The sequence below is a fragment of the uncultured Altererythrobacter sp. genome (genome assembly GCF_913057185.1).
GTDB classification, from domain to species: domain Bacteria; phylum Pseudomonadota; class Alphaproteobacteria; order Sphingomonadales; family Sphingomonadaceae; genus Erythrobacter; species Erythrobacter rubellus.
This window is the reverse complement of sequence record NZ_CAJXNK010000001.1, coordinates 455,432-567,282: the sequence shown is the minus strand read 5'-3', so window position 1 is coordinate 567,282 and position 111,851 is coordinate 455,432. Positions and strand designations below refer to the sequence as shown.

The window sequence follows — 111,851 nt, the reverse complement described above, 5'->3', positions numbered from 1 at the left end:
AGTTCGGGACTGGGCGGCGGATTCGGCAGCCAGCAGCGACCGCCTCCGCAAAAGGGCCCGGACGCGCATTATCGCCTGACTGTGCCGTTCGTCAGCGCCGCGTCGCTTGAAGATCAACGGATCACTCTGGCAGACGGCAAGACAATTAGTGTGAAATTGCCAGCGGGTGTCGATGATGGCACGCAGATGCGCCTGAAAGGCAAAGGCAAGCCCGGTCCGGGCGGCAATGGAGACGGGCTGGTTATTGTCGAAATCGGCTCGCATCCATTCTATCACCGCGATGGCGACCACATCCGGATGGATTTACCGATCACGCTTGATGAGGCGCTGAACGGCGCAAAGATCAAATGCCCTACGGCAGACGGCCCTGTGATGCTGACGATCAAACCGCGCACCAATGGCGGCACGGTAATGCGCCTGAAAGGCAAGGGCTGGTCAACCAAGAGCGGCGGGCGCGGAGATCAGCTGGTCACACTGGAGATTCAAATGCCAGACGATGCAGACGAACTTTCCAAGCGGCTCGAAGGCTGGAAAGACGATAGCAATCCACGCACCAAACTAGGTCTTTAACAGGTGAGCCTGGGTCATCTACCCGATCCCAAAGAGCGCGAAATCCACTCGTTTCGCCGGAGACCCGACGACGCGAAGCACAGACCCTGAGAGGACCAGTGATGGAGCGGCTGGGACACAAGCTACGCGCACCTTCTGGAAATACCGCCTGATCTCTGCCGGATTTACGCTTGGTGCGGTCGTGTTGCTGGTCCTATCGTTGTTTGCGCAAGTGGACATCGGTACAGCAGAGCACATCATTGAAGTTCGCTTTCCCGAACTGGCCTGATCAATGGCCGAATTGCGTCTGTCACGCACGGTCAACACGCTAGGCCTGTTCGGTTCGCTCTATCTGCTGTTCTAAACTCTTATACCGATGGTCCATCGCAGCCGCCGCTATCCCAAATGGCCGAACGTTGCCTTTGTTACGGGGTGATGGCTAATTATAACGAGAGGTTTGCTGCACGTCCTGAGCAGCGTTTTCACTTATAACCTGACTTATGGCAGTCTTGCCGGGATTATGATTGCCTTGTTCTTTTTCTGGCTCATCGGGCTGGGAATGGTTATCGGCGCAGAGTTCAATGCTGCGCTTGTCGCGACGCCCGAAGAGGAAGAGGCGGCAGACGAAGCGCAGGAAGACTGACAGAAGGGACCAATCATGGACGGATTGATGCAGGGTAAACGCGGTCTCATCATGGGGCTTGCGAACAATAAATCGCTTGCATGGGGCATCGCCAAGAAGCTGCACGAACATGGCGCGGAACTGGCGTTCTCCTACCAAGGCGACGCGCTGAAGAAGCGCGTGGCGCCACTGGCTGATGAGCTTGGCAGCGATTTTCTGATCGATTGCGATGTGTCCGATATGGCGGCGCTGGATGCGGCGTTTGATACGCTGAAAAGCCGCTGGGATACGATCGACTTTGTCGTTCATGCCATCGGATATTCCGACAAGAACGAGCTGCGCGGGAAATATCTCGACACTTCGCTCGACAACTTCCTTTTGACCATGAATATCTCGGCCTATTCGCTGGTTGCAGTTGCCCAGCGTGCATCCGAAATGATGCCGCCGGTCGATGAAGAGGGCAATGGAGGCGGATCGATTGTAACGCTGACTTATTACGGGGCCGAAAAGGTCATGCCGCATTACAATGTGATGGGCGTCGCCAAAGCGGCGCTTGAAACAAGCGTCAAATATCTTGCCAATGATCTTGGCCCCAGAAACATTCGCGTAAATGCGATCAGCGCGGGGCCGATCAAGACTCTGGCCGCGAGCGGGATCGGTGATTTCCGCTATATACTCAAATGGAACGAACTTAATTCACCGCTCCGGCGGAATGTCACGATCGATGATGTGGGCGGCGCAGGGCTTTACTTCCTGTCTAACCTGTCCTCCGGTGTGACCGGCGAGACGCATCATGTCGATGCCGGCTACCATGTCGTCGGCATGAAGCAGGAAGATGCGCCTGATATTGCGTTAGACTAGATTTTTCTCTAGCTGAGCAGTGGAATGTTGGGCCTGATGTATTGAGTGCTCCAATCTCAGACTGTAGAAAGATACTGTAGGATTCCTGACCATGAGCAAGTGCAAAAACTTACTGCTGGGTGCCTGTTTATCCCTTACACTTGCTGCCTGCGCGAGCGGATCAGCCCTTCAGCCAGACCGCTCAATATTCAGTCTCGATAACAACTATCAGCGCCAGTTTTACGATCTGCCCATTGAAACCACATTCGAGCAAGCGGTTTCTGTCTTCAGAGACGCGGGCTATAAACTTGACGTAATTGACAGAGCAACAGGGCAAATTAGTGGTAGGCGAGGATCCAGCGGTGACAAAGGATCGACCACCGATAAAGACCTAAAATTTTATGCTTTAGTGGTGCCCAGAAGAGATGGTAGCGAGCTAGGGATTAAAATTGTTCAGGTTATTCGCAGAGGTGCTTTTGGCTCTTCAACAGCCGAACTGATCGTCAATGACAGGCAAATGTATGAATTTGCTTTTAGGCGGATCCAGAATGCGGCGGTTGCAAACGAAGCGCCAAGCCCGCAGTCCTCTATGTCTGGGGCGCAAGGCGATGAACTTCCTCCGGCAGGGCGCTATCCCGCAAATCGTTGAACGGCTGATTTAGAGGATCTCATTGAGCCAATTTTTGGCATTATAGTGTCTGTCATCTGCAAGCTGCCGAGAATTACCAGCTAAAAATTTTCATATGTGAAAGGATTGCCTCGGCTAGAATTCCAAGGTCGATCATGCACGTTATCGAGCATTTGAAGGACGGGGAGGTTACGGGGAGGGTACGGCAAGGTTACGGCAAGGGTATGCCTCACTGAGTTTAGCGCCCGCGCGTCAAATACTCTTGGCATGTCGCCCCTTCAGGAAGCCCAAAAGCTGTCATACTACGCGGCCAGGTTCAGGGCCGAGCGCGACAACGCGATACGCAGGCTGCGTCAGCGATCTCGCGCCCGTTCTGGCGCGGGCTGATGGATGCGGATGCCTGGCGCGTCGTCTGGCGTGCCGATAAACTCGATGCCCGCCAATTCAAAGTGCGTACGCAATCTTACCAGATGGCCCTTGCGCGATTTAGGTACGCCTGAAGTCGCCTCGTAACGCTTAAGGGTAGCGGATCCAATTCCCGTTGCCGCGGCAATCTCAATGAGTGTCCAACCAAGTGCGGCACGCGCTGCCTTAATTTGCTCAGAAGTGATATCCGACACTTGATTTATGATCCTTTTGGTATCATATTATCCATATGCAACTCGCAGACCGCGAAATAGATTGGCGCTCCGAATTCAAGCGCCTTGAGGGCGCCTATGCTCCTGCAACAATGCTCAGTTACCGTGCAGATGTCGAGGCTTTTGAGAATTGGTGTGTTGCGCGAGGGATCGATCGGCCCTTCCCCGCCAGCGTTGAAACCGTATGCCAGTTTCTCGAAAATGAGGGCGCATGCAAGGCCCCCTCAACTGTCCAGCGTCGCCTTTACGCCATTCGCAAGGTGCACAGGCTGTTGCGCCTGCCAGACCCGACTTATGACGAAGAGATCAATCTGACCTTCCGCCGCGTACGGCGCGCAAACGCAGTGAGGCCGCGCCAGGCCAAGGGCCTCACGCGTCCATATCTTGACCGATTTTTGGAGAGTGAGCCCAACAGCCCTTGGGGCCTGCGCAATCGCGCCATGCTATCGCTTGGCTACGAATTACTGACGCGGCGCTCGGAACTCATCGCGCTGCGCAACTCAGATATCACTCTGCGCGATGATGGCACATTGCGCGTGCTTATCCGCAGGGGCAAGGCTGACCCCTTTGGTGTCGGCCGGGTCGCGTTCACGTCAGTGCGGACGGCTGAGCTTGTCCGGCAGTGGCTTGACTACCGCGGGCAGGACATCGAGTGGCTGTTCTGCCCAATCTATCAGGGCAAGGTCATCGACCGCTGCCTCGAGACGACCACTGTGAAGCGGGTTATTAAGGAGGCAGCGCAACGCTGTGGTCTACGCGCAGACCAAGTTGCGTCCTTCAGCGGGCACTCAATGCGCGTCGGCGCTGCACAGGATTTGTTGAAGCGGGGGTTTGATACAGCGGCGATTATGCGCGCTGGCGGCTGGAAGTCTGTGAATGTGCTTGCGCGCTATCTCGAAAAGGCAGAGCAGAACGTTTGGGCGTGATGGTGCCGCTTAACGCTGCTCAAGCAATTGCTCCAGATAACGCCCGTAGGCGTTCTTGCCGAACACCCGCGCGCGCTCGGCCAATTGCTCGCTGGAAATCCAGCCCTGCGCATAGGCGATCTCATCGGGGCTGCCGGTCTGCAAGCCTTGACGCTCTTCAAGCGTACGGACGAAATTGCCGGCGTCGAGCAGGCTTGCATGCGTGCCGGTGTCAAGCCAGGCAAAACCGCGCCCCATCAGGCTGACCTGCAGGGTTCCATCCGTCAGATAGCTTTCGAGCAGCGTGGTGATCTCCAATTCGCCGCGCGGCGATGGCTTGACCTGCGCCGCGCGCTGCGGAGCCGAACCGTCAAGGAAATAGAGCCCAGTCACAGCAAAATTCGATGCTGGCTTTTCGGGCTTTTCGACGATCGAACGCACCGAACCGTCTTCGGCAAAATCGACGACACCGTAGCGTTCCGGATCGGCCACGCGATAGCCGAAAACGGTACCACCATCGTTTTGCGCCGCCGCTTCGACCAGAAGGTCGGGTAGGCCGTGGCCGAAAAACAGATTGTCGCCCAGCACCATCGCTGAAGGGGCGCCAGCCAGGAACTCCTCCGCCAACAGGTATGCTTGCGCCAGCCCATCCGGACTGGGCTGCTCGATGTAGGTAAGGCTGATGCCCCACTGGCTGCCATCACCCAACGTACGGATAAACTGCGCCTGATCCTCTGGTGTGGTGATCACTGCGATCTCGCGAATTCCCGCCAACATCAACACGCTGAGGGGATAATAAATCATCGGTTTATCATAGATCGGCAGGAGTTGCTTGGAGAGCCCGATCGTCACTGGGTAGAGACGCGTGCCAGAACCGCCGGCCAAGATGATGCCCTTGCGCTGCATTATTGCACTGTATCCTTCTGCTTTAGGTCTTGCAGGACCGCGGCCAGCCCATCCTGCCAATTTGGCCTTTTAATCCCAAACACGGCCTCGGTTGCGCTGCAATCGAGCCGCGAATTAGCCGGACGCCGTGCTGGCGTTGGATAATCCGATGTGCCGATGTCTTGCACTTCGCATGCCAGCCCCGCCTGCACAAAGATCGCGCGCGCGAAATCGGCCCACGATGTATCGGGTGCTCCGGCGAAATGATAAGTTCCGCGCTTGGCTGGATCATCGGCGAGTTGCTCCGCGATTGACAGACAGGCCCGCGTGATCGCTGCAGCCGGGGTTGGGCCGCCGATCTGGTCTGCCACAACGCGCAACTGATCGCGCTCTGGCCCAAGGCGCAGCATAGTCTTCACGAAATTCTGTCCATGGGCCGAGAACACCCATGACGTGCGCAGGATGGCATAGCACCCGCCTGCCTCTACCACACCCCGCTCGCCCACTAGCTTGCTGCGGCCATAAGAAGAGATAGGCGCAACTGGACTGTCAGGGCGCCATGGCGCGTCCCCGCTGCCGTCCAAGACGTAGTCGGTCGAGAGATGGACGAAGGGAATATCGCGCGCAGCGCAGGCTCTCGCCATTTCAGCAGGCGCCGCGCCATTGACGCGCGCCGCCAGTTCTTCTTCCTCTTCGGCGCGATCAACCGCCGTGTAAGCGGCGGCATTGATAACGGCTGTGGGCGCATAATCCTCGATTGCTGCGGTGCAAGCTCCTGGCACAGCAAGATCGGCCTCATCGCGGCCCAATGCGATCAAGGGCGCCATTGCCGGCGCAAGCACCTGCAATTCCTGCGCCACCTGCCCCGTTTTCCCGAAGACCAGAATTGTCACGCGTTGCTTACCGTCCTGTACCGAGCCGCTGGCCGACGCCCTGTCGGCTCAACAGTGGACGCCACCAATCCTCATTGTCGAGATACCATCGCACTGTCCGCTCCAGCCCCTCTTCGACCGTAACAGAGGGGCGCCATCCGAGCTCCTCGCGGATCCGGCTGGGATCGATAGCATAGCGCGCATCATGGCCGGGCCGATCGGCGACGAAGGTGATGAGCTCGCTATAGGATGATCCGTCACCGCGCGGCCGCAGCCGATCAAGGATGCCGCAGATCGTCTCCACCAACTGCAGGTTACTGCGCTCGTTTTCGCCGCCGATATTGTAAGTGCGCCCAACCTCGCCGCGCTCGATCACCAGCAGCAACGCTTCGGCATGATCCTCGACATAGAGCCAATCGCGCACATTTGAGCCATCTCCATAGATCGGCAGCGGCTTTCCGTGCAGCGCGTTGAGCGTGACCACAGGGATAAGCTTTTCCGGGAAGTGGTAGGGGCCGTAGTTGTTCGAGCAATTGGTGACCAGCACTGGTAGACCGTAGGTTTCGGCCCAGGCCCGAACGAGATGGTCAGAACTGGCCTTTGATGCAGAATAGGGGCTGCGCGGATCATAAGGTGTGTCTTCAGTGAATTGCACCTCCGGATCAGGCGGCAGCGATCCGTAGACTTCGTCTGTGCTGATATGGTGAAAACGGAAGCCGTCAGGCTTTCCGCCCTCAGCCCAATATTTACGCGCGGCCTCCAGCATGTTGAACGTGCCCAGAATATTGGTTTCCATAAAGGTGCCCGGGCCGTCGATCGAACGGTCAACATGGCTTTCCGCGGCAAGGTGCATCACCATATCCGGTTGGTGCTTGCCAAATATGCGGTCGATCTCGGGACGGTTGCGAATATCAGCGTGTTCAAATGCATAAGTCGGATTATCCGCAACCGCGGCGAGGTTTTCAAGGCAGGCGGCATAGGTCAGCGCATCGAGGTTGATCACGCTATGGCCACGCGAAATCGCGAGGCGGATTACCGCAGAACCGATAAAGCCGGCGCCGCCGGTCACGAGAATTTTCATGAAGGTCTCTCGTAGGTAAAAGGTGAGACCCAGTCAGCGAAAAGCGGAGCGCTCATATCCTTGTCGGACAGGATCGGTGAACCGCTGAGGCCCCAGTCAACACCAAGACTGTCCCAGCGGACCGAGCCATCGCATTCAGCATCGTAGAAATTGGTAACCTTGTATTGGACCTCGCTTTCAGGCGCCAACGTCAAGAATCCGTGAAGGAACCCCTTAGGCACCAACAATTGCCTGCCATTCTGTGCCGTTAGCTCCTCCGCAAGCCATTCACCATAAGTTGGCGAGCCTTTGCGCGCGTCGAACACGACATCAAGGATCGCGCCTTTAGTGCAGCGAATCAGCTTATCCTGAGCTCGCGGCGGCGCCTGATAGTGCATCCCGCGCACCGTGCCGGCGTAGACTGAGGCTGAGTGGTTGTCTTGTACGAATTCGAGGTCAATCCCAGCAGCCTGAAAGAGCGCGGCATTCCAGGTTTCAGAGAACCAACCACGTGGGTCTCCAAAACGTTGCGGTGTGATGACCAGAACATCGGGAATGGCCGTGGGAGCAATGTCCATGCAGTCAGCCCTCCAGCAACGCGAAATAGGCTTTGCCAATAACGTCCCAAGTGTAGCGACGCTGCGCGATCTCAACCATCTCACGAGCACCGCTTGCAGAGCTCTCGAGTGCAAGCAAGCTGACTAAAGTGCGCAGTTCGTCCGCGGTTTTAAAATATAGCGCCTTATTTTCAGTCGTATGACGGTTGAAGCTACAGTCGTAAGCGGCAATCGGGATTCCAAAATGCATCATCTCGACCAGCGCCGGGTTGGTCCCCCCCGCTGAATGACCATGGAGGTAAAGCTGAGCTCTGTCGCGAACGGCGCGCAGACCCCGCGGATCATAAATCGGGCCGTGGATGGTAATGGTCGGGTGGTTGGCATATTTCGCCTTAAGAGACTGGCCATATGCGCTCTTGTCCCAATTGCCAATGAAGACAAGCGGCATACTAATTCTATCAAAGGCTTCTAGGATCATACCTATATTGTTCTCCGGCTCAATGCGACATAACCCAAGTGCATAGCCCTCTGGCAGATGTGCCGCTGCTTCGGGATCCGGCACCGCCTCGATTGCATGATCACCTCCGTATGGGATGACCTTGGCGTCACAGCCGAAACTTTCGCTGAGGTAATCGGCGATGGCTCGATTGTCAGCGATTACCACGTGTGAGAACTTTACTGCGAACCATTCGGCAATGCGGAGATAAAGTTTGGCTAGGAAAGACCATTTCTGTCTTTTCCACTCTACGCCATCTAAGTTAACGATAATTTGAGTCTTGCAAAATAATCTAACGAGCGGAAGGACCGGAGCTCCGGAAACCCCCAGAATTAGCAATCGTCTATGCTGGCACATAATGGCATCGACAATGCTCAAGGTGTCGTAAATAATAGATGCTAGACCGTTAGCATGAAAATTGATGTATTTTAACCTTACTCCTTTGTAACACTTACGCTTAACGTGATAAGCTTTGGAGGAGCAATAGACAGTTATTGGCAAACCCTCGGCAGTTTTTGATTGGACCAAATTTTCTACAAGAGTTTCAAATCCACCGTATCTCGCTGGGATTCCAACAGAGCCAATTATTGCAATTTTTGACATAATTCGCCTATCTATGACCGCGGTGTAAGAACTTAGACCTGCTGAAGAGGGTCCAAGTTGCGTTAACTATTAATAACGCCAAGACAACAGGGCCAAGGGTGAAGATCATCGATAAGAAAAACCCAGAAATAGTACATTTTGCCAAAATGAAGCTCACTAGAAAAGCCCATGCCCGACCGTCTACTTTCGTGATCTCTGGAAGGTAAGAGAGAGCCGCCGCAACAATAATGAGACAAATAGGATAGATGATGAAGCCCGGCGCACGAAAGTTAGCAAATCCTTCTGCTGCAATCGGGACGCTAATGCTCTCTACAGCCCCCAAGCCAGGCATTTGACTGTGGATCCAAGCCCCGGAAAAAGGGCCGTCGCCAACGAAGGCTGATACATCGCGAGCAATTAAGCTGCCTATGCCGCTTTGATATGCTGCGACAAATTCCAAAACATAAGACGAATTATATAGCGGTATCGCGAGCTTCCACATCCAAGTATCGATTAAATTGAGAGTAGTAGAATCCAGCCGCCAAGAATCGTAAAACGCCACTAAAACGAATATCCCGGATGTCAGAAATAAGTATCGCCAAGCAAAAATATTGCGCATTTCGCGAGGGGCAAACAAAATGATTAATCCAATAAGAAAGGGTGTCTTGAAACCAGAGAAGGCCAACAAGGTTAAAAGGGTGAGGGAAACCGCCTTTTTAATGATAGTATAGCTTTCTTCAACGTACCCAATGGTGACATATGCAAACGCTGTGCCCAATATAAGATATTCACCATTACCTGCCTTTAGCGCCACCCTTTCAAACTCGGCCCCCGCATTAAGCATCGCAACGCCAGAAATAGCATAAAACAAGAACAGTGAAGTTAAAGACAAAAATGCAGATATAGCGAATTTTGCATTTATTTCGTAAGCATTGATTGTGGAATTTGTTTGGATGACCGTAGCCCTTACGCGCTGCTGGCTTTTGTTTAACGCAGAAAGCACGTAAGCAGACCAGAGAACTGCCAACAGCACCGAGTTTCCCACTAAAATAGTCGTAAAATCGAAACGATAATTTATGCCATGTAAATCAAAAGTAGCGGGTAAAAAAATAAATACGACTGCGAACGCAGACACGAACAAAGCCAAATACTTAAGGCATTGATGAAAATGGTCTCTGGTGAGCATCGACTTAATATATAACCTGTACAGTATGATTAAACATGAACTCGAATATCAACGCTGCAATAAACAATCTTTAACCAAATCCACGAACTTATCGGCTCTAAAAGTTTCTACAGTTGTCAGCTCGCTTATTTCAAAAGCCTGATCTTTCATAAGAAGTTGGTTTATTAAGCCTGCAGCCTCTCTGCAAGCGGTGGTCTCTTTTACGTTTGGATTATATGGCAAATCATAAAGTTCACCGTAGGTTTCAAGGTACTCTCGGGCATCGGGCCGATACAATATCACGGGAATTTTAAGCGCTATCGCTTCGAAGATTACGCTCGAATAATCAGTTACTAAAATACTTGCCTTATTCAGGAGGCTACTAACTGTTTCGTTTGAAATTATTTTTGATAAGCCGCTTGGCAGGCCTTCTGAAGGGCTCGAGGGGTGTTTCTTAAGAATTTGAGTACAATCCGCCGCCTTCCCCGATGTGATTTCGAGTGATAGTTCGGCATAATTTTTTAGAAGAAGAAAATCGTTGACGGGTTTATTCCGAAACGTCGGCAAGTATACGACATACTTTTTTTTGTTGGCTTTTACCCGCGGCGCAGCGACCATAGGATTACCTAGAATAGAGTAATTTTTACACATGCCCCTCGTGGCCGACACCATCAAAGCTTTGTGGTGCTCAGAATAACAGATCAAATGATCCCATTGTTCATAAGGATAATAACCAGTCCTACGCTTAACCCTGGCAAGCATAGCCCTCTCGATTTGGGAGTCGAAACCTATCGGTTTAATGGGGATGCCATGCCAAAGGTTTATCAAAGTAGTGTGCGGGGGCTTCATAACGAAAATATCGCGAATATTGTGCGTAACCACATAAACTGATGCTTCTAAACGCATTCTCAACGAAGCAAAACGCCCGTAAATCTGCTCTTGAGCTCCTAAGCGCCGGAGCCTCCTCAGCTTCTTGTCGTAAAAAAAGACATCGGCATCACAGCTCTCAATAAATTTGGGAAGCACGCCTTTAATGTGGCTACTTTCTTCTCCGAATTCTGATCCAAATATAACCCATGGTTTTTTTCTGGATACATTTTTGAGGAGAATAGATAAGATTAAGTGCAGTGTGGTGTAGGCTAGGCGAAACCCATATTCCAAAATGGGAGCAAAGAGACGGGAATTTTGAATCATTTTGTTTTCACGCAAGCCTTAGAGTGCTCTATATCCTGCGGTATAAGCTAGATTTTCATCAATGTGTCGCGCATCACTTATTCAGTCCGCCATCGAGTTCAAAGATAAGTTTTTGTAGCCTTACTGCACTCCTACTCCAATCATAACGCTCGAGAAGTTTTTGTTTGGCATTTTCTAAACTGCGACTAAAATATTTAGGTTCGCGCAAAAATTGTTCAATTTTTCGGTTCAAATCATCCGGGTTGTCAAAAGCAAATTCGGGGGCGATATCACGAAAATCAGTCATGGCAGTATTATTTGCAAAGAAACAGGGTGTTCCATTTGCAAACGACTCAATGACGGGCAGGCCAAACCCCTCGGCTAAACTGGGGTAAATTGTCAAAACTGCGTCTTCGTATAGGCTGGTTAATTCAGCAGTAGACACGTGCTCAAACCGAAAAATAGCTTTCCTATCCCTAGAAGGCATAGCAGGCAGTCGAGTATCAAACTCTGTGCGCTCGTGTGTGGCGGCGCCGACAAAGATCATGTCAAATTTAGAAGTATCGATAATGCCCTGTGCTATTAGCTCTAACAGTAAATGTTGTCGCTTTCTATTCTCGAAACGGCTTACGCATAATATATAGGGCTTTTTAGACCCGCCGGATAGCCTACCTAATCTGTCAGATCCAAGCGCGTTTTGATCAATGCCATTTTCTATGATCTCCAGATGTTTCACCGCTCCGAAACGGGCCCGAATTCTTTCAGCTGTATAGTTGGAAACTGTCAAACAAATATCTGACCGTTTCGCTGCCACCCAGTAGAAAAAAGTGCGCGTGACTTGAAAGGATAACGGAAATTGATTCCTAAAATCTAATGGAAGAATATCATGAATCGTAGTAATCCAACTGCAATTCTTCCATAAAGGGGTAATGTATTGGAAATGAGCAACGGAAATACTGTGCCGTTTGATCAGTAAGGGTATCTCATAGGTGTAGCGCCAAAATTTATTTTGGGTAGAGTAGTAAATTGGATGAATGTTATCGCCGTTCAATTCATACTCGGATAAATCACTTCCCGGTTCCAATCCTACGAAGATATTAAATTGCCGTGCCTCAAAATTCTTGTACAGATTAGCAATATATGTGGTGACGCCTTGACTGCTCCCATCTAAGGCGTGCCCTTCGACAAAAATGTGTACCGTATTATCACTCATCGATCTTTTGTTTTTCTTCTGCCGATCTAGAAGCGGTCCTACTACCGAAGAACCTGCGCTTTAGGCTAATGGCCATTGGTAAAAATTGCGCTATCAATCTTCTTATGGAAGATTTTTCGGGGTACCAGGTCGTAAACGACCTTCCTCCGGACGAAAGCTCGGATGAATACGCATAAGCAGCCACAGATGTCCGGAATCGCCCCTCAGGGATGTTTATTTTAGTGTATCCATGCAGTGTTACCTCAGATGATTCCATGATGACCAAGCGATTAAATATCGGTGGAATAGAAAAAGTTTCCCCTTCCTCAATGTGGCGTAAGCGGAGGTCGCCACCCCATCCCTTTTCCCAGTTCTTATTCAGGTAAAGCAAAATATTGAGCCTTCTATGGAGATTAGGCTTATTTGGGTGCTCCAAGAAGTCTGTGTGCATATCGAGATAGGAGCCCCGCCCGCCCCTATGAACACCGCCCCCTAAAAAGGTAGGGTCGATAATAAGATCCTGTCCAGTAATTTTTGACAGCGCATCGGAAAATGCAGTTCCTATTAAGAGAGAGTGTAAAGCTGAGCAACCCGGCCCAAAAAGAGCAAAATCGGGATTCTCAAACTTTGCCTTAGCGAAAACAAAATCGTTAGATTGAAGGTTGGTCGGGGCCTGAAGAATCTCATTATGGACCTCATCCGCCCAATTTGAGTCCAACCAATCATCCACAATTATGAATGGATATGGCTCCGCATTCGCCCAAAGACTTTGCGCTCCTACTTGTAGTAATTTCGAAACCGCTCTCGAAGCCTGGTAATCATCGGTCATTGTCATCTCCATCCCCTAAGTAGTCAATCAGCACGACATTTGGAGTTTCAAAAATTTGCGCACCACTTTGCAGCACAGCGCTGGGTGCATTTTTCGTTCAATAATTTACAAGAAGGGTTAGTGCGCCAATCCGAAGCCCAAGTTCTATGTAGGTGTATTGTCGATCTCCAGCGAAGAGAACCTCTTCTCCTTCACAAATCAGACTCTTCAGGTAGTTTGGGTTTACCAAAAGACAAATACGATCCAGCGCCTACGTGGGAGGCGCAGCGCTAGATCAGTCAGTGCCGGATGTTGAACAAACGTTATTGGGCTACACTGCATCAAAATATTCCAGGCCAAAAGCCAAGCCTTACTCTCACGGCTATGAAATCAACTCCTCGATTTACGATGATCCCAGATGCAGCACCCGTTGCGGCACCAACTGCTCCAAAACGACTGATTAGCATGAGCGTCACAATGAAGATTATGAGCAAGCCGGCCGCTTGGCTGAGAAGCGCCAAATTCTCGTTTTCACTCATGGTGAGGAGAAGATTGGATGCACCCAACGCAGCTGCCACTGTCTGAGCAGCAACAAGGATCAACATGGGTGCCAGAGCGGCGTCGGAATAGGTGGCACCAAAAGTTAAGGCAATGATCTCAGTGCCAAACCCGGCAAGCAATACAGTGATAGAGAGCGAAAGGGAGAACGCGAGTCTTGATGAAAACCGGTTGATTCTCTGTAGTTCTGCACGGTCTTCCGCTTTTATTGCTGCAACCAAATAGGGGGCAAGTACAGCACCAGCGAAATAGAGCGGAAATACTACAAGATGGGCGCCCCTTTCTGCAACCCTCATGAAGGCAACCTGTTCGTTCAAGCCGGCGGAACCCAGCAATAATATGGCGATCTGCGCATTAAGAGCAACAACAGCACCGATCATGGCAAAGGCCGGTAGCGACCGGAACCATCGTGGCATTTCTGTGTACGATACAGATGCTGTCGCCACGGCAGCGGGCCGAGCGCGCAGCAGCAGCGTTAATGCAATCAAAAAGACGATGACGGCTGTTGAAACATACCAAACAAGCACACTCTCAACTGAGGACAGGCCGAAATATGCCAGCGCTAGGTAACCAGCTATGAGCAAAACTGGCTGGATGATTTGAGAAGGTGCCTCAGCGAGAATGGGGCGCTGTAAGCCTTTGAGGATCCCTGTCCGAACCGCGGTGAAACCAAGAAATGGCATGATAGCAGCACACGCCATGAGCGCGAGCTTGTTGGGCTCGCGCGCCAGCAGAAGCCATACCAAAATTCCCAAAGCAACAACGGCTGAAAATGTCACAACCCAAACGTGGGCCCACACAAATAACCCGCGATATGATCCCCAATTTTTACGCAAAGAGTAGCCCGCAACCTCGCGTGTCAACAAAGTTGGAAGTCCTGCAGTAACTGGGATGGCTAAAACTGTGGCAAGCGAAATGATGAAGCCAAACATACCGAATTCTTCCACACTCAATGTGCGGGCTAGAACAATCGAGACCATAATGGTCAACGGAATTCCGACAAAATAGAGAGCAGAAACGCCCGCGAATAGTCGTGTGAATGCGCGCTGTTCTAGTTTTGGTTTATTCACTGTAGGACGCAAAAATCCCGACCAATAAGGAGGTCGGACCCGCTCTATCTATCAAGCAGGATGTTTTCAAAGGAATCACTTACGAAGTTGTTCCAAAGTCTGATTTATTAAACTTGATGAGGTTGTTACCGTATAGGGAAAATACTGAATTTTGACACCTCGAGCGGAGAAATCGCGGTCGAGATCTTCCCACCGGTCGCTCTTGTACCAGTCATCTCCGACGAACATGATGTCGAACTTGTAACGCCTAAGCGCGTCCAGCTTGTCCATCGATTCCTGTGGCACAGCTAGATCTACATATCTGCAGGCCCGGACGATCTCAATGCGTTCCTCGAAGGGGATGACAGCTTTTTTATTCTTATAGGAGACTAGCTCATCAACCGTAACGCCCACAATGAGCCTGTCGCACATGCCCTTCGCATTGCGGATCATGTTTACATGGCCGATATGAAATAGGTCGAAAACGCCAGTAGTGTAACCAATCATCATAATATCTCTAGGTTTTTTTCGAACCACAAATCGTAACTACTTAGGTTCTTAGGGTTTCGGAATATCTGTGTCAGGTCAACAGGAAAACCAACCTTCTTGGCGAAAGCGAACTCTTTACCCATTGCCTGTTCAGCCAAAAGGCGAAGCGGCAATTTACCTAGCGAATCCCTCATCAGATCGGCTGCAGTAAGCTTTATCGCTACGTCGAACAGATGGCTGTTTGCGATAGGTTCACGCCCCTCAATTCCAGCGGCCATGAGTGAGAAGTCGAGCCTGCGAAAAAGAACAGGCAGGTGGTATTTTATAAAGAACCATCGGACTTTCTGGAAAACATTGTCGCTTTCAAATTCATTAAATGCATTTTCGAGGCGGGAGTAAAGGGCCGAGGTGCGATCGACCGCAGAATAACAATAGAGTGACGTGAATGTGTCAATATCGAATTTCGAAGCCTGTGCTGCCCAGCTGAAAATTCTATCATACCCTGCGAAAAATTCGTCGGCCCCCTCGCCCGAAAGCAGCACTTTAACACCATCTGCAGCGGCCTCCCTTCCAACGAGGTAGAGAAGCACCTCGTTTGGAACTGACATCGGCTCATTCTTCAGTTTGAGCAAATGATAGAATGCCTCTCTAAATTCGTCCGGACATGTGATCTTAGTCGTAAGGTTCTTAATGCCGCACCCTTGGAGGAACTGTAGGTCCTCGTCTCCCGGGAACCCAACGGTATAGAATCGATCAAACTTATGTTGATGTTTGATTAGGTTGCTATCGATTCCTTTACTCAGAAGAAGGCCAACAGGAGCATCTGACACACAACGGCTTGCCACTCCCCTCTGTAAGGCAAGGGCTAATTCCGATTGGTCGACAGACTGTGATGAATTAGCTAGGGAGGTTTCTAAATCGAAATAGCGGCCAGCCACCAGGCAAGTACCTGGCTTTACCTCTAATATACCACTGTAGAATGATTTAGAGAACAAAGGATATCGAAAGGCGCGATACTCTGAAATCGCATCTTGGTTGACGCTGAGATCGTACAATTCAATAAGAGCGCTAGGCTCTGAGCTGAAAGAATAGTGTCCTCTCGGTGTTTCATAGTAAAATAAAGGCTTTACTCCGAACCTGTCCCGGCACGCATGGCGTAAAATTCCATTTCCATCTATAAATATAAAAGCGAAGAAGCCATCAAGTTCAGATATTTTTAGCTTATCTCCGACGATTAAGTCATTAAGGAGCGCAACGTCACTTGTGTATTTTTTTCCAAAATAACGAAATCCTAAATGCTCAAAATTTACTATTTCTCCATTATAAATAAGTTGGCTTCCATCGTCATTTACGAAGGGCTGATTTGCGCCTGAGTGTAATTCAATGATGGCTAACCGAGAATGGTAGGTTGACCATTCACTTCTTACGACAAGACCGCTGGTGCCGTCGGGCCCGCGAAACCTAAGCCGATTCTCAAGGATGGACTTAGCGTTTTTCGGCAAAAATGGATCGTTACTGACAAATATTCCACACATATGGATTGGACTCAATTATGTTAATGTTCTTATCTCTAATGAAAATGCCTAAAATAAAGCTTTCTGAAAAACCTCTGATTGCACGCGCCTGCTCAAACTGCCTTTAACACAAGAACTCAGCGGCACCCCTCTTTTAGATACCAAAACCCCGATAACTTAAACTCTGGGGACTTTGACGCGCGCCATCATTTGCGCGCCTGCGCAAAAAGCAAACGAGCGCCGGGCGCAACTTCCAAAGGTACGCGCGGCGCACAGACCAGGCATTCGCCAGCCTTAGCGCTCACGCCCTCGGCACTAACGCTGCCCACCAGAGGAATAATATGTGCAAGCTCGCTTGATAGACCCTCAGCAGGCCAAGAGGAGCCCAGCCACAGGTCAAACTTTGGCCCCGCCACAAGCTGCTGGTCGACTGCGAAATTTACCTTGCCTCCAAGATCATCTGGATATGGCCCGGCCGCCGCCGCCTCAAGCCCTTCGTCAAGGTGCAGTTCGCGAGGACGGCCATAATCAAACAGGCGGTAGGTAATATCAGCGTTCTGCTGGATCTCCACCAGTGTCACGCCTGCGCCGATCGCGTGCACCGTGCCGGCCGGAATGTAATAGAAATCGCCGCGAGATACGGGCTTCCAGTCCATCAGCTGCTCAAGCGAGCCATCGAGGGCGGCGGCGCGCAATTGGTCAGAGGTTAATGGCTCGCGTGTGCCAATCCCAAGGGCGGCGCCGGGCTCTGCATGGAGCACCAGCCAGCACTCCTCCTTGCCCGAAGGCAGCCCCTTTTCTGCGCCGAGCTCATCGCTGGGGTGCACCTGGATCGAGAGCTTTTCGCTAGTAAAAAGATATTTGACGAGCAAGTCCAATGGCGCGCGCTCGTGCTCAAACCAAATCTCGCCAATGCTTGACCCGCCGCTCAATTCAAAAGGCGCAGGCAGGTCGCGGCGCCCCCACGGCTTAATAACCTGCTTGGCGCTTAAAAGCTGCGCGGATTGTCTCACCAAAGCGCCCTCGCCAATAGCGCCAGAAACACGAGACTGATCATGACCAAATGCCAACTGCTCTCAGTTATCTGAGCCGGGATGAAGGCGCGCATCACGAGGCAAAATCCTTCACGCGCTGCGAGGAGCCGCGAGGCATAATCAAAACTTCCGCATCTGATACAACTACAATCGTATCGCGCATGCCAATGGTGCTCACGCGCGGACCGGTTGTCTTAATGAGATTGCCAAAGCCATCCTTCACGCGCACTTCGCCAATAATAACATTGCCGGCCTCGTCCTTCTCGCCAATCTCAGCCAAGGCATCCCAGCTGCCAAGATCAGACCAACCGCAAGACATCGGCACGACAGCAACCTGTTCTGATAATTCCATGACGGCGTAGTCGACGGAGATGGAGGGTGAGGTTTCGAATTTTTCAGCCTGAGGCGAGGTAATGTTGCGCCAAGACGAGGCGCGCTCAATGGCGGCCTTTGCGGCGGCAAAAACTTGCGGCTGATGCCGCTCAAGCTCCTCCAAAAAGACGCCAGACTTAAAAAGGAAGATGCCGGCATTCCAGCAATGCCCGCCCTCGTTAAGCATAGCGCGGGCGCGCGCCTCGTCGGGCTTTTCAATAAAGGCCTCTACATCAAATGCGCCAGGTGCGCTGCCTAATGCTTCGCCTGCGCGAATGTAGCCAAAGCCTGTGTCAGGGCCTGTTGGCTCAATGCCGAAGGTGACCAAGTGCCCGCTCATCGCCGCTGGCAGCGCGCGCTTTAAGGCTGCAAGAAAGGCGTCATTGTCTCGGATGACATGGTCGCTTGGCATTACGAGAAGAAGCGCATCTTCTCCTGCATAAAAAGCGCCTAAGGCAATGGCAGGCGCGGTATTGCGCGCGCAGGGCTCTAAAATAATCGAGGCAGTTTTTTCGCCAGCCTTAGAGAAGGCTGTCCTCAAGTGGCCCTCGTGCGAGGCAGAGCCAAGCACAATCGGCGAAGTGAACATGTTCTCATCGTTAACGCGCTGGATCGTCTGAGCGATCATTGTGCCTTCGCCGTAAAGATTGAGGAATTGCTTGGGTCGCTCTGGCGTTGAGAGGGGCCACAGGCGCGTGCCCGAACCGCCAGAGAGTATGAGAGGCGTTATAAGTTCAGTCACTTGGATAGGCCCTTAGCCTTGCGCCCTGCACTGCTATCCGCGAGCTCGTCTTCGAGGGCTGCTATTTCTTGGGACAAGACTTCGTATTCTTCAAGTTTGCGCGCTAAGAAGCGGCGCGTAAGCTCGGCCTTTTGAGCCATGCCTTGAGGCGTTAAAATATAGGCGTAGCGCCGCTTGTCTTTGCTGGCGCTAAAATTACCGAATTTTATGAGACCCATCTCCAATAGGGCATTAAGGAGGTAGTGCACACTGCCTGTACTAATCCCCACAGCTTGCGACAGCTCGCGCTGCGTGACCTCAGGATTTTCTGCAAGCAAGCGCAGGACACGCGTTTTGGCGTCCTCGTGCATCAGTTGCCGCGAGTTTGTCACGGCATCATACCCTTCAATTTATCGGTTTGGCGCGCAATTAAGGCAGGCTGCCGCACGGCATAAGAAGCGCATTGCCCCTGACGCAGGTTTTGGTAGGACTTTTGCAATCGCATTTGCATTGCTCAATTTTGAGCAATAAGCTCGGCCTGAGCAATTGCAACAATTTTTTCAAAAATGAAATGATAGTGCTTGCAGGCGAGAGTTCTTTGAGGTTTAGGCCGGCTCTTAATGGCGAGAAATTAAAGGACACGGTTAGGCAATGGAAGGCCCAAGGCACCCAAATTGGTTTGCTGCAAAGGCAAAGCCCAATGCGGCGCGCATTGCGGCGCGCAATCTTCAGGCGCAGGGCTTTCATATCTTCATGCCGATGGAGCGATATACGCAGAGAAGAGGCGGGCGCTTCGTCGAGGCACTCAGACCCTATTTTGCGGGATACTTCTTTGTTGGCGCAGATGCATCCTCAAGCCCTTGGCGCGCGATTAGGTCGACGCATGGCGTGGCGCAGTTGGTGAGCTTTGGGGGTACGCCTCAGCAGGTCGATGCGCGTTTAATTCAAGAGATACAGTCAAGTTGTGTGGAGGGCGTCGTCACATCGCCGAGCGTCTCATATAAGGTAGGCGAGGCTGTAAGAGTAGCACAAGGCGCCTTTGCGGGCTTTATCGGAAGATTTGAGGGACTGGCCCCCAATGAAAGGGCATGGCTTCTGCTTGACATCATGGGGCAAGCAACGCGCGTCAAAATGCCGCTTGATGGCGTGAGGCGGGCGAGCAGCCTATGAGCAGACTTGCTCCACTGCGCCCAGGGGCATTGCTGTGGCGCCTTGCCCTTGTTGGCGCGGTAAGCGTCTGCGTGACGCTGGCGCTTATGCCCAAGCCCCCTCTCCTGCCGGGAAATCCAAGTGACGTCTTACTCCATGCTGCGGCGTTTATTAGTCTTGCCTTAGCCTCGCGCCTGGCATTTCCCTACGCGCGCGCCGCAACAATTATCCTCGCCCTCGTAGCACTTGGCGCAGGCATCGAGTGCGCGCAGGCCTGGCCCTTGCTTGGGCGCGATGCGAGCCTACAGGACTTGGCTGTCGATGTTATTGCGGCCACGATAGGCGTCATTTTAATTGACGCGATATTGTCGCTCAAGTCTGGAAGGGCCAAGGGCTCATGAGGAGAACCCCGCTCAATTTAGCAACAGCCCAAACTGGGCCTGCCTTATCCAATATAGAACAGGTGGCATTTTACGTCTCTGCAGGAGTTGCGATACCTGCAGTGTCGTGGTCTGCTACTCGCGGCATACCACTTGATACTTCGGCAAACCTGCTGTGGCTTTCCCAGATCCTACTTGCCAATCTGGCGGCCTGGTTCGTGATCGCAAAATTGCGCAGCTATTCTCGCGCACGAGTTCTATCCTATGTCTTGCCCGTCAACTCAATCGCCTTTGGCGCAGTGATAAGCGCGAATGCCTTCTTGAGGACAAGTATTCCTTGGAGCCTGCTCCTTATTTGCGCGGCAAGCTCACTGGCCATCAGCTATCTCGTGACAGCAAGAATACGCCACGCCAATCCAAAAATGAGGCACTTTGTCGTGCCAGGAGGCAATGTTGGCCGCCTCCTAAAGCAAGCCGGCTTTTTGAGTTTGGGGTCGCCCAGGGAACTCGACGATCTGATCGAGCGCAAACTCATCAGCGGGTCCATCGTCGCAGACCTGCACCACGAGCAAGGCGATGAGTGGGCGCGCCTCCTCGCCAAGGCAGCCCTTAGAGGCGTCCCCGTCTACCACTACCGCCTGATTGAAGAGGCAATTACAGGAGAGGTGCGGATCAGTCATTTGCGTGAAAATGAATTAGGCTCGCTCATACCCAACATACCCTACCGGATGGCAAAGAGGGTCATCGATGTCGCGTCTGTGATTGCGCTCGCGCCATTCTTATTGCCAGCCCTTAGCCTGATCGCCTTGCTGGTTAAATTGGACGGGCGGGGGCCAATTTTATTTTATCAGAAGCGGCTTGGTCATCGCGGCGAATATTTTAAGATGGTTAAGTTCAGAACCATGCACGAGAGGTCTGTAGAAGACAGTGATGACGCTCGCCGATTAGATGCAGTGACGCGCGATGGTGATGACAGGATCACGCGCGTGGGGCGTTTTTTAAGAAAGACCCGCCTCGATGAATTGCCGCAGGCGTGGAATATCCTCAAGGGCGAGATGAGCTGGATTGGCCCGCGCCCTGAGGCCTCTGAGCTTGCGAATTGGTACGAAGATCAAATACCCTTTTATGCCTATCGGCATATCGTGCGCCCAGGAATTACGGGCTGGGCACAGGTCAATCAGGGGCATGTAGCTGATGTCGATGAAGTGCGCGCCAAGCTCCGGTTTGACTTCTATTATATCAAAAACCTGTCCCTTTGGCTGGACCTGCTCATCGCGCTTAAGACAATCAGAGTGGTTTTAGGCGGGATCGGGGCGAAGTGAGGCGCCATTAAATCTGGCCCTGCGCAGCCTTTAATTTTACGAAAGCCAAATTTTTGCCAAGGCGCAGTCACTGCAATCGCCTGGCTCTCAAGGCGCTCGCGACTTAGGCCTCGTCGATCAGTTTCCAGCGGCGTTTAGCGACACGGATCATGGGCCTGCCGCAGGAGCGGCAAGCAGACGTGTAGGTGTCTTTATGCTTCCTAATTTTTGAGCCGCTGCGCTTGTGTATACCCCTCGGGCAGAGCGCTATCAGGCCCCAAATTTTGACAAGAAAGTTTATCATCGCGTCAGTTAGCTATGTCTTCAAATAGGGCGTTGGTGATCATTTTTGCTTGGCTGCAGTTAGAAGTGGAAGAGGCACAGGTCCAGACCCCATGCGCACATTTTTTGCACGAGTGCCTGCTAGCGGCTCGCGCAAAAACAACCTCGCCCTCAAGCCGCAGCTAATATGAGGGGGAGCTTGGGTGGTCCTTGACTGATTGCGCTTACGCACTTAGCTAGCGCATTCTTTTTTCGAGATTTTTGGAGTTTACCTAATGATATCACGCCTTTTTGCGACAGCGGCAGTCCTCTCTTTAGCGGTGGGCCCGGTTCTAGCGCAGGTGGCTAATGAGCCAGCTGCACCCGAGGCAGCTGTGCAAGAGGAGGGCGAAAGCGGATTTCGTGACCTGCTGCTTCCCATTGCAGGCGCTGTGGGTCTAGCAGCCACCATCTTTATCGCCCTTGATGGCGACGATGACGATGATGACGACGATTATGATGACGATGACGACCCCGTAAGCTCTTAAGGCTCTTGGTCTTGATCGCAAAACAAGGGGGCTGGCCGGCTTAAAGGCTGCCCCCCTTTTTTAGCCTGCCCCCTTTTTAGCCTGATTGAGCGGTTTATTAATTAAATCGTCATAACCTAAGTCTATGACAACTGACGATGTAAAACTTTTTGCGGCCAGCAAGCCATTAACGGGGGTGCCGCCCCCGAATGTGCTTGCATTGCAGCAAAAGGGCTGTACTGTTTCATTTGTGAAACGAGTCGCTTTTTGAGGGATTTGAAAATGGTAAAGAAATTTTTTGCAGCAGCGGCGGTTCTTTCGCTCGCTATTACGCCAGCGATGGCAGAAATCTCTACTGCTCGGACGATAGCACCTGCAGAAGATGAAAACGAACTGGCTGGCATCTCCACGGTCCTTATTCTCGTGGGAGCAGCCGCTGTTGCAGGCATCATCATTGCCGTAACAGATGATGATGAGCCAGTAAGTCCGTAAGCCTTACAGACTTTGCAGAAAGAGGGGCGGGCCTTGCGAGGCGTCGCCCCTTTTCTTTGAACCCGCGCCTCGAAGCCAGTCTTCGAACCGACGCCTTAAAGGTGAGGAGCTCTGATAGAAATTCGCGTCAGAGCAGGTTGACCTTCGCCGGCGCGGCTGCCAAAAAATCTCGAGCATGCAGAGGGGATACATGCCCTTAGAAATGCGTTTTTCAGATGATTTATGGGCTGATATATTGGGCGACTAAATTTTAAGTGTCGAACTCAGGATCTCGTAGTGTCAGGCGCACCTATTCGCTTCTCAATCTGAGAGATTGGAGCATCCCCCTTGGCGTGCTCACGGTACTCTTAGTGCTCATTTTCGCTACGGGCGGAACGTCTCGCTATGACACGCCGCACATTATGCTTTTGCGCCCCGCCGCAATTCTGGCGGCGGGCTTTGCGCTAATAAACTTTACCTCAGAGCATTGGCGCGCCTATCGCCCCCTTCTGCTTTTAGCGCTCGCCTCGCTGGCACTTACAGCGCTTCACCTTATGCCCCTGCCTCCTGGGGTTTGGCAGTCGCTTCCTGGCCGCGAGATTATCGCCGAGATAGATCAGGTTGCGGGGCTTGAAGGCCAGTGGCGTCCCTTAAGCATGTTTCCTGAGGGGACATGGAATGCGCTTTACGCGATGAGCGTCCCATTAGCTGCACTGCTTCTTGCCGCGCAGCTTAATGAGAAGGATCGGGTGCGACTTCTCGCGCTCGTTATTTTGCTTTGCCTTGTCAGCGGTATGGTTGGGGTATTGCAGGCGGCAGGCACAGATGTGCGCTTTTATAGAGTGTCATCAGTCTCGGCGGGGCTATTTGCCAATCGCAATCATCAGGCAGCGATGCTAGGGGCAATGTTCCCTATGATCGCAGCTCTCGCGCTGTGCGCCAGCGCTTATACCAAGCATACAAGGCCTGTCCGCCTAGTCGCGGCCACAGGAATGATAGCGCTCGTTCCGCTCATTATGGTGACAGGCTCAAGGATGGGCCTTGTCGTTGGCCTTATAGGGTTCTCTTGCCTTATCTTTATGCGTTTCTCGAGGGATGCAGGCGGCAAGGGTTTTGCGCTTAGCGGCGCAATGCAGGCGGGCGCAGGCGCGCTTATTGCAGCTGGCATGGCGGCAGGATCGGTCTTTTTGGCACGCGACAAGGCTTTAGACAGGATGGCTGCGGGCACCGAAAATGAGCTGCGCATGCCGGTGTGGGAGAGTATGCTTGAATTTATCCCTCAATATATGCCCTGGGGTTCGGGGATAGGCTCTTTTGTGCCAATCTATCAAATACACGAGCCGCCCACACTTCTTATCCCAGGCTATTTCAATCAGGCGCATAATGACTGGATAGATATTGCGCTGACGTCAGGCATACCGGGCGCTGTGCTGGCGTTGGCTGCGCTCATTATGTTCGCGCTTGGCGCCAAGTCTGCCCTTGCGGCACGCGGCGTCGCAGGCCATTTGCGCAAGTGCGGCATCATCGTCATTCTTGTGCTGGCCTTTGCCAGTCTCAGCGACTATCCCTTGCGCACCCCAATCCTTTCAGCCCTATTCGCCATTGCTGCGGTATGGGCTTGGAGCTCGGAAACGGACAACACTCACAAAAGAAAGCCAGAAGCTTCATGAAGCTGACTATTTTCCTCAAATTTGCGCTGGCGCCGCTTGCTATTGCCCTTAGCGGCTGCGCGTCGACGTCTACGGATATTGGTGGCGCGCCGGGACTGGAAGTGGTTGAAGGCAATGCCTTGCCTGAGCCCACAGTGGCGGATCTTTCTGCCAATGAGAGGGCCTATAGAGTGGGACCCTTTGACATTCTTAATATCGACGTCTTTGGCAGCGAGGAACTTTCCAAAAAGGAAATACAGGTTGACGCAAGCGGGCGGCTTACCTTCCCCCTTATTGGCACACTCGAGGTGGCAGGCAAAACGCCAGGCGAAGTGGGCGAGATGATGGCTGACCGCTTCCGCGGACGGTTCATCAAAGACCCGCAAATAACCGTCAATCTGAAAGAGATTTTCAGTCAGACCGTCACCATCAGCGGGGAAGTTAAGAAGGCGGGCGTCTATCCAATCGTTGGCCGGATGACGCTTATGACAGCGATTGCGTCCGCGGAAGGCTGGACAGAATTTTCCAAGAAGGGTGAGGTCGTGGTCTTACGCACAGTGGGCGACCAGGACTATGCCGCACTTTACGACGTGCGCGCGATTGAGAAGGGCCAGTATGGCGACCCGGAAATTTTCGCGAGTGACATCGTTATTGTAGGCGATTCAAACAGCAGGCGGATTTTCCGTGACTTCCTGGCAGCGACGCCGCTCCTGGCGCCGGCCGTTCTGCTCCTCGACAGCAACCGTTAGGCGGCAAAAGACATGGCTTCTCAGGTAATGAATGAATTTGAAAGCGACGGCTACCGCGACCCGCGCGGGAGTGATTTGCAGGGGCATGACGAAGACGAGGGCTTCCAGCTTCCGCCGATACTAATACAGTATTGGCACACGGTTGTGCGGTGGCGCTGGCTGATGGCTGGTATCGTTGCGGCTTGCGTCATTCTCGGCGTGACTGTCACCTTGCTGATGGCCCCACTTTATACTGCTTCAACGCAGCTTCAGATAGACAGGCAGCAAAAACAGATCACCAATGTCGATGGGCTCGAGGCAGAATTGCCGGGCCAGGACATGGAGTTTTATGCGACGCAATATGAGCTCCTAGAAGCAAGGCCGCTCGCCGAGCGCGTCGCATCAGAGCTAAATTTATATGACAATGCAGCCTTTCTTGAGGCGCACGGCATTAATCCCGACATTCTCGAAGAGGAAGACGAAGGCAAAAGCGCAGCGCAAATGGACGAGGAGCGCCGGCGCTTAGTCGTCGAAGTCCTGCGCGACAATATCGAGATCGCGCCCATTAGAATGTCGAAGCTCGTTGATATCAATTACACAAGCCGCGATCCTGAGCTATCCTCGCGGATAGCCAATAAATGGGCCTCGGCCTTTGTTGATCTCAGCATGGAAAGAGAGTTTGCCTCAACAGCTGACGCGCGCGATTTTCTTGAAGAACGGCTAGCAACGCTTAAGGAGCGCCTGGAAGATTCAGAGAAGCAAGTGGTTGTCTACGGGTCTCAGACAGGCATTGTCACGCTTGACCAAATCCGCGACCCTAATGGCAGAGCAATAGCCAATCGCACTTTGACAGGCGCGAGCCTTGAGCAGTTGGCTCGCGAGCTTAACGAGGCGACAACGGCAAGAATTGCGGCGCAGTCTCGCCTTAACTCTACAGGCGAAAATACTGCGGAGGCGGTGGGCAGCCAGACGCTCTCCAATCTCAAGCAGCAGCGCACGCAGGCTGCGGCAGAATATGCGCGTCTCTCCGTCCAGTTCGCACCTGAATTTCCGGCAGTCATCGAACTCAAAGAGCAAGTCGATGCAATCGATAGCGCGATTGCCGAAGAGACGGCGCGCATTTCTTCAACGCGTACGCAGCAGTATCGAGAGGCCTTGGAGCGCGAGCAAAAACTCAAGGCTGAAGTCGCGGGTCTAAAACAAGAGCTAGATACGCAAAACAGAGCGAATATTCAGTACGCCAACTTCCAGCGTGAGGCGGATACGAACCGCGAGCTCTATGACGCGCTGCTGCAGCGCTATAAGGAAATCGGTGTTGCGGGGACGGTTGGTATTAATAATATCGCGGTCGTCGAGCCCGCAATTGCACCTGACAAGCCATCGTCGCCTGTCCTCATTATCAATCTCGCCATATCTTTACTGCTTGGCTTTGGCCTTGCAGGCGCGACAGCCTTCGCGCTGGAGCAGATTGACGAAGGCGTGCGAGAGCCGGGGCAAGTTGAGGCCCTGCTTAAATTGCCGCTACTTGGTATCACGCCCCAGGTGGAACAAGATGACGTCTTTGAGGAGCTGCAGGACATCAAGTCCAATTACTACGATGCCTATTTCTCAATTAGGTCGAGCCTAGCTTTCTCAACCAATCACGGCTTCCCCAAATCGCTGGCGGTGACAAGTACGAGGCCGGGTGAGGGCAAGTCATCAAGCGCGATGGCCCTGGCGACTGTCCTGGGGCGCACCGGCAAGCGGGTTTTGCTGGTAGATGCAGATTTGAGGTCCCCGTCCATTCACGCCTTTTTTGAGAAGACAAATGAGAAGGGCTTCAGCAATTATCTGGCAGGAGATGGGGACTGGTCGACGCTGGTGCAGGAAACTAGCAGCCCTAACCTATCTATCATCGCAGCGGGACCCGTGCCGCCAAGCGCAGCTGAATTACTAAGCGGCGACAGGCTAGCGCAATTTGTTACAGAAGGCCTCGCGCAGTTTGATCATATCGTAATCGATAGTCCGCCCGTTCTTGGCATGACGGATGCTCCCCTCATCGCAAGCGCGGTAGAGGGCGTTGTATATGTCGTCCAGTCTGCGGGCGCTGCTGTCCGTGGCATCAGGGCTTCGGTCAAGCGGATTAAAATGGTCAACGCACATATCTTTGGCGTTGTCCTCAGCAAGGTAGGCAGTGGATCGAGTGGCTACGGCTACGGCTACGGCTACGGCTATGGCTATGGCTATGGCAAGCGCTACGGTGAAGAGCACGCAGAGGCGCGCGGATAGTGCTGATGGGGCTGTCTCGCCTAGCAAAAATTCAGCTACTTGGGCTGATTTCGCTTTTTGCTGCGTGGCAATCCTACCAGTTTGCACTCTCAGCCAACCTGAGGGTGTCTGATCCAGAGTTAGCTCTTCAGCGCGATCCAGATGACGCCATCGCTCTTGCAAAAGTTGTAAAAAATAAAAGTCGGGAAGCTGAAGAGTATGTCTCTGACGCAGCGGATACGAGCCGCGCAATACAAAGCCTGATCGGCAACCCTTTAAGCCGCTCCTCCTTGAGGATCATCGGCATGAATGAGAGTTCGGCGGGTGATGCGCAGAAGGCATTTGCAGCGATGTCGCTCGCTAGCAAGGTGTCGCGGCGCGACACAACGGCTCAAGTTTGGCTGCTAGAGCGCGCGGCGGCTGACAATGATTTCGAAGCCATTCTTCGTCACTATGATGCAGCCATGTCGGTCACGCCTGAGCTTGGCCCCGTACTACAGCCGGTAATGGTTGATGCTTTACAATATCAAGATGTCCGAGACGCCATGGTGGGTTACGTCAATCGCCAGGCGCGCTGGATGCCAGGCTTTCTCAATCTAGCCTCGCGCGAAGCGGCCCTGGAGGATGTCATTGACCTCACGGCTCCAATCGCAGTTGCGCTGTCTGGCGAAGAATATGAAAAAAGCATTGCCCGCATCATATACCGTGCTGCTCAGGATGGAGACTGGGAGGGGGCTATGGATTATGCCGAGGCAGTGTGGGCTGACTTTGACGCAGGCGCCTTTTCTGAAAGCGCGCCGAATAAGACCACCTTAGACAAGCGGCTTGGTCTTCTTGCCTGGGAGTTGTTTGAGGATAATGGCATACAAGCCTCACTCGACATGAACGGCGGCGTACAGGTCACAATTCGTCCACTGGCGCGCGGGACAGTCGTACGGCGGCACATTCCAGTGAAGGGCGGTCAAACCTATACATTGACGCAGCGGGTGAATTTTGATGGCGCAAGCGGCGCACGCCTTGCTTGGCGCGGGGATTGTGTAACCACCACCGCATCAAGCAGGGTGTGGGAGCAAACACTGCCGTCCGCTGCGCGGATGACGACTTACCGGTCATCCTTAAACATACCGGAAGATTGTAGCATTCTAGCTATAAGCCTGGAGGGAAATGGCGCAGATGGGCAGCAGAATGTTTACGCCAAATTTGACGAGATCAGCTTCGCAAGCTAGCCTTCCACAAAGATTTGTCCCGCGAGCGTTTTTATGAATTTGGTTAATTTACTTGTGGCGTTACGCCGCCTGCCGCCTTTAGGAACTTTGACCGGAGATGAGGAGCGTCTGCTTTTTGAACTAAAAGCGCTGGAGGATAGCGAAGAGACTTTGACTGTCTCGCATGTTTACGACTTGCTCGAAGACAAGTCTGGGTCCACTTCGTATCGCATCCTAGCGAGCCTTAAGGAAAAAGGGCTAGTCTCCATTTCGAGTGATCCAAACGACGGTCGCAAGCGATTCTTTTCCTTTACTCCGAGTGCAGAATCTGTCTTCAGGGCCTTGGGTAGTCCATGACCGTTCATTGAACTTGGCTCTATAGGCAAAGTAGATTACTCAGATCATTAGTGATTGAAGAGGATCTAATTTGCATTTTGTTAAGCGCTTTTTTTGGGTTCCCAATGACCATCACCCCCTGAGCTACAAGCAAATAGTCTCATTCGGTTTCGCGTTTTTTCTGATGCACCTAGCCATGGTCGTTTCGCTAAAGACGATCGATAGTTACGAGTTCGCGATTAGTGGGAATACCTGGTTCTTTTACCCTCCTGCGTTCGTAAGACTGGCTGCCTTCTTGGTATTGGGCTTTTGGTCTGTGCCCTTCATTTTTTTAGCGCAAATAGTGATTAATCCATTCGATTTAGGCTGGATCGATCACTTTCTGCTCGCTTCATTCACAGCTATTGCCGCGCCGGTGGGGGTCTCTATTATGGCTCGCGCGGTTTCGCTAAGCGGTGATTTAGCAAATTTGAACGGATCGCGCCTTTTGATGCTTTCTCTAGCCGCCGCCTTCTTTAACGCGCTTGCCATAAGAAGTGCGCTTTTAATCTCTGGCGCCAATCAAGATCTTGCTCCCAGCCTATTTGCCACCATTGTTGGCGACACTTTAGGGGCTTGGGTTGTGATTTATATCATTAAGATTGGGCTTACCTGGGCCTCATACAAGCGCCAAAGGTAACGCACTCAAATTGTAAGAATGCAGGCCTCATCTTTTTTAATGTAGAATGATTTTCATTGCATATTTGAAAAGGTTTTTTTACGTTGCGGGGATGCTGCTTAGAAAGCTTTTGTATTGCCCGGCTGGGAGGCACAGGCCGGATAGAAATAGGGCCAAGCATGATGGTTTGTCCTGGGTTGCTCCGTGCAAGGACTGCGGTGCCAAGCTCGTTAAATCAGCGCGAACAGGCAAGTGGGACCAAGCTCCTAGCTAAGAAACTGAAGCCCTTTGGGCGGGCTCAACTTCAAGCCGTGACACGAAATTAGCCGGCCTTTCATCCCGCTCAGATTACCTATACGATACGGTTATGAGGATCTTAGTCACCGGCTCCGCTGGGTTCATCGGCTTCCATCTGAGCGAGGCCCTGCTGCAGGCGGGCCACCGTGTCGTTGGATATGACGGCATGACGTCGTATTACGACGTGGCGCTCAAAAAGCGCCGCCACCAATTGCTATCGCAGCACGAGCATTTTCGCCGTGAAGAGAATATGCTCGAAGACTATGACCGTTTACGTGCCATCGCGCTTGAGGAAAAGCCAGATGTCATCGTACACCTCGCTGCTCAAGCTGGGGTCAGATATAGTCTAGAGAACCCGCGAGCCTATGTGGACGCTAATTTGCTCGGCGCATTCAACGTGATGGAGGTGGCGCGAGAGCTGGAAGTTAAACACCTGCTCATGGCCTCAACCAGCTCGGTCTACGGCGCCAACGAGAAAATCCCTTTCGCGGAAACCGACAAAGCAGATGCCCCGATGACGCTTTATGCGGCGACCAAGAAAGCAAACGAAGCGATGGCACATAGCTACGCGCATTTGCATGGCATCCCGACCACAATGTTTCGCTTCTTTACAGTCTACGGGCCGTGGGGCAGGCCAGATATGGCTTTATTCAAATTCACCAAAGGGGTTCTCGAGGGCGCACCTATAGAAGTCTACAACAAAGGCGATATGTATCGTGACTTCACTTACGTAACCGATCTGGTTCGCGGCATAGAATTGCTGATCGATCAGCCGCCCGAGGCCCCTGACGCACGCAGCCGAGCAATTGAAGGCGACAGCCTATCCCCTAATGCGCCCCACCGTGTGGTAAATATCGGCAATGGCAACAAAGTCAGGCTGGTCGATTTCATTGAAGCGATCGAGACGGCTTGTGGGCGCACGGCCATCAAGAATTTCATGCCCATGCAAAAGGGTGACGTACCAGCGACCTGGGCGGATAATTCGCTTCTTCGCACCTTAACCGGCTATGCCCCTCAAACCGATGTGCGAGAAGGCGTACAGAAGTTTGTCGATTGGTATCGCGAGTATTATTCAGTCTAGGCTCGGGTCGGTACGACTAGGTAGTCACCCGGTAAAGACCACTGCCAGCCAGTATCACGCGGCACACTATTTGGGCGATCGTAGGATAAGCGCATAGGACGAAAATATTATTTGGAGTGCACGGATATGGCCGCAATAGAGCTCAGAGGCAAAAGAGCCTAACAGCGAGCAGATTTATAGATCACCAATTGGAATATCGCTGCAAGACGCCAATCCGCCTCTCATTCTCATTAGCCAAGCAACGCACCTTGATCATCTCCCTCTGATTTGGATCGGTCTCGGCCTCCTTCGAGCTCAAGTCACACCGGGCATCGCGCTGCCTAACCCACAAGGTTTGTTGGGCCGATAACTTATCGCGAGCAGCCTCATCCAATTCCGCCCAAAGGTCGTTCAAGGCATTCTTGGAAACGGCCAAGCGATACCTTTCCTCGGCCAAGGTTGCACTCAATACAGCGCCGCGCGCGTCGAGCACCTCTTTCTCATAGGCCTCGCGCCGCGCCTTCTGAGCTTCAACGGGTGCGAGCACAATTGGCGCACCCTCAACCAATCTAATCAAACCCCCAATACGCCCCGCATCCCGGGCAGAAAGATCGGCATCAATAACCCGCACTGGTTCGCTGTTAGAGATAGTATAGAAAACCGGCAGTGAAGTAATTTGGGACACAGCCGGAGGTGAAAGATCATATTCTAGCGACAAAGCATCCGCTAAACTTTCAAGGGCCTCCGTTCCAGGCCCCGCGGGCCGCACGTCAATTGAGGCCCAGCATAAGATTTCACCATTTTCCGATACGCCCCGCTCCGTGACCTCTTTGATAATTATCTCTACGTTGTTGTCAGAGAAGTTTGCACGGCCTGACAAGTTCGTGAGCGCGGAAAGCGCATCACTAAACTGAGGTCTAAGGTCTTCATCTGCAATCGAGGAGGCATAGCGGGTAATATCGATCAGGCGCGCAACGCCATCAGGGGTGGTATCCCGCGCAAGCGCAGTTTGAGTTACAAAGCCGCGAAAAGCATCGCGGCCCGCTTCGGAGCCACATGTCTTCGTGGCGGGTTCCTGGGCCGATTGTTCAGTACACGAGGCGAGAAAAATTGAGGCGCCAAGAAGAATACCAGCGCCTAAAGGTCTCCACGCGAACAGTAGCTTTTTGATCGGGCTCGCCCAGGTGTTGGATTGCGGCATCAGCGTTCCGCCTCAATAATTGTAGCCATACTCTGGATCTGCGTCATTCCACTTAACGTCGACGGTATCTATTTTCTCAAAGACGCTTGGAACGACCTCGCCGACGACACCAGTATATTCGAATATGACCAAATCCTTGCCTAGGTTATCCTTACCCCGCAGAATTCGAGAGTAAGATGAGGGCTCTACATAAACATTGCGCAGCGGCAGGAATTGCTCTGCGCCACCCAGCTCGCCAGAGTAACCAAACTCAAAGAAGATGCTGGAAGTCTTGTCTACCGCGGATTTTAGAACGTCGAAATCTGCGGGCTTCAATTTGCCTTCCTCATCGCGGGCCAGAGCGCCCAGAGCCTTATAAAAAAGATTATTACCCCGGTAGTAGATGATAATGTCGAATGCGATTTTATCAGTCGAGCCTTGATAAATCTTTTCTGTCTCGCCCCAGCTTGAGGAGTCTGCCACGGGGACGCGAACATATTCTTCACCCCCAACCAGTTTGTAGACATCCAGGTCGCGAACCAAAACTGAAGGCAAATCGTCGCGATTCTCGTATCGACCGTCGATGGCAGGCTCTCCGCCAGAGCAGGCAGCAAGACCGCCAAGACCGATTAAACTAATGAAAAGGCGTCCCTTGTTACCCTTTGTCACCCTTACCTCCATCCTTTTAATTTCTTTTGGGCTCGGCCGTCTTGGCGGTAGAATTCAAGGTTACCAAGGCCGTCAAAGAAAAGTCTATATCCAAAATGACAAGATCGTCGGATGGTTCCCGAGCCCCCCTTGTCCATCTCGCAGAAAAACATGGCGTGTATAATCAGCCGCCGCCTAGGCCATTCACCCTATCGGCCGGGCTATAATTTTTCGTGCTGAAGCACGGCCAGAATTTTATGCGGCAGCGAAACCTTGCTTTGTTTAGAGGAGATCAGCCGTTATTTGGCTCCTCAGGCGCGCCCTCTAAATTCTCAGGAACTAACCCTGGCAAAGGCGCCTCGTTTTCTTCGCCTGGTAGGGCCTGCTGCCTTTCATGCTCAAGCCGCTCAAGATATTCGCGCTCGATTTGCTCGACGCGATCCTGCTCGGCGGCGGCGTCAACATCGATGTTCGAGAGCCGGTCCTGGCGCGCCTGTTCAATCAGCTGGCTGAATCGCACCCGCGTGCTCGCCTCTTTATCGGCGTAGGCTGCATCGATCATTTGCTGCGTGCACCCGGTGAACCCTCCCGCGCCGGCGGGGCTGCAAGACATGGCGCCAAAGGCGCCGATCATCTTGAACCGTTCGACACGTTCAGCCCAAGGTGTATTTTCGGGACTGGAGCTGGTGCGCAGATTGGAGGGGATACGATAGCGCTCGGCCTCAACCAAAATCTGGCAGACGACTATCTCTTCATCATTGGATGGCTCGGGGCATTCATTCTCGTCATAAGCGATGACCATATTAACCCGGTCGCCCGCTTCATCCTGCGCGGCAGCTGGGCTGGTGGCGAAAGCCATGCCCGCAAAGCCGATTTTACATAGAGTAGCCAGACGTTTCATATCGCTCAGTCCTTCATCGTATTCGTACCGAGAGTTACAGCTCGGTTCAGTTGAATAGCATATGAAGCGCGTGCGCGCGCCTTGATCACGATCAAATACGCTCAGCCAACTTTATCGCAGCCCGGCAGCCCAGCCTTATTGCGCCGGAAAGCAATGGATAGGCCGGTGCTTTCTCCGCGCCATATTTCAGTGCGGTGTCGCGATGCTCGCGCTCTTCTTCGCGGAACTGATGGATCATTTCCGCAAGCTCGGGATCTTTGCCGCTTTCCACCAGCCGATCGAGCTGTTCCGAATAATGCTTGTCGATCTCTTCTTCGACCGCAGCTGTACAGGCCATGGCCGCTTCGGGACCGAGCAGTGCCGTGCCCGCGCCCAATGCATAGCCCGCCACCGACCAAAACGGCTGCAAGGCAGTCGGGCGGACACCTCGCTCTGCCATCAGCGCGTCAAACTTCTCGCGATGAACTTTTTCCTGCTCGGCCATATGGACGATTTCCTGAGCATGCGGCCCACGCTCGCCCATTACCGCCAGCTGCCCTTCATAGATCCGCGTCGCGCCGAACTCGCCGGCCTGGTCAACGCGGATCATGCGATTGAGTTCATCCTTGGTCATACGCTCTATTTAGGCCTTCTTGTTGCTCTTTGCCATAAGCGACCAGATCAGCACTGCGGTTCCGCACGACACGATAAAATTCCAGCCAGCAAGCGAGATGCCGAACAGATCCCATGGCGCCGCATCACACCGGATGATGGGCGCATTCATGATCGCTTCCATCGGATCAACATCGGTCGGGACTGCGCTCGAGCAAGCACTCAACCCTTCCCACCAGCCATACTCGACTCCGGCATGGAAACCCCCGATCGCGCCAGAACCGAAAATCGCAAGTCCCGCCAATGCGATCCACAGCCGACGCGGCGGCGCAAGGAATGAAAAAAACGCAAGGCCCAGTGCTACAAAATGCGGATAGCGCTGCCACCAGCACATTTCGCACGGATAAAGCCCGAATCCATATTGCGACAGATACGCACCGCCCAAAAGAAGCGCAGGCACACTTAACGCCAAGTGCTGCGCAAAAATCTCGCCCGGCTTTTCCGCTTCCAGATGGTTCATGAAGAGCGCGCTAGCTCAATTAATTGCGCAACGCCACAGTGTTGCGCAAAGCCACCGTCGCGCGCGTCGTGCGACGCAAGGTTTCCAGCGCATAATGCAGCTGGAAGTCTTCCACGCCTTGCTCTTCAAGCTCTGCTGCGGTCAGCTGGAAACGCGGATCATCGATTGTATCGACTTCAACCTTGGCATCTTCAACGCCCAGATCATTGACGAGGTGCCCGCGCAAATCGCTCTCGCGCAAGAGATATTTATTGCGTTTTTCCAGATCCGGATCGGACAGTTGCGGAACCTTGATGTCAGGCGTGATGCCGCCTTCCTGAACCGACTTTCCGGCCGGCGTGTAATAGCGCGCCGTTGTCAGCTTGATGGCGGAATCACGACCCAGCGGCAAAAGCGATTGCACGCTGCCTTTGCCGAAACTGCGCTCACCCATCACCAAAGCGCGGCGATGATCCTGCAGCGCGCCCGCTACAATCTCTGAAGCTGATGCAGAACCTGCATCGATCAGTACGATCAAGGGCATGTCGGAAGCGATCTCGCCCATATACTTCTGCGCTTCGCGGCGCGGCAGGTGGCGATAGTTGATCAGCTCGTCCGCATCGTAATGGACGCTCTCACCGCGAGCGCGACCACGTTGGGACACGATCCGGCCTTCGGACAGGAACAGGTCTGACAATCCCACGGCTTCATCAAGCGACCCCCCGGGGTTGGAGCGCAAGTCAAGGATCAGACCTGACATCTTGCCCGTGGCCTCGCTTTGCAAAGCTTCCCATGCGGCATAGACATCACGGCCCACATTTGTGCTGAATTCATTGACAGATATCACGCCGATATTGCCGCTCTGGAGCTCGTAGGTCACAGGCTCCAACTCGATAACGCCGCGCGTCACGGAAACCTCGATCGGCTCGTCGCGTCCTGGGCGGAAGATAGTGAGTTCAATCGACGTGCCCTCTGCGCCGCGCATCCGCGCAACCGATGTATCAAGATCATTGCCGTAGATCAGCTCGCCATCGAGATGGGTGATGAAGTCACCTGCCTTGATGCCCGCCTTGTCAGCCGGGCTGCCCTTGAACGGCGAAACGACTTTGACCGCGCCTTCATCAAGTACGACCGAAAGGCCAAGCCCCGAATAGTTTCCGTCGATCATGGTTGTCAGGCGTTGCAGCGCGCTGCCATCGACATAGGCCGAATGCGGATCAAGCGAACCGAGCATGCCGTTGATTGCGCCGCGGATAAGCTGGTCATCCTCAACTTCTTCGACATAGTTGGCTTTGACCTGCTGATATGCTGCAAAAAGCTTGGCAAACTGCGGGCCTGCACGCCCGTCAATCTGCGCCATTCCGGCAGTGGTAGCCGGGATCAATGCCACAGCTGTAACCAGAGCGGCGCTGCGCAGCAGATCAGCAATTCTCATCGGTATTGACTCCAATATTATCGCTCTGTTCTATCGCGCAGCGCAGCTGAACGCCAGATGATGATATCGATCCGTCCCGCAATGGTTCGTTCCAATGGCCAAAACTATTCTGAAAGCGGGCGTACAACGCCGGTCCTCCAGGAATTTCTTATAGCAAACTCAGAGGGTTAATCGGCTCTCCGCGCTCGCGCAGTTCAAAAGAAATCTCTGGCTGCCTAAGTGCCGCAGTGCCGATTGGCGCGCCGCCAATCACCTGCACACCGGTGTTTACACTGGTTTGTGCCAGTCCGGTTATCAGGCTGGTCCAGCCATTTTCGTGCTCGATAATCACGATTCGCCCGAATCCACGATATACGCCGGCAAAGGACACCCGCCCTAATGCCGGCGCAACTATTTGTGCGCCGCTTGCGGGCGCAATGGTAATGCCATTGCTTCGTATTCCCGCGTCACCTTCTTCACCGAAGCCTGTGATCGTCCGTCCGTGAACCGGAAGCTGGAATTGAGCAGGTGGTGACGTTTCCTGCGCGCGCGGCGTCGCGTTAGTGGTGGGCATCACACGAGAGGCCCCGGGACGTGCGGGCCGCATGATCGGCCCGGCAAGCGTTGCGAGTTCTTCTCTGACCAATCCAGCGCGATCGAGCTCGCCGACCAGTTGACCCAGGTCTCGCGCTTGCTCTGCCAAAGCCAAGGCGCGTTGCGCTTCTCGGCGCGCCAGCGCGCTGTTGCTGCGCGAAGCCTCTTGCTGTTGCCGCATTAGTGCCGCGAGCTCGTTGCGGCGGTTCTGCAGATCGGTCTCGCTTGCCTGAAGCTCGGCGAGCGAGCGAGCAGCTTCACTCTCGAGAGCGCGGCCTTGTTCCACTTCACTGTGTAGGCTGGCGGTTTGCTCGCGGATCTGTGGCAAGGTTGTCTCGAGAACAGCGCGTACGTAGACTGTGTCGCGCAGTGACCCTGGTTGCAGCGCCGACAACACAATGGGCCTGCGTGCCATGTTCTGGATCGCTGCGGTCAATCTAACCAGCGGCTGTTGCCGCTTGGCCAACCGCGCATCGAGCACAGCGCGCTGATCCGCGAGAATCGCAAGTTGCGCAGACGCTGCGAGAATATCCGCTTCACTTTGCTGTATCTGCGCAGCCAGCGCCGCGCTTTCCTTCGCCAGCCGGTCAATTTCTGCGGTCGCAAGGCTTGCTTCCTGACTGAATTTCACGGCCCGTTGCTGAGCGAACTCTGCGGTGGCTTGAGCGCGTTCAAGTGCCTGTCGCGCATCCTCTGTACTGCCGAATCCCGCGACCGATGCCGTGGCCGAGCTGATATTCAGCGATTCTTGTGCCGCCAATGCGCCCCAGCCGATGGTGATTGCGCCTGCTCCAACGAGCAGCAGCTTCGTAAGGTTGGGGCTATCAGCAGGCATGCCCTCACCCTGCCCGATGATAGGGGTGCCCTGCAAGAATTGTCGTAGCGCGATAGAGTTGCTCCATCAGCATTGCCCGCGCCATCAGGTGCGGCCATGTGGCCTTGCCAAAGGCGAGAAGCAGATCGGCCTCGGTGCGCTCCTGCTTGTTGTGGCCATCGGCAGCGCCCAGGACAAAGCGCGCTTCGCGCATGCCGTCATCGCGCCAGCCACCCATGATCGACGCCAATTCTTCTGACGTCAGATTCTTGCCGCGCTCATCCAACAGCACGGTTTTGCAGGGTGTTTGAGGTTCAGGAATTCGCCCGCCAGTTTCGGGCAGTTCGGTCAGCTTGACCGGCCATTGCAATCGCTTCTCGTATCGGGCCACAAGTTCTGCCTCCGGGGACCGAGCAATTTTGCCGCGTGCAATGACGTGAAGAAGCATGATCAGAAATTCGCGAATGCGCTGCGCCGGGATGACTTCCCACGCCCACGCAGTTCAAACGTTAGGCGTTGCCTGCGGCCGGTTTTGCTTCGTCAAAGCCCCACATGCGCTCCAGATTGTAGAAGCTGCGGACCTCCGGACGGAACAGATGCACGACCACATCACCCGCATCGATCAGCACCCAGTCAGCCGCCGGGAGCCCTTCAACGCGCGCGGAGCCAAAGCCCTGCTGCTTGATTTTCTCTGCCAGTTTTTGCGCCATCGCGGCGACCTGACGGGTCGAGCGACCCGACGCGATCACCATATGGTCAGCTATCGAGCTCTTCCCCTCAAGCGGGATCGAGACCAATTCCTGTGCCTGGTCATCATCAAGCTGGCCAAGCACGAGTTTGTGCAGTGCGTCAGAAGACAGATCGGACTTAGCCATGGATTGCAATCCCTGGCTGGCGGTTTCGGCAGAAGCCGTGGATATTTGCGCCTGATTCATAGGCGTTTGCGATACTCCCCAATGTCAATTGGTTGATGGAAACAGGTGCGAAGATGCGCACTGGATCAGATGGAACGCTGATGCGCTCTATCATGAGCCCCCCTCTTCCCAAGCCTCTGGCCCGGCGTGCACCAGGCGATGAGTCAGTGGATCGCGAGGAGGAGCTCCGGCATAGCGCAAAGCCCAGTCCGGATCAGCGCGGCGGATCGCCGTGGCTGAACGTGGATCGGGATCAAAACGCAATAACACCAGTGCCGGTGCGCTCCCATTGCCCCCGTTGAAGAAGCTGGCGTTCGGAACCTGATAGCGCCTGAGCCAGGCCATGGCGGGGCTCGCCAAAGCAGCACCGTTATAGCCAGGCCTTGCGATGACCGCAATCGGCATTGTTCGGGCAATGGTGCGCCATTTGCGCCACAGGTGAAACTGCGCAAGATTGTCTGATCCCATCAACCACACGAACTGCCGCTTGGGGTAGCGCAGGGTCAGCGCCCTGAGTGTATCGACGGTATATCGTGTTCCAAGATCCCGCTCGATCGCTGTCGGTACAATAGGGACGCCTCGCGCCTGATCCGCCGCCGATTTGAGCCGTGCCGGAAGCGGCGCCATGCCTTTCTTCGGCTTGAGCGGATTGCCAGGCGAGACCAGCCACCAAACTTCATCCAGCCCCAGCGCATCCATCGCATAGCGCGTGATCCGGCGATGCCCGCCATGTGCGGGATTGAAACTGCCGCCCAGCAAGCCTGTTCGGATGGGGGTCATGCTGCGCAGGACTTATGGCCTTGCCTGTCCGCTACCACGGACTTGCCATTTGTAGGTGGTGAGGCCCTCTAGCGCGACCGGACCGCGCGCATGAAGACGCCCGGTGGCAATGCCGATCTCCGCGCCAAGTCCGAATTCGCCGCCATCAGCGAATTGGGTCGATGCATTGTGCATTACGATCGCACTGTCGACTTCGGCGAGGAAGCGTTCGGCCGCGTCCGGGTCATCTGTGATGATCGCTTCGGTGTGGTTGGAAGAGTGACGCGCGATATGCGCCATTGCAGCGTCAAGCCCGTCAACAATTGCGACCGAGACAACCGCGCCAAGATATTCCGTGCCCCAGTCACTGTCGTTCGCCGAGACAACTTGAGTATTCAGCGACTGAGCACGCAAGTCACCCCGGACTTCGCAGCCCGCATCAAGCAAGGCCCGCACGAGGTCGGCCGCTGCTGTGAATCTGACATCAATCAACAATGTCTCCATCGCCCCGCAAATGCCCGTTCGGCGCATCTTGGCATTGACTACGATCTCGCGCGCCATCGCCGGATCAGCTGCCGAGTGAACGTAAGTGTGACAAATGCCGTCCAGATGCGCCAGCACTGGTACCCGCGCATCGTTCTGTACCCGCTCGACAAGGCTTTTGCCCCCGCGGGGCACAATCATGTCAATCAGGCCAGCCGCCCTGAGCATCGCGCCAACAGCTTCGCGATCCTGGGTTGGCATCAGCTGCACGATTTCCGGAGCCAGACCCGATGCGGTCAGCCCGCGGACGAAGGCGGCGTGAATGGCTCTGTTCGAATGCGCCGCTTCGCTGCCTCCGCGTAGCAACGCTGCGTTGCCGGATCGCAGGCAGAGTGCAGCCGCGTCAGCGGTCACATTCGGGCGGCTTTCATAAATGATGCCAATCAGCCCGATCGGAACACGAACCCGGCTGATCTCGAGACCATTCGGCCGAGTTGAACTGTCGATAATATCGCCCACCGGATCGGGTAAGCTGGCCACGGCCTCGAGGGCGGAGGCCATCGATTCTGACCGATTTGGATCAAGGGTGAGGCGGTCCAGCATGGCACCAGTTAGTCCTCGCGCCTCGCCATCAGCCACGTCCTGAGCATTGGCGGAGAGGATCGCAGCAGAGTCTTCTCGAATGGCGGCGGCTGATTGCATCAGCGCGTCAGCCTTTGCCGCACTCGAAAGCGCCGCAAGTTTGCGCTGGGCCGCGCGCCCTTTGAGCGCGAGGCCTTCGACAAGGCTGGCAAAATCCGCCGTTCCAGGGTCAATCTTAGTAGCCATCCTGCTTGCAATAGCAGCGTGACACCACGCTGTCAGTCAGCGAATCCTAGGGGGCTATAAAGACAGAATTCTGCGGCTTTTTGGTAAACTTGCGACGCAGGGATTTTAAGGAATCCCCTTATGGGGTCGATTCATCGCAGCTTCATTTCGACTCGACCCGCACGTAAAGAAATGATTCGACCTTTGTGTCTAGCGACCTTAGGCATCGCACAGGGTAATTAAAGCAGCACCACGAAGAGGGGTCGCATTGCAACACGAACAATCCGCTAGCGGGTGGGGCAACCGCTTGCGTCGATGGTTTCCGGACCGTGAATTCTTCATGCGGTCAGAGGGTCAAGTCCGCTTTATCAAGATATCATCGCGCGTGCAGATGGCCGCAGCATCAGTCGCGCTCGCCTTGCTGGTCGGATGGGGTATCTCGATGGCAAGCATGGCGTGGACACAATATCGCGCCTCTGCGGATCGGGCATCGCTCCTCGCACGCGAAGCGCATGTCGCCACACAGGAAGAGCGAATGGCCGCCTACGGCGGTGATCTGGAAGGCGTGGTTGAAGATCTGAAGGCCCGGCAGGAGTTCCTTGAAGCCATTGAGCCGATGCTGCCAGAAGACATTCGCGAAGGCGAAACCGTATCCGATTCCTCAAGCGAGGCGGCTGAAACTATCGAGAAAGTTGGCGCCCTGATCCCGGAAGCGCGCGGCCTTGCAGAGATCGAAGCGCGCCAGCTCGCTTTTGTTGAACGCTTGACCCGATTTGCTGACCGCCGTGCAGAACGCACCGCAAATGCAATGCAGAAGCTCGGCCTAGATCCACAGGCAACGTTGCGCCGCGCGGAACGCGAGGCATTGGGTGGTCCGCTTGAAATTCTCGCGACTTCGGCCAGCGGTGAAGTTGACCCGCGTTTTGAACGCTTGGGCCTGAGCCTTGCGCGGATGGCTGCGCTCGAGGCCAGTTTGGACGCTATCCCCCAAGTCAGCCCAACCAATATGAGCCAGACCCGTATGTCGTCTGGCTTTGGCTATCGCCGCGATCCCTTCACTCGTCGCGGCGCGATGCATCGCGGCCTGGACTTCAAGGGTCCGCGGGGCTCACCAATCTATGCCGCAGCCGATGGACGGGTTAGTTTCGTCGGTCGCAAGTCGGGATATGGCAATGTTGTGGAAGTCAGCCACGGTAACGGCGTTATGACACGCTACGCCCACCTTTCCGCTTTCACTTCGCGTGTTGGCGATGAAGTCAAGGCTGGCGATCCGATCGCCAAGCTCGGCAAAACTGGCCGTTCCACCGGCCCGCACTTGCATTTCGAGGTGCGCATCAATGATCGCGCGGTCAATCCGCGCCCCTTCCTGGAGACCGCGCAAGATGTTCTCAAAGAAGCCCGCGAACCCGACGCGGCCGGCAGCAACGAGTAGTTCGATGGCCGGCAGCAGCTCCAGTTCGACCTTTTCCGTGATCGGATCAGACGTCAGAATCAAAGGTGATGTCGAAGCATCGGCAGACCTGCATGTCGATGGTTCGATCGAAGGCGACATCAAATGCTCTTCGCTGGTTCAGGGCGAAACGAGCCAGATCACCGGCGGAGTCGTGGCCGAAACCGCGCGCCTGGCTGGCAAGGTCAATGGCTCGATCCGCGCCCGCGAATTGGTCGTGCTCCGTAGCGCGCAGATTCACGGTGATGTGCAGTATGAGGCCTTGACCATTGAACAGGGCGCGCAAGTCGATGGCCGTTTCGCACATGGCACAAAGGCGAACGATGCGGTTGCCGCTTCGCAAAAGCCGGCGCACCAACCTACGGGTGACCAACCCAAGGCTGAGGATGGCGAACCAAAGCTCGGCCTGGTCAACTAAGGCCATCCAAGTTTGGGAAAGATTGAGGGCGTCCATTTCGGGCGCCCTTTTCATTTGATTCTTGATTTCAAGCAGTCCTGAAGGACTTCGGCGTGTGTTGGGGGTGGGCGGCCTCAGAGGACTTCGGCGCGCAGGGCCTTGCGATCCAGCTTACCGATCAGAGTCTTGGGCAGTTCGTCCCGGATCACCACGAGATCGACCCGCTCATGCTTGCCTACGCGATCGTTGACCCAGCTGGCGAGCTCCTCTGCCGTCGCCATCGCACCCTTGTTCAGCGTCACAAACGCGCGCGGCATTTCGCCCAGGTAATCATTCGGCACACCGATCACGAGCGCTTCTTTGATCGCTTCGTTTTGAACGATTACATGTTCGACCTGGCTCGGGAACACTTTGAACCCGCCCACTGCGATCATGTCTTTGATGCGGTCAACGATTTGCAGGAACCCATCCTGGTCGATCACCGCAACATCGCCGGTTCGCAACCAGACTTTGCCTTCGCGCTCAATCAACACTTCGGCCGAGGCTTCTTCGCGATTCCAGTAACCGCGCATGATTTGCGGCCCATGCACTGCAAGCTCGCCTGGTTCGCCCTCGGGGGCAAGCTTGGTGTAATCTTCTTTGTCGAGGAACATCAACTCAGTACCGGCCATCATCGCTCCGTAATAGGCGCTCGCATAGATCGGCACATTGGGGAGAAACAGCCCTACACGGTCACCCTTCTTGATCCCAAGCGCGCGCAGGCGGCAAGCGAACACATCCGCTTCGGCGAGAACAGATTTGTAGGAATAGGTACGGCCAAGGAAATGCAGAAACGGCGCATCCCCGCGCTGCCTTGCCGTGCGCACAAACATGGCCGGCAGAGTTACCGGTTCAAAAACAGTGTCCCACGGCGTAGGGTGATTATAGGCCGCGGGGTTACTAACACTCATGTCAATAGAATGATGTAAGCCACCCTAAGGCACAAGGAAAATCGCCCCCGATTTCAGGCAGGATTGCCCTTATTCAGCGCCATCCGCGTTTTCGCCTTCTTCAGCGGCGCGTTTGGCTTCAAGCCATGCTTCAGCTTCGGCTTCCTGCGCAGCTTCGTTGGCGGCTTTTTCAGACGCCACACGTTCAGCACGCAATTCCTCGATCAGCTTTTCCTTGTCGCTGCGATTGTCGCCCTCGGTGATTTCGGGCGCCTCGATCCCAGCGCGCTTAGCGGCCTTGGCAACCACTGCGTCGAGCTCGCGCTGCGAACATAGGCCGAGCGTCACGGGATCTTTCGGCTGAATGTTCTGGATGTTCCAGTGGGTACGGTCACGGATCGCATTGATCGTGTTACGCGTGGTGCCGATCAGCCTTGAAATCTGTGCATCGGACATTTCCGGGTGGCTGCGCAGGATCCATGCGATACCGTCCGGCTTGTCCTGACGCTTCGACACTGGAGTGTAGCGCGGGCCCTTGGTGCGGGTCACTTCTACCGGTGCTTTCTGCATCTGCAATTCGTATGTCGGATCTTTCTCGCCGAGTGCGATTTCCTCATGGGTCAGCTCGCCGGAGTGGACCGGATCGCGACCAGTGTATTTGCTGCCCGCAAGATCATCGGCCATCGCCTGAACTTCGAGGATATGAAGGCCGCAAAACTCTGAGATTTGCTCAAAAGACAGGCCGGTGTGGTCAATCAGCCAAGTGGCAGTCGCATGCGGCATCAACGGTTTCGGTTGGGCCATGATAAATGTTCCTCAAGAATTCCCGCACCGAACAAATCGGGCGTAAAAATAGAAGGGCCGCCCCTTTCGGAGCGGCCGTTGCATGAGGGTAGATAGGGGCAATCGGCGGATTCGGCAAGCCAATTAGGCGGGCCCTTCAGGCAAGCAGAACTTCGGCGCTAGCCGATCCCTCCTCTTCCAACGGCACGAGGCCAGATACGAACTGGTGCGCGGCGGTTTCCCAGCTGTAGCTGGCGCCAAGACGCGCACAGGCATCGCGGTCAGAATATCGGGCAACATCAATAGCTCGCGCGAGTTCATTGCACATCGCGCCAACTTCTTCGGTCAAAATGTCAACCGGTCCGGCAACGGGGAATGCTGCCACCGGCGTACCGCAAGCCAGCGCTTCGATCATGACCAGGCCAAATGTGTCTGTCTTGCTGGGAAAGACAAACACATCAGCACCGGCATAGCATCCAGCCAATTCGCGCCCCGTTCGTTTTCCCAGGAATGTCGCTTTCGGAAACTTCGCTTCCAATTCAGCCCGCGCGGGGCCGTCTCCGACCACAACTTTGCTTCCCGGATAGTCGCAAGACAAGAATGCCTCTATATTCTTTTCTACGGCTACCCGCCCGACGTAGAGCAGGATCGGCCCCTCGAGATCGCGAAACTCGGGCGGTGGCGGCGCATCGGGTGTAAAACACTCCAGGTCAACGCCGCGGCTCCAGTGATGCAGCTGGTGTAGCCCGCGTTCTCGCAACTGGGCGCGTATACTGCGGGTCGCCACCATCACACGTTGCGCCGGCTTGTGAAACCAGCGGATGAACGGCCAGATTCGATCAGGATCCATGCCCGTGCGCCGAGCGACATATTCGGGGAACTGCGTGTGATACGCGGTGGTGAAGGGAATACCGCGCCTGACACAATAATTGCGCGCAGCAAGGCCAAGTGGACCTTCGGTTGCAATGTGCACTGCGTCGGGGTTGAGCCACGCCAACCGGCGTCCGACTGCGCCCGGCAAGGTGATTGCCAAGCGGATTTCAGGGTAAGTCGGGCATGGTACTGAAGTATAATTGTCAGGCGAGATTACCGTAACATCATGTCCCCAGCCGCGCAGGATGTCACAAGTGGTCGAAAGCGTACGAACAACACCGTTCGTCTGCGGATGCCATGCGTCAGTGACAATCGTGATCGTGTGCGGTGAGTGGGAGGCGGCGACAAAGCTGTCTCCGGTTAAGGCACCAAATGCGTTCATGCTGCCTCCAGCTCTGTTTGCTCACTGTGAACACGGGGGTCGCTCTGGCCGTCGCGCGCCGCGATCTCTTGAGGCCAGTTGAGAATCTCCATCCGTCCGTCGAAGTGCTCGACCAAGGCGTTGCAGCCCTCGACCCAGTCGCCATCGTTCCAGTATTCGATAGTCTTGCCACTGTGGGTGAATTCACGAAATTCGGCTGTGTGGATGTGGCCGCAAATCACGCCATCAACGCCGCGTTCAGCCGCAGCTTTGGCCACCACTTCTTCGTAGCGGCCAATAAACTCGACCGCATTCTTGACCTTGTGCTTGGCCATTTTTGAGAGCGACCAGTAAGGCAAACCCAAGGCGCGGCGCGCCTTGTTGACCCAATGGTTCAGGCCCATCATCACATGGTAAAGCGTGTCCCCGACAAAGGCGAGCCAACGGTGTGCGAGCATTACCGCATCGAACTCGTCACCATGCAACACGATCAGGCGGCGGCCATCAGCAGTATCGTGGAACGCCGCACGGCGGATCTCGACCCCACCAAAGTTCAGTCCGGTAAACTGACGGAACATCTCGTCATGATTGCCTGGAATATAGACGATCCGTGTGCCGCGACGCGCGCGCTTGAGGATGCGCCAGAAGATATCGTTGTGTTCTGCTGGCCAATAGAACTTTTTCTTCAATCGCCAGCCGTCGATGATGTCTCCGACCAGGTACATCGTTTCGCTGTCAGTATGGTCGAGGAAGTCGATCAGCAGCTCTGCATTGCAGCCTTTGGTGCCAAGATGCACATCGCTGATCCAGATGGCCCGATACTTGCGCCGCTTGATCCCTTCCGGCTCGGGCGTTTGCAGTCGGCGCGTGGGAAGTTTGGCAATGGAGCCCAAGTCGCTGTCAACTGAAGGCAAGGGGAATGCTGAGGATGCGAGATCGTTCATGGGGACTCCTTCGATCTTGGCCCAAACAAGGCTTTTCGCTCAGGAGCTATGGCAGTATATTGTTACAATCGATTCACATTTTGATGACTGTTTGGGGTAACTGCGACATCTGGAAGACAGGTATATTCACCCATTTCAAGGCGGCTTATTGATCGTGCGCTACCTTTAGCACGATCTTGCCGATGTGTTCGCCGGCTTCCATCCGTGCATGCGCAGCAGCAGCGTCAGACAGCGGGAAAACTTCATCCATCACCGGCTTTAACTCGCGCGAAGCGAAAAGCGGCCACGCGGTCTGCGCGATCTCGTCACACAGCGCGGATTTGAATGCATCGGAGCGCGGTCGCAATGTCGAACCCGTCAGCGTCAAGCGCCGCATCATCACATACGCCATGTTGAGCTCTGCCTTGGGCCCACCGAGAACCGCAATGGTTACATGGCGGCCGTCTTCGGCCAGGCATTTGAGATTGCGCGGCACATAGTCACCTGACACCATGTCGAGCACGACATTTACGCCTTTGCCGCCTGTGAACTCTTTCACGGCGTCGACAAAATCGGTTTCGCGGTAATTAATCGCCAAATCGGCTCCAATTTCTCGCGCCGCCTGACATTTGGCCTCATCGCCGCAAGTCACGACAACTTTGGCATCGAACGCTTTGGCCAGCATGATTGCCATCGTGCCAATGCCCGACGTACCGCCGTGCACCAGCAGCGTCTCGCCATCGCGCAGAAACCCGCGCTCGAACACATTATGCCAAACGGTGAAGAGAGTTTCGGGCAGCACGGCCGCCTCTACAAGTGGCATGCCGTACGGCACCGGCAAACAATGGCCCCAGGGCGCAGCACAATATTCCGCATATCCGCCGCCTGGTGTCAGTGCGGCGACTGTTTGGCCAAGCATTCCCTGAGGAACTTCACTGCCGATTGCCACTACTTCGCCAGCCACTTCCAGCCCCGGCAGCGGCGACGCGCCAGGAGGTGCCGGATAGTGGCCTGCGCGTTGTATGCAGTCAGGCCGGTTGACCCCCGCATAGGCAACGCGGATCAGCACATCTGTGGGCTTGACGTCAGGCAGAGGCATTTCACGCGGCGTCAAGACCTCTGGTCCGCCCGGCGTATCGAACCCGACAGCTTGCATTGTCACCTGCAACTCACCCGCCTTGGTACCCGCCATCGCTCAATCAGCCCTTGTTTGTCTTGCGCCGCATCCGGCGCTGTGTCTGCAAAGCGACACTTCGCCACGCAACGCCTGTTTGCGACGGGAAGTAGCGACCCTCTCCATTGACAGCAAGCCAGTCAAATTGCGATGTTAGCATTAGATGGACTTGGATGATCTTCCGCGCCCCAAGGGCGATGCTGCGAGCAAGCTCGCGCGCGAAGACCTCTCGCCTTATTCTCAAGACGAGCTGGAACAGCGGATCGCCATTCTCGAAGCGGAGATTGTGCGTGTGCGCGAACATCACAGCAAGGCTGCAGCTCACCGCAGTGCGGCTGACTCGCTTTTCAAGAAATCGGACCCATGAGCCGGTCGCGCGCGTTCTGGATTCGCAATTTCGCAAATCGCGCCCATATTACGGCCAATCGCCTAGGTTTGCTTAACCACATCAATTCACTCTCTCCTTCAAGGGAGAGGTGCCCACCCCCACTATAGAGTGCTCACATGCCAAGTTTTGCCCAGAACCTCGAAAGAACGCTGCACAATGCCCTCGGAAACGCATCCGAGCGTCGGCATGAATATGCCACGCTGGAGCATTTGCTGCTCGCGCTGATTGATGATGAAGATGCAGCGCAAGTCATGGCCGCTTGCGGGGTGGATCTGGCCGAGCTGGGCGAAGTCGTGAAGCAATATCTCGACCAGGAATACCAGTCGCTGAAGACCGAAGATGGCGCTGATCCACAGCCAACCGCGGGTTTCCAGAGAGTGATCCAGCGCGCGATCCTGCATGTGCAATCATCTGGCAAAGACACTGTAACCGGCGCGAATGTGCTGGTGGCGCTGTTCAGTGAACGCGATTCCTACGCCGTCTACTTCCTGCAGCAGCAGGATATGAGCCGGCTGGATGCGGTTAGCTATATCAGCCATGGTATTGGCAAAGGCGGACGGCAGCTTGAAAGCAAAGGTGTGGCTGGATCGGAAGAGCCACAACAGGATGGCGCAGCAGAAGCCAAAGAGGGCGGTGCAAAGAAAGAAACCGCGCTCGACCAGTTTACCGTTAACCTTAACGCCAAGGCTGAGGCCGGCAAGGTAGATCCGCTGATCGGTCGCGGACCGGAAGTGGACCGTACGATCCAGATCCTGTGCCGCCGCAGCAAGAACAATCCGCTTTACGTCGGCGATCCGGGCGTGGGTAAAACCGCGATTGCAGAAGGCCTGGCCCGCAAGATCGTCGAAGGCGACGTTCCCGAAGTGCTGCTGGATGCAGTGATCTACTCGCTCGATATGGGCGCGCTGCTCGCTGGCACGCGTTATCGCGGTGATTTTGAAGAACGCTTGAAGCAGGTCGTGGCAGAGCTTGAACAGATGCCCGACGCGATCCTGTTCATTGACGAAATCCACACGGTCATCGGCGCTGGTGCAACCAGCGGCGGTGCGATGGATGCTTCCAACCTGTTGAAGCCGGCTTTGTCTTCAGGCGCGATCCGCTGCGTGGGCTCCACAACCTACAAGGAATTTCGCAATCACTTTGAAAAGGACCGCGCGTTGCTGCGTCGGTTCCAGAAAATTGATGTGAACGAGCCGACCATTGATGAGACGATCAAGATCCTGAAAGGTCTGAAGACCGCATTCGAAGATCACCACAAGGTCAAATACACACCGGACGCATTGAAGACAGCGGTCGAGCTGTCGGCGCGCTACATTAACGATCGCAAATTGCCCGACAAGGCGATCGATGTGATCGATGAAGTTGGCGCGATGCAGATGCTGGTCCCTCCCAGCCGCCGCAAAAAGAAGATCACCGCACGAGAGATCGAGTCCGTCATTGCGACAATGGCGCGCATCCCGCCGAAATCGGTCAGCAAGGATGACAAGAAAGCGCTCGAGAACCTTGAGCGTGATCTGAAGCACGTCGTGTTTGGTCAGGATGAAGCGATCCATCGGCTTTCAACTGCGATGAAGCTGTCACGCGCTGGCCTGCGCGATCCGGACAAGCCGATTGGTTCGTTCCTGTTCTCCGGCCCGACCGGGGTCGGCAAGACCGAAGTCGCGCGCCAGCTCGCCAGCATCATGGGCATCGAGCTGAAACGCTTCGATATGTCCGAATATATGGAGCGCCACAGCGTTTCGCGCTTGATCGGCGCGCCTCCGGGCTATGTCGGATACGATCAGGGCGGATTGCTGACCGATGCGATCGACCAGAACCCGCATTGCGTGCTGCTGCTCGACGAGATCGAGAAGGCGCACCCCGATCTGTTCAACATCCTGCTGCAGGTGATGGACAATGGCCGTCTGACCGACCACCACGGCAAGACTGTCGACTTCCGCAATGTTGTGCTGATCATGACCACCAATGCCGGTGCAGCTATGATGGCAACCCAGGGCATCGGCTTTGGCGATGTGTCGAAGGAAGACGCGAGCGATGAAGCGGTGAAGAAAATGTTCACCCCTGAATTCCGCAATCGTCTCGATGCGATTGTGCCCTTTGCCTATCTGGGCAAGAGTACGGTCGCCCGCGTGGTCGACAAGTTCATCTTGCAGCTTGAATTGCAGCTTGCCGAGCAGAACGTGCACATCCAGTTTGACAAAGATGCGCGCGGCTGGCTGGCCGACAAGGGCTATGACAAGCTCTACGGCGCCCGCCCCATGGGCCGCTTGTTGCAGGATCGGATCAAGCAACCTCTGGCGGAAGAGCTGTTGTTCGGCAAACTTGTCGAAGGCGGCGAAGTGCATGTCACGATAAAGGACGGCAAACCGAATTTCGAGCTGACGCCCGCGCCGCCCAAAGCCAAGCCGAAGCGCAAGCCCGCTGCCAAGAAGAAGCCGGCTGCAAGGAAGGCTTCGCCAAGCAAGAAACCTGACGCCGATGCCGGTAGTGGCGCGGACGGCGGCAAGGACGACAAATCGTAACCTTTCTTCGCTGGCATTAAGTCCGCAGATGTGCATGAGTGCGCCCCTTAGTTCTTGCGACCAAGGGGCCCCTCATCATGCGTTCACTTAAAATTTTCGCTGCCGCAGCGTTGCTGGCGATTCCCGCCATTACGCTGGCAGCCGACGATCAGGCCGAGGCACCACCTGCGCACTTCACCGGTGCGGATCTGTTCAACCTGACAATCGCAACCGACCCACAGATCAGCCCTGATGGCCGCCAGATTGCCTATGTCCGCATGGCGAATGATATTATGACCGACAGCGCTGTGCGCTCGATCTGGTTGATCGAACTTGCAAGCGGCGCAGAGACTCCATTGGTAACGGGCGCAGGCGCGCATTTCAGCCCGCGCTGGTCACCCGACGGATTGCGCCTGGCCTATATCTCGACCAAGAGCGGCGGCGGACCCGAGTTGCATGTTCGGTGGATGAACAGCGGTGTTGCTGCGAACATCACGGCTTTGCCCGAGGGCCCCGGCGGCATCAGTTGGTCACCCGACGGTAGCCAGATCGCTTACACCGCACGCGTGCCCGGAAAGCCGCTTAGCCTGGGCAGCGCACCCGCCAAGCCCGAGGGTGCGGAATGGAAGGCGCCACCAAGCATCACAGACGCGGTAACGTACCGCATCGATGGCGGGGGCTATCTCAAACCGGGCTTCACGCAGATCTTCGTTGTTTCGGCAAAGGGCGGCGCACCGCGCCAGTTGACAAGTGGAGACCGGCACCACTCGGGTGCTTTGGAGTGGTCGCCAGATGGAAAGACGATCCTGATCAGCGGAAATCGCGATGACGATTGGGAGTTGGCCGGGGTCGACAGCGAGATCTACGCGATCGATCTGGCATCGGGCGATATCAACGCCCTGACCACACGCGATGGTCCGGATTTCGCACCGCAAATCTCCCCCGACGGAACCCAGATCGCTTACCTAGGGTTCGATGATCGCGCGATGGCGTATCAGCAAGCCGAGCTTTACGTGATGAACCGCGATGGTTCCGGCAAGCGTCGCGTGGCGGCCGGTTTTGATCGCGGGTTTGACAGTCTGGAATGGACCGATGGCGGGCTTTACGCCGGTTTCGAGGATGAGGGTGTTTACCGCGTCGCAAAGATATCGCTCACAGGCAATGTTGATCGCCTGAATGCACGGGTCGCAACGCCGGGATATTCCCGGCCCTATGTGGGCGGCGAATGGAGCGTGTCCAGCAGGGGCACGCTGGCCTTTACGTCTGGCAGCGCGACACGGCCGACCGATGTCTCTGTGTTGGCCGGACGCAATCCGCGCCAACTGACCGCGCTCAATGAAACCTGGCTTTCAGGAAAGACGCTGGGCCAGACGATCGAGTTGGATGTCACAGCCGCGGATGGAACCAAAATCCCTAGTTGGATCACCCTGCCGCCCGATTACGAGCCGGGCACGCGCGTGCCGCTGGTGCTGGAAATTCATGGTGGTCCCTACGCGGCATATGGTGCGCATTTCAGCACCGACTATCAGCTTTATGGCAGCGCAGGGTATGCAACACTCTTTACCAACCCCGGTGGCTCGACCGGATACGGCCACGCCTTCGCTGACCGGATCGAAGGTAATTACCCAATCTCGAACCATGATGAGCTGATGGCCGCAGTCGATGCTGCAATCGCTGCGGGTTACGCCGATCCTGAGAACCTGTTTGTTACAGGCGGTTCGGGCGGCGGCATCCTGACCGCGTGGATCGTGGGCCAGACCGATCGCTTTGCGGCGGCAGCTTCGAACAAGCCGGTTATCAACTGGACCAGCATGGCATTGATGAGCGATGGCTATGCCTTCTTCGGCAAGTACTGGATGAAGGGGCAGCCATGGGAACGCGCTGACGACTATTGGCGCCGTTCTCCACTGGCCGCAGCCGCTAACATCAAGACGCCGACACTGGTCCTGGTTGCTGCAGAGGATTACCGCACCCCCCGCAGCGAAGCCGAACAATTCTACGGCGCGCTGCAAGTTCTCGGCGTCGACACTGCGTTGCTGGTGACGCCGGGCGGGAGCCATGGCGATTTGACAATGTCACCCAGCCAGCTGGCCACGAAAACCGATTCGGTGATAAAATGGTTTGAAAAGTACCGGAAAGACGAAAAATCTGACTAGCCAAGCGGCTATTTCAGTCCGGCTTCAAAAACCGCGATAGCGTGGTGCTTGGCATTCTCGGCATAGTGCGCCACGCCCATCCGCATGCCGGCAATCGCAGCATCGGATAGCTCTCTCATAGGCTTGGCCGGGCGCCCCGCCCACAGCATACGGTCTTCCATCACCTTGCCTTCGGTCAGCATCGCGCCCGCCGCCAGCATGGCATCATGGCCGATCACAGCCTTGTTCATGGCGATTGCGCCAAGGCCCACAAAGCCGCGGTCTTTGATCGTGCACCCATGCACCATCGCCATATGCCCGATCAGTACGTCATCACCTATGATCAGAGGTGAGCCCTCTTCATCACCAGGGCGCGGCGGGTCGCAATGACATACCGTGCCATCCTGGATATTGGTCCGCTGCCCGATCTCGATCCGGCTGACATCGGCGCGCAACACACAATTGTACCAGATCGAGCTCTCCGCGCCGATCGTGACATCGCCGATGATGGTGCAGCCTGGAGCGATAAAAGCGGTGTCATGAATATGCGGCACTTTACCGTGGATCGGGATGATGTTTACGCCGGGCCGGAACATTATTTTGTCTCCCACTGCTCTCTTGAAAGCGAATATTGTATCGCCGGGTTATCACGCGGATCGTACGCAGGGTCATCAAAGTCGAGATCCTTGCGACGCTCCATGCCCAGCTTCTCCATGAAACGCCAGCTGGCCTCGTTGCGCTCACTCGTGATCGCAACGAGATATGGCACGCCAATACTGTCAAACGCCCAATTGATCACCGCGCGCATGGATTCATTGGCATAACCGTGCCGCCAGCGGTCCTCGCGCACCAGCCAGCCGATCTCGTGATCACCCACGTTGGGCGCGAGCGGATTGTCGACCCGCTTCATCCCGCAATGGCCAACCAGCTCTCCGGTCGACTTCTCGATCAACATCATGAAACCAAAGCCTTCACGTGCAAACCAGCTCATTGATTTGGCGTGCTTCGCTTCGATCTCGTGGAGCTCTTTGACGCCGCCCAAACATTCCATCACGGCTGGCGTGTTGAGCAATTCATACTGAAGCGCCGCATCGCTTTCCTCGATCTTGCGCAGAATCAACCGCTCGGTTTCGATTACGATATCAGGCATGCTGCGCTTCCCGGCTTGCACGATCAATCGAGTAGACGATGATCAGGGGAGTATCGGGCGTGAAATCGGCGTTCTCGAAATCAAGGTCTTCGCGCCGCACCATGCCGAGCTTGATCATCAGCCCCCAACTTGGCGCATTACCTTGAACGGTCAGCGCAATCACTTCATCCGCGCCGAAACGTTCAAAAGCCAGATCAAGCGACGCAACCGCTGCTTCCTTGGCATAGCCTTTGCCCCAGGCGTCTTCTCTCAACCGCCACCCGACCTCCATCATACCGATCGGGCCGCCATTCTGATTGCAGCGCTTGAGCCCGCAAAAACCCAGAATGGCACCGTCATCCTTGCGCTCGACACACCAGAAGGTGTGCCCGTGGTCCAGAGTGTAGGACAAAAGCCGGTCCTGCGCTGCCTGCCGCTTTTCCGCGTCGCACACCCCGCCAAGCCAGCGCATCACATTGGGCGTATTGGTGCCTTCCCAAAACGGGAGCCAATCGTCCTCGCGCCAATCGCGTAGGATCAACCGCTCGGTTTCGTGCTGGAATCCTTCGTTCATGTCAGCAATTGAGAATGCGCGCAGCCACCGGCGCATGATAGGTCAGCACTCCGCTGCAACCGGCGCGCTTGAAGGCGATCAGTTTTTCCATCAGCAACGCATCACGGTCCCCGATACCGGCAGCCTGCGCGGCCTCGATCATCGCATATTCGCCGCTCACCTGATAGGCGAACACGGGAATGCCAAACTCCTGCTTCACGCGGTAGATAATATCCAGATAGGCAAGGCCGGGCTTCACCATCACACTGTCGGCGCCTTCCGCAATGTCCAGCGCAACTTCGCGCAGCGCTTCGTCGCTATTGGCCGGATCCATCTGGTAGGTTTTCTTGTCGCCTTTGAGCAGCCCACTTGAACCCACCGCATCGCGAAACGGGCCGTAGAATGCGCTGGCGTATTTGGCAGCATAGCTCATGATCTGGACATTTGGGTGCCCGTTCATCTCCAGCGCCAAGCGAATCGCATGCACCCGGCCATCCATCATGTCTGATGGCGCGATGATGTCCGCGCCTGCCTCTGCCTGATTGAGCGATTGATCGACGAGCACGGCTACAGTGTCGTCATTGACGACATACCCTGCGGCATCGATTAGCCCGTCTTGCCCGTGCGCCGTATAAGGATCGAGCGCGACATCGGTGAGGATGCCGATATCGCTGCCGCAAGCATCACGGATTGCTTTGATCGCTCGGCACATCAGATTGTCCGGGTTGAGCGCCTCTGCCCCATCATCGCTGCGTTTGTCCGCGGGCGTGTTAGGGAACAGCGCAACACACGGAATGCCCAGCTCGACCGCCTCCCTCGCACGGGCCGCGATACCGTCAATCGACCAACGCGATACGCCGGGAAGCGTTGCGATCGGCTCTTCCACACCGCTACCTTCAGTGACGAACAGCGGCCAGATCAGGTCCGCAGGTGTCATCACGGTTTCGCGATACATATTGCGGGCCCAGCCGCTGGCTCGGGTGCGCCGCATGCGCACATTCGGGTACGATCCACTCATAGGCCAGAGTGTTGCCGCATTATCTATCGCTTAGCAATCTATCAACGCCCTGCCTCAGCTGACTTGAAGCGGATTATCGAGCTTTTCGATCTCACGCTCCGGTTCCGCCACTTCTTCAGGGCGGATTTCAAGATCCGCCAGAGCGGCGCCCGGCTCAACCTCTTTAAGTCGCGCCAAGGCGGCCCGGAAATCGACCAATTCACGGCCCTCAAGCTGAGCGCGGCGGACAAAACGCACTCCCCGCGGATCTATCGCGCGCCCCCCCCGATACATCTCGTAGTGCAAATGCGGGCCGGTCGAAAGGCCGGTTGATCCGACATAGCCGATAACCTGACCGCGGCGAACACTTTCCCCGCGGCTGGCGGCGATCCGGCTCATATGGCAGTAGCGGGTCGACAGCCCATTGCCGTGATCGAGCCGCACCGCATTGCCGCAACCACCCATTCGCCCCGCCGCACTCACTCGCGCGTCCGAGACAGCAACGATGGGCGTGCCATGGCGGGCGCGGAAATCGATGCCCGAATGCATGCGGCGATACCCCAGTATCGGGTGGCGACGCATCCCGAAGCCGGATGTGATCCCGCCCGGTACAGGCGCGATCAATCCGTTTCGCTGCTCGCCAACGCCGGATGCTTCATAAAAAATGCCATCCTCTCCCCAGCGCATCAGCTGCGTCTTGGGTTCACCATCGCGCTCGATCCCGGCATAGAGCACCTGGCCTGCCTGCCGCTCACCCGTTGCGGCGCGGCGGTAAGCAACAATCATGTCGAACTCGTCGGTCGAACGGACGCTGCGGTTGAGGTCAATCTGGCCATCCAGCGCCTTGATGAAATCCTGCACCGCGCTAGCAGGTGCGCCTGCGGCGCGCGCTGAACGGTACAAGCTCTGCCCGACAGTGCCGCGAATGCGCAGCGGCGTATCATCGACTCGAATGGTGTTGCGACGCAAAGACAGCCGGCCATCGTTGTTCTCTACCCGCAGCTCAAGATCGAACTTGGCCCGAAAGGACAACTCATCGAGTGGCCGAGGTGTGCCCTCTGCCACGCGGCGACCCAGCACAATGTCAAAGCGGGTGCCGGCAGTGAGCTCTTCCATCTCGATGGCGCCGCCGATCAGCTCCTGCACGCGTGACGCATCGGCAGAGCTCAATCCGGCACGTTGAAGCATGCGGTCAAAACTGTCTCCGCGGCCCAATGTCGCGACCAGCTCTATCTGTGGGCGTTCTGGTGCGGCCTCAAGCGCGCGGACCTTGGGCCCGGCGCCCATCTGGCGGCCGCTGTCAGCGCCAAGCGCCAACGGCATGATCATGTGGCTGCGAAATTCGTCCAGCGCCACTTCGTCCAGCTCCATGGCAGGCCTTGCCTCGAGCGGCGCGAAGTCTGGCCACAACAATAGCGCGACCGCGCCTAGGCCAAGCATCGTGCCAAGACCGCGAAACCAGGTTCCGCTTCCGATATTCTGCGCCAGGTCGGGAGCAAGATCTACCCGCTCTAGCTTGCGCGAAGTTTCATCGCGCCATTCTTCATAGCGAGATCGCCAACCACTGACACGCTTCAAGACGATTTTGGCATTGTCTGACGACTTACGTGACGCACGAGCAGAACCGGCTTCACCGAAGTCAAGCATCGGCTCTTCAGGATCGAACGCGCCTAAGGACGGATCGCCCAGTGGCTTGTCATCACCGCTGCCCATGTCGCGCATGTGATCCAATTGATCTCAACTCCCAGCTGGCGCCAAAACAGCGCTACATCCCAATCGAACGTCCCTTTTCGGTTTATTGGCGAAGATTTCTCGCAGATCAAAGTAAATTGCGCCTTAATCATCGACCAGATGAGTCCCCAAGGCGACGAAGTGTTGAGAAGCGGCACGGCGTGGGCATCAGGCGGTTGCCGCGGCCCGCGCGCGATGCCACTAAAGGCATTGTGAGCGACAGCACCATCAAGGCGGTTCTCGGGCCCACCAATACCGGCAAAACCCATTTGGCGATCGAACGGATGTGCGGACATTCCTCGGGCATGATGGGATTTCCGCTGCGGTTGCTGGCGCGCGAAGTCTATGATCGGGTTCGTGCAATCAAAGGTGACAAGGCGGTCGCCCTGATCACCGGTGAAGAACGGATTGAACCGCCCGACGCGCGGTACTTCTGCTGCACCGCGGAGGCCATGGATCGGCTGGGAGCGGGGAAAGACGGTCTGCACGCCTTCGTGGCACTCGATGAAGCGCAGATCGGCGCTGACCCGGAACGCGGGCATATCTTTACAGATCGCTTGCTCAACGCGCGCGGCCGCGAGGAAACCATGATTCTCGGCTCGACAACGCTCGAACCCCTGGTCAGAAAACTTATTCCGCGCGCGGAAATGGTCGAGCGACCTCGTTTTTCGACGCTCAGCCACGCCGGAAGCTGCAAATTGTCGCGGCTACCGCCACGCAGCGCGGTCGTCGCATTCGGCACCGACCAGGTTTACGCCATGGCAGAGGCTTTGCGCAGGTTCAGAGGCGGGGCCGCAGTGGTGATGGGAGCGCTTTCACCGGAAACCCGAAACAAGCAGGTTGAATTGTTCCAGAATGGTGAGGTTGATTACATCGTCGCCACCGACGCAATCGGCATGGGATTGAACCTCGATTTGCACCATGTTGCCTTTGCGGGCCTCTCAAAATTCGATGGCAAACACAAACGCCGACTGACCCCTGCCGAAATGGGGCAAATTGCAGGCCGCGCCGGGCGGCATCAGCGCGACGGCACTTTCGGAGCGCTCTCGGGCATGCGCGATGGCAAGGGCACGCCCGCCGAATTCACCGATGAAGAGATCTATGCGATCGAAGAGCATCGCTTCGCGCCATTGACGCATTTGTTCTGGCGCGAGGCCGAGCCACGATTCGACAATCTCGCAACCCTGATCGCCGACCTGGAAATGAAGCCTGATGAGCCAGAGCTTCGGCCCGCACCGGAAGCGATCGACTTGGCCGTCTTGAAACGGCTGTCTGAAGATCCGATTGCTGACAGCGTTAAGGGTGCCGGATCTGTCCGCCGGTTCTGGGAAGCCTGTTCGCTGCCCGATTTCCGCTCCGTGGGTGCGGGCGTCCATGCCAGTTTCGTCAAAAGATTGTGGCAGGATCTTCGCGAAGGCTATCTCGGCGCCGATTTTGTCGCCGCACGCATTGCAGAGCTTGATCGCATGCAGGGAGACATCGACACTTTGCAAGGAAGGATAGCCGCGATCCGAACTTGGGCCTATATCTGCCAGCGGCCGGACTGGGTATTGGCGCGTGACGAGATGTTTGCTCGCGCGCGCGCAGTCGAAGCCAAACTGTCGGATGCGCTGCATGCGCGGCTGACAGAGAGATTTGTAAACCGAAGGACGTCGCTTTTGATGAAATCGCTGGGCCAGGATGGAAGTGCATTGCCGGTCGAACTCGCCCCTGATGGCACGCTTACAGTCGACGGTGAGCTGATTGGTCGGCTGGACGGCTTTCGGTTTGCGGTCGCACCGGATGCGACAGTTGCCGATCGCAAGATGTTGCTCGCTGCGGGTGAAAAGGCTTTGCCGGCGCTGTTGGCGCAGCGTGCCCAATGGCTTGCCGGTGACGGCATAGGCGAGTTGACGATCGGCAATGGCGCGATTCTGTGGGGCGAGCACAAGCTGGCCACTATCGAGCTGAGCGACGACTTCGGAACCGCCCGAATTGCATTTGTGCGCGAATTGAGCGCGCTGCCGGAGGCATCGCGGCTCAGTTTTGAGGCGGCTTTGCAGAACTGGTTGGACATAAGACTTGAGCCACTCGAGCCCTTGCGCAAGCTGGCTGCGGCCGCTCAGGACCCGGCCGCCGGGTCAGAGGCGCGCGCTTTATTGCACACCGTTATTGCCGGCCACGGGGTGGTGACGCGCGAAGATGCGGGCTTGCAGCATCTGCCCAAGGAAATGCGCCCCTTTCTGCGCAAGCTGGGTGTGGTATTCGGCGCGCTTGATATATTCGCACATGCTTTGCTCAAACCCGCACCCCGTCAGCTGCTGCACGCGCTCGGGGTAGACAAGCAGCCGCTGAACGAAGCGATGTTGCCAGTGCTCAAAGATGTGAAACAAGCACCAGCCGGATACCGCCCCGCCGGGTCACAGATGATCCGCGTCGATCTGGCGGAGAAGATTGTGCGCGCCGCGTTCGATGCGCGCGCCAAGGCAACGCCTGAAGGCGGCAAACCGCCTAAGCGTTTCTTCTTTGACACGGCATTGCCAATCTCGATCGGGCTTGAAGCAGACAATGTGCTGCGCTTGCTTGGAAGCGCAGGGTTCAAGCGCTTTGCTGCACCAGCGCTGGCCGAGGGGGTATCAGGCCCGGCCACGCCCGATAGTTGGAATTGGCGCCCGAGACGCCTGGGCGGAAATCCGCAACGGCGGACGCAGCACAATCGCGGGGAGCAGGGTAAGCGCGGTAAGCGCAGCAGCAATCAGGGCAAGCCACAAGTCCGCAGCGCCCAACCACCGCGCAAGCCCGCTCATGAACCTGCCCGGGCAAGCGGCGCGTTCGATGCGCTGAGGGATTTGCTCGGTTAATGGGCGAAGGTGCCTGCAGAGGCATGCGAATCGACCGCCTGCTGGTCTATTTACGCATTGCACGTACACGCAGCCGCGCCTCTGTCATGGTCGATGCCGGACACATGCGCCACAATGGCCGGCACATTACCCGCACCAGCGAGGAGATCCGCGTCGGAGACGTGCTTACCTTCATGCTTGGCACTCAGGTCAAGATAATCGAGGTTCTCGAGCTGCCCGAACAACGCGGCTCGCCTGAAAAGGCCCGCTCTCATTATCGGGAGCTTGACCGGAGCGGCGAAAAACCACTAGCAGCGAAAGTGCAACATAATCTGCAAGGGAATTCCGCCACATGACCTATGTCGTCACCGAGGCCTGCATCAAATGCAAATACACCGATTGCGTTGAAGTTTGCCCTGTCGATTGCTTCTATGAGGGCGAGAATATGCTCGTCATCAATCCCTCCGAATGCATCGATTGCGGCGTGTGTGAGCCGGAATGCCCCGCTGAAGCGATCCTGCCTGACACAGAAGACGGCCTCGAAAAATGGCTCGAGCTCAACACCAAGTTTTCTGCGGAATGGCCCAATATCACCAGTCAGAAAGAGCCGCCCGCTGACGCCGATGATCACAAGGGTGAAGAGGGCAAGTTTGAAAAATATTTCACTGAAGCCCCCGGCGAGGGCGACTGATTCGCGATCAGTGCCCTGGCTGCTGAAAACCTGACAATCCGGCCAGATATGCGCGTGTTTCGCACCGAATAGGTTGCGACTCGTAATTTTGTTCCAATTGTGTTACACAATTGATCAACCACGCCGGATTGGTCCCGGCGCTCGGGTGAAAATAGGAAGGCTCGGCCAACAGCAAACATCGATAGGCACCAACGCGGCGCCTGCCCCGGCAGGCCCGATCAGGTTCCTTCGACTGCCTGTTTGGATCGTGCCAGTAGAAAGGATTTTGCATGGCAAACGAGGCCCTCGCCTTTAGTGTAGGCGACTATGTTGTTTATCCCAAGCACGGTGTTGGCCGTGTTATCGAGCTTCAGAATGAAGAAATCGCCGGGATGCAGCTCGAACTCTATGTACTGCGCTTCGAGAAGGAACGCATGACCCTGCGCGTTCCTACCAACAAGGTAGAATCAATCGGCATGCGCAAGCTGTCGTCTGACACGACCTTGAAAGAGGCTATGGAAACGCTGAAAGGCAAGCCCAAGGTCAAGCGCACAATGTGGTCACGCCGCGCGCAGGAATACGAAGCGAAGATCAACTCCGGCGAGATCGTATTGATCGCTGAGGTAACACGCGATCTGTTCCGCCCCGAAGATCAGCCCGAGCAAAGTTATTCGGAGCGCCAGATCTTTGAAGCGGCCTCCAGCCGGCTCGCTCGCGAACTGGCGGCGATGGACGAAACTGACGAGCCGACTGCGCTTGAGAAAATCCTCGACGTGCTACGCACCCATGCGCCGCAATATTACGAGACAGATGAGGAAGATTGATCCGCAAGGTTCATCGACCAATCGCATATCTGGACCGACAAAGGGCTGCTCGCAAGGGTGGCCCTTTGCCGTTGTGCGGTTGAACTGTGTCCCTTCGTGTATTGCATCGGTAATACGGAATGCAGCGCGCTTAGCCGCAAGCGCGGCCAGCTTTTGCTAGACATTCGATCGAGCGCGTGTGAGACGCCCCCTCATGCGTGGTCTTTATCTTATGGCCCTAACCCTTTCCTCATCTCTGCTTGGCGGATGCCTCGTCAAAGCGGCGGCTGATGTAGTGACGGCACCTGTGCGTGTCGCGAGCAAGGGCGTCGATCTGGCGACCACCAGCCAATCCGAAGCCGACGAAAAGCGCGGACGCGAGCTTCGCAAGGCCGAAGAAGAGCTCGGCAAGCTTAACCGGCGCTATGAAGACCGATTGGAAGATTGCCGCGACGGGAGCGAACGCGCATGTGGCGAAGCGCGTGACATCCATTCCGAAATTCAGGCGCTGCTGGAAAGTAATCCGGCGCTGGGCGAAGCTGCTGCAACGCCCGTAGGAAATTGACTACCCGGCCGGGGTGGCTGCGCGCCGCAATCGATCATTGATGGCTTCGCCAATGCCCTCATTGGGTATTTGCACTATGGCAATCCGGGGGTGCTCGCTGGCTGCAGCCTGATGCAGGCAATCATACAGCCGCGTGGCGGCTTCATCGAGATCACCCGAGGCCGAAAGCGTGCAATCGCCCGAAATTCCGCCGAACCCGATCAGGAATTCGCCTGCATCAGCGGCGTCTGCGTTCAACCGCAGCGGCTTGCCCGGCGCATAGTGGCTGGCGAGTTGGCCCGGGGCCTCAATACTCGCATCAGCCCTTTCACTGAATGTGCCATGCAGGCCATTGATCCGGATGGGGCCCGGACGCAATTCGTCTAGCGAACCATCTGCTCGCACCGCCAGAATTGTCGACTCCAAACCTGCTTCGCATACCCCCCCGTCAATCACCGCATCAATCCGCCCGTCCAGCGTTTCAAGCACATGTTGAGCGCTGGTCGGGCTGATGTATCCGCTGCGATTGGCTGACGGTGCTGCCATTGGAAAGTCGAGCACCCCCAGCAGTTCACACATCACGGGGTGCGCTGGCGCGCGCAGCGCCAATGTGGGCAGTCCAGCCGTAACAGCAGGTGCAAGTCCGCAGTCCGCGCGAATTGGCAACACCAAAGTCAGCGGGCCCGGCCAGTATGCATCTATAAGCTCGCGCGCTTTCGGATTGACCGCCGCGTAACGCCCCGCTTGCTCAGCGCCGGTCACGTGGACAATCAGCGGATTGAAGCCGGGCCGCCCCTTGGCTTGGTAAATCTTAGCCACAGCATCAGGGCTGTCTGCTCGCGCCGCCAGCCCGTAAACCGTCTCGGTGGGAACCGCTACAAGCCCGCCACGTTCCAGAATCGCAGCCGCACGCGCGATGCCTTGCGCATCGGCACGCAGCACTTCCGTAGCGTTCTTGTTACCGGCCATGCCTGCCCGCTATAGGGGGTACTGCAAATTGCCAAGAGATTCCCGAACAAAAGGAAGCAATCAACGTGACTCCTTACAAGCCCGCCACCCAGGACCAGCTGCTCGCAATCCGCGTTAATGCCGGGATCGAAGAGCTCGCCAAGACTGAACGCTTTACCTCCGCCGAGGCCGATCTGGTCGAAGCAATTGTCGAAGGTGTTGGCCAATTCGCCGCGGGCGAGTTCGCGCCGCTCAACCGGATCGGAGATCTGGAAGGGGCGAAGCTTGAGAATGGTGTGGTCCGGTTGCCCGACGGATTCAAGCAGGCCTATGACGAATATGTCGCGCAAGGCTGGAACGCGATCGCATCGCCAGAGGAATTCGGGGGCCAGGGCCTGCCCTTCACATTGGCGTGCAATGTGCTGGAAAATCTAGGTTCCGCCAATATGGCATTCAACCTGCTGCCCATGTTGAGTGTGGGAGCAATCGAAGCGATCGAGCATCACGGATCTGACGCGCAACGAGCGAAATACATGCCCGATCTCGTCAGCGGCAAGTGGTCGGGTACAATGAACCTGACCGAGCCGCAGGCAGGCAGTGATGTTGGCGCACTGCGTAGCACCGCCACCCCCATCGAAAGCGGCGAACATGCCGGAAAGTATCTGATCCAGGGCCAGAAGATCTACATCACCTGGGGTGAGCACGAACTGGCAGAGAACATTATCCATCTGGTGCTCGCGCGGCTGCCTGACGCACCCGAGGGTTCGCGCGGTATCTCGCTGTTCCTTGTGCCCAAATACCATGTGAAGGATGATGGAAGTCTCGGCCCGAAGAACGATCTGCGCTGCGTCAGCCTGGAGCACAAGCTCGGTATCAATGCCTCACCCACCTGTGTGATGAGCTATGGCGACAATGGTGAATGTATCGGCGAACTTGTCGGCGCGGAAAACCGCGGGCTGATGGCAATGTTCACAATGATGAACAATGCGCGCATCAATGTTGGCAATCAGGGTGTGCAGATCGGTGAGCGCGCGACCCAGCAAGCGATTGCATACGCGGCGGATCGCGTCCAGTCGGCACGCGCCGGATCACCCGACAAAACTCCTGTGGCGATTATCGAGCATCCAGATGTACGCCGCATGCTGCTGCGTATGAAAGCGCTGACCGAGGGGGCACGCGCACTCCTCTATTACTGTGCGGGTCAGGTCGATCGCGGGAGGATCGGCGACAACGCAGCCAAGCTGCGCGCGGAAGTGCTTGTTCCTTTGGTCAAGGCATGGGGCACCGATATCGGCATCGAGGTCGCCGGAATGGGCGTGCAGGTGCACGGGGGAATGGGCTTCATCGAGGAAACCGGCGCGGCACAACACTGGCGCGATTCCAAGATTGCCCCGATATACGAAGGCACCAACGGTATTCAGGCGGCCGACCTGGTCACGCGCAAGCTGGGGCTCGAGGGGGGCGGCGTCGTGCAGTCACTTATCGCCGACATCCTCGCGGAATCGGCTGACGAGCCGCAATTGCGCGCGCTAGCGCAAGATTGCACCTCTGTCGCCAGCTGGATGAGTGAAGAGGCAAGTCTGGATGATCGCCTGGCTGGCAGCGTGCCGTTTTGTACCATGCTCTCTGTTGCGGTCGCCGGATGGCAGCTTGCAAAGCAAGCGAAAGCCGTTGCAGGCGGCGCAGCGCCAGCGCTTGCCAAGACAAAGCCCGTCACAGCCCGATTCTTCCTCGATCGCATCGTTCCGGAGGCAATGGGTCAGGGGGCCGCCGCTACAGGCGGCGCTGAATTGCTTTACAGCCTTTCAGCCGATGCCTTCGCCGTTTAAGTGTTAGTGCGTGGACAACGACCAAGCCCCCGATCATGACGCGCTGCTTCGCATTGCAAATGCGTTAGAGCGAATAGCTCCGCCTGCCCCGGCAGCTATCAATTGGCGCACAATGCCAGCCTATGTCTGGGACGGAAAGAACGCGCGCGAGCTCGAGAAGATCACTGCGCCCGATCTCGATGATCTTCGTGGAATTGACCGCCAGAAAGAGCTGGTGCTCGAGAACATCGACCGATTGGCTTGGCGCAAGGCGTCGCATGACATGCTGCTATGGGGCACGCGCGGAATGGGAAAATCCGCGCTGGTCCGATCCGCTGCACGTCGGGTGCAGGATGGTGCGTCCATGGCCCTGGGGCTTGTACAAGTCGCACCTGATGCGCTTGATTCATTGCCCGAACTGTTCAGTCGACTTGGCGGCGAAAAGCGCCAGTTCCTGATCTTTATAGATGATCTTGGTTTTGCCGAGGAAGACACTGTTGGTCCGCGCCGTTTGCGAAGCTGGCTTGAAGGCGGCGTAGAGGCAAGGCCGAGCAATTGCCGGCTCGCCGTCACATCCAATCGCCGCGCCATTCTCGCGCGTCAGGCAAGCGAGCAAAACTCCGGCTCTGACGAAAGCCCGCTCAACCGCCGCGATACAACCGATGACAAGCTTGCTTTGGCTGATCGTTTTGGACTGACCGTGGGTTTCCATCCATGCAGCAAAGGTGCCTATATCGAGATGGTCAGCGCCTATGCCGGTCCGCTGGAGTTGAAGTTCAGCGAAGAAGAGGCGCTTGAATGGGCAATGCAGAGCGGGCAGCGGTCCGGCCGTGCCGCTTGGCAATTCGTCGTCGAACTGGCGGGTCGAGCCGGGAAGAAGCTTTAGCCCGCTCTCTTACTGAGCGGGAACTTCGCGCGCGTAATCCTCCTCATTGAAGGATGCCCGGGCATCACCCGTCAACTGGCGGCGGGGCGGTAGTGAGTCTGATTGAAGTCGCGCAATACCTGCTCCTGGCTCCGCTCCGGGTGCGTGAACTCGCCAGATAATCCCGGCGGTGTCATCAGTCATCAGCAGTGATCCGTCGCCCGCCCATTCGACCCAGGTCGGTCTGCCTTTGGTGGTGCCGTCCTCGTTCAGAAACCCGTCCAACACGGGAACCGGCAGACCTTCTGGATTGCCGAGTTCATCAAAGGCGACATAGACCAGATCGTATCCCGATGGTGGTTTGCGGTTCCACGAGCCGTGGCGCGCAATGAATGCCCCGCTTGCGAATGTCTCGCCCATCCTGTGCCCCTCTTGCGTAAACACCAGACCCAACGCAGCCACGTGGGGGCCGAGCGCGTATTCGGGCTTGCGCGCATATTCAGCAAGATATGCTGGACGCGGAGCTTTGACGCGCTCGTCGATATTGGTGCGCCAATAAACCCACGGCCAGCCGTACTGGGCGCCAATCGGCACATTGGTCAGATAGTCTGGCACCAGATCTCCGCCGAGCATGTCGCGCTCATTCACTGTGGTCCAGAGTTCGCCCGACCAGGGGCTGAACGCTAGGCCGTTGGGATTGCGCAATCCACCGGCAAACTGGCGCTGGCGATTGGTTTCGAGATTATACTCCCAAATCATGGCACGGCCTTCTTCGACCTCCATGCCTTGCTCGCCGATATTGGATACCGAACCAACCGCGACATAAATCCGCGTGCCATCTTCGCTTAGCTCGAGGTTGCGCATCCAGTGGCCGCCACCAGGTGCCAGATCCATCAGCTTGGTCGGCTCACCGGTTACGCTATCTGCGCCCAATTCATAGTCATACGCCAGCAAAGCATTGTGGTTGGCGACATAGAGCTTACCATCATGCCACCCCATGCCCGATGGTGAGTCCAAACCATTACTTTCATTAGCAATTGTGCGCCGTATCTCCGCGATACCGTCATTATCCCCATCACGCAGCAGCACAATTTCATTGGCAGAATCTCCGGTAGCCCCTGCACGGGTCATCAACCAATCGGCGATCAAGGCCATGATGCCGCCATCTTCCTCGCTTTTGGGTGATCGCGTAAGCGTGACGAGAACGTCTCCATTCGGCAGCGCCTGAAGCACGCGCGGATGATCAAGCCCTTCGGCAAAGCGTCCAACCGCCAGACCTTCTGCTGCGTTCGGCGCGTCGCCATCATCCCATCCCACCGGTTTGGCGATCTGCACCGTAGGGACGGGTTCGGGATTGGGTTCCTCCAGGGTCGGGTCGGTTCCCGCAACCGCCTCAATCGAAAGCTCGGCGGGGCTTCCGCGTGATACCCACCAGAGGGCCGCGCCGAGAAGCACAAGAATGACAAGGAGGGCGATCAGGATCTTTTTGAGAATGCTCATGGGTGTCAGGCATAAGCCCGGTCCATGCGAGCGGCAATAGGCTACATTCAACAGACATGGCACCCGGATCAGCCGCGGGCCTTGCTATTTGACCGGCTCCGCTTAGATCGCTTCCCACGATGTATGATTTCAAACTCGACGAGAACCTCGATGCCAACGAGCGGTACCGACAGCTATGTAACGCTGCGGATGCGCTAACCGCGACCGAGAGTGACCCCATTGCCAATATGGCGAATATAGCCGCCCTCATATGGGAGTTTGTGCCCGGACTGAACTGGGCTGGGTTCTATCGGGTGTTGGAGAACGATGATGGTGAAGGCGAGCTCGTCCTCGGCCCGTTTGTTGGCCGCCCCGCCTGTATCCGCATTCCGATGGGCGCCGGCGTGTGCGGGACCGCCGCGAAAACAGGCGCGACTCAGCTTGTCGAGGATGTGCACGCATTCCCCGGACATATTGCGTGTGATTCTGCCAGCCTGTCCGAAGTGGTGGTGCCGGTTGTCCGGAATGGTCAAGTTGTCGCGGTTATCGATCTGGATTCCCCTGAACCAGCCAGGTTCAAGCCTGAGGATGCCGCAGGGATCGAGCAACTGGCGCGGCTGCTTGCCAACCGCATTTAACGAGAATCGCTAAATAGCTCATATTTAAGGGTTTTCTGGCACTCAAGTTGCGCGGCGCAACTTTCGATCAGTCAGCCAATGTGGCAAAGTTGCGCGGCGCGACTTGGATTACTTCAGATATCACCGCCGGTTAGCCGCTGACAGATCAGATCGAGTTGATCGAGTGTGCGGTATTTGATTGTGACTGCGCCCTTGCGCGGGTCCGCATCGGTCTTGATCCGCACAGTCAGCCCCAAGAACTCTTCCAGATGCGCCTGTACAGCTGCAATGTCCGCGTCCTTGACGGGATCGCGCGTAGTGCGTTTGGTCGATTTGCGTGCCTTGGGCGCTATGTCGCCGCGCACCAGGTCTTCAACTTCGCGCACACTCAGCTTGTCGCGAACCGCCTGTTTAGCCAGTCTCGCCGCGTCATCATGGCCGATCAATGCACGGGCATGCCCCATGGAGAGCTCACCTGCCTCTACCAGGCCCAGCACGCCCTCTGGCAAGGCAAGCAAACGCTGCAAATTTGCTACATGGCTGCGTGATTTTTCAACCATTTGCGCGATCTCAGCCTGTGTCAGACCTTCTTCATCACTCAGCCGGTGATAAGCGCGTGCTTCCTCGACCGGATTGAGATCTTCGCGCTGAATATTCTCGATCAAGGCCAACGCCATGACTTCACGTTCGTCCAGCTCGCGGACCAAGGCGGGAATCTCGTGCAAGCGCGCCTTCTGAGCGGCTCTCCAGCGACGCTCACCCGCCACGAGCTGGAAGCGCCCTCCACCTTTGGCGGTAACGATAATCGGTTGGATAACACCGCGCGCGGCAATCGAAGCCGCCAGCTCTTCAAGTGCCCCCTCATCGAAGCGCTTCCGCGGCTGACCAGGCAAAGGTTCGATCGAAGAGATCGGGATAGAGCTCAATCCATTCTTCGCATAACCTTCTGAATTAGATGGATTTTCGGAGGATTCAGTGTTTGCCGGCTGTGCCAGAGGCTCCTCGCGCTGGGCTTCCCCCATCAACGCACCAAGCCCACGCCCCAGTTTCTTCCTGCGGTCCGCAGCGCTGCGCTGCGGCACCGAAAAACGGATAGGATCGGTGGAATCGCTCACGCGGCTTTCCTTTCTTCGGGCAGGCGGCCGATCAATTCTCGCGCCAAAGCGATATAGGCGCGGCTGCCCGCACAGGCATGGTCATAGACCAAGGCTGGCAGACCGTGGCTGGGTGCCTCGGAAAGGCGCACATTTCGAGGGATGACCGTTTCAAACACCAGTTTGCCCAGGCATTCACGCACATCTTCCGCCACCTGATCGGTCAGACGGTTACGGCGGTCAAACATCGTCAGTGTCACACCGACAATTCCGAGGCCAGGATTGAACCGCTGTTGAACCTGCTCAACGGTCTGCAAAAGCTGACTAAGCCCTTCTAAAGCAAAGAATTCACACTGAAGCGGGACCATCAGCGTGTTGGCGGCTGAAAGCGCGTTCAATGTCAAAAGACCAAGCGACGGAGGGCAATCGACAAAGCAGATGTCATGCCCGCGGTGATTGGCCAGTGCAGCGGAGAGACGGGACGTACGTTCGTCCATGGAGACGAGCTCAACCTCCGCACCACTCAAATCGACAGTCGCCGGAACAATGTCGAGCCCGGGAATGCTGGTTGGCACCATAGCTTCTGCCAGGGGAAGACCTTCCACCAAAACATCATAGCTCGATGCCTTGCGGGCCTCGACACCCACACCCAGCCCGGTTGAGGCATTTCCTTGGGGATCAAGGTCAATCAACAGCGTGCGCCAGCCGATTGCGGCCATAGCCGTCGCGATATTGATCGCCGTCGTGGTCTTGCCCACACCGCCCTTTTGATTGGCTATCGCAATTGTGATCATCCGCCTCGCCTGCCTTTCTGCAGTTATTTGCTTACGATGATCCCCGCTTCCTCATCGGTCAAGGACTGTTCCACGTGAAACATCCCGCGAATCTTTCGAGGCATCGCTTGAAGTTCTTGCGCCGCCGAACGCCCCTTCGGCAACAGATAGGTGGTTGCCTTTGTGGAAAAGGGTGCGGACAAGTTGAGGAGTTTTTCCAATGGCGCAAAGGCACGCGCCGAAATAACCGATGCTTTGAAGGGCTCGACAAGCTCCAAACGTCGACCCTCAACGCGGCAATTACCCAAATCAAGCTCGCGCACCATGTGTTCGAGCCATTCAACGCGGCGCGCACGGGATTCGACGAGCACAATCTTCCACTCCGGCCGCAGTGCTGCGATCACCAGGCCAGGAAAACCCGCTCCTGTGCCCAGGTCGAGCCACGGCCTGGAGGGTGTTTCACGTGGAACAAGACGCAGGAGCTGGGCACTGTCTGCTATGTGCCTGACCCACATTTGGGCCTCTGATGGCCTCGAAATGAGGTTTTGACGCTGATTCTCTTTGATAAGTGCAGCGCTTAACGCTTCCAGACGCAACATTCCTGCCGCATCGGTTAAGCCTTCGACGAAAGCTCGGGCAGAAGTCTCGTCTCGCAAAACCTGTTCCATCAGGCCGCCACCTGCCTGCGCCGCGCGTGGACGAGCAATGCAGAGAGCGCCGCAGGGGTTATCCCAGGCACACGCCCGGCAGCCGCCAGATTTGGCGGTTTGGCAGCCATCAACCGCTCAACCATTTCGTTAGAAAGGCCTGGCACATCTCCGAATGGGAAGTCGCCACCGAGAGTCAAAGCCTCGCTTGCGCGCAAATCCCGCAGTTCCGCCTCTTGCCGCGCCAGATAGGGTGCATAGGTCGCATCCTCCGCCATCTCGGCGATCAGCGCATCCTCTGGATCCAGATCAGCGGTCAACCAGGTGCTCAGATCACCCAACCCAACACCATCATGCCTCAACCACTCACTAACCGGCTTGTCCCCTCCATCACGGCGGACATTGAGACCAGCGTCGCTCAGCGCTTTAGCTGGGATCATCACGTCAAAATACGGCGCCAGATCGGTTCTGCGCGCCTCGCGATCCTCAAACCACTTGCGCCGCGTATCTCCAATACAACCCGCAGTAATGCCCAGCGGCGTCAATCGCGTCGACGCATTATTAGCGCGCAACCGTAACCGGTACTCCGCACGAGCGGTCAGCATACGGTAGGGCTCTGTGACGCCATGCAGTGTCAGATCATCAACCATCACCGCAATATAGCTGTTCGCGCGATCCAGTTGCGGGGGCTCCTTGCCAAGCATACTACCCGCCGCATTCAGTCCGGCAACCAACCCCTGTGCGGCCGCTTCTTCATAGCCCGTCGTACCGTTGATCTGCCCTGCACAGTAGAGTCCGGGAATGGCCCGAAGCTGCAAGTCCGCTGTTAAAGCCCGGGGATCAATGTGGTCATATTCCACTGCATAACCAGGAACTTCCATAACGACCTTCTCCAGGCCTGGCATCGCGCGCAGCATCGTGAGTTGCACATCAACCGGCAGAGATGTGCTTATCCCGTTGGGATAAACGAGATGTGTGTCGATCCCCTCGGGTTCCAGAAAAACCTGATGGCCGTCACGGTCGCCAAACCGGTGAATCTTGTCCTCGATGGACGGGCAATAGCGTGGGCCCGCTGCGCCGATAGCACCTGTGAACATGGGCGATCTGTGCAAATTGGCCCGGATGGCATCATGCGCGACCTCGGTCGTCCGTGTGATCGCGCAGAAAATCTGGGGGTTGGCGCGGCGTTCAACGAGCGGCGACATTGTCCAATGATCTGCATCCGACGGCTGTTCTTCCAGGCGTGCCCAATCGATGGTGCGTCCATCCAAACGCGGAGGTGTTCCGGTTTTCAGCCGAGCCATCGGCAAATCGGCGGCGCGCAACTGTCTGGCAAGCTCCTGAGCTGAGTTCTCGCCTATGCGGCCTCCTTCAAACCGCTCTTCCCCGCGAAACAGCGTACCACCAAGGAATGTCCCGGTGCAGAGAATGACTGTTGGAGCCGTGAGCACGGTTCCATCGCTCAGATTGAGACCACCAACCCGGCCACCCTGCAGCACAAGCGATGCAGCCTCGCCTTCGATCAACTCAAGCCCGGCCTGCGCCTTCACCGCGCGTTGGACTGCGGCTTTGAACAATTTGCGATCGGCCTGCACACGAGGGCCCCAAACCGCGCTACCCTTCGATCGATTGAGCATGCGATAGTGGATAGCGCCCGCATCAGCAGCGCGACCAATCACACCATCGAGCGCGTCAACTTCGCGAACCAAATGGCCTTTACCCAACCCTCCGATCGCAGGGTTGCAGCTCATCGCCCCAATCGCGTTCAAATCAAAACTCACCAGACCAACGCTCGCGCCCATACGGGCCGCCGCGCAGGCCGCCTCGACACCGGCGTGACCGCCGCCGACAACGAGTACATCATAGTTTCGCATGAGACGCCCGATACTCCGGGTATACCTCGGGGTCAAAGCCCTTTCGGCCCTAGCCATCCTCGGTATGGTCGCACGACATGTTCCACGTGAAACAACTGGGCTTTGCTTCGATTATTTTCCGATGCAGAAGCGCCCAAACAGCGCGTCGAGCATATCCTCTGTTGTAGCCCGCCCGATCAAACGGTCAAAAGCGAGGCGTGCACGGCGCAAACTCTCGGCAATCAGCAGCGGATCTGTGGAGTCATGCGCTTCTAACAGAGCCCCGTGGCTATCTTGAAGAAGGTTATGCTGACGCGCGTTGAGAGCCGCCTCTCCCGGTTTGGGCAATGTATTTCGAGCGAGTTCGAGCAATCCTGACTTGAGTTCACCCACCCCCTCTCCTGTGAGAGCAGAGACCCGAAACATGGGCGCCGATTTAACCAAATGCGTTGGATTATCCACCTGGGCTTCAATCCCCCACGCACCATTCGGCTCATCGTGATCAGGCCCCAACCACAACACCAAATCGGCACTTTTCAGCTGGCTGCGCGCACGGTCGATGCCAATTGCTTCGATTGCATCGTCACCACCATCATGAAGGCCCGCAGTGTCCACAAAGGTAAAGGGTACACCGCTGATCGCCACAGACCGTTCAATCACATCACGCGTTGTGCCCGCAATCGGCGAGGTTATAGCGGCCTCACTCTCAACCAACGCGTTGAAAAGAGTGGATTTCCCTGTATTTGGCGGCCCCGCTAACACAACACGAAACCCCTCACTCAACCGCTCAGAACGTGGACGCTGCAGAAAATCATCCAATTGATCGGAAAGCAGCTGTACGCGCGCGGAAAAATCATCTGCAAGGCCGCCTACATCAGCCTCGTCGGAAAAATCGAGCGCAGCCTCGACTTCAGCCGCCAAACGCAGGAGCGCATCGCGCCATTCTTCAACCTGCCGCGACAACCCTCCTCCTGCCATTGCCATAGCTGCGCTGCGCTGGAGCTCGGTTTCCGCGCTTAGCAGATCAGCCAGGCCCTCCGCCTCGGCCAAATCTATCCGTCCGTTTGCAAAAGCGCGGCGAGTGAACTCTCCAGGTTCAGCCTTACGAAGACCTTTGAAGGAGGAAAGCTCGCTCTCAATTGCAGCAACTACTGCGCGCCCGCCATGACAATGCAATTCCAGCAGATCTTCGCCGGTGGCTGTTTTTGGACCCGGAAACCACAATACCAAGGCCTCATCCAACACAGTGCCATCCACAGCGTGCAACCTCGCCAAACTTGCCTTGCGCGCCGGGATGTCGCGACCCACCATCGATTCAAGGGTGGTTCCGGCTGCAGGGCCGCTGATGCGGATTACGCCGATTGCGGCCGGCGGCGCACCGCTAGACAATGCAAAAATTGTGTCAGTCATTTGCGGCTGCACCGATCCTAGTCGTCGCTAGGTTTCTTTCTGTCACCCGCAGAGCCCATTCCGCCGCTCATGAAATTCTGGAACATCTGCATCCCCATCTGCCCCATCGGCGCAAGATGCTTGGCAAAATCCTGCAATTGGTCCGGGCTCGAGACACCCTTCATCGCCTTCGTCAGGCTGTCGACATAGACGCTGTTTGCCTCCGACACATCGGGCAGACCCATGAATGCCCGCGCCTCCTCGGGTGTGCAGTCGATCTCGATATTGACCTTCATCGCGATTCCTCCTTTGCCTCGCGCTTATCAGGCGAGCATCCTCTCAAATTTGGGTTTGGCAAACCCGCTTGCCAAGCGATAAGCCGCTTTCACCAAGAATCAAAGGAGCAGCGCCCAAATGTCCGATACGGCTACAATTTCCACCCTTGATGGCGATGCAGATTTCAACGCCTATGTCGCGCGTCCTGAAGGCACAGCTAAAGCTGCGGTTATTGTGATCCAGGAGATTTTTGGCGTGAACCAGGGCATTCGTCGCAAATGCGATAGCTGGGCTGCGGAAGGATACCTGGCGGTTGCACCTGATCTGTTCTTTCGTATGAAGCCCGGACTCGAACTCGACCCTGACGTTGAGGCGGAGTTTAACGAAGCTCTTGATTATTTTGGAAAATATAATCCGGACGATGGCGTCAAGGACATCGAGGCAACAATACATTGGATCCGTAGAGATGCCGGCGTGAACAAGGTTGGTTGTGTGGGGTACTGCCTTGGAGGGAAGCTTGCCTACATGACCGCCGCACGGACGGACATTGATGCTTCTGTCGGCTACTACGGTGTGATGATCGACCAGATGCTGGGTGAAAAACACGCAATAGCCAACCCATTGCTATTACACATTCCAACCGCTGACCATTTCGTTGGCCCCGAAGCGCAGGCCGCAATGCACGCAGGTCTTGATGACCATCCACGCGTGACCTTGTACGACTATGAAGGGTTGGACCACGGTTTCGCAACCGAGAGTGGAAACCGGCGAGATGAACTAGGCGCTCAGCTGGCTGATGGCCGCACCAAAGCATTTTTTGCAGAGCATCTGTCATGAGCCCGGCTGCCAAAGGCCTCAAACGCTGGCATGAAGTGATCGAAGGTGGAAGTGAACCAGCCGCCCTAACAAACGTCATGCGCGAAGACGCTGTGTTTCACTCTCCGGTTGTACACACACCGCAAAAAGGGCGCCCGATCGTCGTTGCCTATCTAACCGCCGCCGGACAAACGCTCGGCAATGACAGTTTTCAATATCTGCGCGAAGTTGTGGACGGGAACACCGCGGTGCTCGAATTCCAGACAGAGATGGACGGTATTCAGGTCAACGGCATCGACATGATAACCTTTGACGACGAGGGTTTGATCACCGATTTCAAGGTGATGGTGCGCCCACTGAAAGCGGTGAACAAGGTCTGGGAAATGATGGGCGCGCAGTTGGAGCTTATGAAGGCGGGTTAACGAGCTCTCACTGCTGAAAACCCGCCCTGAATCTGCTAGAAATTACTGGTTCATGGTTTCGAAGAAGTCTTCGTTGGTCTTCGAATCCTTCATTTTGTCGAGCAGGAATTCCATCGCGTCGACTGTTCCCATCTGCATGAGAATACGGCGCAGGACCCACATCTTCGAGAGGTTGTCCTTGTCGACCAGCAGCTCTTCCTTGCGGGTGCCAGACTTGCCGACATCGAGCGCCGGAAAGATCCGCTTGTCAGCAACCTTGCGATCAAGCACGATTTCCGAGTTACCGGTGCCCTTGAATTCTTCGAAGATTACTTCGTCCATGCGGCTGCCGGTATCGATCAGCGCGGTTGCGATGATGGACAGCGATCCACCTTCTTCGATGTTACGCGCAGCGCCGAAGAAACGTTTCGGGCGCTGCAATGCGTTAGCATCCACACCACCAGTCAGAACCTTGCCTGAGCTTGGAACCACCGTGTTGTAGGCACGGCCCAGACGTGTGATCGAATCGAGCAGGATGACAACATCGTGCTTGTGCTCAACCAGCCGTTTCGCCTTCTCGATCACCATTTCAGCGACCTGGACGTGGCGATTGGCAGGCTCGTCAAAGGTAGAGGAGATCACCTCGCCCTTAACGCTGCGCTGCATGTCCGTAACTTCCTCGGGTCGCTCATCAACCAGCAAAACCAGCAGGAAAACCTCGGGGTGGTTGTCCGTGATCGCCTTTGCGATGTTCTGCAGCAGCACCGTTTTACCCGTACGTGGCGGCGCCACGATCAATGCACGCTGGCCCTTGCCCTGGGGCGCGATAATATCGATCACTCGTGCAGACTTGTCTTTGACTGTCGGGTCAACCTGATCGAGGTTGAGCTTCTTGTCGGGATAGAGCGGAGTAAGGTTGTCGAAATTGGTGCGCATGCGCACTGCGTCCGGCGTGTCAAAGTTGACGGTAGTCAGACTTGTCAGCGCGAAATAGCGTTCGCCTTCTCTGGGTGCGCGAATTTCACCTTCGACAGTGTCCCCGGTGCGCAAACCCCATTTGCGTATTTGGTTAGGCGAGACATAGATATCGTCCGGCCCAGCTAGATAGTTTGCCTCGGGCGAGCGCAAAAATCCAAAGCCATCTTGCAGCACTTCGATCGTGCCGATGCCCATGATTTTTTCTTCGTATTCGTCATCTTCAGCAAGCTCGCGCAGGATGCTGAACAGCAGATCCTGACGGCGCATAGTGCTTGCGCTTTCAACGCCCAATTCTTCCGCCATCGCGACCAATTCGGCCGGGGTTTTTTCTTTCAAGTCTTTAAGATGCATTTCGATTCTTGTCCGTGTTGGAAAATGTTGGCCGACAGGTCAGTGCCTCGTTTGGGTCCGGAGGCGTTTGGGCTTGGAGAAAGCAGACCTTGGCGTCGCTTGAACGCGATGCCTTGATGCCGGTTAGATGAGTTCGGGATAGAATTGCGCCACGCTATCGTCAATCAGGAATCGTTACCGATTTTACATAGCACGAAAAACCACCACTAGAATTACGATGATAACCAGCAGCAGCCCTGGCAACTCGCCAATCATGCGAAGCTGCTTTTCGCTCAAAGGTCGCTGACCCTTGGCAACCTTCTTCGTCTGCGCGATCAAATACCCGTGAAAGCCCGTCAGAAGGACAACAAAGAGGATTTTGGCGTGTAACCACCCTAATCCGGGTAAACCGTTAAACAAGCCCAGCTGGACGCTCATAAGCAACCCAAACGCCCAAACAATGATCATACTCGGCGTCAGGATTATCTTGCGTAGCAGGTCCATGCGTTTGACCCATAGCGCTTCTTCCTCTGATCCCGGCGCTGAAGGATGCACATAGATCAGCTGGCGCGGGAGCATGAACAGGCCAGCCATCCAGAACACCACGAAGATGATATGGCCGGCCTTGAGCCAAAGGTAAGTCACAGCAATGATGTCCTGCATCGCATGGATATGTAGGTATCCCTCATCGGTCCGTCACCCCCGCATTTGGTTCAAGCGCCGCGAACCGCGGCAACCAACTGCTCAACATGCTCGATCGGTGTAAACTGGCCGATGCCATGACCCAGATTGAAGATATGCGGGCGGTCAGCAAAGGTATCGATGATGAATTCGATCCGATCGGTCATCGCTTTGCCGCCTGCCATCAGCATCAAGGGATCAAGATTGCCTTGCACCGGCATGCCTTGTGGAACTTCCCTGTTTGCCCAGACCGGATCAACCGTTTCATCCAGACCCAGCGCGTCGACACCGGTTTCCTTGGCATATTGCGCCAGCTTTGCACCGGCGCCTTTTGGAAAACCGATAATCGGCGCGTCAGGATGCGATTGTTTGATTGCTGCTGTGATTGTCGCATTGGGCGCAATTACCCAGCGTTCGAACTGGTCAGGCGCCAGACTGCCAGCCCAGCTATCAAACAATTGCACTGCTTCAGCGCCTGCATCGATTTGACCACGCAGATAGCCGATGGTGACATCTACTATCGCATCAATGATCGACTGGAAACGGGCCGGATCCGTGTAAGCCAGCTCGCGCGTCGCGTGCTGATCGCGGCTGCCTTCGCCATTCACCATGTAAGTCGCGACCGTCCACGGACTTCCCGCGAAGCCCAGCATGGTCACATCATCACCGATCATCGCGCGACACTTGCATACCGTCTCGTAAATTGCCTCGAAACGCTCGGGTTGCGCCGTGAAACTCTCAAGCTTTGCATCAAGCAAGCGCGGCGAAAGTTTGGGTCCTTCGCCAGCCAGAAACTCCAGCCCTTGGCCCATCGCATGTGGCACAATCAGGATATCGGAGAACAGGATTGCACCATCAAACCCAAACCGGCGCAATGGTTGGATCGTGATTTCCGCAGCCGCATCACTGTCATACACCAGATCGAGAAAACCGCCCTTCTCCGCTCTCAATTCGCGATACTCAGGAAGGTAGCGCCCAGCCTGGCGCATCAGCCACATAGGTGGTCGGGAAGCCTTATGACCGCGTAAAGTATCGAGAAGCAAACCAGGCATAGGTCTAAGTCCAATCAACTATAATTATATTATATATAAAGATTGTAGAATCTGTTGGCCCTGTGAATATCGGGAACAAGTGACTCCTGCCCAATTTCTCCCGTTATTGCAAAGGTTGTGATTGACCTCGACTCGCGGCTCTGCGGGAGTCGAGTCAAACTTTTGCTTGCTATCAACAGGCTGGGGACAGCTCTAGCTAGATGTTTACAGACCCCTTGGTGAAACACTTGATGGCGGGCATGGATTGGCTCCACGAACTTGTCCTCAGACTTCTCCCGTGGTTTATGCCGGTTCTCGTCCACAGAGCTCTAATCGACAGAGATCGTATTCAACCGGAATAGCAAACATGCACCTACATCTTGTCTCTGACTCGACCGGTGAAACACTGGAGATGATCGCCAAGGCGGCATTGGCGCAATTCGACACTCCCGAGGTTGTTCATCATTTCTGGCCGATGGTGCGCTCGCGCCAGCACCTGGACCGGATTGTGCCTTCGCTGGTGGATAGCCCCGGTCTAGTCCTGTTCACCCTGGTCAATCCAGACACACGAGCGCGTCTGGAGGAGCACTGTCGCCAGATCGGTCTGCCCGCCGTGCCCGTGTTGGATTCGGTAACCGCCGCACTCGAAGTGCAGCTGGGTGAAGAGGCGCATGGCAGGCCTGGCCGCCAACACCTGATGGACGAAGCTTATTTCGGCCGTGTCGATGCAATTCACTATACGATTGCCCATGACGACGGGATTGGCTGGGAAGATTGGGAAGAAGCGGACATTGTTCTGGCTGGTGTATCGCGCAGCTCGAAAACGCCAACAAGCATCTACCTTGCCAATCGCGGGTATAAGGTTGCGAACATCCCCTTGGTAATTGAATCGCCGCCGCCAAAGGTTTTGTTCGGGCTTCGTCACCCCATGGTGGTGGGTTTGACGACCGCTCCGGAACGGCTGGTCCAGGTGCGTCGCAACCGGCTCTTGTCACTCAACGAAGCAACAGAGACATCCTATGTCGATGATGAGCGGGTGCGCGAAGAGGTGCAGTTTGCGCGGCGGATGTTTGCCGACAATGGTTGGCCCGTGATTGATGTAACCCGGCGTTCGATTGAGGAGACAGCAGCGGCGGTGATCCGGTTCATGCAAGAGCGGAAAGACAAAGCGGTAGCGCCGGATGAAAGTGGTGAAGGCGCGATATGATCATCCTGGCCTCCAAAAGTGCGTCACGGCGGGCGATGCTGGATGCAGCAGGGGTCATGTATGAAGCCATGCCGGCACATATAGATGAGCGCGCCGTCGAAGCGGCGCTTTCCGGCTGTTCCCCGGAGGAGATTGCCGAGGCTCTTAGTGTTGCAAAGGCCCAAGCTGTGGCGGCAGACAATGCCGCACGGCTGGTGTTGGGCAGTGATAGCCTGGTCGTGTGCGACGGGCAGCGCTTCGACAAGCCGCAAAGTCGCGAACAGGCAGCCGAGCATCTGCGTTTCTTCTCAGGTAAGGTCATGGAGCTACATAGCGGCGCTGCGATCGTGCGCGATGATACGTGTGAATGGAGCACTACATCTCTGGCCGAGCTTCATGTGCGCGAATTAAGCGAGCAATTTATCGAGCAATATCTCGATGCTGAATGGCCAGAGATCGGCTATTGCGCAGGCGCTTTCCGGATTGAAGCCATGGGCCCGCAATTGTTTGAACGGATCGACGGTGATCAATTCACGGTACTCGGAATGCCGCTGCTGGGTGTACTTGGCGCACTGCGCGACCTGGGTGGGTTGGTTTCATGATCAAGCCCTATGCTGAAGTCATTGGCGACCCAATCGCTCATTCAAAGTCTCCTGCAATCCACAATTTCTGGCTCGAAAAATTGGGGGCTGCACCGACCTATCGTGCCCAGCATGTGTTGAGCGATAAACTTGGCGATTACATCAAATCGCGCCGCAGTGACCCTGAATGGCGGGGTTGCAACATTACGATGCCACATAAACAGGCTGCGATTGATCTGGCTGACCGGCTGGACCCGGTCGCTACACAAATCGGAGCAATCAACACTCTGGTTCGTGAAGGTGACCAGCTCATCGGTTACAACACCGATGCGGTCGGATTCCTTGAACCGCTCCGTGGCGAATTATCGCAAGAACACTATTTTCGGATGGCTCGTGTTCTGGGCACAGGTGGTGCGGCTCGGGCCATTGTTGCCGGCCTTGCCGGACAAGGCTTCACGATAGTTCTTGCAGGACGCAACCCCGACAAGGCAAGGTCTATTCTCGAAGAGGTTGCTCCAAAGGGCCAGCATCACGCAGTACATCTCGATCATTTTGCAGAGCCGACCGACTTTGCCTTCGATGATCGTGATGGGTGCCTGGATCTGGTGGTCAACGCGTCGGCACTGGGTATGCGCGGGCAATCCGAACTCGCATTTGATTGGAGCCACGCACCACCAGGTGCGATTGCCTATGATATCGTGACCGATCCGCTCGACACTGCACTCCTGAGGAACGCCCGCGCCGCCGGACATCAAACATTGGACGGTCTCAATATGCTAATCGGGCAGGCAGCGGCTGCATTCGAGAAGTTCTTCGGGCAAGCCGCGCCGCGCGAGCACGATGCGCAGCTTCGGGAGCTTCTAACGCGATGACAAAGCCTCTCATCATAGGTCTTACCGGCTCGATCGGAATGGGTAAATCGACAGTCGCAGAAATGTTCGAGCGACACGGTGTGCCTGTGTTTGACGCCGATAAAGAAGTCCGTTCCATGCAGGGTCCGGATGGCGAGTTGCTCGAGGCCATCGAAGCTGCTTTTCCCAGATCAACCGGTCCCAAGGGGGTTAAGCGTGACACCCTTGGTCAGCTAGTTTTTGGGGACCCAGATGCCCTCTCCCGGCTGGAGGCGATCGTCCATCCTGCTGTCGCGGCCAAACGCATAGAGTTCATGATTGAACACGGCGGTGCGCCGATGGTGGTCTTCGACATTCCCTTGCTGTTCGAAAAGGGCGGCCATGAAAGCGTGGATACGATTGTTGTTGTGTCGGCGCCGGCCGAAATCCAGCGAAAGCGAGTGCTTGGCCGTGAAGGGATGACGCTTGAGAAGTTCGCGCATATTCTTTCACTGCAAACCCCTGATATAGAGAAGCGCGAGCGCGCTGACCATGTGATCGATACTGGCGTTACTCTGGCTGAAACTGAAGCTGCGGTTGCCGATCTGATCGCACAATTGAGTGCGGAGAGATAAAGCTCTGCCCGTGTTCCGGAATCGCTTGCCAAATCAGAATGCGAGTCCGATAGTAACACCAATGCGGGAAATCGTTTTCGACACAGAGACCACCGGCCTGGACCCTGATTCGGGTGACCGGATGGTTGAAATGGGATGTGTAGAAATAATCAACCGGGTGCCGACCGGGGCCACCTACCACGCCTATTACAATCCCGAACGCGATATGCCTGCTGCCGCTGAAGCGGTGCACGGATTGTCGATTTCCTTCCTCGAAACAAAACCGCTTTTCTCTGCGCAGATCGATGAACTGATCGCGTTTTTGGGGGATGCACCGCTGGTTGCGCACAATGCGGGCTTTGATTTTGGCTTTCTTAATAACGAGCTGAAGCTCATCGGTCGCGAACCTATCAACATGGACCGAATGGTCGACACCGTTGCCATCGCGCGCAAACGCCACCCGGGCGCAAAAGTATCACTTGATGCCCTGTGTACGCGTTATGGCGTTGATCGCAGCCACCGCGTGAAGCACGGCGCGCTGCTTGACGCTGAATTGCTGGCTCAGGTTTACGTAGAGCTGATGGGTGGGCGCCAGATCGGTTTGGAACTGGCGGCTGATAGCCAGTGTGATCGTGTCGCCGCACTAGATTCAACCCACCCGACCAAAGCATCTGGACCGCGGCGCGAGGCCAGGCCGCATGCGGCGAGTGATGCCGAGGTTGCACGCCACAAGAAGTTTCTCGAACGGATCGAAAAACCGATCTGGTTGAATTGAGTACCGGGGGGTTATGTCCCCTACCAATCTTGAGGAGATCCCACACATGGATATTCGCGTATCGGGCCATCAGATCGAAACCGGCGATGCCTTGCGGGAGCATGTGGATAGCCGGCTGGGCGGGATAGTCGAGAAGTACTTTGACCGTGCTATCTCTTCGCATGTCACCTTTGGCAAAGCGCCTGCTGGCATGTTCGCATGCGATATTGTCACGCACGTTATGCAGGGCCTGATTCTGAAAGCACATGCCGATGCAGCTGATGCACATCAGGCTCTGGACGCGGCGTCTGCCAAGATCGACAAACAATTGCGCCGTTACAAAAGGCGCTTGAATGACCGCCATGAGCAAGCCGATTTCGCCCGTGCCGAAGAAGCCGCAGCCTATACGTTCGAAGAGGCTGGCTACACCATCTTTGCCAGTGACGAGGGTGAGGAGGAGCTCCTTCATCATGCTCCACCGATCATTGCAGAGACGAGTGTTGATATTCCCGAGGCCAGTGCAGCTGATGCTGTCATGATGCTCGACTTGCGAGACACCAACGCGCTATTCTTCAAAAATGCTGGAACCGGGCGTCACAATATGGTTTATCGCCGATCCGACGGTTCGATCGGGTGGGTTGAGCCGCGCTAAGGGGTGAACCGCTAGTTTACAGCGGTCAGCCTGAAGAAGATGAACACCATTTGGAAATATTCATCCTGCATGGGATGTGTACCGACTTTTGAAGTCGCTGAAATAGAATATCGGGTTGAAAACAGCTTAAAATGAATGTGAATTTTCAATTACTTCCAGAGGCGATTGCTGCTGCCTGTCTGGAATCCAAAGATTTGGTGCTTGAGCGCGTGAGCGAGCTTTTTTCGGCTTGCTATAATGCGAACGCATCCGATGTGCTTGAAGGGTTGGAAGAGCGCGAGAAACTCGGCTCAACCGGTTTCGGCAATGGCGTTGCGATTCCACATGCTCGCTCTTTGAAGGTGAAGCGCCCTGCGGCGGTTTTGTTGCGCTTGGAAAGTCCTGTTGATTTCGCAGCGGCAGACGGCATGCCCGTCGAGCTGGTGTTCGGACTATTGTCGCCAGAATATGCCGGTGCTGCTCACCTGCATGCATTGGCGGCGATTTCGCGTCTGGCGCGTGATGAACATACGCGTGAGGCTTTGATCGAAGCGCCCAATACGGAAGCCATGTATGCGCTTCTGGCCAGCCATCTAGAGCGTGATGCCGCCTGAGGGGCGCGCCAAAGCAGGGGGCGTCGGCATAGGCGCCGACTTGCATTATCGCGCATTGGAACGCCTGTACGCTTCCGCACCGATCAACGAGACATTCAACTCTCGGCTCGAGATCCCCGGTGAAGGTCGTTCACGGATTACATTCCAGATCGACGAAAGTGTCTTTCATGCGGCTGGCGCTGCACATGGCACCATTTATTTCAAGATGCTCGATGACGCGGCGTTCTACGCTGCCAATTCCCGCACGACTGATCGCTTTCTTCTGACTACCTCGTTCAACCTGCACTTCACCAAGCCTGTGCGGTCGGGCGAAGTGGTGGCCGAAGGGCTCTGGATCAGTGGGAAACGCCGCGTTTTCGTGGCTGAATCGCGGTTGATCGATGCAGAGGGCGAGGAAATCGGCCGCGGAACCGGCACATTCATGCGATCACGCATCGCCTTGTCCGGCTTGCCAGGATATTCGGCAGGGGCGGAGTAAGCACTGTGGACGCGCGCCTACCAGCACATCTGGAAGTTTCAGCCATTATTCGCCTGGTCGAGGCCGCCGGAGGTTTCGCAGTGGTTACCGCCAAGGGCGAAAGAGATGCCGGAACGATCCTTATCTTAACTTTCTATCGCGGTGAGAATGCAGTTCTTTTCGAAAAGATGCCGCAATTGGATGGTTCGCGACCGTTTCTTGCTGCAAAGCAGCAAAACCCTAAAAACCATGAAGAAATTTTCGAATACATTGAGCGACGCAAGCAACAAGACCCCGATACCTGGGTTTTGGAGGCAGATATCGCTGATGGCGCACAGTTCATCGCATCCTTGCCGCGTTAACTTGACCTCCGTGGAAAGTCGCCTATTTGCCCCGCCAGCTTCTAGGCGCGTAGGCGGCGTATGCTCGGCAATGAGGTCGAGCTCGCTAGCACGCAGACGGGGGGCGGCCGGCAGGCCATGAAATTGGACCACTTATTGAATACCAAAAGGTATCGGTCCCAGCCTGCGACGGAGCTAGCTCACCGCTTAAAATAACGGACAATATGACCCGAAGGAGCCATGGGCTCGGGATTGCTGCTGCGGCAGTGGCTCTCGCCCTGACATTCGCAAGTGCTGAACTTTCAAGCGCTTTAGCTCAGGACACGGATCCTGAGGCTGCGGTGGCCATCGATGTCGCTGCTGATGCCGAACCGGCATCATTCCCTGTTTTCGTCGCACAAGAAGTGGTTCAGCCACTCGCCGAGCCGAGCGAAGAGGTTTCCTCTGAAACCCGCGCAACTTCGCTGCGGGAACTTGTTTCCGAAACTGAAACCGATTTTACACTGTCAGAGCAGATGCGCTGCCTCGCCGGCGCGATCTACTTTGAAGCGCGCGGCGAGCCGCTTTCCGGTCAGCTGGCTGTGGCACAAGTTGTGATCAACCGCGCGGACAGTTCGCGCTTTCCATCAAGCTATTGCGGCGTTGTTTATCAGCGCGCCCAATTCTCATTCGTTCGTGGCGGTGCTATGCCCCGTATCAATACAGGCTCGAAAGCTTGGAAACGCGCGAAGGCAATCGCTCGCATCGCGCATGAAGGTATGTGGGAATCAGAGGCTGAAGACGCGCTCTATTTCCACGCGAAATATGTGAGTCCGAGCTGGAGCCGGAAGAAAACGGCCCGCGCTACAATCAACCAGCATATCTTCTATCGGTAAGGAATTCCCGCATTCATAATATTGAGAGGGCTCGTCTGGGAACAGGCGGGCCCTTTTGGTTTTTGAGCGCTTTAGTCCCGCAACACTGCCCAAACAGGTGCATGGTCGCTGGCTTTTTCGCGCCCGCGATGGTCCTTATCGACTCCTACAGCCTCCAACCTGTCTGCAGTTTCCGGGTTGAGCAGAATGTGATCGATCCTGAATCCATGATCTCGCTGCCATGCGCCCGCTTGATAATCCCAATATGTCCAAACGCCACCGCGCGGATTGTGGGCGCGCAGCGCATCCGTCCAGCCATCGGCTAGTAGACGTGCATAGGCCCCACGAGATTCCGGCTGCATCAGCGCATCTTCGGCCATCGCCTTGGTTGCCCAGACGTCATTATCCTCCGGAATAACGTTGAAATCGCCCAGCACAGCCGCTGGCACCTCCTCAGCCCAGATTTGCGCCATGCGCTCGCGCAGTTTCGCCATCCAGGCAATCTTATAGTCAAATTTCGGCCCAGGCTGCGGATTGCCGTTTGGCAGGTAAATGCAAACAATCCGTACACCGCCAACATCGACCTCAAGATAGCGGGCCTGTTCGCCCTCGCCATCGTTCGGGCCGTCGATCCTCAAGCCGCGCTGAACCTCTGCGGGTTGACCAAGGCCAGCTTCTTTGTCGACCAGAATGGCGACACCGTTGAAGCTCTTCTGACCATGCCAGATTGCGTGATAGCCAACGTCTTCAAATTCATGGGCCGGAAAATTCTCGTCCATGCTTTTGATTTCCTGCAGGCATGCGACGGTTGGCCGGGTTTCCGTGAGCCATTCCTTCAACCGCGGCAGCCGCGCTTTGATGCCATTAATATTGTAGGTCGCGATTTTCATGAGGCGACTAGTGCCCGAAGATCACGCGCGATCAAACACCTTTATTGCGAGTGATCCTGCTGACCACAAAGGCCCCAACCCTATATCCCGAAGCTGGACCCGCAGCCGCAACCCGCCGCCGCTTGCGGGTTTTCGACTCTGAAGGCCGCACCCCCGAGAGATTCTACGAAGTCGACCACACTGCCGGAAACCAGATCAAGACTGATCGGATCAACCACTAACTTCACACCAGCGGTCTCGCTGATGGAATCGTCTTCCTCGGCGGCATCAGCCAGATCGAATTTGTACTGAAAGCCTGAACATCCACCCCCCTCGACTGAAAGGCGCAGGATTGCGGGTTTGGACTGCTTCTCGGCAATCCAGGATACGCGCTTTGCCGCAGCCGGTGTCAGAGTGAGTGTTTCAGCCATGATGGAGCAAATTTAGGGTGCGAATGCCCAAACAGCAAGCTCCGCGCGCCCGATCAGGCGGTTTGGATATATTCGCGCAGGGCCTCTGCCTCGTGCTCGACCTCATCGGTGTGGTATTTCACTAGGTCGCCGATCGAAATAAACGCGACCATGGCACCGTTCTCCATTACGGGGAGGTGACGGATCCTGCGCCTTGTCATCAGCGCCAATGCTTCGTTGATCAGACTTGTTGTTTCGACGGTGATGGGCGGCGCAGTCATCACATCTGTGAGTGGGCGATTGAGGCAGGCTTCACCCTCGTTCGCCAGCTTGTAGATCACATCACGTTCGGAAAATATCCCGACAACCGAACCACCGCGCATCACAGGCACAGCGCCAATCCGCTTTTTTGCGAGCAGGGCGACGGCCTCTCGCATAGTGTCGTTTGAGTAGCAGGAGATGACTTCGGCGCCGCGGCGTCCCTCAATGATCCGCGCGATTGTCATGGGTTTTCTCCTCTCTTGTCTGATTCCTTGCAAAACATGCCACCTTCTTTGCGAAAAGGCGAATCTATCGGTTCACAATGGACATTGCATCGCGGCTTGCGAGGCCCCATGTCGCAGCACATGGTCAGTAAATCGCCGCTTGATGATCCCGAGAACGCCGCATACGCCTGGGCACGCTACCGCCGGATCATGCGATTCATGTTCATGCTGACCGTGGGTGTGGTGCTGATTGCAATCGCGCTACTCTACAAATTCAACGGTGCAGTCTCGATCCATTTCTACATCGCCGTCGCTTTGGGGATCGGCTTCACCATGCTGCTAACCAGTGCATTGATGGGGTTGGTTTTCCTGTCAAACGGCACCGGGCATGACGCATCGGTCGACAACAACCTGCCAAGACATGACGAAGACTAGCCCACGTTGAAGGTTGATGGCGACTGCGGTCAGTCGTTCGAAAGCCGGAACTCTTCGACTGGCGTTCCGCCAACCAGATGTTCCTGGATAATGCGCTCCAGCACGTCAGGGCTTGCCGAGTGGTACCAGACGCGGTCGGGATAGACTACAGCGATGGGCCCGGCGGCACAAACCTGCAGGCAATCTGCCTTGGTGCGCTGAACCCCACCGCAAGGCCGGCCTTCGGGATTGATCCGTTTGGGCCCGGCCAATTTCAGCTCGTTCAATCGGCGCTTGAGAAACTGCCACGAGGCCACACCTTTTTCACGCGCGCAACATTTCTGCTTTTCGCTCATCGCACACAAAAAGACATGACGGTCGATCGTTTCGCCGCCTAGCTTTGCGAGGCCCAGTCGGGCGTCATCCAGAGGGCTGCGATCAGGCATTGATGCGTTGCCGGATTGGCTAGCGGCGCTTGCCGGCAATCCGGGCGATTTCGGCCTGAACCATCTTTTCGACCATTCCAGGCAGGTTTGTGTCGAGCCATTCGGCCAGCATCGGGCGCAGCATATCGCGGACCATGCCTTCGAGCGATGTTTCGCCCGAGCGGACGATCTGTGGTCTTGCACCGGGCTCTGCCAGCATCGCCAGCGCTTCGAAATTGTCGCGCATCGATTTTTGGACCGCGTCCGTCGTCAGCGAAGTGTCAGCAATCTCGCCGTCATCGGCGAACTCCATTTCGCCCAGATCGAGGACATCATCCTCGTCCGCAATCGCGCCACCTTCTTCCGGGATACGCACAGCAGGTGGAATCTCGCGATTGTCACGCGCGATAACCTTCTTGATTGATTCAAGAATTTCTTCGACCGATGCTTCGTTATTGCTGTGCGCCATTGCGCCGTACACCCCTGATTTTTCAACTGCCGAGTTGGCCCAAGGTCTCTGTGACGTCAATAATTTGTCACGTCACCCGATTCATCAGGCGGCCCAATCATCGCGTCAGCAGCCGGGATGTCAACGGTTCTGGTTGAATTTGCCTCTGGCTCCGGGTCGCGCTGCCAATCGAAGATCTTGCTCCTGACCCGGTCGTAATTGACCTGAGGATCATAGAGAACGCCGCCAGTATCGAGATTGAGGTCGCGTGCTTCAGCCCGGCCCATCGCCGCCAGCACGCTGAATCCCGCGACATAGGCATTGCGCCGGGCTGTCACCAATTGCGCGCGGGCAGAAAGTAATTCCTGCTCGGCGTTGAGAACGTCCAGAATCGTACGATTGCCTATCGAGTTTTCGGCCCGCACACCTTCCAGACTGAGTTCGGCTGCGGAAACCGCCGCCTCGGAACTTTCGATCACCGCCCGCGACGCTTGCCAGCTGGCATAGGCGGCGCGAGTTTGCGCGATGATGCTACGCTCTGTGGCGATCACGTTCTCAAGAGCAGCGGTCTCGCGTGCAAAGGCCTGACGTTGCTGAGCTGCGGGGCGACCACCCTGAAAAATTGGCACAGTCACCTGAACACCGATGTTGGCGGTGGTTTCATCCTGCGCAAAATTGGCTGAGATCGGGCCGCCCAAAGTGCCATAGAAATCGGTGTAGTCGTAATTCACAAAGCCGCCGATCTTCGGCAGGCGGCCAGCACCCGCCACTTCCGAATCATAGCCCGCCGCGTCCGCACGTTCCTTTGCCGCGATCAGATCGGGGTTGTTGTCGAGCGCGGTGACCACAGCTTCACCCACAGTATCGGGCAAGCCTGGCAGCGGTGGCGGCGCCTGAAGATCCTGCGGCGCTCGACCTATCAGCTGGATATATGTCTCGCGTGCAGAAATCAGATTTGCTTGTGCATTGCGGAAATCGCTTTGCGCCAGGGCCAGCCGCGATTGTGATTGCGCAATGTCGGTACGCGTAAGCTCGCCGATCTCGAAACGGTCATTGGTCGCTTCAAGGTTGATCGTGAGCACTTCGACCTGGTTGCCGGCAAGCATAGCCAGCGCTTCAGTGCGCAGCACATCCATATAGGCCGCGACCACCTGGCTGAAAACCGAACTTTCCGTCCCACGGAGATCAGCCTGACCTGCAGCCACGCGTTCCTTGGCGGCTTTGATGCCATTATTGACCGCGCCGCCAGAGTAGATCGGGACCGTCAAATCCAATCCAGCCGAAAAACGCCGCTCGGGCGCAGTGAAGCTGTTGGGCGAGACCTTGGTGAACTCGATATGATTGGCGACCGCGCTGACATCAATGCCGCCCCGCGATGCTTGAATCGGGACATCTTCATCGGTTGCGCGCTGCTGCGCGCGCGCAGCTTCCAATGAAGGGTTTGCTTCGTAAGCTGCCGCCAATGCTTCGCGCAGCGTATCAGCCTGCGCAGTGGCCGGAACCATTGCGGAGCTTAGAACGAGTAACGCGGCTGTGCGCCGGCAGGTCTTGCTCCGCATCATCAGATTAGAAGCTCCATTCCTTGGGCTTGTCGAAAGCGTGCAGCACGGGAATTCCGATATCGGCAAGCGGCTGTAGCACGACGTTTCCAGCCACTTTGCGCCCTGTTGCGAGGCGGGTGACGCCGCGCTCAACCACACCGGTTACGATCCTGCCATTATCTTTGAGGCGCTTAGCCAGCGTATCGGGCAGTTCCTCGATCGCGCCATCGATCAGGATTAGTGAATAGGTCTTGCGACCCTTCTTGCCGTCGACAATCTCTTTGACCGATTTGGTGTCGAGCTTGCCGACCAATGGCTTGACCAACTCAGCAAGAAAGGCCGAGCCACTCGTGACCACGAGCGCATTGTCATCCAGGCCCGGACGCGCTTCGGCCAGCATCTTGCCGTGAACTATAGGTGCGGCGAGAAATGCGCCATCACCCAGAGGAATCGCGCGGTCCATATAGGCAATGGACTTGGCGCCGGCTGGCACGAAATCTTCGCGAGCAACGCCGCCCATTCGCGCGATTACGAATGGCTCGTTCACGCCGCTGGTGCGCAGCTGGCTGTCAATCATTGCCCTGCGGGCGGCGGAGGAATCAGTCTTTGTCATGGCATTCACCGGCTGTATTACATACACAATACACTACGTCAACCATCTCTAGCCTTTGTGCGCTCGTCAGCCAAGTTCTTTGCAACTCATGCGCTATTGTTTGCAATTGGATGATGGACTTAGAAGTGCCACGGAGCCAAAGGGTACGGGAATCGACCGACAGGAGCACAGCTTCGATGAGCGACATGACAATTATCCGCGAAGACGATCTGATTGAAACGATCACGGACGCGCTGCAGTATATCTCTTACTATCATCCGATGGATTACATTCAGGCGCTCGGTGAAGCCTACAAGGTGGAACAAGGGCGAGCCGCCAAAGACGCGATCGCCCAAATTCTGACGAACAGCCGGATGTGCGCAGAGGGGCATCGCCCGATTTGCCAGGATACGGGCATCGTCAATGTTTTCATCAAATGGGGCCAGAACTGCCGCCTCGAATCGGCCAAGAGCCTGCAGGATGTCGTCGATGAAGGCGTAAAACGCGCGTACAATCACCCTGAAAACAAGCTGCGCGCTTCGATTCTGGCTGACCCGGCGTTCACGCGGCGCAATACGCGCGACAACACACCCTGCGTGCTCTCTGTAGAGATGGTCCCGGGCAGCACTATCAGCATTGATGTGGCTGCAAAGGGCGGCGGCAGCGAGAACAAGTCCAAGTTCAAAATGATGAACCCATCGGACAATATCGTCGATTGGGTGGTCGAACAGATCCCCTCGATGGGCGCGGGCTGGTGTCCTCCGGGCATGCTGGGCATCGGGATCGGCGGCACAGCAGAGCATTGCATCAAGCTGGCCAAACAAAGCCTGATGGACCCGATCGATATGGCGCAGCTGAAGCAGCGCGGGCCCCAGAACGATATCGAACAGCTGCGGATTGACATCTTCGATGCGGTCAACGCGCAAGGCGTGGGCGCACAGGGCCTGGGCGGCCTTTCGACTATTCTCGATGTGAAGATTCTTGATTGGCCGTGTCACGCAGCGGGCAAGCCTGTGGCGATGATCCCGAACTGCGCCGCCACCCGCCATGCCCATGTGACTATGGATGGCTCTGGCCCGGTCTTTCTGCCGCAACCCGATCTGGACGCTTGGCCCAAGGTTGAATGGACGCCTGATAGCGAAGCCAAACGGGTTGATCTCGATAATCTTACCCCCGAAGAGGTTGCGAGCTGGAAAGCCGGCGATCGCTTGCTCTTGAACGGCGCGATGCTGACCGGGCGCGACGCGGCGCACAAACGCATTCAGGACATGCTGGACAAGGGCGAAGAGCTACCGGTCGAATTCAAGGGCCGCGCCATCTATTATGTCGGCCCGGTTGACCCCGTCATGGGCGAAGTCGTCGGCCCAGCTGGCCCGACCACCGCGACCCGCATGGACAAATTCACCGAGATGATGCTCGATCTCGGTCTGCTTGCCATGATCGGAAAGGCAGAGCGCGGACATGACGCGGTTGAAGTCATCAGCAGGTACAAAGTGTCCTATCTGATGGCGGTTGGTGGGGCGGCTTATCTCGTCAGCCGCGCGATCAAAGAGGCCAAAGTGGTTGCATTTGAAGACCTCGGCATGGAAGCGATTTACGAGTTCACCGTGAAAGACATGCCTGTGACCGTCGCTGTCGATAGTCATGGGACTAACGTCCACAAATTGGCACCGGCGCAGTGGAAGGCACGGATCGCAAAGGGAAAATTGCTCGAAAACAGCTGATCGGCAAAACCTGCTGACTCGATGAACTTTCGATGAACGGCATATCATGCCCGATGACGGATTCGCCTTTCCGAACGGGCGCGGGTAATGTCGATTCCAATGAGTAAAGTCGCAAACAGCAAGCCCGTGAGGGTTACATTCAAGCTGGTCCTGATTTCCATCATCGTCTTGTGGGCGGTTTATTACGCCTTGGCTTCGCTTCGCTGGGAGATTCTTGGCTTCGGCATGTCGGGCGAAATGATGGTGTTGCGCGCTATCGTCGTGATCGGCGGCGTGGCTGTAACTATCGCTTTGTGGCTGTTCTTGCGTTTCTTTGATGCGAAACCGCTCTGGGCCAAAGTGACTGCGGCGCTGATTCTTTCGCTCCCTGCTGCGCTTGTATTGGCGCAGATGAACAATCTTGTCTTCTCAACCATGAATGAGCGGATGGAGGAAGTGTTCATCGACATCATCGGTGGCGACGATGAGCTGGATGAAAGCGAATATAGCGAAGAAAGCGAAGCAGAGGCGATCGCACGAGCTGACGTGGAAGCGAACCTTCTCAAGGAACGCGATGCCTATTTTGAGCGGCAGCAAGCGTCTCTTGGGTTGTTCGCGTTTATTGGACCGCTCGCAGATATCGCCTTCAGCCGCTATTTTCTGATGCTGGCATGGTGCTCGATATATCTGGCCCTGCTGACCAGCGAGAAAGTGCGCGTGGCGGAACGGCGCGCGAGCGAATTCCGCGAAGTTGCGAAGGCTTCCGAGCTGCGATCACTCCGCTATCAGGTCAACCCGCACTTCCTGTTCAATACATTGAACTCGCTGTCATCCATGGTGATGACAGGCAAATCACAAGCAGCCGAGCAAATGATCCAGACCATGTCGCGCTTCTATCGCCATAGTCTGGCTGACGATCCGACCTGCGACGTTCCGCTCGATGACGAGTTCGACTTGCAGCAGCTCTATCTTGAAATCGAGGCTGTTCGCTTCCCCGAGCGCCTCAAGAGCATCTTCGATTTGCCGGCAGATCTTGCCGACGCTCGAGTGCCCGGCATGATCCTCCAGCCATTGATCGAGAATTCCGTCAAATATGCGGTCTCGCCAGTGAACCGCCCTGTGACGATCACGGTTGAAGCTCGCGAAGAATTTGACCGGCTTGTTATCGTTGTCCGCGACGATGGGCCCGGTGTTCCCGAGAGCGCCAAACACGGTTTCGGTATTGGTCTGGCCAATGTCCGTGACCGTCTGGAGGCTCGCTTTGGTTCGGACATTGTGCTCGAATCCGGCCCTGTTCCTGGCGGCTATCGCACCGAAATGCGCATACCGTTGACCCGCAATGGCAGACACTGAACCCCCCGAAGCGCCGCTGCGCACATTGATCGTCGATGACGAGCCACTCGCGGTGGAGCGCATCCAAGTGATTTGCGCCGAGGTCGAGACTATCAATGTTGTTGGCACCGCTAGCGATGGCGCCGCCGCGCTGCGCTTGGCCGAGAAGCTGTCGCCCGATCTGGTCTTGCTCGATATGACCATGCCGGAACTTGACGGGTTGGGAGTAGCGAAGGAGCTTGCCAAATACAGCAATCCCCCCGCAGTAATCTTTGTCACCGCCCATGATCACTTCGCCGTCGAAGCGTTCGATCTCGATGCAATCGACTATGTGTTGAAACCGGTTGCATCGGATCGGCTTGCGCGGGCTATCGAACGCGCGGCTTCGCGTCGTGGCAATAACGGCGCAAGCAAGGGCGAATGGCTCGAAGAACTTTGGGTGCCGCACCGCTCTGAATTGTTGCGTATCGCGGTAAGCGAAGTGAGCCGGATCGATGCCGAGCGAGACTATGTTCGCTTGCATGTAGGCGAACGCAGCTATCTCTTGCTGCAAACTATCGCCGGGTTGGAGCAACGGCTCGACCCAACCGAATTCATCCGCATCCACCGTTCAACGATTCTGCGCAAGGACCGTATTCGGGGCTTGTGCCATGATGGTTTGGGGGTGTGGTCAGCTGAACTGGAAAACGGCGATGCCTTGCGGATCGGCCGAACATATCTGCCGAAAGTAAAGGCGATGGCCGGCCGCTAGGCTCTTCTTGCGGTTCCTCAAAAAAGAAGCGGCCTGAACCCTGGGACTGGTATGGGTTCAGGCCGCTAGTCTGCACAGAATTGTGCAGGTCTGTTTGGCAGGGTCAGCCGCCCCGCCTTTGTTCTTCAATTACTGCCGCCAGGGTGCTTTTCGCTTGGCGCTAGGCCGATGCGATGCAACGGCGTTGGTCGCGCGATACCGTGCGGGTTCCGGTCGTGTGTCTGCCCAAACCGCAAGTCTTGCGTGCCGCGATTGTGATCCGTTGATCGAGCTCTTTCTGACCAGCTTCGGTCGAAAGATCCAAATCCTCGTAGGTGACATTGGACTGGCTGGTCTGATTGTCAGCGCCAGCCAAGGCAGGGGCTGCGATCAACATCGCGCCAACACCTGCCGCTGCAAGTATGCCTTGTCTCATGCTATCCTCCTTTCACAGCCGAGCATAAAAAGGGGGTGAGCCCGCGCTGTGTGATTGTGTTATACCAGCTGCTGAGGAGGCATCAGCGCAAGCTCGACGATGGAAGCAAGCAGTCCGATCGGTGCGAGGGTGGCCGGACCGATTGCATAAACCAACCGACGCACAGCTATTTCCAACCGACGGGTGATTACGTAACAATGTCACAATGGCTTTAGTGTTCATCTTTCTAATGGGGATTGGCAATTTCGCGTTGCATAAGGCGGTGCTTGAGGGCGGCCACCCACTGCTTGGGCAAATGCCATGGATTGTTCACAAGCTCGGCGGTCGGATAACCTTGGTGACCGAATTCCTTGTTCTGCTGGCAGCTTTGCTACTCGCAGCGAACGGCTGGCCTGGGCTCGCCTGGGCGTATCTTGCCTATACCGGTCTCAACGCGATTGCAGCCTGGCTGATCCTGACGGACCGCGTTTAGCATCTTCACCCGCGCCGCCGATCTGCTAGGCGTGGGATTATGCCAATTCACGCAAGCACCACTTTGTTCCATGTCAGTGACACGCATTTCGGCGTCGAGGACCGCGCGGCTATGGCTTGGTTCGAGAATGCAGTGCGGGAAGAACGACCTGACGCGCTTGTTTGCACCGGTGACCTCACTCAGCGCGCCACACATCAGCAATATGCAGCGGCGGCTGAGTGGTTTGCTGGCCTCAACACCCCCATCATGCTGCAGCCGGGCAACCATGACATGCCCTACTACAATTTGTGGGAGCGCTTCCGCAGTCCATTTGCGCGCTTTGGCGCGTTGGACAAGGCGGTAGGGGCCCAGCTAGAGCTTGAGCACGCATTGATCGTGCCTTTTGATACCAATGTGCCCGCACAAATGCGCTGGCCATGGTCCGACGGGGTTGTCACACGCAAGAAACTCGATGCAGCCCTCAACCGGCTAGCAGAATTACGCGATGACCCCAGACCCAAGATTATCGCGTGCCATCACCCGCTTTTGCCAGAGCGCGACGGGGCGAAAAATCCGACAATTCGTGGAGACCTGGCGTTCAAGGAGCTGGCCGCAGCGGGCGCAACGGTTGTGCTGACGGGGCACGTTCATTTCCCGTTTGACCAGATCCGCTCGCGTGACAATTTCGCAATGCGGATGATCGGGGCTGGCACCTTATCAACGCGTCTGCGCAAAGGCGCACCGCCATCCTACAATGTCTTGCGGATCGACCAGACCGGTTTGATCGACGTTGAAAAACGCGATTTTGCTCTCTGAGCGCAGAAACAAAAAAGGGCGACCTGAACAGGCCGCCCTCTTGCTTTGAGCCAAAGAGCTGGGAATCAGCGCTTCGAGAACTGGAAGCTCTTGCGTGCTTTCGCCCGGCCGAATTTCTTACGCTCGACCACGCGGCTGTCGCGGGTCAGGAAGCCAGCGGCCTTCACTGTTGAACGCAGTGCAGGCTCATATTTGGCGAGAGCCTGGCTGATGCCGTGCTTTACCGCACCGGCCTGGCCCGAAAGCCCGCCACCACGCACGGTAGCGACGATGTCGTACTGGCCTTCACGCTCTGTGATCGCGAACGGCTGGTTTATGATCAGGCGCAGCGTAGGGCGTGCAAAGTACACTTCTTGATCGCGGCCGTTGACGGTCACCTTGCCAGTGCCCGGCTTCAACCAGACGCGGGCAACCGCATCCTTACGACGGCCAGTTGCATATGCGCGGCCATACTGATCGAGTTCCTGCTCGCGCAATGGAACCTCAGCAACAGCTGCGATCTCGGCTGCATCACCTGCTGGTGCGTCGCCAGCGATTTCCTTCAGATCCGACAGATCCGAAACGGTTTCGTTTTTGGTTTCGTCAGCCATTATGCGGTGACCTTGTTCTTGCGGTTCATGGAAGCAACGTCGAGCACTTCAGGGTGCTGCCCGTCATGCGGGTGCTCGGTGCCATTGTAGAGGTGCAGTGCACGCATCTGCTGACGGCCGAGCGGGCCGCGCGGAATCATGCGTTCGACAGCCTTTTCAAGCACGCGCTCTGGGAAACGGCCCTCCAGGACCTTCGCCGGAGTGGTTTCCTTGATACCGCCCGGGTGGCCGGTGTGCTTGTAATAGACCTTATCAGACATCTTCTTGCCGGTGAATTTCACCTTGTCGGCATTGATGACGATCACATGGTCACCGCAATCAACATGCGGAGTGTAGCTCGGCTTGTGTTTGCCGCGCAGGATATTGGCAATGATCGAAGCGACGCGGCCAACAACCAGCCCGTCTGCATCAATCAGGTGCCATTTCTTTTCGACCTCTGCCGGCTTTGCCGACTGAGTCTGCTTGTTAAGCGCCTTCATGGGTTCACATTCCTAAATAAAACAAGCCGCAACCAAATGCCGCGGCTTCGAATCGCACTGACAACTTATGCTGCGGTTGCGAGAACATGGCGCAAATGTCGCGTGAAGGCGCGCAAGTCAAGCAAAACCGCGCCTTTCGGGGGAGGTAAAATAATACCACCACCTCCCTAAGTGTCAGATTGCGCGCAACTCCCAGTGCTCGGACGAGATTTGTTCGGTGTCGCAAATCCGCGTCACAACCTGTCTTTCAGCCCGATCAAGCAGCCCACTCAATGGCTGGGACGTGACTGAATAGATTACTTCGAACACTCCGCTGCGCCCGTCAGGCAGAGTGATCGGGCGCCTGTCCGCAAAGCCGTTGTTGCGCGGAAAGAAAAGGTCGCGTGGCAGGCGATCAAGCAAGGAATTGCCGGCGGCCTGCACTTGTGCAAGCGCGGCGCGCAATTGCTGTTGCTGTGTTGTTGATGCGCCGTTCCTTGCAGCCATCTGCTGCGCCACTTCAATCGCGCGATCAACGTCGGATGTTAACTCAGCCTCACCTGCTGATACGATCAGGGAAGGGGCAGTAAATAAGCGCGCTCATGCCTTGTGTGCTTTGCGCAGACCGTCCGAATGCATGCCCCAGGCAGCGCTCGCAACCACCAGGGCGCCGACCAATTGGTGCGACACTGCCACCCACAGAGAGACTTCGGTAAGTACGGTTGCGATGCCGAGCAGGAACATTGTCCCGAATGCGCTGTGGATCGCGATTGAAGCTGGGCGATCACTCTTGCGTATACGCCGCGCGAGCCACACCAGCGCCGCCACCGCCACCCAGGCCCACCAACGATGGAGGAAATGCAGCAGGAATGGATCATGTGTCAGCGCCCAAAGCCAGCCGCGCGACAGGTCTGGCTGAGGCAGGAACTGCCCGTTCATCAGGGGCCAGTCATAGGCGGCATGTCCCGCATTGAGCCCCGCCACCCACGCGCCAAGCAGCAACTGGATAAACAGTATGGCGGCTATGATCGTCGAGGCACCAGTCAGACCAGCAGGCTGCGCGGTTGAATCGCGCCCGAGCATCTGCAAGTCACGCGCGGTCCAGACCAAACCGCCCAACAAGAACAGCGCGGTCAGCAGATGCGCCGATAGCCGGAAATGGCTGACATCGGTGAGATCAGTGCCAACGCCCGATGCAACCATGTACCAACCCAGCGCGCCCTGTCCGCATATCAGCGCGAACAATGCCAGCAGCCGCCCCTTGTAACCGGCAGGAATTGCCCGGCGTATCCAGAACCACACCATTGGCAGCAGAAAGGCGAGCCCGATCAGACGCCCCAGAATGCGGTGGAACCATTCCCAGAAATAGATGAACTTGAATGCAGCCAGATCCATTCCCGCAGGCCCGCTTTCGAAGCGATACTCGCCGGTTTGACGGTAGAGATCGAATTCTGCCTGCCACGCTTGATCGGTCAGCGGCGGCAAAATGCCCGTGACGAGGCTCCAATGCGTGATGGATAGCCCGCTTTCCGTGAGGCGCGTGATCCCGCCTACCATGACAATGATGATGACCATCAAGGCCACTACGTAAAGCCATTTGGCCAGCACCAGCGGCCGCCCTTTGACGGCGCGAGAATAATCGCTTTCCGGAACAGGTGCAGCAGAGTTCGCCATACCCGCTAACTGCGCAGCACGGCATCAAAGTGCAAGTCCAAACGATGCAACACCAATTGAGAAATCGGCATGCCTGCCAAAACTGCGACTTGAAAGATGATACACTATAACATAGAAGGCACTCCACAGTATGACTGAGTACAGCATCTCGATTCGGCGGCGGATGGACCGCGCTGGCATCTGGCTTTCCAGCCTGTGCTTGCTTCATTGCGCGCTGACGATTCTGGTCGTTTCGGTGTTGGGCGCCGGCAGCCACTTCTTTCTTTCGCCGGAAATCCATCGCGTAGGTCTGGCGATTGCATTGATTATCGCGGCAGTTGCGATTGGCTGGGGCGCCTTGCGTCATCGCCGCGCTGCACCCTTCGTTACGGCTATGGTGGGCCTGACCTTTATGGGCGGCGCCCTGGCGATGCCGCACGGCTTCTGTGAAGTGATCTTCACCATGATCGGTGTGGCCCTGGTTGCCACGGGCCACTTTCTTAATATGCGAAGCCACTTGCCAGCGCAGCAATGACGCTTATGTCGCGCAGACATGAGCGACACGAAGACAATCACTTTGAACGGCGAACCACGCCAGACCACAGCGGCCACTATTGCGGACCTCGTGCGCGAGCTCGAACTTGAGCCGGCCAAGGTTGCGGTCGAGTGCAATCGCGAAATCGCGCCGCGATCAACTCTGGAGCAGGCGTCGTTGAATGATGGAGATGTGCTGGAGATCGTCCACTTCGTGGGTGGCGGCTCTCAGGCAGCGGACGATACATGGACGGTTGCGGGCCGCACATTCAAGTCTCGCCTGATCGTTGGGACTGGCAAGTATAAGGATTTCGAACAAAACGCCGCAGCGGTTGAAGCTGCGGGCGCAGAGATCGTCACCGTGGCTGTGCGCAGGGTGAATGTCAGCGACCCGAAGGCGCCGATGCTGACCGATTATATTGACCCCAAGAAGGTGACTTACCTGCCCAACACCGCCGGATGCTTTACCGCAGATGATGCGATCCGCACCTTGCGGCTGGCACGCGAAGCGGGCGGTTGGGATCTCGTGAAACTCGAAGTTCTGGGCGAAGCGCGCACGCTCTATCCCAATATGAAGGAAACCCTAGAGGCGACCGAGGTGCTCGCCAAAGAGGGTTTCCTGCCGATGGTTTACTGCGTTGATGATCCGATCGCCGCGAAGCAGTTGGAAGACGCGGGCGCTGTGGCAGTGATGCCCTTAGGCGCGCCAATCGGCTCCGGGCTAGGCATTCAGAACCAGGTCACAATCCGCCTGATTGTCGAAGGTGCGAGTGTGCCCGTGCTGGTCGATGCAGGGGTTGGCACCGCCAGTGACGCAGCGGTTGGTATGGAATTGGGCTGCGAGGGAATCCTGATGAATACTGCGATCGCAGAGGCGAAAGACCCGATCCGTATGGCGCGCGCAATGAAACTTTCAGTGGAGGCTGGCCGTGAAGCCTATTTGGCTGGCCGGATGGGCCGCCGCATGTATGCCGATCCATCAAGCCCGCTCGCCGGGCTTATTTAGCCTTACGTACAATCGGCCTGGCTATGGTTACCGATAATTAACCAAACTGGGCGAAACTGCTCCTTGCAATTGAGGAGCAAGACCCATGACCGTTACTGGCACTGCATCGATGACCATCAACGAGATGCGCGAATTCGCGAACTTCTCTGCGGCGGAACAACGCTATATCAAGCGTAGCCTTGATATAGGCCTTGGCCGTCAAGATGCGTTCAAGCTATGGGCGCGCAACGAGGGCGAGAACGCCGCGATCCGCAGTCAGTATATCGCTTATCAGGAATTGAAGACACTGCAGGAGATTATCCCGCACGATGCGACGATACATGGTATTGAAGCATTTATTGGTAAGTTGGTGCGTGTGGCGGTATTTGATCTTTCTCAAGACAAGATCTCATGCTTCTCAGCATTCCGATTTCTATATGAACGTCTGCTAGGAGCAGATGTGCGCCCTTGGTTGCCGAGCGCATTCTGCGCCGCGTCCGCTTTGCCGCAAATTAGACCTGAGAGCCGCAAGCAATTGCTTCAGTCCTTAAGCGAAGCGGCCGCCACCGCGCCAGGCTGGTCAGACCGCGAACCGGCTTTCTATCCCGAATATATCGAGGCAGCCGAGGCGGCTTAAGGTAAAAGTCCGCCTTTCACCCCAATATCAGACGTTAGCGACTAACCCCGATACAGCCCGTCGATCCGCTCCTGATAGCGATCGCGGATCTTGTGACGGCGGATCTTCATGCTCGGCGTCATTTCTTCGTTTTCGATTGTGAAGCCCTCATCCGCAAACGCGAATTGCCGCACCTTCTCGATGACTGACAGATCCTTGTTTACACGATCAACCGCGGCGCGGACTGCGTTCTTGAATGCGGGCAAGTCTTGCAACGTGGCCATGTCGAACTTTTCATCATTTGCCTTGCACCATTCGACCGCCCATTCGGGATCCGGCACAATCAGACCAACCACATAGGGCCGCTTGTCACCGTTCACCATGGCTTGGGCGATCTCCGGCTGCAGTGTCAGCATGCCTTCAATCTTTTGCGGGGCGACATTGTCACCCTTGTCATTGACGATCATGTCCTTCTTGCGGTCAGTGATCACGATCCGCCCAGCTTCGTCCAAATGGCCGATGTCGCCCGTATGCAGCCAGCCATCCACGATTGTGCGGGCAGTCTCGGCCTCATTGCGCCAGTAACCGTGCATCACCAGCTCACCGCGCACCAGGATCTCGCCATCATCGGCAATCTTCACCTCGACCCCGCGCATGGGCGGCCCGACAGTGTCCATCTTGAGCCCTGTCTTGGGGCGATTGCAGCTGATAACCGGCCCGGCTTCGGTCTGGCCATAGCCCTGAAGCATGGTGAGCCCCATGGCTTCGAAGAAATTGCCGACATCAGGGTTCAGCGGCGCACCACCTGACACCATCGCCTTGATCCGTCCGCCGAACCGCGCGCGAATCTTGGGGCGCAGGGTCTTCTCGATCAGGAAGTCCATCGGCTTGTCGCGTTTGCGCTTGCGATCACCCTCGCTGATCATCAGCGCCTTATCCATCAGGTAATTTGCGAGTTTGCCCTGCTTCTCGACCGTCTTCATGATGCGCGTGCGCAGCACCTCGAACAGACGCGGGACCACGACCATTATCGTGGGGCGGGTTTCCTCGATATTGCTGGCGAGCTTCTCCAGCCCTTCGGAATAATAGATTTCCGCCCCCACCCCGATCGGCAGGAACTGGCCGCCTGTGTGTTCGTAGGCGTGGCTTGCAGGAAGGAAGCTCAAGAAACGCTCATCCTTGATTCCGAAATCTTCGAGCAGGATTTCAGCCGCGCCCGCCACATTGCACAGGATCGCGCCATGATGCTGCAACACACCGCGCGGTGCGCCGCCGGTTCCGCTGGTGTAGATGATGCACGCGGTTGTATCGCGTCCGATACCGGCCATGCGCGCATCCACTACGGCACGCGCTTCAGCGGCATCGCCCGAAGTCAATGTGTCCCAGCCGTGATAGTCGAACGGCCCCGATTGATGGCGGCGAAGGTCTTCAATCCCGATCACATGTTCGATCAGGCCGGTGGACTGGATTGCATTGTGAACCGGAGCGAGCAGCTTCTCGGTCGAGACAAACACAGCGCGCGCGCCCGAGTTATCAAAGATATGCGCATGGTCGCGCGGGGTGTTGGTAATGTAGGTTGGAACCGACACACAGCCCGCAGCCATGATCGCCAGATCGGCTATGCACCATTCCGGCCGGTTCTCGCTGACGATGCAGACGCGGTCACCATCATTGAGGCCCAGCCTGCGTAGGCCTTCGGCGATCAAGCAGACTTGCTCAGCTGTTTCGCGCCAGCTCCTGGTTATCCATTCACCATCTTTCTTCGCGGCCAGAAACGGCGCATCGCCTTTCTCGTCGGCTCGCGACAGAAAGAGTTCAACCAGAGTGTTTGCACTATCGATTTCGGCCAGCGCCACTGATTTGCTCCTGCTCCAGGGGAAGGTTGTTTTGTTATATCTGTTTTTGCTGCTCTAAAGTCCTGCAAATGTAGCGGCAAGTCCAAGCCGCATCAGGGTACGATCAACAGGGTTTCGATTCTGGGGTCGCGCACGCTAACCCAACTGCCATTCTCGCGCAGAATCGCGTTGACTTTGATCGGGGCGGGTCGCGCGATCAACTGGCTATGGCCAAGCGCTTCGAATGCCGTGGCTTGATTTTCCAGCCAAGTGCCGCTTTCAAAAATGATCCGGTCGCCAAAGGCCATTGTGAAGGGCAGGGCGAGCGCCTGCTCAGCTGTCAGGCCAAAGTCGATCGCGCCGATAATCGCCCGGGTTGTCGACACAGGCATTGTTGGGCCGCCTGCTGCACCAACGATCATGAAAGGTTCGCCATCCGGGTCCCAAACGATCGTAGGCGACATGGAACTGCGCGGGCGTTTGCCGCCTTCAACCCGATTGGCGACAGGCTTTCCGTCCACCTCTGGAGCGCGGCTGAAGTCGGTCAGCTCGTTATTGAGGAAGAAGCCATGGGCAATCAGGCCCGAACCGAAAGAGCTTTCAATGGTTGAGGTATAGCTGACCATATGGCCGGCGCGATCAACCACGGAGAAGTGAGATGTGCCGCGCTCTTCAGGTTCGTCACCATCCGCCCAGGCGATGTCCGCGCCTTCGGGCTTGCCCGGGCTAACGCTCTCGGCGCGCATTGACGCATCGATCAGCGCGCTTCGTTGCGCAATGTAGGCTGGATCGATCAGCCCGGCGACCGGCACCGGCACGAAGTCGGAATCGGCCATATAGATTTCCCGGTCGGCATAGGCGAGCCGTTGGGATTCGAGGAACAGGTGCCAGGTGACAGGATTCTCAACGCCCAAGGCGGCCAAATCAAACCGCTCCAGCTGACCCAGCATCTGGATCACAGCGACACCGCCAGAACTGGGCGGCCCCATGCTGCACACCCGGTAGCGGCGATAGCTGCCACATACTGCATCGCGCACTTTGGGTTCGTAACCGGCCAGATCTTCGGTTGTCATTGCGCCTTCGCGCGGAGTGGCGGAAGCGACGGTTGCCACAATTTCTTCGCCAAGCTCAGCTCCGTAGAAAGCCTGGAAGCCTTGCTTTGCAATCCGTTCAAAAGCTTGCGCCAGCGCTTCATTCTTGATCCAGGAGCCTGCGGGCAAGACTTTGCCATCGGAATCGTAATAAAGGTCCCGCCCCGCCTGCGTTCCTGCTACAAATTCAGGGCGCTGGTTGAGCGAGTTGTACATCCGCTCGTTCATCCCGAAACCGTCGCGGGCCAGCTTTATCGCGGGCTCGAATAATTCAGCCCAAGAAAGCTTGCCATGATTGTTATGCGCCAGTGCGGCCATGCGGATATTGCCCGGCACGCCGACGCTCAAACCACTCTCAACTGACTCGCGAAATCCCGGCAGCGAACCGTCTTCGTTCAAGAACCATTCGGGCGATGCACCCGCCGGAGCTGTTTCGCGGCCGTCGTAGGAAATGACCTTGCCATCAGGGGCTCCGCGCAGCAGAAATCCACCACCGCCTATTCCAGAGCTTTGCGGCTCAACCACTGTAAGTGCCAGCATCACTGCGATTGCAGCATCGGTCGCGCTTCCACCCTTAGCGAGAATCTCTTCACCTGCTGCTTGCGCGCGCGGATCAGCCGCACTGACAGCGCCTTGTTCGGCCACGTCCGGTGCGTGGAAAGTCATTTCCAGCGGCGAGGAGTATGCCTCTGTGCAAGAGGCCATTAGCGGAAGCGCGATCAGCGCTGTCAGTCGATTGGGTCTCATACGGGCTGGCTATTCGCTTCCGACCGCTTCGGCAATGGTGGAATAGCCTTCGCGTTTCATCAGACGCTCCAGCCCGCGAACAATTTTCGCGCCCAGGCCCGGCCCTTCATAGACCATGGCGCTATACAGCTGGACCAGGCTCGCGCCCGCTTTGATCCGCTCCCACGCATCCTCTGCACTGGCGATGCCGCCGACGCCAACCAGCGGAATCGTGCCGCCGGTCGCTGAACGGAAATCGCGCACGCGCTGAGTCGCCAGCGGTTTCAAAGGTGCTCCAGAAAGCCCGCCGACTTCGCCGGCGTGGTGCGAGCGCAGCTCTGGCCGCGATATCGTCGTGTTCGAAACGATCAGCGCGCTTAGTTTCTTGTCGAGAGCGATCCGCGCGATTGCGTCAATATCGGTCGGCTCCAGGTCAGGCGCTACTTTAAGAAAGATAGGTGGCGGCTCCGCTTCAGACACCGCGCCGCGCGCTTCGATCACGGCGTCCAGCAATTCGGTCAATGCGCCTTCATCCTGCAGCGCGCGCAGTCCCGGCGTGTTGGGGCTGGAGATGTTTACCGCCAGATAGCTTGCGTGCGGCGTCATCATCCGTGTCATGATCGCATAATCTTCGATGCGATCATCAGAGTCCTTGTTCGCGCCGATGTTGATTCCCACAACGCCCGACCGCCCTCTGCGCCTTTTCAGCCTTTTCAGTGCCGCTTCTGCACCGCTATTGTTAAACCCCATCCGATTGATCACAGCCCTGTCTTCAACCAGTCTGAACAGGCGCGGTTTGGGATTACCCGCCTGCGGCCGCGGCGTGATGGAGCCAACCTCTGCAAAGCCAAATCCCAGCCCCAACAGCGCGTCAGGGACTTCGGCATCCTTATCGAAGCCTGCAGCGACGCCCACCGGGTTAGGGAAGGCGAACCCTGCAAGCTCCACGGCCAGTTGCCCGGCTCTTGCGGGTGCGCGGTGCGGCATCAGGCGTAGCCCCTCGATTGCCATGCGATGAGCTGATTCGGAATCTAAAGCGAAAATGGCGGGGCGCAGAAGACGAAACAACATGGTGATGCGCCTATGACAAGGTGCGTCAGGCCTGTCGAGGCCGAAGCATTAGTCGTCTGGCTGCGAGAGCCCGCTTGTAGGCCAAGCGCTAAGCGCTAATGACTCGCAACTAAGGTTTTGGCGTTGAATCTGCAGAATTCCTCCCCTATCTCCCAAATTGGAACGAATCAGTCCAATTTTCATAGGATTAGTATGCGACTGTCCAATCTAGCTGATTACGCCGTGGTCATCATGTGCGCCGCTTCGCGTCATTGTGGCGGCGGTCGCGTGTCCGCAGGAGAATTGGCTGCGGAAACCGGAATCCCTGGGCCGACAGTGCAGAAAGTCGTCAGTAAACTGACTGGCGCAAGCTTGCTGCGATCGGTGCGCGGCGCCGGCGGCGGTTTGCAGTTGGCGCGCCCTGCCGCCGCGATCAGTGTGGCAGACATAGTCGAAGCGGTCGAAGGCCCGATTGCGCTGACCGCGTGCATCGAAGGGCCCTATTGCGCGATGGACCACAATTGCTCGGTCAAACCCCATTGGCCGAAGATCAACAATGCTTTGCGCGGCGCTCTGGCAGACATTTCGCTGACGAGCCTCACCCGAATTGAAGAGATAGCATGAGCGAAGAACTTGACATTCAAGATCGCGAAGCTCGCGATGCTGCGGCGAAAGCGGCGGACTATGAGCACGGCTGGTCGGCAGACATCGAGACCGAGTTTGCCGAGAAAGGCCTGACCGAAGATACCGTACGGTTTATCTCGGGCAAGAAGGGTGAACCTGAATGGATGCTCGAATGGCGCCTTAAGGCATTCCGTCTCTGGCAGACCATGGAAGAGCCCGATTGGGCCAAGGTCGGCTATCCCAAGATCGATTATCAAGGCGCCTATTATTACGCCGCACCGACCAAGAAGGTGGAACTGAATTCGCTCGAAGATCTCGATCCCGATATCAAGGCGGTCTATGACAAGCTTGGTATCCCGCTCGGCGAACAAGAGGTTCTGGCCGGCGTAAAGGGTGCGAAGAAGGTTGCGGTTGATGCTGTGTTCGACAGTGTCTCTGTGGCGACCACTTTCCGTGAAGAGCTGAAAAAGGCGGGCGTAATCTTCCTTTCGATCAGCGAGGCGATCAAGGAATATCCAGACCTGGTGAAGAAGTGGCTCGGCAAGGTTGTGCCGCAGCGCGATAATTTCTTCGCGACATTGAACTGCGCGGTCTTTTCAGATGGCACATTCGTTTACATTCCAGAGGGCGTGCGCTGCCCGATGGAACTCTCCACTTACTTTCGCATCAATGCCGAAAACACGGGCCAATTCGAGCGTACGCTGATCATCGCCGAGAAGGGCGCTTACGTGTCCTATCTCGAAGGCTGCACCGCGCCGATGCGCGATGAGAACCAGTTGCACGCGGCCGTCGTAGAACTGGTCGCAATGGAAGATGCGGAGATCAAATATTCGACCGTCCAGAACTGGTATCCTGGCGATGCAGAGGGCAAGGGCGGCATCTATAATTTCGTCACCAAGCGTGGTCTGTGCCAGGGCGATCGTTCCAAGATCAGCTGGACTCAGGTTGAAACCGGCAGCGCGGTGACGTGGAAATACCCTTCCTGCGTATTGAATGGCAAAGACAGTGTGGGCGAGTTCTACTCGGTGGCGTTGACCAACAATTACCAGCAGGCCGATACCGGCACCAAGATGATACATAACGGCGCGGGATCGCGCTCGACGATTATCTCGAAGGGCATCTCGGCGGGCAAGTCTAACAACACCTATCGCGGATCGGTGCGGGTTGGCCCCAATGCCGATGGGGTGCGCAATTTCACGCAATGCGACAGCCTGCTGCTCGGATCGGAATGCGGCGCGCATACCGTGCCCTATATCGAAGTGAAGAACCCCTCAGCTCAGATCGAGCATGAGGCGACTACGAGTAAGATCAGCGACGACCAGCTGTTCTACGCGATGCAGCGCGGGCTGGATGAAGAAGAGGCGGTGGCACTGATCGTGAACGGCTTTGCCAAGGACGTGCTGAAAGAGCTGCCGATGGAATTCGCCGTCGAGGCGCAAAAGCTGCTTGCGATTTCGCTTGAGGGGAGTGTGGGGTGACTGAACGAAGAACCCTCAAGCTATCTGATGCACCCGCCACCGACGCGCCCAATCTCAAGAAGAAGGGCCGCGGCTGGGAGATTTCGGAGAAGCGTCTCGATGCGCTGCACGATCAAGCGCGCGAGATGAAGCGGTTTGCCTCGCCTGCGCACAAGGCGCTCGCCGCGCGCTTCGCCAAGGCCGATCTTGGCCGCTACACCTTCAAACGCTTTGCCGTGGTTGGCAGCGCGATTGTCGATTTCAATTGCCACAATCTCGGCATGGCGATCGCGATTGACGAAGAGGGGCAGAACGATGCCATCGCGAAGCGCCGCGACAAAAGCCTGGAGGTGGTCAATATCCGCGTGATGCGGATCAAGGCTTCGGATATCCTGGAGAATATGGACGCTGTGCTCGAGCGGATCAGCGCCGGTATGCGCATGCGGATTGCGGACAAGCGTGATGCGCGCCGCGAACATTTCGAGCGCTCTACGCCGCGCCAAGATCGACACAACGAGAACACGCAATCATCGGGTCGCACCAACGAGCAAAATGGGGGCGACGAATGATACCTGGACTTAATGACCTGTTTGCGCCGGACATGCAGAAGATCTTGTTCTTCCTGGTCCCGGAATTGGCTGCACTTTCGATGATGGTGATGAATCTGACACGAGGATTTTCGATCCCGGGCAAGTTCATGATGGTGCTGTTTGCAGCGATCTCGATCTATTTCTTTCCGCAGTTCATGGAGGTCTTCTGATGCTTTTGTCTTCGGCCGTTGTTGCGCTGTCATTGCAGGCGGCGACCGCCGTGCCAGCGCAGGACGCGGTGATCAGCGAGACCTGGGAATTGGCCTATGACGTGGCGATCACGCCATTTGTCGAAGACTATCGGCGTTGCCTCAACTACGGCAATCGTATTGCGCGCGGGCTCCCGGATTTCGAGCAGCAGCACCGCAGCGATCTTCCGCGTTGCACGAAGGTTTACCAGGAATCGATCGAGGCCTCTAACCGGATGATGGAGCGTCGTGGCCGTGAAGAACTGTTCACACCCGAAGATGTGACCCGGGCATTCGACACGATTGGCTATATCCACGTGCAGCGCGGCCGCTTCGTTGATGACAGTTTGCGTCATCGTGAACAAAGGCTCGCACGATACACCACCACCCATGCGCCATCCCAGGCGCCTCTTGATCAACCTGAACAGCAAGCTCAACAGGAAGTTTCGTTACCCAATGCTGAAAATTGAGAACCTCCACGCCGAGATTGACGGCACGCAGATATTGAACGGGCTAACGCTTGAAGTTGCCGCCGGTGAAATCCACGCCATTATGGGGCCCAATGGCGCTGGCAAGTCGACGCTCGCCTATGTGCTGGGCGGCCGGCCAGGCTATGAAGTGACCGAAGGGTCCGTCACCTTCAACGGGGAAGATCTCTTCGAGCTCGAACCGCATGAGCGCGCGGCGGCCGGCATGTTCCTGGGCTTCCAATATCCGGTCGAGATACCCGGCGTATCTAATGTCCAGTTCCTGCGCGAGGCATTGAATTCGCAGCGCAAGGGGCGAGGCGAAGAACCGCTCTCGGGCGGCGAATTCTTGAAGCTCGCCAAAGAGAAGGCAGGCCTGCTGCGCATGGATATGGAGATGCTGAAACGGCAGGTGAATGTCGGCTTTTCCGGCGGAGAGAAGAAACGCGCGGAAATGGTGCAGATGGGCATCCTTGATCCCAAGTTTGCGGTGCTCGATGAAACCGACAGCGGTTTGGACATCGATGCACTGCGTGTTGTGGGTGAAGGGATCAACGCGATCATGCGCGATCCCGCCAAGGGCGTGCTGCTGATAACGCATTATCAACGCCTGCTTGACGTTGTGAAGCCGGACAAGGTGTCTGTTCTTGCCAAGGGCCGGATCGTTCAGACCGGCGGGCCTGAGCTGGCGCTCAGACTTGAAGAAGAGGGTTATGATGTGGTGATGGCCGATGCCTGAAGCGGCAACCCTTGAACGCCCTACCAACTCGCAAGAGGCATGGCGCTATGCCGACGCGGGTTACCTTCGGGATGCAGAGCTATCCACGCTGACCGACTGGCGGGAATTGACCGTCGCAGCGGGCGAAGAGCGCGAAGACACGCGCATTGTCGCGGCTGGAGTGGAACGCTTGCGTGTGCATCTGGGCAAGGGCGCGCGTTATGCGATGTTCGCATTGAACGCGGCGGGTCCTTACGCACGGCTCGAGCTTGAAGTGACGCTGGAAGACGGCGCGCATTTTGAGTTCGGCGGCGTGACAGTGGGCGGCGGCGATGCGACCCAGGAATTTGTCACGCGCACAATCCACGCAAGGCCCAATGGCACATCGAACCAGACTGTGCGCGCTGTGCAATGGGGCCGTTCTACCGGAAATTTCCTGGGCCGCATTGATGTGGTGAAGGGTGCGCAAAAGACCGACGCGGCGCAGAATTTCCGCGCTTTGTTGCTGGAAAAGGGTGCCACCGCCAACACCAAGCCGGAGCTCGAAATTTTCGCAGACGATGTTCAATGCGCGCATGGCGCTGCGATCGGCCAAATGGACGAGATGGCGCGATACTATATGGCGGCGCGTGGCATCGCGCCGGATGTAGCGCGCAAGCTGTTAGTGCAGGCGTTTATTGGCGATGCTTTTGTGGAAATGCGAAACCAGGATGAAGCCGAGCGTATGATCGCCCTAGCACTTGATGAACTGGAGGGGAATTTATGAAGATTTCAGCAAAGTCAGTTTCAGCGCTGGCGTTCTCTTTGTTTCTTGTGGGTGGTGCAGTTGCACTTTCAGCCAGCAATCCAGAGGAGGGGGCGGTCCCGCCTCAAGACGCATTCACGCCAATTGAGCGCTATGGCATCACTTATGACAAGCCGCGCGACATTGCCGAATTCTATCTCGAACAGTTTGGTCTCCATCGCAACGATGCCGATGTGCACGAGGTTCGCCATCCAGGCAATCGCTCGATGCGCATTCTGATTGTGACGGCCGACGAGGTGGAAAACCACTCCGTTACAGGTGTCCAATGGCGCCTTGGCGTCAGGTTTTCCAATGGGCAATGGCAAGCTGTCGAAGCCGGCATGCGACGCAAGTGCGCGCGAGGCGAAGACGCTGGTCAATGGACGAAGAGCGTATGTCCCTGACGCTCGCCTCCGCCCGTCTAGCCGACAGCAAATCGGATTTTCCCGGCCTGCTGACGGCTGACGGGAAGGCCTGGCACTATCTCGATACCGCAGCGACGGCGCAAAAGCCGCAGGCGGTTATTGATGCGATGGCGCGTGCGCTGGGCCAGGATTATGCCACCGTGCATCGCGGAGTGTACTCGCGCTCGGCAGAGATGACTCTTGCTTATGAAGCGGCGCGCCGCCGCACAGCTGACTTCATCGGCGGCAAGGAAGAAGAAATTGTATTTGCACGCGGCGCAACCGAAGCGATCAATCTGGTCGCGGCAACATGGGGCGCAGCGAATATCGGCGAAGGCGACCGCATTCTGCTTTCAGCGCTGGAGCATCACTCAAATATTGTGCCGTGGCAGATGCTGGCAGAGAAGGTTGGCGCGCATATCGATATCTGCCCGCTCACCAGTGATCACCAGATCGACCTGGATGCCGCCGAGGTCATGCTGACCGAGCGGCACAAACTTGTCGCGCTCGCGCATGTCTCGAATGTACTCGGCTCGGTCCTCGATGCGAAACGCGCGGCGGGCCTGGCGCATGGCGTGGGTGCAAAGCTGCTGCTCGATGGGTGCCAGGCGGCACCTCGTCTGAAGCTTGATGTCGCGCCGCTCGATTGCGATTTCTACGTCTTCAGTGCGCACAAACTCTATGGCCCGACCGCGATTGGCGCGCTTTGGGCGCGGAGCGAAATTCTGAACGCAATGCCGCCATATCAAGGCGGCGGCGCGATGATCGACCGCGTCACATTCGACAAAACCACTTACGCGCCTGCCCCGCAGCGCTTTGAAGCGGGTACGCCGGCGATTACCGAAGCTGTCGCGCTGCATGCAGCGATCGACTATGTCGATGCCATCGGCATGGACGTGATCCATGCACGTGAGACTGCATTGGTTGCCCAATTGCGCGACGCGCTCAGCCCAATGAACGATGTGACGATTTATGGCCCGGCAGACAGCGCGGGCATCGTCAGTTTCATGCTCGACGGGGTTCATCCGCATGATCTGGGCACTATATTGGACGAAGCCAATGTCGCGATCCGTGCCGGGCATCATTGCGCACAGCCACTCATGGATTATCTCGGCGTGCCTGCCACTGCGCGCGCAAGCTTTGGATTGTATTCGGACGAAAGCGATGTCGAAGCGCTGCTCGACGGGATTGTTAGAACAAGAAAGATTTTCGCTTAGGAAGCGCCTATGAATAAGCCATCTGAGGAAAAGAAATTCATTGCGGCACCTTCGCCGACAGAGCAGGTCGTGAAGCCACGTCGTGCGCGCGTCGAGGATGCGGTTGACCCTGATTCTGAAAGCGCAAGCGACAAGCTTGAGCGCAAGCGCGATTATCTCGAAGGGTTCCTTGCGAAGAAGCCGGAGAATGTTTCCCCTGCCGAGCCAGGCGGCGAACTGCATGATGCGGTGATCGCTGCGCTGAAAGAGATTTACGATCCCGAAATCCCGGTCAACATTTATGATCTTGGCCTGATCTATGGTGTCGAGATCACCGAAGATGCCGATGCGATGGTTACGATGACGCTGACCACGCCGCATTGTCCGGTGGCTGAGTCAATGCCAGGTGAAGTCGAGCTGCGCGCCGCCAGTGTGCCGGGCATACGCGACGCTGAAGTGTCGCTTGTATGGGACCCGCCGTGGGGACCGGACAAGATGACTGACGAAGCGCGGCTTGAACTGGGGATGCTGTAAGATGACAGACACTAAGACACGCCAGATCCCCGCCGCCGTAACCCTGACAAAAGGCGCTGAGGCCCGTATTGCCGAACTGATGGGCAAGGCGCCTGACGATGCCATTGGC

At 56.3% G+C, this 111,851-nt stretch carries 124 protein-coding genes (2 of these 124 running past the window's edge); 61 read left to right on the top strand and 63 right to left on the bottom strand.

Annotated features, from left to right (window positions below; genetic code table 11):
• From QZ487_RS02805 to QZ487_RS02790, 4 genes are all read left to right on the top strand, one after another.
• Nucleotides 1–570, top strand: partial view of a DnaJ C-terminal domain-containing protein gene (locus QZ487_RS02805; RefSeq protein ID WP_296024103.1) — the 3' portion only. 381 nt of this gene lie to the left of the window's left edge; the window shows 570 of its 951 coding nt (coding positions 382–951); its start codon lies beyond the left edge, outside the window; it ends in the stop codon at nt 568–570.
• A gap of 436 nt (nt 571–1,006) precedes the next feature.
• Nucleotides 1,007–1,192, top strand: a complete 186-nt coding sequence (locus QZ487_RS02800) for a hypothetical protein (protein WP_296023252.1) — start codon at nt 1,007–1,009, stop codon at nt 1,190–1,192.
• Nucleotides 1,193–1,207: 15 nt separating this feature from the next.
• On the top strand, nt 1,208–2,032 hold the full coding sequence (gene fabI, locus QZ487_RS02795; protein WP_296023250.1) for an enoyl-ACP reductase FabI: 825 nt from the start codon (nt 1,208–1,210) through the stop codon (nt 2,030–2,032).
• A 91-nt stretch (nt 2,033–2,123) separates the two neighbouring features.
• Nucleotides 2,124–2,660 (top strand): hypothetical protein, encoded by a 537-nt coding sequence (locus QZ487_RS02790; protein WP_296023249.1) that lies wholly within the window; start codon nt 2,124–2,126, stop codon nt 2,658–2,660.
• Between the two features lie 332 nt (nt 2,661–2,992).
• Here QZ487_RS02790 and QZ487_RS02785 read toward each other — a convergent pair whose 3' ends face one another.
• A complete protein-coding gene (locus QZ487_RS02785; RefSeq protein ID WP_296023248.1) occupies nt 2,993–3,259 on the bottom strand; it encodes a helix-turn-helix transcriptional regulator in 267 nt (88 codons plus the stop codon).
• Nucleotides 3,260–3,294: 35 nt separating this feature from the next.
• Between QZ487_RS02785 and QZ487_RS02780 the strand changes: the two genes are divergently transcribed.
• A complete protein-coding gene (locus QZ487_RS02780; protein ID WP_296023246.1) occupies nt 3,295–4,203 on the top strand; it encodes a tyrosine-type recombinase/integrase in 909 nt (302 codons plus the stop codon).
• A 9-nt stretch (nt 4,204–4,212) separates the two neighbouring features.
• On the opposite strand, the gene rfbA is transcribed toward QZ487_RS02780, so the two are convergent.
• The 15 genes from rfbA to QZ487_RS02705 all read right to left on the bottom strand — a co-directional run bounded on the left by rfbA (nt 4,213) and on the right by QZ487_RS02705 (nt 19,080).
• The gene (gene rfbA, locus QZ487_RS02775) at nt 4,213–5,088 is read right to left on the bottom strand and encodes a glucose-1-phosphate thymidylyltransferase RfbA (protein WP_296023245.1); all 876 of its coding nucleotides are present in this window, start codon (nt 5,086–5,088) and stop codon (nt 4,213–4,215) included.
• Complete coding sequence (gene rfbD / locus QZ487_RS02770; protein ID WP_296023244.1) at nt 5,088–5,960, bottom strand: dTDP-4-dehydrorhamnose reductase; 873 nt, start codon at nt 5,958–5,960, stop codon at nt 5,088–5,090. The genes rfbA and rfbD overlap by 1 nt, the downstream gene beginning before the upstream one ends.
• A 7-nt stretch (nt 5,961–5,967) precedes the next feature.
• Nucleotides 5,968–7,020, bottom strand: coding sequence for a dTDP-glucose 4,6-dehydratase (gene rfbB, locus QZ487_RS02765; protein WP_296023242.1), 1,053 nt, complete (start codon nt 7,018–7,020; stop codon nt 5,968–5,970).
• Nucleotides 7,017–7,577, bottom strand: coding sequence for a dTDP-4-dehydrorhamnose 3,5-epimerase (rfbC, locus tag QZ487_RS02760; protein ID WP_296023241.1), 561 nt, complete (start codon nt 7,575–7,577; stop codon nt 7,017–7,019). Before rfbC ends, rfbB begins: the two co-directional genes overlap by 4 nt.
• Nucleotides 7,578–7,581: 4 nt before the next feature.
• Nucleotides 7,582–8,655, bottom strand: a complete 1,074-nt coding sequence (locus QZ487_RS02755; protein ID WP_296023239.1) for a DUF1972 domain-containing protein — start codon at nt 8,653–8,655, stop codon at nt 7,582–7,584.
• A 7-nt stretch (nt 8,656–8,662) separates the two neighbouring features.
• Nucleotides 8,663–9,769, bottom strand: a complete 1,107-nt coding sequence (locus tag QZ487_RS02750) for a hypothetical protein (RefSeq protein ID WP_296023238.1) — start codon at nt 9,767–9,769, stop codon at nt 8,663–8,665.
• Nucleotides 9,770–9,868: 99 nt separating this feature from the next.
• The gene (locus QZ487_RS02745) at nt 9,869–11,008 is read right to left on the bottom strand and encodes a CDP-glycerol glycerophosphotransferase family protein (protein WP_296023236.1); all 1,140 of its coding nucleotides are present in this window, start codon (nt 11,006–11,008) and stop codon (nt 9,869–9,871) included.
• A gap of 58 nt (nt 11,009–11,066) precedes the next feature.
• A complete protein-coding gene (locus QZ487_RS02740; protein ID WP_296023234.1) occupies nt 11,067–12,185 on the bottom strand; it encodes a glycosyltransferase family 1 protein in 1,119 nt (372 codons plus the stop codon).
• Nucleotides 12,178–12,993 (bottom strand): 2OG-Fe(II) oxygenase, encoded by an 816-nt coding sequence (locus QZ487_RS02735; protein WP_296023233.1) that lies wholly within the window; start codon nt 12,991–12,993, stop codon nt 12,178–12,180. Before QZ487_RS02735 ends, QZ487_RS02740 begins: the two co-directional genes overlap by 8 nt.
• A gap of 320 nt (nt 12,994–13,313) precedes the next feature.
• Complete coding sequence (locus QZ487_RS02730; protein ID WP_296023232.1) at nt 13,314–14,600, bottom strand: oligosaccharide flippase family protein; 1,287 nt, start codon at nt 14,598–14,600, stop codon at nt 13,314–13,316.
• Between the two features lie 75 nt (nt 14,601–14,675).
• Nucleotides 14,676–15,086, bottom strand: coding sequence for an adenylyltransferase/cytidyltransferase family protein (locus QZ487_RS02725; RefSeq protein ID WP_296024102.1), 411 nt, complete (start codon nt 15,084–15,086; stop codon nt 14,676–14,678).
• The gene (locus tag QZ487_RS02720) at nt 15,086–16,570 is read right to left on the bottom strand and encodes an asparagine synthase-related protein (protein ID WP_296023229.1); all 1,485 of its coding nucleotides are present in this window, start codon (nt 16,568–16,570) and stop codon (nt 15,086–15,088) included. Before QZ487_RS02720 ends, QZ487_RS02725 begins: the two co-directional genes overlap by 1 nt.
• 218 nt (nt 16,571–16,788) lie before the next feature.
• A complete protein-coding gene (locus QZ487_RS02715; protein ID WP_296023228.1) occupies nt 16,789–17,595 on the bottom strand; it encodes a class I mannose-6-phosphate isomerase in 807 nt (268 codons plus the stop codon).
• A 94-nt stretch (nt 17,596–17,689) separates the two neighbouring features.
• Nucleotides 17,690–18,730, bottom strand: coding sequence for a mannose-1-phosphate guanylyltransferase (locus QZ487_RS02710; protein WP_296023226.1), 1,041 nt, complete (start codon nt 18,728–18,730; stop codon nt 17,690–17,692).
• On the bottom strand, nt 18,727–19,080 hold the full coding sequence (locus QZ487_RS02705) for a MarR family EPS-associated transcriptional regulator (RefSeq protein ID WP_296023225.1): 354 nt from the start codon (nt 19,078–19,080) through the stop codon (nt 18,727–18,729). The genes QZ487_RS02710 and QZ487_RS02705 overlap by 4 nt, the downstream gene beginning before the upstream one ends.
• A 280-nt stretch (nt 19,081–19,360) precedes the next feature.
• Between QZ487_RS02705 and QZ487_RS02700 the strand changes: the two genes are divergently transcribed.
• The 11 genes from QZ487_RS02700 (at nt 19,361) to QZ487_RS02655 (ending at nt 30,999) form a co-directional block, all read left to right on the top strand.
• Nucleotides 19,361–19,879 carry a transcription termination/antitermination protein NusG gene (locus tag QZ487_RS02700; RefSeq protein ID WP_296023224.1) on the top strand — a complete coding sequence of 173 codons (519 nt, stop codon included), beginning with the start codon at nt 19,361–19,363 and terminating at the stop codon, nt 19,877–19,879.
• A 481-nt stretch (nt 19,880–20,360) separates the two neighbouring features.
• Nucleotides 20,361–21,560 (top strand): sugar transferase, encoded by a 1,200-nt coding sequence (locus QZ487_RS02695; RefSeq protein WP_296023223.1) that lies wholly within the window; start codon nt 20,361–20,363, stop codon nt 21,558–21,560.
• A 536-nt stretch (nt 21,561–22,096) separates the two neighbouring features.
• Nucleotides 22,097–22,348, top strand: a complete 252-nt coding sequence (locus tag QZ487_RS02690) for a hypothetical protein (protein WP_285976236.1) — start codon at nt 22,097–22,099, stop codon at nt 22,346–22,348.
• Between the two features lie 261 nt (nt 22,349–22,609).
• Nucleotides 22,610–22,819, top strand: coding sequence for a hypothetical protein (locus QZ487_RS02685; protein WP_296023221.1), 210 nt, complete (start codon nt 22,610–22,612; stop codon nt 22,817–22,819).
• A 401-nt stretch (nt 22,820–23,220) separates the two neighbouring features.
• Nucleotides 23,221–24,468, top strand: a complete 1,248-nt coding sequence (locus tag QZ487_RS11460; protein ID WP_367114438.1) for an O-antigen ligase family protein — start codon at nt 23,221–23,223, stop codon at nt 24,466–24,468.
• On the top strand, nt 24,465–25,196 hold the full coding sequence (locus QZ487_RS02675) for a polysaccharide biosynthesis/export family protein (protein WP_296023219.1): 732 nt from the start codon (nt 24,465–24,467) through the stop codon (nt 25,194–25,196). The genes QZ487_RS11460 and QZ487_RS02675 overlap by 4 nt, the downstream gene beginning before the upstream one ends.
• A 12-nt stretch (nt 25,197–25,208) precedes the next feature.
• On the top strand, nt 25,209–27,443 hold the full coding sequence (locus tag QZ487_RS02670) for a polysaccharide biosynthesis tyrosine autokinase (protein WP_296023218.1): 2,235 nt from the start codon (nt 25,209–25,211) through the stop codon (nt 27,441–27,443).
• 284 nt (nt 27,444–27,727) lie between these two features.
• Nucleotides 27,728–28,648, top strand: a complete 921-nt coding sequence (locus QZ487_RS02665; protein ID WP_296023216.1) for a hypothetical protein — start codon at nt 27,728–27,730, stop codon at nt 28,646–28,648.
• Nucleotides 28,649–28,681: 33 nt separating this feature from the next.
• Complete coding sequence (locus tag QZ487_RS11455; RefSeq protein WP_367114427.1) at nt 28,682–28,984, top strand: winged helix DNA-binding protein; 303 nt, start codon at nt 28,682–28,684, stop codon at nt 28,982–28,984.
• A gap of 70 nt (nt 28,985–29,054) precedes the next feature.
• Complete coding sequence (locus QZ487_RS02660) at nt 29,055–29,642, top strand: hypothetical protein (RefSeq protein ID WP_296023215.1); 588 nt, start codon at nt 29,055–29,057, stop codon at nt 29,640–29,642.
• A 346-nt stretch (nt 29,643–29,988) separates the two neighbouring features.
• A complete protein-coding gene (locus tag QZ487_RS02655) occupies nt 29,989–30,999 on the top strand; it encodes an NAD-dependent epimerase/dehydratase family protein (protein ID WP_296023214.1) in 1,011 nt (336 codons plus the stop codon).
• Between the two features lie 181 nt (nt 31,000–31,180).
• On the opposite strand, the gene QZ487_RS02650 is transcribed toward QZ487_RS02655, so the two are convergent.
• The 11 genes from QZ487_RS02650 to QZ487_RS02600 all read right to left on the bottom strand — a co-directional run bounded on the left by QZ487_RS02650 (nt 31,181) and on the right by QZ487_RS02600 (nt 40,603).
• Entirely contained in the window at nt 31,181–32,179 is a 999-nt protein-coding gene (locus QZ487_RS02650; protein ID WP_296023213.1) for a lysozyme inhibitor LprI family protein, read from the bottom strand.
• Between the two features lie 12 nt (nt 32,180–32,191).
• Nucleotides 32,192–32,827 carry a hypothetical protein gene (locus QZ487_RS02645; protein WP_296023211.1) on the bottom strand — a complete coding sequence of 212 codons (636 nt, stop codon included), beginning with the start codon at nt 32,825–32,827 and terminating at the stop codon, nt 32,192–32,194.
• A gap of 271 nt (nt 32,828–33,098) precedes the next feature.
• The gene (locus QZ487_RS02640) at nt 33,099–33,707 is read right to left on the bottom strand and encodes a hypothetical protein (RefSeq protein ID WP_296023210.1); all 609 of its coding nucleotides are present in this window, start codon (nt 33,705–33,707) and stop codon (nt 33,099–33,101) included.
• Nucleotides 33,708–33,798: 91 nt separating this feature from the next.
• Complete coding sequence (locus QZ487_RS02635; protein ID WP_296023209.1) at nt 33,799–34,320, bottom strand: demethoxyubiquinone hydroxylase family protein; 522 nt, start codon at nt 34,318–34,320, stop codon at nt 33,799–33,801.
• Between the two features lie 9 nt (nt 34,321–34,329).
• Nucleotides 34,330–34,818: a disulfide bond formation protein B gene (locus tag QZ487_RS02630; RefSeq protein ID WP_296023207.1), complete on the bottom strand. Its 489-nt coding sequence runs from the start codon at nt 34,816–34,818 to the stop codon at nt 34,330–34,332.
• 19 nt (nt 34,819–34,837) lie between these two features.
• Nucleotides 34,838–36,232, bottom strand: a complete 1,395-nt coding sequence (locus tag QZ487_RS02625) for a S41 family peptidase (RefSeq protein WP_296023206.1) — start codon at nt 36,230–36,232, stop codon at nt 34,838–34,840.
• Nucleotides 36,233–36,380: 148 nt separating this feature from the next.
• Complete coding sequence (locus QZ487_RS02620; protein WP_296023204.1) at nt 36,381–37,640, bottom strand: peptidoglycan DD-metalloendopeptidase family protein; 1,260 nt, start codon at nt 37,638–37,640, stop codon at nt 36,381–36,383.
• Between the two features lie 4 nt (nt 37,641–37,644).
• On the bottom strand, nt 37,645–38,067 hold the full coding sequence (locus QZ487_RS02615; protein WP_285976221.1) for a 23S rRNA (pseudouridine(1915)-N(3))-methyltransferase RlmH: 423 nt from the start codon (nt 38,065–38,067) through the stop codon (nt 37,645–37,647).
• 61 nt (nt 38,068–38,128) lie between these two features.
• On the bottom strand, nt 38,129–38,494 hold the full coding sequence (gene rsfS, locus QZ487_RS02610; RefSeq protein ID WP_285976220.1) for a ribosome silencing factor: 366 nt from the start codon (nt 38,492–38,494) through the stop codon (nt 38,129–38,131).
• Between the two features lie 150 nt (nt 38,495–38,644).
• Nucleotides 38,645–39,313 (bottom strand): nicotinate-nucleotide adenylyltransferase, encoded by a 669-nt coding sequence (locus QZ487_RS02605; protein WP_285976219.1) that lies wholly within the window; start codon nt 39,311–39,313, stop codon nt 38,645–38,647.
• 12 nt (nt 39,314–39,325) lie between these two features.
• On the bottom strand, nt 39,326–40,603 hold the full coding sequence (locus tag QZ487_RS02600; protein WP_296023202.1) for a glutamate-5-semialdehyde dehydrogenase: 1,278 nt from the start codon (nt 40,601–40,603) through the stop codon (nt 39,326–39,328).
• A gap of 286 nt (nt 40,604–40,889) precedes the next feature.
• On the opposite strand from QZ487_RS02600, the gene QZ487_RS02595 reads away from it, so the two are divergent.
• Together QZ487_RS02595 and QZ487_RS02590 are read left to right on the top strand one after the other, a co-directional pair.
• Nucleotides 40,890–42,014 carry a M23 family metallopeptidase gene (locus QZ487_RS02595; RefSeq protein WP_285976217.1) on the top strand — a complete coding sequence of 375 codons (1,125 nt, stop codon included), beginning with the start codon at nt 40,890–40,892 and terminating at the stop codon, nt 42,012–42,014.
• A 4-nt stretch (nt 42,015–42,018) separates the two neighbouring features.
• A complete protein-coding gene (locus QZ487_RS02590) occupies nt 42,019–42,450 on the top strand; it encodes a polymer-forming cytoskeletal protein (RefSeq protein ID WP_285976216.1) in 432 nt (143 codons plus the stop codon).
• A 113-nt stretch (nt 42,451–42,563) separates the two neighbouring features.
• Here QZ487_RS02590 and QZ487_RS02585 read toward each other — a convergent pair whose 3' ends face one another.
• From QZ487_RS02585 to QZ487_RS02565, 5 genes are all read right to left on the bottom strand, one after another.
• Nucleotides 42,564–43,379 (bottom strand): AMP-binding protein, encoded by an 816-nt coding sequence (locus tag QZ487_RS02585; protein ID WP_285976215.1) that lies wholly within the window; start codon nt 43,377–43,379, stop codon nt 42,564–42,566.
• Nucleotides 43,380–43,448: 69 nt separating this feature from the next.
• Nucleotides 43,449–44,162 (bottom strand): DUF1013 domain-containing protein, encoded by a 714-nt coding sequence (locus tag QZ487_RS02580; RefSeq protein ID WP_285976214.1) that lies wholly within the window; start codon nt 44,160–44,162, stop codon nt 43,449–43,451.
• Nucleotides 44,163–44,298: 136 nt separating this feature from the next.
• Nucleotides 44,299–45,396: a glycosyltransferase family 1 protein gene (locus QZ487_RS02575; protein WP_296023200.1), complete on the bottom strand. Its 1,098-nt coding sequence runs from the start codon at nt 45,394–45,396 to the stop codon at nt 44,299–44,301.
• Nucleotides 45,393–46,319 carry a UDP-2,3-diacylglucosamine diphosphatase gene (locus tag QZ487_RS02570; RefSeq protein ID WP_285976212.1) on the bottom strand — a complete coding sequence of 309 codons (927 nt, stop codon included), beginning with the start codon at nt 46,317–46,319 and terminating at the stop codon, nt 45,393–45,395. Before QZ487_RS02570 ends, QZ487_RS02575 begins: the two co-directional genes overlap by 4 nt.
• Before the next feature lie 145 nt (nt 46,320–46,464).
• Nucleotides 46,465–47,490, bottom strand: coding sequence for an NAD(P)H-quinone oxidoreductase (locus QZ487_RS02565; RefSeq protein WP_285976211.1), 1,026 nt, complete (start codon nt 47,488–47,490; stop codon nt 46,465–46,467).
• A gap of 145 nt (nt 47,491–47,635) precedes the next feature.
• Between QZ487_RS02565 and QZ487_RS02560 the strand changes: the two genes are divergently transcribed.
• The 3 genes from QZ487_RS02560 (at nt 47,636) to QZ487_RS02550 (ending at nt 52,517) form a co-directional block, all read left to right on the top strand.
• Nucleotides 47,636–47,839, top strand: coding sequence for a DUF1192 domain-containing protein (locus tag QZ487_RS02560; protein WP_285976210.1), 204 nt, complete (start codon nt 47,636–47,638; stop codon nt 47,837–47,839).
• A 137-nt stretch (nt 47,840–47,976) separates the two neighbouring features.
• Nucleotides 47,977–50,382 carry an ATP-dependent Clp protease ATP-binding subunit ClpA gene (gene clpA, locus QZ487_RS02555; RefSeq protein WP_296023198.1) on the top strand — a complete coding sequence of 802 codons (2,406 nt, stop codon included), beginning with the start codon at nt 47,977–47,979 and terminating at the stop codon, nt 50,380–50,382.
• A gap of 77 nt (nt 50,383–50,459) precedes the next feature.
• Nucleotides 50,460–52,517, top strand: coding sequence for a S9 family peptidase (locus QZ487_RS02550; protein WP_296023197.1), 2,058 nt, complete (start codon nt 50,460–50,462; stop codon nt 52,515–52,517).
• Nucleotides 52,518–52,525: 8 nt separating this feature from the next.
• Here QZ487_RS02550 and QZ487_RS02545 read toward each other — a convergent pair whose 3' ends face one another.
• The 5 genes from QZ487_RS02545 to QZ487_RS02525 are packed head-to-tail and all read right to left on the bottom strand — an operon-like array spanning nt 52,526 to nt 56,897.
• Complete coding sequence (locus QZ487_RS02545; RefSeq protein WP_285976207.1) at nt 52,526–53,092, bottom strand: gamma carbonic anhydrase family protein; 567 nt, start codon at nt 53,090–53,092, stop codon at nt 52,526–52,528.
• Entirely contained in the window at nt 53,092–53,646 is a 555-nt protein-coding gene (locus QZ487_RS02540; protein WP_296023196.1) for a GNAT family N-acetyltransferase, read from the bottom strand. Before QZ487_RS02540 ends, QZ487_RS02545 begins: the two co-directional genes overlap by 1 nt.
• On the bottom strand, nt 53,639–54,199 hold the full coding sequence (locus QZ487_RS02535; RefSeq protein ID WP_296023195.1) for a GNAT family N-acetyltransferase: 561 nt from the start codon (nt 54,197–54,199) through the stop codon (nt 53,639–53,641). The genes QZ487_RS02540 and QZ487_RS02535 overlap by 8 nt, the downstream gene beginning before the upstream one ends.
• Nucleotide 54,200: 1 nt before the next feature.
• On the bottom strand, nt 54,201–55,196 hold the full coding sequence (gene hemB, locus QZ487_RS02530) for a porphobilinogen synthase (RefSeq protein WP_285976204.1): 996 nt from the start codon (nt 55,194–55,196) through the stop codon (nt 54,201–54,203).
• A gap of 54 nt (nt 55,197–55,250) precedes the next feature.
• Nucleotides 55,251–56,897: a M23 family metallopeptidase gene (locus QZ487_RS02525; protein ID WP_296023193.1), complete on the bottom strand. Its 1,647-nt coding sequence runs from the start codon at nt 56,895–56,897 to the stop codon at nt 55,251–55,253.
• Nucleotides 56,898–57,118: 221 nt separating this feature from the next.
• On the opposite strand from QZ487_RS02525, the gene QZ487_RS02520 reads away from it, so the two are divergent.
• From QZ487_RS02520 to QZ487_RS02500, 5 genes are all read left to right on the top strand, one after another.
• On the top strand, nt 57,119–59,746 hold the full coding sequence (locus QZ487_RS02520; RefSeq protein WP_296023192.1) for a helicase-related protein: 2,628 nt from the start codon (nt 57,119–57,121) through the stop codon (nt 59,744–59,746).
• A gap of 23 nt (nt 59,747–59,769) precedes the next feature.
• The gene (locus QZ487_RS02515) at nt 59,770–60,081 is read left to right on the top strand and encodes a S4 domain-containing protein (protein ID WP_285976201.1); all 312 of its coding nucleotides are present in this window, start codon (nt 59,770–59,772) and stop codon (nt 60,079–60,081) included.
• Nucleotides 60,078–60,416 carry a ferredoxin FdxA gene (gene fdxA / locus QZ487_RS02510; protein WP_285976200.1) on the top strand — a complete coding sequence of 113 codons (339 nt, stop codon included), beginning with the start codon at nt 60,078–60,080 and terminating at the stop codon, nt 60,414–60,416. Before QZ487_RS02515 ends, fdxA begins: the two co-directional genes overlap by 4 nt.
• A 269-nt stretch (nt 60,417–60,685) precedes the next feature.
• Complete coding sequence (locus QZ487_RS02505) at nt 60,686–61,219, top strand: CarD family transcriptional regulator (RefSeq protein WP_285976199.1); 534 nt, start codon at nt 60,686–60,688, stop codon at nt 61,217–61,219.
• Between the two features lie 193 nt (nt 61,220–61,412).
• On the top strand, nt 61,413–61,763 hold the full coding sequence (locus tag QZ487_RS02500; RefSeq protein WP_285976198.1) for a hypothetical protein: 351 nt from the start codon (nt 61,413–61,415) through the stop codon (nt 61,761–61,763).
• Here QZ487_RS02500 and QZ487_RS02495 read toward each other — a convergent pair whose 3' ends face one another.
• Complete coding sequence (locus QZ487_RS02495) at nt 61,764–62,711, bottom strand: L-threonylcarbamoyladenylate synthase (RefSeq protein WP_296023190.1); 948 nt, start codon at nt 62,709–62,711, stop codon at nt 61,764–61,766. It abuts the gene before it with no gap.
• Nucleotides 62,712–62,776: 65 nt separating this feature from the next.
• On the opposite strand from QZ487_RS02495, the gene QZ487_RS02490 reads away from it, so the two are divergent.
• Together QZ487_RS02490 and QZ487_RS02485 are read left to right on the top strand one after the other, a co-directional pair.
• Nucleotides 62,777–64,519: an acyl-CoA dehydrogenase gene (locus QZ487_RS02490; RefSeq protein ID WP_296023189.1), complete on the top strand. Its 1,743-nt coding sequence runs from the start codon at nt 62,777–62,779 to the stop codon at nt 64,517–64,519.
• A gap of 10 nt (nt 64,520–64,529) precedes the next feature.
• Nucleotides 64,530–65,384, top strand: coding sequence for a DUF815 domain-containing protein (locus tag QZ487_RS02485; protein ID WP_296023186.1), 855 nt, complete (start codon nt 64,530–64,532; stop codon nt 65,382–65,384).
• Nucleotides 65,385–65,393: 9 nt separating this feature from the next.
• On the opposite strand, the gene QZ487_RS02480 is transcribed toward QZ487_RS02485, so the two are convergent.
• Nucleotides 65,394–66,863, bottom strand: a complete 1,470-nt coding sequence (locus QZ487_RS02480) for a PQQ-dependent sugar dehydrogenase (RefSeq protein ID WP_296023185.1) — start codon at nt 66,861–66,863, stop codon at nt 65,394–65,396.
• Between the two features lie 119 nt (nt 66,864–66,982).
• On the opposite strand from QZ487_RS02480, the gene QZ487_RS02475 reads away from it, so the two are divergent.
• The gene (locus tag QZ487_RS02475) at nt 66,983–67,480 is read left to right on the top strand and encodes a GAF domain-containing protein (RefSeq protein ID WP_296023184.1); all 498 of its coding nucleotides are present in this window, start codon (nt 66,983–66,985) and stop codon (nt 67,478–67,480) included.
• Nucleotides 67,481–67,593: 113 nt separating this feature from the next.
• Here QZ487_RS02475 and QZ487_RS02470 read toward each other — a convergent pair whose 3' ends face one another.
• The 6 genes from QZ487_RS02470 to QZ487_RS02445 form a co-directional block, all read right to left on the bottom strand.
• Nucleotides 67,594–68,481 (bottom strand): ParB/RepB/Spo0J family partition protein, encoded by an 888-nt coding sequence (locus QZ487_RS02470; protein WP_285976935.1) that lies wholly within the window; start codon nt 68,479–68,481, stop codon nt 67,594–67,596.
• A gap of 89 nt (nt 68,482–68,570) precedes the next feature.
• Nucleotides 68,571–69,347, bottom strand: a complete 777-nt coding sequence (locus QZ487_RS02465; RefSeq protein WP_285976192.1) for a ParA family protein — start codon at nt 69,345–69,347, stop codon at nt 68,571–68,573.
• A gap of 23 nt (nt 69,348–69,370) precedes the next feature.
• Nucleotides 69,371–69,994, bottom strand: coding sequence for a 16S rRNA (guanine(527)-N(7))-methyltransferase RsmG (gene rsmG, locus QZ487_RS02460; RefSeq protein ID WP_296023182.1), 624 nt, complete (start codon nt 69,992–69,994; stop codon nt 69,371–69,373).
• The gene (mnmG, locus tag QZ487_RS02455) at nt 69,994–71,847 is read right to left on the bottom strand and encodes a tRNA uridine-5-carboxymethylaminomethyl(34) synthesis enzyme MnmG (RefSeq protein WP_296023181.1); all 1,854 of its coding nucleotides are present in this window, start codon (nt 71,845–71,847) and stop codon (nt 69,994–69,996) included. The genes rsmG and mnmG overlap by 1 nt, the downstream gene beginning before the upstream one ends.
• 111 nt (nt 71,848–71,958) lie before the next feature.
• The gene (mnmE, locus tag QZ487_RS02450; RefSeq protein ID WP_296023179.1) at nt 71,959–73,236 is read right to left on the bottom strand and encodes a tRNA uridine-5-carboxymethylaminomethyl(34) synthesis GTPase MnmE; all 1,278 of its coding nucleotides are present in this window, start codon (nt 73,234–73,236) and stop codon (nt 71,959–71,961) included.
• 17 nt (nt 73,237–73,253) lie between these two features.
• Nucleotides 73,254–73,511 (bottom strand): DUF6489 family protein, encoded by a 258-nt coding sequence (locus QZ487_RS02445; protein WP_285976188.1) that lies wholly within the window; start codon nt 73,509–73,511, stop codon nt 73,254–73,256.
• Nucleotides 73,512–73,629: 118 nt separating this feature from the next.
• On the opposite strand from QZ487_RS02445, the gene QZ487_RS02440 reads away from it, so the two are divergent.
• Together QZ487_RS02440 and QZ487_RS02435 are read left to right on the top strand one after the other, a co-directional pair.
• Entirely contained in the window at nt 73,630–74,328 is a 699-nt protein-coding gene (locus QZ487_RS02440) for a dienelactone hydrolase family protein (RefSeq protein ID WP_296023178.1), read from the top strand.
• Nucleotides 74,325–74,729, top strand: a complete 405-nt coding sequence (locus QZ487_RS02435; protein ID WP_285976186.1) for a nuclear transport factor 2 family protein — start codon at nt 74,325–74,327, stop codon at nt 74,727–74,729. The genes QZ487_RS02440 and QZ487_RS02435 overlap by 4 nt, the downstream gene beginning before the upstream one ends.
• Before the next feature lie 42 nt (nt 74,730–74,771).
• On the opposite strand, the gene rho is transcribed toward QZ487_RS02435, so the two are convergent.
• The 3 genes from rho to hemE all read right to left on the bottom strand — a co-directional run bounded on the left by rho (nt 74,772) and on the right by hemE (nt 77,749).
• Nucleotides 74,772–76,037 (bottom strand): transcription termination factor Rho, encoded by a 1,266-nt coding sequence (rho, locus tag QZ487_RS02430; RefSeq protein WP_285976185.1) that lies wholly within the window; start codon nt 76,035–76,037, stop codon nt 74,772–74,774.
• A gap of 183 nt (nt 76,038–76,220) precedes the next feature.
• Nucleotides 76,221–76,679, bottom strand: a complete 459-nt coding sequence (locus tag QZ487_RS02425) for a CopD family protein (protein WP_296023176.1) — start codon at nt 76,677–76,679, stop codon at nt 76,221–76,223.
• Nucleotides 76,680–76,729: 50 nt separating this feature from the next.
• Nucleotides 76,730–77,749 carry a uroporphyrinogen decarboxylase gene (hemE, locus tag QZ487_RS02420; protein ID WP_285976183.1) on the bottom strand — a complete coding sequence of 340 codons (1,020 nt, stop codon included), beginning with the start codon at nt 77,747–77,749 and terminating at the stop codon, nt 76,730–76,732.
• A gap of 337 nt (nt 77,750–78,086) precedes the next feature.
• Between hemE and QZ487_RS02415 the strand changes: the two genes are divergently transcribed.
• From QZ487_RS02415 to QZ487_RS02370, 10 genes are all read left to right on the top strand, one after another.
• Nucleotides 78,087–78,935: a pyruvate, water dikinase regulatory protein gene (locus QZ487_RS02415; protein ID WP_296024100.1), complete on the top strand. Its 849-nt coding sequence runs from the start codon at nt 78,087–78,089 to the stop codon at nt 78,933–78,935.
• On the top strand, nt 78,932–79,516 hold the full coding sequence (locus tag QZ487_RS02410; RefSeq protein ID WP_296023173.1) for a nucleoside triphosphate pyrophosphatase: 585 nt from the start codon (nt 78,932–78,934) through the stop codon (nt 79,514–79,516). The genes QZ487_RS02415 and QZ487_RS02410 overlap by 4 nt, the downstream gene beginning before the upstream one ends.
• Entirely contained in the window at nt 79,513–80,367 is an 855-nt protein-coding gene (aroE, locus tag QZ487_RS02405) for a shikimate dehydrogenase (RefSeq protein WP_296023172.1), read from the top strand. Before QZ487_RS02410 ends, aroE begins: the two co-directional genes overlap by 4 nt.
• On the top strand, nt 80,364–80,960 hold the full coding sequence (coaE, locus tag QZ487_RS02400) for a dephospho-CoA kinase (protein WP_296023171.1): 597 nt from the start codon (nt 80,364–80,366) through the stop codon (nt 80,958–80,960). Before aroE ends, coaE begins: the two co-directional genes overlap by 4 nt.
• Before the next feature lie 61 nt (nt 80,961–81,021).
• Complete coding sequence (gene dnaQ / locus QZ487_RS02395; RefSeq protein WP_296023169.1) at nt 81,022–81,714, top strand: DNA polymerase III subunit epsilon; 693 nt, start codon at nt 81,022–81,024, stop codon at nt 81,712–81,714.
• Nucleotides 81,715–81,760: 46 nt separating this feature from the next.
• Complete coding sequence (raiA, locus tag QZ487_RS02390) at nt 81,761–82,345, top strand: ribosome-associated translation inhibitor RaiA (protein WP_296023168.1); 585 nt, start codon at nt 81,761–81,763, stop codon at nt 82,343–82,345.
• Between the two features lie 131 nt (nt 82,346–82,476).
• Nucleotides 82,477–82,938, top strand: coding sequence for a PTS sugar transporter subunit IIA (locus tag QZ487_RS02385; RefSeq protein ID WP_296023166.1), 462 nt, complete (start codon nt 82,477–82,479; stop codon nt 82,936–82,938).
• The gene (locus QZ487_RS02380; protein ID WP_296023165.1) at nt 82,928–83,416 is read left to right on the top strand and encodes a PaaI family thioesterase; all 489 of its coding nucleotides are present in this window, start codon (nt 82,928–82,930) and stop codon (nt 83,414–83,416) included. Before QZ487_RS02385 ends, QZ487_RS02380 begins: the two co-directional genes overlap by 11 nt.
• Before the next feature lie 5 nt (nt 83,417–83,421).
• Nucleotides 83,422–83,757, top strand: a complete 336-nt coding sequence (locus QZ487_RS02375) for a DUF1491 family protein (protein ID WP_296023164.1) — start codon at nt 83,422–83,424, stop codon at nt 83,755–83,757.
• Between the two features lie 203 nt (nt 83,758–83,960).
• Nucleotides 83,961–84,611, top strand: coding sequence for a cell wall hydrolase (locus tag QZ487_RS02370; RefSeq protein WP_296023163.1), 651 nt, complete (start codon nt 83,961–83,963; stop codon nt 84,609–84,611).
• Between the two features lie 71 nt (nt 84,612–84,682).
• On the opposite strand, the gene xth is transcribed toward QZ487_RS02370, so the two are convergent.
• The 3 genes from xth to QZ487_RS02355 all read right to left on the bottom strand — a co-directional run bounded on the left by xth (nt 84,683) and on the right by QZ487_RS02355 (nt 86,375).
• On the bottom strand, nt 84,683–85,480 hold the full coding sequence (xth, locus tag QZ487_RS02365; protein WP_296023161.1) for an exodeoxyribonuclease III: 798 nt from the start codon (nt 85,478–85,480) through the stop codon (nt 84,683–84,685).
• A gap of 80 nt (nt 85,481–85,560) precedes the next feature.
• Entirely contained in the window at nt 85,561–85,890 is a 330-nt protein-coding gene (gene erpA, locus QZ487_RS02360) for an iron-sulfur cluster insertion protein ErpA (protein WP_285976173.1), read from the bottom strand.
• A 53-nt stretch (nt 85,891–85,943) separates the two neighbouring features.
• The gene (locus tag QZ487_RS02355; protein WP_296023160.1) at nt 85,944–86,375 is read right to left on the bottom strand and encodes a CBS domain-containing protein; all 432 of its coding nucleotides are present in this window, start codon (nt 86,373–86,375) and stop codon (nt 85,944–85,946) included.
• Nucleotides 86,376–86,495: 120 nt separating this feature from the next.
• Here QZ487_RS02355 and QZ487_RS02350 point away from each other — a divergent pair, with 120 nt between their 5' ends.
• Entirely contained in the window at nt 86,496–86,789 is a 294-nt protein-coding gene (locus QZ487_RS02350; protein ID WP_296023159.1) for a hypothetical protein, read from the top strand.
• A 29-nt stretch (nt 86,790–86,818) separates the two neighbouring features.
• Here QZ487_RS02350 and QZ487_RS02345 read toward each other — a convergent pair whose 3' ends face one another.
• The 4 genes from QZ487_RS02345 to QZ487_RS02330 form a co-directional block, all read right to left on the bottom strand.
• Entirely contained in the window at nt 86,819–87,214 is a 396-nt protein-coding gene (locus QZ487_RS02345) for a (2Fe-2S) ferredoxin domain-containing protein (protein WP_285976170.1), read from the bottom strand.
• Nucleotides 87,215–87,233: 19 nt separating this feature from the next.
• Nucleotides 87,234–87,662, bottom strand: coding sequence for a DUF2497 domain-containing protein (locus tag QZ487_RS02340; RefSeq protein WP_285976169.1), 429 nt, complete (start codon nt 87,660–87,662; stop codon nt 87,234–87,236).
• Nucleotides 87,663–87,718: 56 nt separating this feature from the next.
• A complete protein-coding gene (locus tag QZ487_RS02335; RefSeq protein ID WP_296023157.1) occupies nt 87,719–89,146 on the bottom strand; it encodes a TolC family outer membrane protein in 1,428 nt (475 codons plus the stop codon).
• Nucleotides 89,147–89,207: 61 nt separating this feature from the next.
• Nucleotides 89,208–89,795: a protein-L-isoaspartate O-methyltransferase gene (locus tag QZ487_RS02330; protein ID WP_296023155.1), complete on the bottom strand. Its 588-nt coding sequence runs from the start codon at nt 89,793–89,795 to the stop codon at nt 89,208–89,210.
• Nucleotides 89,796–89,971: 176 nt separating this feature from the next.
• Between QZ487_RS02330 and QZ487_RS02325 the strand changes: the two genes are divergently transcribed.
• The 3 genes from QZ487_RS02325 (at nt 89,972) to QZ487_RS02315 (ending at nt 93,560) form a co-directional block, all read left to right on the top strand.
• A complete protein-coding gene (locus QZ487_RS02325; protein WP_296023154.1) occupies nt 89,972–91,498 on the top strand; it encodes a fumarate hydratase in 1,527 nt (508 codons plus the stop codon).
• A gap of 99 nt (nt 91,499–91,597) precedes the next feature.
• Nucleotides 91,598–92,830 (top strand): sensor histidine kinase, encoded by a 1,233-nt coding sequence (locus QZ487_RS02320; protein ID WP_296023153.1) that lies wholly within the window; start codon nt 91,598–91,600, stop codon nt 92,828–92,830.
• Nucleotides 92,817–93,560, top strand: a complete 744-nt coding sequence (locus QZ487_RS02315; protein ID WP_296023152.1) for a LytTR family DNA-binding domain-containing protein — start codon at nt 92,817–92,819, stop codon at nt 93,558–93,560. Before QZ487_RS02320 ends, QZ487_RS02315 begins: the two co-directional genes overlap by 14 nt.
• Nucleotides 93,561–93,720: 160 nt before the next feature.
• Here QZ487_RS02315 and QZ487_RS02310 read toward each other — a convergent pair whose 3' ends face one another.
• A complete protein-coding gene (locus QZ487_RS02310; protein ID WP_296023151.1) occupies nt 93,721–93,975 on the bottom strand; it encodes a UrcA family protein in 255 nt (84 codons plus the stop codon).
• 205 nt (nt 93,976–94,180) lie between these two features.
• On the opposite strand from QZ487_RS02310, the gene QZ487_RS02305 reads away from it, so the two are divergent.
• Together QZ487_RS02305 and QZ487_RS02300 are read left to right on the top strand one after the other, a co-directional pair.
• Nucleotides 94,181–94,447, top strand: a complete 267-nt coding sequence (locus tag QZ487_RS02305) for a hypothetical protein (protein WP_296023150.1) — start codon at nt 94,181–94,183, stop codon at nt 94,445–94,447.
• Nucleotides 94,448–94,486: 39 nt separating this feature from the next.
• Nucleotides 94,487–95,242, top strand: coding sequence for a metallophosphoesterase (locus QZ487_RS02300; protein WP_296023149.1), 756 nt, complete (start codon nt 94,487–94,489; stop codon nt 95,240–95,242).
• A gap of 65 nt (nt 95,243–95,307) precedes the next feature.
• Here the strand turns inward: QZ487_RS02300 and rpsI are convergent, their stop codons facing one another.
• The 4 genes from rpsI to QZ487_RS02280 all read right to left on the bottom strand — a co-directional run bounded on the left by rpsI (nt 95,308) and on the right by QZ487_RS02280 (nt 97,964).
• A complete protein-coding gene (rpsI, locus tag QZ487_RS02295; protein WP_296023148.1) occupies nt 95,308–95,832 on the bottom strand; it encodes a 30S ribosomal protein S9 in 525 nt (174 codons plus the stop codon).
• Complete coding sequence (gene rplM, locus QZ487_RS02290) at nt 95,832–96,311, bottom strand: 50S ribosomal protein L13 (protein ID WP_285976159.1); 480 nt, start codon at nt 96,309–96,311, stop codon at nt 95,832–95,834. The genes rpsI and rplM overlap by 1 nt, the downstream gene beginning before the upstream one ends.
• 174 nt (nt 96,312–96,485) lie before the next feature.
• On the bottom strand, nt 96,486–96,797 hold the full coding sequence (locus tag QZ487_RS02285; RefSeq protein WP_296023147.1) for a hypothetical protein: 312 nt from the start codon (nt 96,795–96,797) through the stop codon (nt 96,486–96,488).
• Between the two features lie 93 nt (nt 96,798–96,890).
• Nucleotides 96,891–97,964: a COX15/CtaA family protein gene (locus QZ487_RS02280; protein WP_296023146.1), complete on the bottom strand. Its 1,074-nt coding sequence runs from the start codon at nt 97,962–97,964 to the stop codon at nt 96,891–96,893.
• Between the two features lie 130 nt (nt 97,965–98,094).
• Between QZ487_RS02280 and QZ487_RS02275 the strand changes: the two genes are divergently transcribed.
• The 3 genes from QZ487_RS02275 to QZ487_RS02265 all read left to right on the top strand — a co-directional run bounded on the left by QZ487_RS02275 (nt 98,095) and on the right by QZ487_RS02265 (nt 100,099).
• A complete protein-coding gene (locus QZ487_RS02275; protein ID WP_296023145.1) occupies nt 98,095–98,478 on the top strand; it encodes a MerC domain-containing protein in 384 nt (127 codons plus the stop codon).
• 18 nt (nt 98,479–98,496) lie between these two features.
• Nucleotides 98,497–99,483 (top strand): sulfur carrier protein ThiS, encoded by a 987-nt coding sequence (gene thiS / locus QZ487_RS02270; protein WP_296023144.1) that lies wholly within the window; start codon nt 98,497–98,499, stop codon nt 99,481–99,483.
• A gap of 85 nt (nt 99,484–99,568) precedes the next feature.
• The gene (locus QZ487_RS02265; RefSeq protein WP_296023143.1) at nt 99,569–100,099 is read left to right on the top strand and encodes a hypothetical protein; all 531 of its coding nucleotides are present in this window, start codon (nt 99,569–99,571) and stop codon (nt 100,097–100,099) included.
• Nucleotides 100,100–100,140: 41 nt separating this feature from the next.
• On the opposite strand, the gene QZ487_RS02260 is transcribed toward QZ487_RS02265, so the two are convergent.
• The 3 genes from QZ487_RS02260 to QZ487_RS02250 form a co-directional block, all read right to left on the bottom strand.
• Entirely contained in the window at nt 100,141–101,934 is a 1,794-nt protein-coding gene (locus tag QZ487_RS02260) for a long-chain fatty acid--CoA ligase (protein ID WP_296023142.1), read from the bottom strand.
• 92 nt (nt 101,935–102,026) lie between these two features.
• Nucleotides 102,027–103,751, bottom strand: coding sequence for a gamma-glutamyltransferase (ggt, locus tag QZ487_RS02255; protein WP_296023140.1), 1,725 nt, complete (start codon nt 103,749–103,751; stop codon nt 102,027–102,029).
• 9 nt (nt 103,752–103,760) lie between these two features.
• The gene (locus tag QZ487_RS02250; RefSeq protein WP_296023139.1) at nt 103,761–104,801 is read right to left on the bottom strand and encodes a quinone-dependent dihydroorotate dehydrogenase; all 1,041 of its coding nucleotides are present in this window, start codon (nt 104,799–104,801) and stop codon (nt 103,761–103,763) included.
• A gap of 192 nt (nt 104,802–104,993) precedes the next feature.
• Here QZ487_RS02250 and QZ487_RS02245 point away from each other — a divergent pair, with 192 nt between their 5' ends.
• The 11 genes in view from QZ487_RS02245 to QZ487_RS02195 are tightly spaced (at most 9 nt apart) and all read left to right on the top strand, a layout consistent with a single transcriptional unit that may run on beyond the window.
• On the top strand, nt 104,994–105,404 hold the full coding sequence (locus tag QZ487_RS02245) for an Rrf2 family transcriptional regulator (protein WP_285976145.1): 411 nt from the start codon (nt 104,994–104,996) through the stop codon (nt 105,402–105,404).
• The gene (sufB, locus tag QZ487_RS02240; protein WP_296023137.1) at nt 105,401–106,882 is read left to right on the top strand and encodes a Fe-S cluster assembly protein SufB; all 1,482 of its coding nucleotides are present in this window, start codon (nt 105,401–105,403) and stop codon (nt 106,880–106,882) included. The genes QZ487_RS02245 and sufB overlap by 4 nt, the downstream gene beginning before the upstream one ends.
• Nucleotides 106,879–107,430, top strand: coding sequence for a DUF559 domain-containing protein (locus QZ487_RS02235; RefSeq protein ID WP_296023135.1), 552 nt, complete (start codon nt 106,879–106,881; stop codon nt 107,428–107,430). Before sufB ends, QZ487_RS02235 begins: the two co-directional genes overlap by 4 nt.
• Nucleotides 107,427–107,621: a hypothetical protein gene (locus QZ487_RS02230; RefSeq protein WP_296023132.1), complete on the top strand. Its 195-nt coding sequence runs from the start codon at nt 107,427–107,429 to the stop codon at nt 107,619–107,621. The genes QZ487_RS02235 and QZ487_RS02230 overlap by 4 nt, the downstream gene beginning before the upstream one ends.
• The gene (locus QZ487_RS02225) at nt 107,621–108,109 is read left to right on the top strand and encodes a hypothetical protein (protein ID WP_285976141.1); all 489 of its coding nucleotides are present in this window, start codon (nt 107,621–107,623) and stop codon (nt 108,107–108,109) included. The genes QZ487_RS02230 and QZ487_RS02225 overlap by 1 nt, the downstream gene beginning before the upstream one ends.
• Nucleotides 108,096–108,845, top strand: a complete 750-nt coding sequence (gene sufC, locus QZ487_RS02220) for a Fe-S cluster assembly ATPase SufC (RefSeq protein ID WP_296023131.1) — start codon at nt 108,096–108,098, stop codon at nt 108,843–108,845. The genes QZ487_RS02225 and sufC overlap by 14 nt, the downstream gene beginning before the upstream one ends.
• Entirely contained in the window at nt 108,838–109,590 is a 753-nt protein-coding gene (locus QZ487_RS02215; protein WP_285976139.1) for a SufD family Fe-S cluster assembly protein, read from the top strand. Before sufC ends, QZ487_RS02215 begins: the two co-directional genes overlap by 8 nt.
• Entirely contained in the window at nt 109,587–110,012 is a 426-nt protein-coding gene (locus QZ487_RS02210) for a hypothetical protein (protein ID WP_296023128.1), read from the top strand. The genes QZ487_RS02215 and QZ487_RS02210 overlap by 4 nt, the downstream gene beginning before the upstream one ends.
• Complete coding sequence (locus tag QZ487_RS02205; RefSeq protein ID WP_285976137.1) at nt 110,003–111,229, top strand: cysteine desulfurase; 1,227 nt, start codon at nt 110,003–110,005, stop codon at nt 111,227–111,229. The genes QZ487_RS02210 and QZ487_RS02205 overlap by 10 nt, the downstream gene beginning before the upstream one ends.
• A gap of 9 nt (nt 111,230–111,238) precedes the next feature.
• A complete protein-coding gene (locus tag QZ487_RS02200; protein WP_285976136.1) occupies nt 111,239–111,742 on the top strand; it encodes an SUF system Fe-S cluster assembly protein in 504 nt (167 codons plus the stop codon).
• Between the two features lies 1 nt (nt 111,743).
• Nucleotides 111,744–111,851, top strand: the beginning of a protein-coding gene (locus tag QZ487_RS02195; RefSeq protein ID WP_285976135.1) for an iron-sulfur cluster assembly accessory protein. It continues 249 nt past the right edge of the window; only the first 108 of its 357 coding nucleotides appear in the window; its start codon is at nt 111,744–111,746; its stop codon lies off the right edge, out of view.

Bases quoted from the DNA above. Each gene is read 5' to 3' on its own strand.
- fabI (WP_296023250.1), top strand. From the start codon at position 1,208: ATGGACGGATTGATGCAGGGTAAACGCGGTCTCATCATGGGGCTTGCG.
- QZ487_RS02790 (WP_296023249.1), top strand. From the start codon at position 2,124: ATGAGCAAGTGCAAAAACTTACTGCTGGGTGCCTGTTTATCCCTTACA.
- QZ487_RS02780 (WP_296023246.1), top strand. From the start codon at position 3,295: ATGCAACTCGCAGACCGCGAAATAGATTGGCGCTCCGAATTCAAGCGC.
- rfbA (WP_296023245.1), bottom strand. From the start codon at position 5,088: ATGCAGCGCAAGGGCATCATCTTGGCCGGCGGTTCTGGCACGCGTCTC.
- rfbB (WP_296023242.1), bottom strand. From the start codon at position 7,020: ATGAAAATTCTCGTGACCGGCGGCGCCGGCTTTATCGGTTCTGCGGTA.
- rfbC (WP_296023241.1), bottom strand. From the start codon at position 7,577: ATGGACATTGCTCCCACGGCCATTCCCGATGTTCTGGTCATCACACCG.
- QZ487_RS02755 (WP_296023239.1), bottom strand. From the start codon at position 8,655: ATGTCAAAAATTGCAATAATTGGCTCTGTTGGAATCCCAGCGAGATAC.
- QZ487_RS02740 (WP_296023234.1), bottom strand. From the start codon at position 12,185: ATGAGTGATAATACGGTACACATTTTTGTCGAAGGGCACGCCTTAGAT.
- QZ487_RS02735 (WP_296023233.1), bottom strand. From the start codon at position 12,993: ATGACCGATGATTACCAGGCTTCGAGAGCGGTTTCGAAATTACTACAA.
- QZ487_RS02725 (WP_296024102.1), bottom strand. From the start codon at position 15,086: ATGATTGGTTACACTACTGGCGTTTTCGACCTATTTCATATCGGCCAT.
- QZ487_RS02705 (WP_296023225.1), bottom strand. From the start codon at position 19,080: ATGCACGAGGACGCCAAAACGCGTGTCCTGCGCTTGCTTGCAGAAAAT.
- QZ487_RS02700 (WP_296023224.1), top strand. From the start codon at position 19,361: ATGGAAGGCCCAAGGCACCCAAATTGGTTTGCTGCAAAGGCAAAGCCC.
- QZ487_RS02690 (WP_285976236.1), top strand. From the start codon at position 22,097: ATGATATCACGCCTTTTTGCGACAGCGGCAGTCCTCTCTTTAGCGGTG.
- QZ487_RS02685 (WP_296023221.1), top strand. From the start codon at position 22,610: ATGGTAAAGAAATTTTTTGCAGCAGCGGCGGTTCTTTCGCTCGCTATT.
- QZ487_RS11460 (WP_367114438.1), top strand. From the start codon at position 23,221: ATGCTTTTGCGCCCCGCCGCAATTCTGGCGGCGGGCTTTGCGCTAATA.
- QZ487_RS02675 (WP_296023219.1), top strand. From the start codon at position 24,465: ATGAAGCTGACTATTTTCCTCAAATTTGCGCTGGCGCCGCTTGCTATT.
- QZ487_RS02670 (WP_296023218.1), top strand. From the start codon at position 25,209: ATGGCTTCTCAGGTAATGAATGAATTTGAAAGCGACGGCTACCGCGAC.
- QZ487_RS02665 (WP_296023216.1), top strand. From the start codon at position 27,728: ATGAATGAGAGTTCGGCGGGTGATGCGCAGAAGGCATTTGCAGCGATG.
- QZ487_RS11455 (WP_367114427.1), top strand. From the start codon at position 28,682: ATGAATTTGGTTAATTTACTTGTGGCGTTACGCCGCCTGCCGCCTTTA.
- QZ487_RS02655 (WP_296023214.1), top strand. From the start codon at position 29,989: ATGAGGATCTTAGTCACCGGCTCCGCTGGGTTCATCGGCTTCCATCTG.
- QZ487_RS02650 (WP_296023213.1), bottom strand. From the start codon at position 32,179: ATGCCGCAATCCAACACCTGGGCGAGCCCGATCAAAAAGCTACTGTTC.
- QZ487_RS02640 (WP_296023210.1), bottom strand. From the start codon at position 33,707: ATGAAACGTCTGGCTACTCTATGTAAAATCGGCTTTGCGGGCATGGCT.
- QZ487_RS02635 (WP_296023209.1), bottom strand. From the start codon at position 34,320: ATGACCAAGGATGAACTCAATCGCATGATCCGCGTTGACCAGGCCGGC.
- QZ487_RS02630 (WP_296023207.1), bottom strand. From the start codon at position 34,818: ATGAACCATCTGGAAGCGGAAAAGCCGGGCGAGATTTTTGCGCAGCAC.
- QZ487_RS02625 (WP_296023206.1), bottom strand. From the start codon at position 36,232: ATGAGAATTGCTGATCTGCTGCGCAGCGCCGCTCTGGTTACAGCTGTG.
- QZ487_RS02620 (WP_296023204.1), bottom strand. From the start codon at position 37,640: ATGCCTGCTGATAGCCCCAACCTTACGAAGCTGCTGCTCGTTGGAGCA.
- QZ487_RS02615 (WP_285976221.1), bottom strand. From the start codon at position 38,067: ATGCTTCTTCACGTCATTGCACGCGGCAAAATTGCTCGGTCCCCGGAG.
- rsfS (WP_285976220.1), bottom strand. From the start codon at position 38,494: ATGGCTAAGTCCGATCTGTCTTCTGACGCACTGCACAAACTCGTGCTT.
- QZ487_RS02605 (WP_285976219.1), bottom strand. From the start codon at position 39,313: ATGACCCCCATCCGAACAGGCTTGCTGGGCGGCAGTTTCAATCCCGCA.
- QZ487_RS02600 (WP_296023202.1), bottom strand. From the start codon at position 40,603: ATGGCTACTAAGATTGACCCTGGAACGGCGGATTTTGCCAGCCTTGTC.
- QZ487_RS02590 (WP_285976216.1), top strand. From the start codon at position 42,019: ATGGCCGGCAGCAGCTCCAGTTCGACCTTTTCCGTGATCGGATCAGAC.
- QZ487_RS02585 (WP_285976215.1), bottom strand. From the start codon at position 43,379: ATGAGTGTTAGTAACCCCGCGGCCTATAATCACCCTACGCCGTGGGAC.
- QZ487_RS02580 (WP_285976214.1), bottom strand. From the start codon at position 44,162: ATGGCCCAACCGAAACCGTTGATGCCGCATGCGACTGCCACTTGGCTG.
- QZ487_RS02575 (WP_296023200.1), bottom strand. From the start codon at position 45,396: ATGAACGCATTTGGTGCCTTAACCGGAGACAGCTTTGTCGCCGCCTCC.
- QZ487_RS02570 (WP_285976212.1), bottom strand. From the start codon at position 46,319: ATGAACGATCTCGCATCCTCAGCATTCCCCTTGCCTTCAGTTGACAGC.
- QZ487_RS02565 (WP_285976211.1), bottom strand. From the start codon at position 47,490: ATGGCGGGTACCAAGGCGGGTGAGTTGCAGGTGACAATGCAAGCTGTC.
- QZ487_RS02560 (WP_285976210.1), top strand. From the start codon at position 47,636: ATGGACTTGGATGATCTTCCGCGCCCCAAGGGCGATGCTGCGAGCAAG.
- clpA (WP_296023198.1), top strand. From the start codon at position 47,977: ATGCCAAGTTTTGCCCAGAACCTCGAAAGAACGCTGCACAATGCCCTC.
- QZ487_RS02550 (WP_296023197.1), top strand. From the start codon at position 50,460: ATGCGTTCACTTAAAATTTTCGCTGCCGCAGCGTTGCTGGCGATTCCC.
- QZ487_RS02545 (WP_285976207.1), bottom strand. From the start codon at position 53,092: ATGTTCCGGCCCGGCGTAAACATCATCCCGATCCACGGTAAAGTGCCG.
- QZ487_RS02540 (WP_296023196.1), bottom strand. From the start codon at position 53,646: ATGCCTGATATCGTAATCGAAACCGAGCGGTTGATTCTGCGCAAGATC.
- QZ487_RS02535 (WP_296023195.1), bottom strand. From the start codon at position 54,199: ATGAACGAAGGATTCCAGCACGAAACCGAGCGGTTGATCCTACGCGAT.
- hemB (WP_285976204.1), bottom strand. From the start codon at position 55,196: ATGAGTGGATCGTACCCGAATGTGCGCATGCGGCGCACCCGAGCCAGC.
- QZ487_RS02525 (WP_296023193.1), bottom strand. From the start codon at position 56,897: ATGCGCGACATGGGCAGCGGTGATGACAAGCCACTGGGCGATCCGTCC.
- QZ487_RS02515 (WP_285976201.1), top strand. From the start codon at position 59,770: ATGCGAATCGACCGCCTGCTGGTCTATTTACGCATTGCACGTACACGC.
- fdxA (WP_285976200.1), top strand. From the start codon at position 60,078: ATGACCTATGTCGTCACCGAGGCCTGCATCAAATGCAAATACACCGAT.
- QZ487_RS02505 (WP_285976199.1), top strand. From the start codon at position 60,686: ATGGCAAACGAGGCCCTCGCCTTTAGTGTAGGCGACTATGTTGTTTAT.
- QZ487_RS02500 (WP_285976198.1), top strand. From the start codon at position 61,413: ATGCGTGGTCTTTATCTTATGGCCCTAACCCTTTCCTCATCTCTGCTT.
- QZ487_RS02495 (WP_296023190.1), bottom strand. From the start codon at position 62,711: ATGGCCGGTAACAAGAACGCTACGGAAGTGCTGCGTGCCGATGCGCAA.
- QZ487_RS02480 (WP_296023185.1), bottom strand. From the start codon at position 66,863: ATGAGCATTCTCAAAAAGATCCTGATCGCCCTCCTTGTCATTCTTGTG.
- QZ487_RS02475 (WP_296023184.1), top strand. From the start codon at position 66,983: ATGTATGATTTCAAACTCGACGAGAACCTCGATGCCAACGAGCGGTAC.
- QZ487_RS02470 (WP_285976935.1), bottom strand. From the start codon at position 68,481: ATGGGGGAAGCCCAGCGCGAGGAGCCTCTGGCACAGCCGGCAAACACT.
- QZ487_RS02465 (WP_285976192.1), bottom strand. From the start codon at position 69,347: ATGATCACAATTGCGATAGCCAATCAAAAGGGCGGTGTGGGCAAGACC.
- rsmG (WP_296023182.1), bottom strand. From the start codon at position 69,994: ATGGAACAGGTTTTGCGAGACGAGACTTCTGCCCGAGCTTTCGTCGAA.
- mnmG (WP_296023181.1), bottom strand. From the start codon at position 71,847: ATGCGAAACTATGATGTACTCGTTGTCGGCGGCGGTCACGCCGGTGTC.
- mnmE (WP_296023179.1), bottom strand. From the start codon at position 73,236: ATGACTGACACAATTTTTGCATTGTCTAGCGGTGCGCCGCCGGCCGCA.
- QZ487_RS02445 (WP_285976188.1), bottom strand. From the start codon at position 73,511: ATGAAGGTCAATATCGAGATCGACTGCACACCCGAGGAGGCGCGGGCA.
- QZ487_RS02440 (WP_296023178.1), top strand. From the start codon at position 73,630: ATGTCCGATACGGCTACAATTTCCACCCTTGATGGCGATGCAGATTTC.
- QZ487_RS02435 (WP_285976186.1), top strand. From the start codon at position 74,325: ATGAGCCCGGCTGCCAAAGGCCTCAAACGCTGGCATGAAGTGATCGAA.
- rho (WP_285976185.1), bottom strand. From the start codon at position 76,037: ATGCATCTTAAAGACTTGAAAGAAAAAACCCCGGCCGAATTGGTCGCG.
- QZ487_RS02425 (WP_296023176.1), bottom strand. From the start codon at position 76,679: ATGCAGGACATCATTGCTGTGACTTACCTTTGGCTCAAGGCCGGCCAT.
- hemE (WP_285976183.1), bottom strand. From the start codon at position 77,749: ATGCCTGGTTTGCTTCTCGATACTTTACGCGGTCATAAGGCTTCCCGA.
- QZ487_RS02410 (WP_296023173.1), top strand. From the start codon at position 78,932: ATGATCATCCTGGCCTCCAAAAGTGCGTCACGGCGGGCGATGCTGGAT.
- aroE (WP_296023172.1), top strand. From the start codon at position 79,513: ATGATCAAGCCCTATGCTGAAGTCATTGGCGACCCAATCGCTCATTCA.
- coaE (WP_296023171.1), top strand. From the start codon at position 80,364: ATGACAAAGCCTCTCATCATAGGTCTTACCGGCTCGATCGGAATGGGT.
- dnaQ (WP_296023169.1), top strand. From the start codon at position 81,022: ATGCGGGAAATCGTTTTCGACACAGAGACCACCGGCCTGGACCCTGAT.
- raiA (WP_296023168.1), top strand. From the start codon at position 81,761: ATGGATATTCGCGTATCGGGCCATCAGATCGAAACCGGCGATGCCTTG.
- QZ487_RS02385 (WP_296023166.1), top strand. From the start codon at position 82,477: ATGAATGTGAATTTTCAATTACTTCCAGAGGCGATTGCTGCTGCCTGT.
- QZ487_RS02380 (WP_296023165.1), top strand. From the start codon at position 82,928: ATGCCGCCTGAGGGGCGCGCCAAAGCAGGGGGCGTCGGCATAGGCGCC.
- QZ487_RS02370 (WP_296023163.1), top strand. From the start codon at position 83,961: ATGACCCGAAGGAGCCATGGGCTCGGGATTGCTGCTGCGGCAGTGGCT.
- xth (WP_296023161.1), bottom strand. From the start codon at position 85,480: ATGAAAATCGCGACCTACAATATTAATGGCATCAAAGCGCGGCTGCCG.
- erpA (WP_285976173.1), bottom strand. From the start codon at position 85,890: ATGGCTGAAACACTCACTCTGACACCGGCTGCGGCAAAGCGCGTATCC.
- QZ487_RS02355 (WP_296023160.1), bottom strand. From the start codon at position 86,375: ATGACAATCGCGCGGATCATTGAGGGACGCCGCGGCGCCGAAGTCATC.
- QZ487_RS02350 (WP_296023159.1), top strand. From the start codon at position 86,496: ATGGTCAGTAAATCGCCGCTTGATGATCCCGAGAACGCCGCATACGCC.
- QZ487_RS02345 (WP_285976170.1), bottom strand. From the start codon at position 87,214: ATGCCTGATCGCAGCCCTCTGGATGACGCCCGACTGGGCCTCGCAAAG.
- QZ487_RS02340 (WP_285976169.1), bottom strand. From the start codon at position 87,662: ATGGCGCACAGCAATAACGAAGCATCGGTCGAAGAAATTCTTGAATCA.
- QZ487_RS02335 (WP_296023157.1), bottom strand. From the start codon at position 89,146: ATGGTTCCGGCCACTGCGCAGGCTGATACGCTGCGCGAAGCATTGGCG.
- QZ487_RS02330 (WP_296023155.1), bottom strand. From the start codon at position 89,795: ATGACAAAGACTGATTCCTCCGCCGCCCGCAGGGCAATGATTGACAGC.
- QZ487_RS02325 (WP_296023154.1), top strand. From the start codon at position 89,972: ATGAGCGACATGACAATTATCCGCGAAGACGATCTGATTGAAACGATC.
- QZ487_RS02320 (WP_296023153.1), top strand. From the start codon at position 91,598: ATGAGTAAAGTCGCAAACAGCAAGCCCGTGAGGGTTACATTCAAGCTG.
- QZ487_RS02315 (WP_296023152.1), top strand. From the start codon at position 92,817: ATGGCAGACACTGAACCCCCCGAAGCGCCGCTGCGCACATTGATCGTC.
- QZ487_RS02310 (WP_296023151.1), bottom strand. From the start codon at position 93,975: ATGAGACAAGGCATACTTGCAGCGGCAGGTGTTGGCGCGATGTTGATC.
- QZ487_RS02305 (WP_296023150.1), top strand. From the start codon at position 94,181: ATGGCTTTAGTGTTCATCTTTCTAATGGGGATTGGCAATTTCGCGTTG.
- QZ487_RS02300 (WP_296023149.1), top strand. From the start codon at position 94,487: ATGCCAATTCACGCAAGCACCACTTTGTTCCATGTCAGTGACACGCAT.
- rpsI (WP_296023148.1), bottom strand. From the start codon at position 95,832: ATGGCTGACGAAACCAAAAACGAAACCGTTTCGGATCTGTCGGATCTG.
- rplM (WP_285976159.1), bottom strand. From the start codon at position 96,311: ATGAAGGCGCTTAACAAGCAGACTCAGTCGGCAAAGCCGGCAGAGGTC.
- QZ487_RS02285 (WP_296023147.1), bottom strand. From the start codon at position 96,797: ATGGCTGCAAGGAACGGCGCATCAACAACACAGCAACAGCAATTGCGC.
- QZ487_RS02280 (WP_296023146.1), bottom strand. From the start codon at position 97,964: ATGGCGAACTCTGCTGCACCTGTTCCGGAAAGCGATTATTCTCGCGCC.
- QZ487_RS02275 (WP_296023145.1), top strand. From the start codon at position 98,095: ATGACTGAGTACAGCATCTCGATTCGGCGGCGGATGGACCGCGCTGGC.
- thiS (WP_296023144.1), top strand. From the start codon at position 98,497: ATGAGCGACACGAAGACAATCACTTTGAACGGCGAACCACGCCAGACC.
- QZ487_RS02265 (WP_296023143.1), top strand. From the start codon at position 99,569: ATGACCGTTACTGGCACTGCATCGATGACCATCAACGAGATGCGCGAA.
- ggt (WP_296023140.1), bottom strand. From the start codon at position 103,751: ATGAGACCCAATCGACTGACAGCGCTGATCGCGCTTCCGCTAATGGCC.
- QZ487_RS02250 (WP_296023139.1), bottom strand. From the start codon at position 104,801: ATGTTGTTTCGTCTTCTGCGCCCCGCCATTTTCGCTTTAGATTCCGAA.
- QZ487_RS02245 (WP_285976145.1), top strand. From the start codon at position 104,994: ATGCGACTGTCCAATCTAGCTGATTACGCCGTGGTCATCATGTGCGCC.
- sufB (WP_296023137.1), top strand. From the start codon at position 105,401: ATGAGCGAAGAACTTGACATTCAAGATCGCGAAGCTCGCGATGCTGCG.
- QZ487_RS02230 (WP_296023132.1), top strand. From the start codon at position 107,427: ATGATACCTGGACTTAATGACCTGTTTGCGCCGGACATGCAGAAGATC.
- QZ487_RS02225 (WP_285976141.1), top strand. From the start codon at position 107,621: ATGCTTTTGTCTTCGGCCGTTGTTGCGCTGTCATTGCAGGCGGCGACC.
- sufC (WP_296023131.1), top strand. From the start codon at position 108,096: ATGCTGAAAATTGAGAACCTCCACGCCGAGATTGACGGCACGCAGATA.
- QZ487_RS02215 (WP_285976139.1), top strand. From the start codon at position 108,838: ATGCCTGAAGCGGCAACCCTTGAACGCCCTACCAACTCGCAAGAGGCA.
- QZ487_RS02210 (WP_296023128.1), top strand. From the start codon at position 109,587: ATGAAGATTTCAGCAAAGTCAGTTTCAGCGCTGGCGTTCTCTTTGTTT.
- QZ487_RS02205 (WP_285976137.1), top strand. From the start codon at position 110,003: ATGTCCCTGACGCTCGCCTCCGCCCGTCTAGCCGACAGCAAATCGGAT.
- QZ487_RS02200 (WP_285976136.1), top strand. From the start codon at position 111,239: ATGAATAAGCCATCTGAGGAAAAGAAATTCATTGCGGCACCTTCGCCG.